Raw genomic sequence first — 115,343 nt, forward strand, 5'->3', positions numbered from 1 at the left:
ACGATGCCGGCAGAGCAGCCGGTTCTTTATGACGTTTGGCCAGATAACAATCAAAAGTCTTCAGGTGGGCATACAGCGCTTTGGTCGAGAACCCCAGGGACTGGCGGTAGGCCATATAATCGGTGAGCCGCGTTGCCAGAAAGCTGTTAAAGGGGGTCATCGAATAATACCTTTCGCATCAATTCGATATGGATGTGCAGATACTTTCGGGTGGACTCGATGCTGTCATGGCCCAGCATCTCTTTGACCTCGTAAATGGATGCACCGGCTTCCAACAGGTTTTGCGCATAGGTGTGGCGCAGCCAATAGGCGCTGGCGTCCAGGCCCGCAGCCCGCATACAGTTGCGGACGCAATGGCCGATGACATTGGGACTGAGCGGTCGATGAGGCGGATGCAGGGTTAAAAACAAAGCCCGGTGGTTGCTTTGGGCGCGACCGCCGATCAGGTAGGCGGCGACGGCTTTGATCGCTGCATCGGGCAACGGCAATTTGGCCGGACGGTTGTTTTTGCGATCCCGCAGGTAAACTTCCGCCTTGCCGAAGCTGATATCGTCCAATCTGAGCGATCGGATCTCGCAGGGACGCATCCCCAGCAGATAGGCCAGATGGATCATTGCGGCGGTTCGAAGTTCACTGGCCGTCGCATACCTTAAACTGGCAAACAGCTTATTGATTTCATCCTTGCGTAAGAACTTGGGCGGTTTTGGCTGGGCAAACAAGGGTGGTCCGGTGACCAGCGGCGCCAGGTCTTTGGCCAATAATCGGCGTTCGGCGAACAGGTAACGTAAAAATCCGCGCAGATAGGACCGATAAATCCTGCAGGAGGCAGTTGAAAACCCGTTTAAAAACGTCTTTAAAAATGCATCGATCTGCTCGATGCCGACCGCCCGCAGCTTGATCCGGTGCCGCTGGAGGTAGTGGGCAAAAGCGTTGAGCACGCGCCGGTTGGCCTTGATGGTGCGTTCAGGGGTTTGATGAAATTTTTTTCGAAAGCGCAGATAATCCTCGAACACGTCTGGTAAGTTCAAGGACGGTGTTGGATAGCGAATCGGTTGAGCAATTTTGCCCTGCGCGTAAAGATATCTCGACAGGTTGGTAACCGCGTGAGGAGGACTTTTGAAGCGCTTGATGGTCGCGAAAGTAAAAATGCCCTCCCATTCATAGCTTCCGGATTTGATGAAATCGATAAATTGGATCAATCGCCAGCGGTAATCTCTCTGGGTGCTCTGGGCATAGCCCTGGGTGGCCATCCACTGCCGATGGTTTTTGATGGCCTGTTTAAGGGCAATGACGACCCCTTCAGCAGTTGCCTGACGATTCTCCATCATGGCGTCATCCGCTTTAGCGATCGGTCGACAAGGCGGGCGATGGACACCGGCTGCTTTGTTGGTTTGCTGTCTACCTGCAATGTGGTTGGCGACAAAACGGGCGTTGCGGGAAGTTCGAGTACCTGGAAAACCGTGCCGTCAAAAGCGATCAGATCTTTGTCTATGAGCCCGTTTCTGGCGTTGATGTATTGGTCAAGATTCATCTGCAGCAAACTGCAAATTGTGTCGTAGCTGTAGAAAGAGAGTCCATGACGGTCTGAAGCGAGCACCAGCAAGAGGTAGAGAAGTATTTCCTTTTGCTGCAAAGATGACAAAAATCCCTGGGAAAGAAAACGGTGCGGGACAAAACTGAATCCACCATGGATGCGCCTGATACGATCAGGGTTGAGAACTTTCTTTTTAATCATCATGGCCACCTTTTCGATTGGGTTAACCATATCCGCGGCGAGGGAACGTCTCCACAATCCGGCCACGGATACCGCAAAAATGGCAAAATGGCCTTGTATCGATACGGCAGATACAGCTTTTTAGGCGGATGACTATCTTCATAGCCCATGGGCGCCGGGGTGTGGAAGTTGCATCATCCATGTTTTTTGGTTTTCTTTGCGCATTGCCGTGTCTGCGACGGTTTTCAGCTTCACAGTGGTTCTTTTTGCCCTTTTGGGTCCGGCGATATTTTCTTTGTGCTTTGCAATGGTTTTTGCGCTTTCCCGCACTACGGCATTCATCACAACAATAGGCCTGTCCTCTAAAACAGCTTCTGCAGATACAAAAAGTAAAATCGCACCATCGACATTGAATGAGAATCAGTAACACCTTGGGCATGCCTCCGGCCTTGCAAACAGCCGGAAGGTGCAATAGAAAGGAAGTATGGTGTGGGAGCTTCCGGATGCTTGCGGTAGCTCTTGCCTAAAGCCCGAAGGTGCCACTTCGGGCTTTTCTATCTATTCCCATTTAGAGTCGCAAATCGTGGGTCGAAGTACAAGAGATCCGGATAGTCAGAGCTATACAGGTATTCCTTCCAGTCGTCGTGAAACGATAGGGGGGAGGAATCAGATGAATGATATGGATTGTTGAATATTTTTGGAATTAGATGGAATGAAATGGGGAATGAAACCCACAACATAACCAAACTCACAACACAACTTGCCAATAGACAACCTCTGATCAGATTTTAATTGAACCCATTATTTTATGGTCCTGTAAAACTCCGCGCCGATTGTTGTTACATGTTGTAACTTTTGTATATCCAGTGATTCAGTTGGTGTATCCTAAATTGAGCGTGATTTTCAAATCTATCGCCTATTGTAAAATTCTTAGAATAAATGCAAAATTTTCTCAGCTTACTTGAAAATGTACAATTTTCCCGATAGATGCCGCTTCAAGGGGTGATGGCATCGCGTTGACAATGGGCAGGGCATTATATAAGACAGACAGCGTTCATTGCGAAGCGCTGGGCCTGATACCCCGTCGCTTGCGAAGATCGGATTGATTGCTTCCTTTGCTGATACCCCGTCCGCTTACGGCGGGGAGATTCATTTTGGGGGGCGGAACCAAAAAGGATGGCATCGTATGCTCAGCAGGAAACGGTCGGTTGCGGAAAACATCCTGATTCTGGGATTGGGCGGCGTGGGCACCTACCTGGCCAAACGGCTGGTTCATGAAGGCTATGCCGTTACCGCCATCGAACCGGACAGCAGGCTGATCCGCCATATAGACGGCTATCTGGATGCCCGGCTGATCCAGGGGTCGGCCATGAGCATCAACTGCTGGCGGGAAGCCGGCGCGGCAAACATCGACGTGCTGATTGCCGTCACCAACAACGATGCCGTCAACATGCTGGCGTCGATGATTGCCGACCGGTTCGGCATCCCCCTCAAGATCGCCCGCGTCCGGTCCATGGATTTTGACCGCAGCGATGCCGTGCTCAGCGCCGATGATCTGAAAATCGATCTGGTCATTCATCCGGAAGAGCTGGCGGCGCAGGAAATCGTCCGGCTGGTCGAGCGAACCGCCGGCAACGAGATCATTGATATTGCCGACGGCCAGACCCAGGTCATGGCCACCCGCGTTCACGACGAATCCCCCCTGGCCCACCAGAAACTGAAGACCCTGTCCATGACTCACAATACCTTCCCGTTCCGCGTTGTGGCCATTGCACGGGGGATTACCACCATCCTGCCCGGCGGCGACCATGAGATCCTTCCCCAGGACCAGGTGCTGATCATGGCGTCAAAGGAGGATCTGCCCAAGCTGATGGCCCTCACCGGGGTCAAGCAGCAGCGACGGCACCGGGTGATGATTCTGGGTGGCGGCCTGGTGGGGTGCCGTGTGGCCGAGTTGATGGGCAAGGATATCCGGGTGAAGATCGTTGAAAAAGACGAGCACCGGGCCGCCGAATTGTGCCACCACCTGAATAACACCGAGGTGCTTCATGGGGACGGCTCCGACGCCGAAGCCCTTGATCTGGCAGGATTGGCGGACATGGACACCTTCATCACGGCGACCGGTGAAAACGAAACCAACATCATGAGCTGCATGCTGGCCAAGCACCTGATGACGACCAGCAACGGGGATGCCCGCAACACGGAGCGCAAAACCATATCGATGGTCAACAAAGAGGAATATCTGGTGCTGGCCGCCACCAGCGGGTCGGACATCGCCCTGAACAAGAAAGTGCTGGCCGCCAACGAGATTCTGAAATTCATCCGTCGGGGTGAATTGCTGTCCGTCGCCCACCTGCACGGATTCGATGCGGAAGTCGTTGAAGTCAAAGCGATGCCGGGTTCTCCCATTACCCGGATCCCGCTCTCCAGAATCGACCCCTCCTTTCACGGGAAAATTCTCATCGGCGGTGTGTATCGCGATGAACAATGGAAAATTGCCGTGGGGGATACCCGCATCCTCGCCGACGAACGCGTGATCGTGGTCTGCAAGTCGCTGCATTTAAGGGATGTGCATAAGTTATTTTTAGGTTAGGATTCGAGGATTCAAGGGGTCGAGGGGAAGATGGCTTAAGGATTATCAAGATAAGAGCAAAAAAGTAAAACGATAGGCTCAGAGGAATGAGGGCCTAAGAAGGAAGTGAAATGCTGAAAAACTATGACGATCTGAAAGTCTGACAGAAAGCGTACCGTCTCTGCCTGGACATCTATCAATTTTCTAATACATTTCCTAAAGAAGAAAAATTCGCCCTCGGCACCCTATATTTTTTCAGCATTTTACCTGCCCCCTCGAATCCTCGACCCCTTGAACCCTTTTTTTCCATCATTTTTTCCAGAAGGAGGGGTAGAATATCACCAGGGCGGAAAACATCTCCAGCCGTCCCACCAGCATGTTCCAGGAGAGAAACCACTTGCCCGCATCGGAAATAAAGGCATAGTTTTCCGATGGCCCGATGGCGCCGAACCCCGGCCCGATGTTCATCAGTGTGGCGATGACCGAACTCATGGCCGTGACGTAATCCATGTCGTCGGTCAGCACCATCACGCATCCGCCCGCCAGCACCATGAAGATATTGACAATGAAATAGCAGACGGACAGGTAGATGATGGACTCGTCCACCGGCCGCTGGTTCAACCGCACGGAGATGACGGACATGGGCTGGAAAAAGATCTTTTTAATGGCCGCGGCCATGAACTTGCAAAGGACCACATAGTGAACGATCTTGATGCCGCTGGTGGTGGACCCGGCGCAGGCGCCGATAAAACACACGGCATACAGGAACATCTGCGCGGCCTGGGGCCATCGTTCGTAATCGGCAGTGGTAAAGCCGGTGGTGGTGAGCAGGCTGGTGACCTGGAAGGTCCCGTAGCGGATGGCATCCATCAGGCCGTAAGTGTTTTCCCTCCATAGAATCCAGGAGACCATGCCGCATAAAAAGAGCATCAGCGCCACGTACCATCGAAACTCCGTGTTGATCCGTACGCTCTGCCAATCCCCCCGCATCATCTGGTAGAACAGCACGAAAGTCATGCCGCCGAGAAACATGAACAGGATGATAATCCAGTCAAAATAGGCGTTGTTGTAGTGTCCGATGCTGGCGTTCCAGGGGGAGTATCCGGACGTGGATACAGTGCCGAAGGCGTGGCACAGGGAGTCGAACACGGACATGCCGCCGAAGCAGAGCAGAAGGGTCTCGGCCAGATTCAACCCCATGTAGATCATCCACAGGCGGACCATGGTGTCCCGGTTGCGGGCATGGAATTTTTCTTTGGTGATCACCTGGCCCGGCGAGGATTCCGCCCGGAAGATGCGAAGGCCCCCCATGCCGTGGGGCAGGAAGATCACCGTCAGGGTCAAAAAACCCATGCCGCCCAGAAGGTGGGTCTGGCTGCGCCAGAAAAGCAGCCCGTGGGGCACCACCTCGATATCCGTCAGGATCGTGGCGCCGCTGGTGGTGTATCCGGACATCATCTCGAAGAAAGCGTCGGTGAACGACGGGATGGACCCATGGATGATGAAGGGCAGGGCGCTCAGGGCGGAAACGACGACCCAGCCGAAAGCGGCGATGAATATGCCGTCTTTGATACCCAGGTTGTGGTGCTTCCGGTAGCGCCACCACAGCGGCAGGCCCAGTATGAGAATCAATATAGCGGAAATCAGCAGGGAGAAAAAATCCCCCTCGGCGTATATCAGCGAACAGATCAGGGGCAAGGTCAGGGAAAAGCCCGTGACCAGGAACAGCGTGCCGAAGACATGGAGTATGGAAAACAGGTGCATGGGATATCGTTGTTGGTGTTTTTTGGAAAGCAGCGTTCAGCGGCAACTCATATCCCAGGTGTCTGTAAAAAGCAAAATAACTGTGGAAAACAATGTTTCGTTGACACATTCATCCGGGTGCCGTTATTGTCGGCAATTCAAAAGCTTCAGTTCGGGCCGTCGTCGCTTGCCGGGGCTGATTCGACCATGTGCAGGACAATGAACCCAAAGACACACAACCTATTGGAGAAAGCGGTCCCATGAAAGCGGAACTTCTGGCAACCGGCGATGAGATCAGGTCCGGCGCCCTGGTGGACAGCAACTCGGCCCATATTGCCGAGCGCCTGGAGGAAAACGGTATCGACGTCCTGCGCCACACCAGCGTGGGGGACAATCTGGACACATTGGTATCCACCTTGCGTGAGATTGCCCGACGGGTGGATGTGGCCGTGGTGACCGGCGGTCTGGGGCCCACCACCGACGACCGGTCCGCCGAAGCGGCGGCGGAAGCGGCCGGTGTGCAACTGGCATTGGATGACAACGCCCTGGAAAACGTCGAAAGCTTCTTTAAGAAGTTCAACCGGCCCATGACCGCATCCAACCGAAAGCAGGCCATGCTTCCGCAGGGATCCACCGTCCTTCACAATCCCGTGGGGACGGCGCCCGGCTTTTCCCTGGCGATTGAACGGTGCCTGTTTTTCTTTTTACCGGGGGTGCCCTATGAGATGAAGCGGATGCTCAAGGGCCATGTGATCCCGGCCGTCAATGCCTTGCAGGGTGATGCGGTCATGCACAACCGGGTGAAAACCATCACCACCTTCGGCCTGCCCGAATCCCTGGCCGGGGAGAAGGTAGCCGGCGTGGAAGCCGCCTTTCCCGGCATTCAGCTGGGCCTGCGGGCCCATTTCCCCCAGATACAGGTCAAGCTTTACGGGCGTGAAAGCACCGCATCGGCTCTGGACCGGCGCCTGGCCGAAGCCGGGGACTGGGTCATGGAACGGCTGGGGGCCCATGTCATCTCCGAAAACGGCGAGACGATGGAGACCGTCGTGGGCAGGCTGCTGGTTCAACGGGCGGCCACCCTCGCCCTGGCGGAGAGCTGCACCGGCGGCCTTGTGGCCAACTGGCTGACCAACGTGGCCGGCAGTTCCGATTATTTTCTCTTTTCCGGCGTCACCTATTCGAACCGGGCCAAAATGGACGTGCTGTCGGTCAGGCCGGAAACCCTGGATACCTATGGCGCGGTCCACGAAGAAACGGCCCGGGAGATGGCCGACGGCGCCCGGCGGACGGCCGGGTCGACATACGGGCTTTCCACCAGCGGCATTGCCGGGCCTGACGGCGGCACCGCGGACAAGCCGGTGGGCACGGTGTGCATCGGTTTTTCCGGGCCGGGGGGATCCTATGGGAAGCGGTACTGTTTCCCTTTCGGAAAACGCCTGATGAACAAGAAGATCTTTGCCATGGCGGCGCTTGACCTGCTTAGAAAAGAGCTGTTGAAGACAGGTGGATAAAATAGCGCCCGAAGACGCCCCGTATCTTGATCCTGGAACTCGTCTGTGTGCCGGAACGATAAAGAAAATTAGCGATCCAATCACAATAACCAAAACACAAATGCCAAATACATCACAACGACCCAGATTCAAAATTCCAAACCTCGCGATCATGCCGTTAGAGAGTTGGCGTGTATTGGAGATTGGGTGCTTGTGAGTTGGTATTTCCGGCACGTTCGGGTTCGGTTAAACCCAACACGCTCAATAAACTCAACAAACGATAGAGGTTGTCAATGATTCTCCCCGTCATTCTTGCAGGCGGCAGCGGCACCCGGCTCTGGCCCCTTTCCCGGGCCCTTTACCCCAAGCAACTGATCAGCCTGGTTGACCGGCATACCATGCTTCAGAACACGATCCTGCGCCTGGATGGTCTGGACGGGGCCCAACACCCGATGGTGATCTGCAATGATGAATACCGGTTCATGGTGGCCGAACAGCTCCGCCAGATCGACATCAGGGCCGATTCGATCATCCTTGAACCGGTGGGCAGGAACACCGCGCCCGCCCTGGCCGTGGCAGCGATACGGGCCCTGGAAAAGGGCGATGACCCGGTGCTGTTAATCCTGCCCGCCGATCACCACATCCAGTTCACCGACCGGTTTCAACATATTTTGAAAGCCGGGGTCGAGCACGCCCTGGCCGGACGGTTGATCACCTTCGGGATCATTCCGCAAAAACCCGAAACCGGATACGGCTACATTAAAATGGGTGCGCCCCTGCCGTCGACCACCTCCGACCCGTCGTGCGTGACCATCGCCGCTTTCGTGGAAAAACCCGACCATGAGACGGCCAAACGGTATGTGGCCTCGAAAGACTACTGCTGGAACAGCGGCATGTTCATGTTCAAGGCGTCGCGGGTGCTGGAAGAGATGCAGGCCTTCGTCCCCGATATGGTCGCTGCCTGTCGTCTGGCAATCACCGCCGGCAAGTCCGATCTTGATTTTTTCCGGCTCGACGAAGCGGCTTTTTCAGCCTGCCCCAGCGATTCCATCGACTACGCCGTGATGGAAAAAACGGACAACGGCGCCATGCTGCCCATGGCAGCCGGCTGGAATGACCTGGGATCGTGGGAGGCCCTCTGGCAGGTGGGCGAAAAAGACGAACAGGACAATGTGGTCAAGGGGGATGTGGTGCTGCAGGACGTGGGAGATTCCTACCTGCACGCCGAAAGCCGGCTGCTTGCGGCCGTCGGGCTGAAAGATCACATCGTTGTCGAAACCTCGGATGCGGTCATGATTTCCCCCCGGGACCGGGTCCAGGATGTCAAGGGGCTGGTGGACCGGCTCAAGTCGGGCAACCGGGAAGAGACACGGACCCATAAGCGGAGCTACCGTCCCTGGGGCACGGTGGATCAGCTGGTGGCAGGCAACCGTTTCCAGGTGAATCGGATCACGGTCAAACCCGGCGGCGCCTTATCGCTCCAGAAACATTTCAACCGGTCCGAGCACTGGATCGTCGTCCGCGGGTCTGCCCTGGTCACGCGGGCAGACGACCAGTTTGTGCTCAAAGAGGACAGCTCCGCCTATATTTCCGCGGGCGTCGCCCACCGGCTGGAAAATCCGGGCAAGATTCCCCTGGAACTGATCGAGGTGCAGACGGGCGGCTATATCGGTGACGACGATATCGACCGCCTCGAGGATATTTACGGCCGGCACCGGAAGGCGGAGTAAGCTTTAGACGGCCATGCCCCATGGCATTGATGTTGAAAACGTCCACCATGGACGGTTGAACCTCGACCGGCCGGCCCGCCTCGCACGCCCTTTTCAGAGATAAAGGGCGGTACCCCCGATTCGACGTTTCGCCTTCGATGACCAATGCCTGATCTTCAGATTCACTCAGGCCATCTCCATCTTCAGTGCGATGCGGCGCAGGACTCCGGCAAAGGCACCATCCGGATCTTTTGCAACGCTGGGAACCAGGTCCCTGGCGCTCCGCTGGATCTGCCGTTTGAAAGGCACGCCTCCGAAATAGTTCAAATCGATGGAGAGCATCCGTCCGGTTACTTTTCTCAGGCGGGACACCAGTTCGTCAACCTGCTCCTGTGCCTCGAACATGGTGACGACCGTGCCTGGCCGGAAGTCGTTCAGCAACGCCTTGATCAGGCCCTGGTGGGAGGGCTTTTCCCGTTTAATCCGTTCGACCAGGTCGCTCATGTGACCGCCGGTGCCGGGTGTGCCGGAAAAGATAAAATTTTTGATCAACCGCTCAACGTCTTCATCCCGGAATTTCCGGTACTCGGATTCGGCACCGAACAGCCGGCTCAGCTTGCGATGCAGGGACATCTTGATGAACCCGTAGGCATCCAGGTAGGAAGCCGGATCGCAGGTGGTGAGGACGAAGCCCTGGTCCGCCGCCAGGAAGAAATCGAGGATGTTGTAAGTGGTGTCGCCCCCCAGGTCCAGGATGATATAGTCCGCGTCGATGGTTTTTAAGGCCCTTATCAGCTTCAGTTTCCGCGAAAAGTGAATGTTGGCCGCCCCCAGGCGCCCCCCTCCGCCGCCGATAAGGGACGGGCCGTATTTGGTGGGCGTCATGATTTCGTCGATGGTGGCGGCTTTCCGGGTCAGAAAATCATCGATCCGGTGGGTCAGCCCCCAGGCTCCCAGGTAAAGGTGAAGATTGGCGCTGCCCAGATCCAGGTCCACCACCACCGTTTTTTTTCCCAGCCGGGAAAGCAGGACTCCCAGGTTGGCCACGAACAGGCTTTTCCCAATGCCGCCTTTGGCACCGCCAACGGCGATCATCTTTCCGGGGCGCCCGGCGGACGGTTTTTTCGGTTCGTTTTTCCGGAGCATGGTTTCGTCTGTCTTACATCTCGAGGGTAGCGATAAACGGGACGATTTCCCGTATTCCCTAAACGATATTGGTTGGGATATCGGACAAACGGCAAAAAACTTTAAACGATGGGTAAGGATTTGCTGAGGGAGGACCCGGGGAGGCAGCGGGTTACCGACTGTGAACCAGCAGGGTGACCGGTCCGTCGTTGACGATGCTGACCTGCATTTCGGCACCGAAACGACCGGTCTGGACGCCCACGCCCAGGCTGATCACCTGGTCGATGAAATGCCGGTAGAGCCGCTGTGCCAGTACCGGTTCGGCGGCGTGGACGAAGGACGGCCGCCTGCCTTTGCGGCAGTCTCCCAGCAGGGTGAACTGGGAAATGACGATCATCTGGCCGCCCGTGTCCAGCAACGAGCGGTTCATCTTGCCCCGATCGTCTTCAAAGATGCGCAGGTTGGCCACCTTGGCGGCCAGGTAATCCGCATCGGCTTCCCCATCGCCATCGGCCACCCCCAACAGCACATTGAGGCCGGGACCGATGGCGCCCGCCACGGACCCGTCGATGCTGACGCTGCTGCTGGTTACCCGCTGGACCACGGCAATCATTGTCGATGCTTTCTACCGTCCCGATGCTTTTCGGAAGGCATCGGCAAAGGGGTTGTTAAAGGGCCGGGCGGCTGCCGGCCCGGGTGCGGTTTTGGTTTTGTTGCGGTGGCCGGGCGGATGCGTTCTCCGGGGACGTCGGGGTTGTGCCTTCGGCTGGGGTTTACTGCCCGGCTGGCTGCGCATGGACAGGGAGATGCGCTTGCGGGGCAGGTCGACCTCCATGACGGTGACGGTGACTTTCTGCTGGACGGCAACCACGTCGGCCGGTGTTTTTACGAAGCGGTCGCACAGTTCACTGATGTGTACCAACCCGTCCTGATGAACGCCGATGTCCACGAAGGCGCCGAAATTGGTGACATTGGTAATGATGCCGGGAAGCCGCATGCCCGGTTCGAGGTCCTCGATGGCAGCGACGTTCTCGTCAAATGAAAAAAGCTCGAAGGGTTCCCGGGGATCCCTGCCGGGTTTGGCCAGTTCATCGAGGATGTCGGTCAGGGTCGGCAGGCCGATGGTCCCGGTCACGTAGCGGGCCAGGTCGATTTTTTTGCGAAGGCCGGCGTCGCTCATCAGGTCGGATACGCTGCACCCCAGGTCGTCGGCCATGGTCTGGACCACCGGGTAGCTCTCCGGGTGGACGGCACTGGCATCCAGCGGATTTTCGCCATCCTTTATTCTCAGAAAACCGGCGCATTGTTCATAGGCTTTGGGGCCCAGCCGTTTGACCTTCCTCAGCATCTCGCGGCCGGTGAAGGCGCCATGTTCATCCCGGTAGGCAACGATGTTTCTGGCCAGCTGGGGACCCAGGCCGGACACATAGGTCAGCAACTGCACGCTGGCCTGGTTGACCTCCACCCCCACGCCATTGACGCAGCTGCCCACCACGTCGTCCAGTGACCCTTTCAGGGCGAACGGGTCGACGTCGTGCTGATACTGGCCGACGCCTATGGATTTGGGGTCGATTTTGACCAGTTCCGACAGGGGGTCCATCAGCCGGCGGCCGATGGAAACGGCGCCGCGAACGGTGAGGTCATGGTCGGGGAATTCCTGCCGGGCGATTTCCGATGCCGAATAAATCGAAGCGCCGCTTTCGTTGACCATGATGACGGGCAGGGTCTGCGCATCGACGGCCCCTTTGACGAAGGCCTGCGTTTCCCGGCCAGCGGTGCCATTGCCCACGGCCACGGCCTCGATGTCAAATTGCCTGCTCAGTTCCTGGATGGTCCGGGTCGCCGCTTCAGCCTGGCGGTCCGACCCGTGGGGGTAGACGGTGTCGTTGTGCAGCAGTTTGCCCTGGCGGTCCAGGCAGACCACTTTGCAGCCCGTGCGAAAACCCGGATCGATGCCCATCACCCGCTTGGCTCCCAGAGGGGACGCCAGCAGCAGTTGGCGCAGGTTGTCGGCAAAGACGCGGATGGCCTCGGCATCGGCCCGTTCCTTGAGCGCCACCCGGACCTCGGTCTCCATGGATCGGGACAGCAGGCGCTTGTAGGCATCGTGGGCCGCCGTGCGCACCTGATCGGCATCGGGGCCGTCTCCCTTGACAAAAAGATCTTCCAGTATGGCGATGGCCAGTTCCGCCTGGGGGGCGATGGACAGGCCGAGGATGTCTTCTTTTTCTCCGCGGCGCATGGCCAGAATGCGGTGGGACGGCACCTTGGACACGGCTTCCTCCCATTGGAAGTAGTCCTTGTACTTGGCGCCTTCGCTTTCCTTGCCGGCCACCACCTGGCTGCTGATGACCGCTTTTTCGAAGAACAGGTCCCGAACCCGCGACCGGACCTGCGGGTCCTCGTTAATCGTTTCGGCAATGATATCCCGTGCCCCGGCGAGGGCCTCGTCGACGCCGGCCACCTCTTTTTCAGGGTCGACGTAGCCGGCGGCCAGAGCGGCCGGATCAACGCCGTCCTGGGCCAGGATCGCCAGTGCCAGCGGTTCCAACCCTTTTTCACGGGCAATGGTGGCCTTGGTCCGTCGTTTGGGGCGGTAGGGCAGGTAGATGTCCTCGAGTCCGGTCATGGTCTCGGCGGCCAGCACCCGGGCCTCGAGGTCGTCGGTCAGATGCCCGTGCTGGTCGAGGGATTTGAGAATGGCTTCGCGCCGGCTGTCCAGTTCCTGCAACTGGGTCAGGCGGTCCCGGATGGCGGCCACCGCCACCTCGTCCAGGCTGCCGGTCGCCTCTTTGCGATAGCGGGCGATGAAAGGTACCGTGGCGCCATCTTCCAGAAGTTTGGCCACGGCCGTGGTCTGTGCGGCATCCAGATTCATTTCAGTGCAGATGACACTGATGTGGGAATGGGTTTCCGGGGTACTTGCGTGGGGTGCGCTCATAGGGTTTCTCTGGTTTCTTTGGTTTCTGGTTTCCGGGTTCTGAACTAAATGCCTTCAGCCTTCAACCGGCCCGCCTATTTGGGTTCATCCGGCGGCTGTTTGTGGCGGCAGTCGCGGTTGGGGCATACATGCAGGGTGCCGTCCCGCTTGGTTGTTTTTTCCACCATGTAAGCATTGCCGCAGACCGGGCAGGGGATGGCCACCGGTCGATCCCAGCTGGCAAAGCTGCATTTGGGATAACGGTTGCACCCGTAGAAAATCTTCCCCCGCTTGGAGGATTTTTCGACCACCTCGCCGTCACATCCTTTTTCAGGGCAGCGGACGCCGGTCGGTTTGGCGTTTGGCCCGCTGTTCAGTGACTGGGTGTGTTTGCATTCCGGGTAGCCGGTGCAGGCCAGAAAATCGCCATATCGTCCCCGTTTGACGACCATGGGTTTGCCGCACAGGTCGCAGACTTTGTCGGTCACTTCACTTTGAACCGGTGCCACGGGGGCAATGACCCCTTTTTCATCCCGCTCGTAGTCACTGGAATAGGTGCATTCAGGATACCCCGAGCATGCCAGGAAATGGCCATTTTTGCCCATCTTGATGCGCAGCGGGTTTTTTTTGCACAAGGGGCAGGTCAGGTCGGTGGGCATTCCCACCCCTTTGACGCTGAGCATGCTTTCGGCGGCTTCCGCCAGCTTCTTGCTGAAGGGGCCGTAAAACTGGTTGAGGATGGTCAGCGATTCCACCTCCGACTGCTCCACCCGGTCCAGATCGCTTTCCAGCCGGGCGGTGAATTCAACATCCAGGATTTCCGGGAAATTGTCGATGAGCAGGTCATTGACAATAAACCCCAGCTCCGTGGGCCTGAAATATCGCTTGACCAGTTCCACGTAGCCCTTGTCCCGAATGGTGGAGAGGATGGCGGCATAGGTGCTGGGCCGGCCGATGCCGTTTTCTTCCAGCTCCTTGACCAGGGAGGCTTCCGAAAATCGCGGCGGCGGTTGTGTGAAGTGCTGTTTGGGGTCCAGGCCCAGCAGTTCCAGCGGCGAATTTTCCGCCAGTTCCGGCAGCGGCTGGCTTTTTTTACTGCTTTCCGCCTCGTCGTCGGCGCTTTGGTACAGGGCCAGAAATCCGGGAAATTTCACCGACGATCCGCTGGCGGTGAAGGTGTAGTCGCCGGCGGTGATGGAGAGCGTCTTCTGGTCGATCAGGGCCTGGGCCATCTGCGAAGCTACAAACCGTTGCCAGATCATGGTGTACAAGGCCAATTGATCCTTGGACAGGTAGCGCTTGAGCTTGTCCGGCGTGTGGCCGACCGACGTGGGCCGAATGGCCTCATGGGCGTCCTGGGCCTTGTTTTTGTTTTTGAAAAATCGCGGCTTGCCAAGGGAGTAGTTGTTGCCGAAGCGTTCATGAATCCAATTCAGTGCCTCCTGGGCCGCTTCATCGGCAATCCGGGTGGAGTCCGTCCGCATGTAGGTGATCAGGCCGACGGGTTCCCCGGGGCCCAGGTCGATGCCTTCATAGAGCTGCTGGGCCACCATCATGGTCTTCTTGGCCGAAAAACGCAGTTTGCGGATCGCCTCCTGCTGCAGTTTGCTGGTGATGAAGGGGGGCAGGGGGTTGCGCCGGGTGGTTCGTTTGGCGATTTTGTCGACCACAAATGGCGCCGTTTCCAGATCCTTCAATATTCGGGTGGCGGCACCTTCGTCCGGTATCTCGATTTTCTCCCCGTTTTTGCGTACCAGCTTGGCTGCAAATGCCGGCGGCGTCTCTCCTTTGAGATTGGCAGTGATGGACCAGTACTCCACCGATGTGAACGCCTGGATGGCCCGCTCCCGGTCGCAGATAATCCGCACGGTGACGGACTGAACCCGGCCGGCGCTCAGCCCCCCTTTCACCTTGCGCCACAGCAGGGGCGAGATCTGGTACCCCACCAGCCGGTCCAGGATTCGGCGGGCCTGCTGGGCTTCATACTTGTCCCGGTCCAGATCCTGGGCCTTTTTCATGGCTTCGATAATCGCCTTTTTGGTCAGCTCGTGAAACAGCACCCGGTGAAAATGGCGACCCTTTTTCTTGAGCACATCGGCGGTATGCCAGGCAATGGCTTCCCCCTCGCGATCCGGGTCGGGGGCGAGATAGACATCCGTTGTATCGCCGGCGGCCGACTTCAACTGGCTCAGCACCTTCGATTTCCCGGGAATGGCACGGTAGTGCGGGGTAAAATCTTTTTCGATATCGATGCCCAGGTCCTTGCTGGGCAGATCCTTGATGTGGCCCACGGTGGCGGCGACGTTGTAGTCGTTGCCAAGATATTTTTTTATGGTTCTGACTTTTGTGGGCGATTCCACGACCACCAGGGGTTTAGTCACGTTGTGCCTCTTGGTTGTTTATTAGCGTTACGTAATGAGATTTTGGTACCTGTTTGCGAAATGTTGAAATTGGAAATTAGAAGTTGGGGAGAGATGACCAAATTTCTAATTTCCAATTTCAATCCATTAGCGGTTAGCACTTTTGCAGCCTCACGATCATTTCCTATCCATGCCGGGGGTCAGCGAAAACTGCTTCCCCGGGGACTGGACCACCAGACCTTTGAGTTCGAGCTGCAGCAGTATACCGGAGAGTCGGCCCGACGCAAGGGCCAGCCGACGGGCCAGGTCGTCGATGTGAACGGGCTCGGCTTCCAGACTATCGATAACCACGGCTTCCTCATCCGTCAATGGCGGCAGTGCCGGTGGCAAAGCGGACGGCATTGACCCGCCGGGCATCGGGATATGCTCGAATTCTTCGATGACGTCTCCGGCATGGTCCACCAGTTTGGCGCCCTGTTTGATCAGGGTATGCGTTCCCACACTTTTAAACGAGTGGATGTTTCCGGGGACGGCAAAGACCTCCCGGTTCTGTTCTGCGGCCAGGCGGGCGGTGATCAGTGAACCGCTTCGCCTGGTGGCTTCCACCACGACGGTTCCGTGGCACATACCGCTGATAATGCGGTTGCGGGCAGGAAAATGGTGGGCATCGGGACCGGTGTCCAGTGAAAATTCGCTGACCACGGCGCCGTTTTCCGCGATTTGGTGGAACAGCTGTGCATTTTCCCGGGGATAGATATGATTCAAGCCGGTGCCTAAAACGGAGACCGTGAACCCCCCGGCGGCGATCGCGCCGGCATGGGCGGCGGTGTCGACCCCCCGGGCCATACCGCTGACGATATTGACCTGTTGCCCGGCCAGATCCATGCAGAGCTGTCGCGTGGCGGAAATACCATATGCAGTGGCATTGCGGGAGCCTACGACAGCGATGTTCAGCCCGGTGGCGGGCAGGACGCCGTACACATACAGAAACGGCGGTGGATCCGGGATCTGGCACAGCAGGGCCGGGTAGCGCCGGTCCGTCAGGGTAACGATGGTGTACCCTTTTTGCCGGACCGCTTCCAGTTCCCGATCGACCGCATCCGTGGTCCGGTGACGTCGCATGGCTGAGACCAGCCGGGCGGTCACGCCCTTGACCGCCTGCAGTTCCGTGTCGTCTGCATCAAATACGGCTTCCGGTGATCCGAATCGTTCCACCAGCCGTCGAAACAACAGGTTGCCGACCCCCGGCACGCGCTTCAGGGCGAACCAGGGATGTAACCCGGACATCTATTTTCTCCGGGACTGCCAGGCCAGCAGGATGGGGCTGGCCACGTAGACGGACGAATAGGTACCGACCAGGATGCCGACCAGAAGGGCGAATGAAAAATCATGGATAATACCGCCCCCCAATACGAACAGGGCAACCACCACCACCAGGGTCGTCAGCGAGGTGAGGATGGTTCGGCTCAGGGTTTCATTGATGCTTTTGTTGACGATCGTGGTCATGGGCTCTTTGTGGTATTTGCGCAGGTTTTCACGGATGCGGTCAAAGACGATGATCGTGTCGTTGAGGGAATAGCCGATGATGGTCAGCAGCGCCGCCACGATGGGCAGGGTGAACTCCTTGTCGAAAATGGAGAAAATGCCCACGGTGATGGTGACGTCATGAATCAGGGCCACGATGGCGCCCATGGCATATTTGAATTCGAAAAACCAGAAGACCACCAGAGAGGCGATCAGGGCGGCCAGCATCAGAAAGGGAACGGAAACGTTGAACAGGGACAGCAGGTAGACCACCCCCATGATGGCCCCCGCCACGATAGCGCTCTTGGCCCATTTCAGTTCGAATCGGCCGGAGATGTAAACGGTGATGAAGAGCAGGGCGTAAAACATGGCAAACAGGGCTTTTTCCCTGAGATCCTGGCCCACCTGGGGGCCGACCATTTCCACCCGGCGGATTTCGACCGTTACACCGGTGGCCGCCTTGAGTTGCCGTTCGATGGTTTCGGAAAGGTCATCCATGGCCGAGATGGTCGCATCGGTGCGAATGAGATACTCATTGTCTTCTGCCTGGCCGAACTGCTGGACCGCCGATGCGGCCAGCTTCATGTTTTCCAGTCCCGATTTGATGCGGTCAATGGTCACGGGGGACTCGAATTTGACCTGGACCAGGGTGCCGCCGGCAAAGTCGATCCCGTAACGGGGGCCCTTGTGCCCGACCAATGTACCGATACTGGCCAGAATCATCGCTACCGAAAAAAAGAAGGCGATTTTGCGTTTTCCAATAAAGTCAATGTTGATACCCGGTTTGATAAACTGCATAAATCCATTCCTTGATGGTGGTTTTCCGTTGCCGGCCAAGGCGGTTGCCTGCTCGGACCGGAGCATCCGGATTAGATGCTGATGGTTCGAACTTTACGGCTGATCAGGAAATAATCGAAAATGGCGCGTGCCAGCACCAGTGCGGTGAACAGACTGGCCACCACCCCGAGACTCAACGTCACGGCAAATCCCTTGACCGGACCGGTGCCGAACTGAAACAGCACCAGGGCGGCGATCAGGGTGGTGACATTGGCATCCAGGATGGTCAGGGTCGCCCTGTCGTAACCGGCGTCCACGGCGGCCCTGGGCGTTTTTCCCAGGTTCATCTCTTCCCGTATTCGCTCGAAGATCAAGACGTTGGCGTCAACGGCCATGCCGATGGTCAGGATAATGCCGGCGATACCGGGGAGGGTGAGCGTCGCACCGAATCCGGCCAATCCGCCGGCGATGAGCAGGATGTTGAGCATCAGGGCAAAATCGGCCACGACGCCTGAACCCTTGTAGTAGACCGCCATGAAGAGAACCACGAGTATGCCGCCCATACACATGGAAAGCAGTCCCATGCGGATCGAGTCGGAACCCAGGGAGGGACCCACGGTGCGTTCTTCCAGGATCTGGACCGGCGCCGGCAGGGCACCGGCACGCAGTACGATGGCCAGGTCACGGGCTTCTTCGGTGGTGAAATTGCCGGTGATGCGGGCCTCACCACCGGCGATCTTTTCCTGGATGACCGGTGCCGAGTAGACATTGTCGTCCAGGACGATGGCCAGACGCTTTTTTACGTTCTCCGCAGTGATGCGTTCGAACAGCCGGGCGCCTTTTTTATCGAAGGTGATGGACACGTAGGGTTCATTGTACTGGCTGTCGATCTGCACCCGGGCGTCGGTCAGGTACGCACCGGTCAGGCTGGTGCGTTTTTTGACCAGAAAGGGAATCTTCTGGACGCGGCGGGTGGACGGATCTTCTTTGGTTTCGTAAAGGATTTCACTGCTGGCGGGAATGTTGCCGTTCAGGGCGGCGTCCACGTCGTGTTCTTCGTCGAGCAGTTTAAATTCCAGCAGGGCGGTCTTTCCGATCAGTTCCTTGGCCCGCTGGGTGTCCTTGATGCCCGGCAGCTGGATCAGAATGCGTCGTTCCCCTTGAATGCGGATGTCCGGTTCACTGACACCGAACTGGTCAATCCGGTTGCGGATGGTCTCCAATGCCTGCCCCACCGCCAGCTTGCGGATGTGATCGGTTTCTTCATCGGGAAGGTCCAGAACGATCTCCAGAACATTTTCCCTGACCGTCCGGTCGGCGATGCGCAGATCGCGGAATTCTTCATCCAGCAGTTCATCGAAACGCCGGATGTCGTCTTCCCCCGCCACTTTTACCGTCAGCTTGACGGTCTCCACCCGCTCGACGCCCAGGGTGCGGATGCGTTCTTTTTTCAGCATCTGGCGCAACTCCTGGCCCATGCGTTCAATGGTGTTCTCGACCGCTTTGTCCGCGTCCACTTCCAGGACCAGGTGCATGCCCCCCTGGAGATCGAGGCCCAGGTTGATCTTTTTATGGGGCCAGACGCCGGGTTGAAATGTCGGAATCACATAAATCACAGCGGCCACGATGACCGCCGCAATCACGATGAGTCTCCACGAAAGATTCTTCAACGCTTTGTTCCTTTCATGATCTACACGCCAAAGCCCCAGTCGCCGTGTCACCCTGTCGCCGCCCCCGGGAGGGCCGGGGGGCGAAACGGGTCGATGAGCCGGTGGCAATGGGGCTTTTTAGGAGAAAACGATTCGAATTTAGGCTTTGTCTTTCTTGTCTTTTTTAGACGCGGCCGGGGGGGAGCCGGCCTGCATGATTGCAGACACACTGCCCCGGTTCACTTTGACCCGCACTTTTTCGGCAATTTCAACCGTCAGGGCGGTTTCCGACACGCCGGTGATCCGCCCGTGAAGGCCGCCGCTGGTGACGATGCGGTCTCCGGTTTTCAGGTTGTCGATCATCTGCCGGTGTTCTTTGGTTTTTTTCTGCTGGGGACGGATCAGCAGAAAATAAAAAATAACGAACATGAGAATCAGCGGAATAAATGATGCAAATCCTCCTGAACCACCAGGGGCAGCAGCCCCACCCTGTCCCATTGCATAAGCGATATTCATCGGTGTCAACTCCTCCTGTCAAAATGTTCAAGTGTGGGCCGCACTTCCGAATAGAAAAGGTCCACTGACACCACACCTGTTTGGCAACTGTCAAAGTGGCGCTGGTATACTGCAAATCGCCCGCCTCGTCAATTGGTTCTTGCGGACGGCGATCAACCGTGGCCGGAAAAATGGCGGGAACAGCCTATGCAGATGAATTTTCCACGGCTTTGATCTTTTTGTCGTAGACGACCTCCATCTGGCCGGGAATCAAATCCACACGGGAGGTGATGGTGATGCCGATTGCCCGTTTGTCCTCCAGGTCGCTCAGTTCCTTGCGTTTTCGGTTGAGCAGATAAGACGCCACCGGTGCCGGCAATTGGGCGGCAACGTGCCGGACATCCGCTTTAAGGGTGTCCAGCTTCAGCTTCCTCAGAAAACTCAGGCCCAGTGATTCCGCGGACGGCACCTGGCCTTTGCCGCCGCAGCGTGAACAGGTTTCCATGCTGCTGAAATCTATGGATGGCCGCAGGCGCTGGCGGGAGAGTTCCAGCAGGCCGAACTTGGAAATCTTGCCGATTTTTACCCGGGCCCGGTCCTGTTTCATGCCGGCGCGAAGGGCTTTTTCCACCTGGTTGCGGTGCTTTTGCTCGCGCATATCGATGAAATCCACCACGATAAGCCCGCCCAGATCACGGATCCTGAGTTGACGGGCGATTTCCGGCGCCGCTTCCAGATTGGTCATCAAAGCGGTCTCTTCGACGTTTTTTTTCTGGGTGCCCTTGCCGGAGTTGACGTCGATGGCCACCAGTGCCTCGGTGCGTTCCAGCACGACCGATCCGCCTGACTTCAGTGTCACCCGGTTGTTGAAAATGGTGGCGATCTGGTCTTCCAGCTGGAACCGGGTAAAAATGGGCTTGTCCGATTTGTGCAGCTTGACGATGTTGGTCTGTTTGGGGGCAATGATTTGAACGAAGTTTTTCACCTCCTGGTGAACCGCTTCATCATCGATGAGAATTTCCTTGATGTCCGGCGTGAAATGATCGCGGATGGAACGGACGGCCAGGTTCCGATCCTTGTACAGGGCCGATGGTGCGGGCGCCTTGACGGCCCGCGCGGTGATGTTTTTCCACAGGCGCAGCAGATATTGAACATCCTTGGTCAGCATGGTCTTGGTGCATCCCTGGCCGGCGGTACGGATAATGATGCCGAATCCCTCGGGCAGATTCAGCTTCTCAACGATCTCCTTGAGGCGCTTGCGTTCGGTCTCATCGTCTATTTTGCGGGAGATGCCACGGCTGTCGCTTCCCGGCATCAGGACCGCATAGCGGCCGGGCAGGGATATGAATGTGGTGAGCATGGCCCCCTTTTTCATGATGGGGTCTTTGGTCACCTGAACCATCAGTTCCTGTCCGCGTTTGACGAGATTCTGGATGGTTTTGCCGTTGGCCGGCGGGCCCTGGAAGTAGTCGCTGTGGATCTCCTGTTTCTGAAGGAAGCCGTGACGCTCGACGCCCACGTCCACGAACACCGCCTGAAGGCTGGGTTCAATGCGGGTGATCACTCCTTTGTAGATGCTGCTGTGAAGGATTTCCCTGGCGGCGCTTTCTATGTGAAATTCTTCCAGGCGGCTGTCTTTGACAATGGCGAGACGGACCTCTTCCGGGTCCACTGCATTGATGAGAATTTTGCTGGTCATTCGTTGACGGTTGTATCCCTGTTGTTGTGGTGTTGATATTAAATTCGTATAAATAAAGAATTGTTACAGGCAAGTCAACGGAATTTTAGGCGCCGGCCCAAAAAAGGATGGGCAAAGGGCCGGGGGATCGGGCCCAGCGGGATGGTACCGTTTTTCGGGTGGCCGGGATTCGCGGCCCCATGCCCAATAACTTTCAACGTTCATGCGGTCCGCCTATCCCTTCTTGATCTTTACCGGGCTTTATGGCATGAGAGAGCACTCGATAAAAAACCAAATCAACAATGTTCGCAAGAAGATAGGAAGATTCATGGACTCACGGTATCATCCCCAGACAATCGAAACCAAGTGGCAGAAACGGTGGCAGGACGACAGGCTGTTCAATGTCACCGAGGTGCCGGATCAGAAAAAATACTACCTGCTGGAAATGTTTCCCTATCCGTCCGGCAAGATCCATATGGGACATGTGAGAAATTATACCATCGGGGACGTCGTGGCGCGTTACAAACGGATGCGCGGATTCAATGTCCTGCACCCCATGGGATGGGATGCCTTCGGCATGCCGGCGGAAAACGCGGCCATCGCCAACCATACCCATCCCGCCAAATGGACCTATGAAAATATCGACGCCATGCGGGCACAGCTCAAACGGCTGGGGTTCTCATACGACTGGAACCGGGAGCTGGCCACCTGCCGGCCCGAATATTACCGCTGGGAGCAATGGCTGTTCCTCAAGATGGTGGAAAAGGGGATGGCCTATCGCAAGGAGTCCTATGTGAACTGGTGCGAACCCTGTCAGACCGTGCTGGCCAACGAGCAGGTGGAAGCGGGCATGTGCTGGCGCTGCGGCAATCCGGTCCGCCAGAAGAAGTTGTGGCAGTGGTTCTTCAAGATTACCGACTTTGCCGAAGACCTGCTGGTGCACTGCGACATGCTTCCCGGCTGGCCGGACAAGGTGACCACCATGCAGCGAAACTGGATCGGCAAAAGCTTCGGCGCGGAGATCCGGTTTCCCGTGGAAGGCAGCGATTCGACCATCAGTGTGTTCACCACCCGGCAGGACACCGTTTTCGGGGCGACCTTCATGTGCCTGGCGCCCGAACACCCGCTGGTTCCCCAACTGGCGGCAGACACGGACCAGGCGGAGGCGGTGGCGGCGTTCGTCGAGCGCATCGCCCTCCAGGAACGCTCCAGCAAGGCCATCGAGAATTATGAAAAAGAAGGGGTGTTTACGGGTGCGTATTGCATCAATCCCATGAATGGGGTGCGCATGCCCATCTACACGGCCAACTTTGCCCTCATGGAGTATGGCACCGGTGCCGTCATGTCCGTTCCGGCGCATGACCAGCGGGATTTTGATTTTGCCAGAAAATACAAGCTGCCCATTGTGGTGGTGGTCAGCCCGCCGGATGAAAAACTGGACGGAAATACAATGGATGCCGCTTATTCCGGCGAGGGCACCATGGTCAACTCCGGTGATTTCGACGGTATGGGCAACCGGAAGGCCATGGAGGCCATCGCCGTGCTCATGGAGAAAAACGGCATCGGCAAGAAGACGATCAGTTTCCGCCTGAGGGATTGGGGCATCTCCCGGCAGCGATACTGGGGCGCGCCCATCCCCATGATCCACTGCGACAGCTGCGGGATTGTGCCCGTGCCCGAAGCCGACCTGCCCATCGTTCTGCCCGAAAACGCCGACCTGCTGGAGGGCGGCCGGTCGCCCTTGCCCGCCCTGGATGAATTTGTCCGCACCCGTTGCCCCCGGTGCGGGCGCGATGATGCCCGGCGTGAAACCGACACCATGGACACCTTCGTGGAGTCCTCCTGGTACTTCGAGCGCTACTGCAGCCCCCGGTGCGAAACCGATATGTTCGACAAGGATGCGGTCGACTACTGGATGCCGGTGGACCAGTACATCGGCGGGGTGGAGCATGCCATCCTGCACCTGCTTTATTCGCGCTACTTCACGCGGGTGCTCGCATCGCTGGGGCTGGTCGCCTTCAAGGAACCCTTCACCCGACTGCTGACCCAGGGCATGGTGTGCAAGGAAACCACGGCCTGTCCGGAGCACGGTTTTCTCTTTCCCGAGCAGGTGGTCGACACCGACGATGCCCGGCGAACCTGCCTGCAATGCGGCAAGCCGGTGACTGTCGGGCGGGTGGAAAAGATGTCCAAGTCGAAAAGGAACGTCATCGACCCCAACGTGCTGCTCGACCAGTACGGTGCCGACACCACACGGCTTTTTTGTCTTTTCGCCGCACCGCCGGAACGGGACCTGGAGTGGAGTGCCCAGGGCGTGGAGGGCAGCTACCGATTCTTACAGCGGGTCTGGCGGCTGGCCGACCGCTGGCTGCCGCTGCTGTCTGAACCGCTGCCCGCTGACAGGGATCCCCATCCCTCCAGTCCGGCCCTGAAAGAGTTGCACCGCAAAACCCATGAAACCATCAAGCGGGTCACCCAGGACATCGAGGAGCGCTTTCATTTCAACACGGTCATCAGCGCGGTGATGGAGCTGGTCAACGCCATGCAGGCCATCGACGAATCCGATGCGGCGGGCGACGGCTGCCGGACCCTCCGGCTGGCCCTGGAGACGACCGTGCTGCTCCTGTCTCCCATCGTTCCCCATTTTTGCGAAGAACTGTGGGAATCCCTGGGCCACCGCAGGAGCGTTCTGCTGAGTTCCTGGCCGACCTTCGACGATGCGGCTACGGTGAAAGACGAGGTCGTCGTGGTGGTCCAGGTGAACGGAAAACTGCGCAGCCGTTTTTCCGCCGCCCGCGATGCCGACGACGGGACGCTCGAGCGAGCGGCACGGGCCGACGAAAAAATCGTCCGTTTTATCCAGGACAAGCCGGTTAAAAAGGTTGTTGTGGTCAAGAACAAACTGGTTAATATTGTCATTTAACGAAGGGTTGCGCCTTAAGTTAAGGAATGGGACCGATTTGATTTAAATCGAATTGAACCGGCGCGTTAAACGACTGTTGGATCGCTTGGTGGCATAGGTTATCTTAATGGGAATGCGATAGCATGCATCAACTTAAACACTTGACGCTATCCACTGATGGAATGCGAATGAATAACAAGTGGACATTGGTATCGATTTTGACGGTTCTGCTGTTGCTGACCGCATGCGGCTACCACTTTGCCGGCGGCGGCAGTTTGCCCGCCGGTGTGAATCGGGTGTTCATCACTGTTATGGAGAACCGATCGTCTGAAACCGGTGTGGAGACCCTTTTCACCAACGACCTGATTTATGAATTCACCCGGAGTCGCAAGGAGAGCATCGCCCCGGACCGGTCTTCGGCCGACGGAATTCTGACCGGGACCATTGTCCGTCTTTCCGTGCAAAATGTTTCCCGTACCAGCGTTTCGACAGCGGTGACGCGACGGGTGACCGGTACGCTTGCATTGCGTCTGGAATCCCCGGATGGCCGGGTTCTCTGGTCCTCGGGGGATATTATCGAGCGTCAGGCGTATGATGTCGTGGACGGAAACAAAACGGCAACGGATCAGAACAAGTCTGATGCCATTGCCGTGCTTTCCAGTCGCCTGGCTGAATCTGCATTCAACCGGCTGACGGATGACTTCTGATGATCGGGAGCGACTTGGCCGCGGTCGAGGAAAATCATCGCAGGCGTCCACGACCGCTTCCTCTGGAATGCGGATACCGGGACGTGTTATGCCTGCTGGGCGTTGACCTGTCTGGCAAGACGGGAAATTTTGCGGGAAGCGGTCTTTTTGTGAAGCACGCCTTTTTTGGCCGCGTTATCGATGACGGATTTTGCAGCGTTGAGCCGTTCGCCGGCATTTCCCGCATCTTCCGTCACGGCGAGGCGCACATCCTTGACAACGTTTTTCACCCGGGTCTGTACCGCTTTGTTCCGCAGGCGCCGACGTTCGTTCTGGCCGGCGCGCTTCAATGCTGATTTATGGTTTGCCACCTTTTGTTACTCCTTTCGGAAATTAATAGGAAAAATACAAAACTTCCTGATAGCCAAAAAATTCGGGCAAGTCAAGGGTTTTTGTGCCTTCAAGGTAAGGCCGGTGCCACATGAAGTCCAACGCCGATCGCCAGACAACCAGTGAAAATCGAAAGGTCACCCGTGCCGCCGGCGTCGTCGGAGCGGCAACGCTGCTCAGCCGGATTTTCGGCTACGTGCGGGATATGGTACTGGCTTCTTTTTTTGGTGCCGGAATGGCGGCGGATGCCTTTATCGCCGCGTTTCGGATTCCCAATCTGCTGCGCCGGCTGTTCGGTGAGGGGTCGCTGAGTATCGCCTTCGTGCCCGTGTTTACGGAGGCCATGGCCAGCGGGGATCGCGACGACGGCCTGCGTCTGGCGGTGAGTGCGCTGAAATTGCTGCTGGTCTGCCTGTCGGTCGTGGCGGTGGTCGGGGTGGTGGTCGCACCGGCAATCATCCAGCTGGTTGCGCCCGGGTTCGCCCACACGCCTGAAAAGATGGCGCTGACGGTGATCCTGACCCGCATCATGTTCCCCTACGTGATCCTCATCGGTCTGGTGGCGCTGTGCATGGGCATCCTTAACGTGATGGGGCACTTTGCGGCGCCGGCCGTCGCACCGGTGCTGCTGAACCTTGCCATGATCGGCGCGGTGTTCGCCGTTTCCCGGTTTTCCGATTCGCAGACGGTTCGCGTCGTGGGACTGGCCGGCGGCGTGCTGGTGGGCGGGGTCATGCAGCTGGCCCTGCAGATACCTTTCCTGGTGAAGCATGGGGTGCGGTTCTGGAAACCATCCGGCATATGGCACCCGGGGATGAAGAAGGTCGGTATACTCATGCTGCCCACCATTTTCGGTGCGGCGGTCTACCAGATCAATATCCTGGTGGGAACCCTGTTGGCCTCCCTGCTTCCCGAGGGCAGTGTTTCCTACCTGTACTATGCCGACCGCCTGGTCCAATTCCCACTGGGTATCTTCGCCCAGGCGGCCGCGACGGCCGTTTTGCCCAGCCTTTCGCGACAGGCCGTGAATGGCGACCACGTGGGCATGGGAGACACCTTCGGACATGCCATGAGCCTGGTGCTGTTCATCACCATTCCGGCCATGGTGGGGCTGGTCGTCTTGCGTGACCCCATCGTCGCCCTGTTGTTCAAACGGGGCGCCTTTGACGCCCTGACCACGCGATTGACCTCCGATGCGCTTTTATATTATGCTCTAGGACTATGGGCGTTTTCTGCCGTTCGTATTGTGGTGTCGACATTCTACGCCCTGCAGGACACCCGGACACCGGTCAAATGCGCCACTATCGCCATCGCCGCCAACATTCTTTTCGGCATGGCGCTCATGGGCCCCATGAAGCATTGCGGGCTGGCCCTGGCAACCTCGCTGGCCTCCATGGTAAACTTGGTGCTTCTGGTCGTTGTGCTTAGAAAAAAGCTGGGGGTGATCCGGTGGCGGCTCATTTTTTTCACCTGCCTGAAAACGCTGGTTGCATCGGGCATCATGGCGCTGGGCGTGATGATGATATGCCACATTCTGATTCCCTTTGAAAACGGGGCGGGGTGGCTGCGGCTGCTGGCGGGAATCAGTGCGGGGGTCGTCGGTGGCAGCGTCGTTTTTTTTGCGGCGGCACGGATGATGAGAATGCCGGAATGGCAGATCGTGCGGGGGGTATTAAAAAGGAGTTGGAAGCGATCATGAACCTTCGCCAGAAAATTTTGTTTGCCGGCGCGGTGGTGGGGATGTTTCATCTGCTGCTGGTGATCGTTTTCGGCGACAAGGGGTTGGTGGAATTGTCGCGGCTGCGTGAAAAGGAGCAGTTCATGGCCCGGCAAAACGAAACCGTGGCCGGCGAGAACGTCAGCCTTTACCGAACCATCGGTCGTCTGAAGAACGATCCGGTCTACATCGAAAGCGTGGCCCGCAACGAATTGGGGATGGTCGGCAAGGATGACATCGTCATCCTGGGCCCGCGGAAAAAATAATCCGCCCCCTCTCGGCCGCCCCCCCGGGAGGTTTCATTTTCCCGCGGCCCCAATGCCCCGGGCCTCTGAGATAAAGGACAGCCAATGGACATGGATGGGGACAAGACCTTCTACACGATGACAATGGCCCGTGTTTATGCCGATCAGGGCCGGTATGAAGAGGCGGCCCGGATCTATCGTTATCTGCTCGACCAGACCCCCGACCGGACGGATCTCAGGCAGGCCCTGGATGCGGTTTCATCCATGCTGCCGGAGGCAGACGGGCAATGGCGTGACCTCACCGGTCTGGTCGAACAGTGGGTGCGGCTGATTCTCAGGCAAAAGGCGCTTCGGCGTCTTCAACAGATTTGTATTTCAACCACCGGCGCAGACCGTTAAACGGTTCTGGCCGGTAAACAGGCTTGTCAAGGAGCGAAAATGCGTGAATGGTGGAACCTGAAACGGAAATGGGCGTGGATCGTTGTCTTGACCTGCATGCTGCCGGTGATCGTGTCCGGTTGCGCTTCCACAAAAGGGGAATCAGCCGATCTGGATGCCGTTTCCGGTGCCGATAAGAACGACCCCCTCTACTATGATTTCGGAGACGTGCTGGTGCCGCGGGAGATGAAGGTTGATAAAAACGCCTCCTTCGTATTTCGTACGCCGGGACTGTCCGCCGGCGTGTTGTCCATGAAAGGCCGCGTGGACGGCCACTCCCTGATCACCTTTTTCGAGAACAACATGGCCAATGACAACTGGAGCCTGGTCAGTGCCTTCAAGTCTTTCCGCAACATCATGCTGTTCAAAAAGGAAAGCCGCTGGTGTGTGATCAACATTACCGAAAAAAGGCTGAACACCTACCTGGAAATCTGGGTTTCACCCACGGTCCAGGGGGCGGCCCCCAGCCTTTTTAAACAGGCCGGATGACGAATGGCGCCCATCGCTATGAAAAAAACCATTCTTCACGATAAAAATATTGTTCTGGGAGTATGCGGCGGCATCGCCGCATACAAAAGCGTCGACCTTCTCCGGCGGCTGGTAAAGCTGGGGGCGCGGGTGCGGGTGATCATGACCCGGAGTGCCGCCCGATTCGTGACACCCATGACTTTCTCGGTCCTGTCCGAAAACCAGGTGTGTGTCGACCTTTTCGATGAAACGGATGACGCCCCCATTCGCCATATCGCCTGGGCCGAAGCGGCCCAGGCCGTGGTGATTGCGCCGGCCACGGCCAACATGGTGGCCAAACTGGCCCACGGTATCGCCGACGATGCCCTGAGCACCTTCATGCTGGCCGTCACCTGTCCGGTAATGATCTGTCCTTCCATGAACTCGAACATGTTCGAACACCCCGCCCACCGGCGAAACCTCAAGCAGCTTGAATCGGACGGAAACCATATCCTCTCGCCCGGTGAAGGGGCGCTGGCCTGCGGCACGACCGGACCTGGCCGGCTGCCGGAGCCGCCCGAAATCGTGGACCGGCTGATCCGTTTCCTTTCCCCGGACGACCTGGCCGGGAAGAACCTGCTGGTCACCGCCGGTCCCACCCGTGAGGCCATCGATCCGGTGCGCTTCATCAGCAACCCGTCGTCGGGGAAGATGGGCTATGCCATTGCCCGGGCCGCCGAACATCGCGGTGCCCATGTGACGCTGGTCACCGGGCCGGTGTGCCTGGCACCACCGCTGAACGTCGAGGTGGTCCCTGTGGTGACGGTGGATGAGATGGCCGGGGCCGTCTTTTCGCGCATGGAAAAAGCCCACGTGATCGTCAAAGTCGCAGCCGTTTCAGACTACCGGCCCGTCAACACCGAAACCCACAAAATAAAAAAAGGTGAGGGTGAAATCCAGCTTGCCCTGGAACGCACCACGGACATACTCAAAACGATCGGCCGCCGAAAAAGAGACGGTCAGGTGGTGGTGGGATTTGCCGCTGAGACACGGGACATGGACACCTATGCCCGCAGGAAACTCGAGGAAAAGCGTCTGGACCTGATCGCCGCCAACCTCATCGGACCGCCGGATTCCGGGTTTGCCGCCGACACCAACCGCATGACCCTGTTTTTTGAAGATGGCCGCAAAACGGTCCTGGATGTCATGGACAAGGATGCCGTGGCTCACCTGATCCTGGATCAGGTGGTTGACCTGATGGGACGCAAAGGCGTCAGCGTCCGATGACCGATAAAACGCCACTGGTCGACATGATCCGGCACCTCCGGACCAGCCTGGCTCATCTCAAGGCAAACGGGTGCACCGGTTTTGATTGTTCACCACAGGGTCTGGAGACCCTGGCGCACCTGGGGGTGCCCTTGTCCGCGGGTCCGGCCGGGCAGGAAACGCTGGAAACCATTCGCGCCGATCTGGGGGACTGTACCCGGTGCCCGCTGTGCCGTTCAAGAACCCATATCGTGTTCGGTGAGGGAAACCCCGGCGCCCGGCTGGTATTCGTGGGCGAAGGACCCGGATTCGAGGAGGATCAGTCCGGTCACCCCTTTGTGGGGGCGGCCGGCCAGCTGTTGACCAAAATCATCGCAGCCATGAAGCTTTCCAGGGAGGAGGTTTACATCGGCAACATCGTCAAATGCCGTCCTCCCGGCAACCGTAACCCCCAACCCGATGAGATCAGCCGGTGCCTCCCGTTTCTCAAGCGCCAGCTTGCCGCCATCCGGCCCCGGGTCGTCTGTGCGCTGGGGAAAGTGGCCGCCCAGACCCTGCTGGAGGTCGACACGCCGATTTCCCGACTCAGGGGACATTTTCATGAGGCCCTGGGTGTCCCGGTTATGCCGACGTTCCATCCGGCTTATCTGCTTCGCAACCCGGAAAAGAAACGGGATGTGTGGAGCGATGTGCAGCAGATCATGAAAATGCTGGGGTAATATCCCCTGGCTGCTCCTTTGGGTCGTGAATTTTACCCTTTACCCCAAATTGCTTGTTCCTTCGCCTCCAAGGCGAACACAAGCCCGGCGTAATCAGGGCAATGGATTTCATCCCCAATCCTTACCTGCTGTAAAAGGGGTGTCATGCTATACCGAGCCATCATCGTTATTCTGCTCGTCGCGGTATCGTCCCTGCCGGCCGCCGGTGCGGCCCATGCGGGGCCGCTGCCCGTCTATCTGGTCCGGCTGACCGGCGCCGTCAGCCCCGGCAATGCCGATTTTCTGGGGTCGGCCATTCGCCGGGCCAACGCGGAAAGCGCCGGCTGCCTCATCGTGATGCTGGACACCCCCGGCGGGCTGGCCGAATCCATGCGCAAGATGGTCATGGCCATTTATGACAGCCGGATTCCGGTGGTGGTCTACGTGTCGCCGTCCGGTGCCAGGGCGGCATCCGCCGGCGTGATGATTACCATGGCCGCCGATGTGGCCGCCATGGCGCCGGGAACCCACATCGGTGCCGCGCACCCGGTCAACGCCGGCGGGAAGGACCTGGGGGAAACCATGGCCGAGAAGGTCACCAACGATATGGTGGCCTTCGTGAAAAGCATCGCTGAAAAACGGGGACGCAACGTTGAGTGGGCCGAGGAGGCGGTGCGTGAAAGCGTGTCGGTGACGGAAACCGAAGCCCTCGAGAAAAAGATCGTCGACCTGGTGGCCCGGGATCTGGATGACCTCATCGACCAGGTCCAGGGGCGTGAGATCGCGGACAAGGGGCGTGTCGACATTGACCCGGACAATCGGGTCTGGATTGCTGAATCCATGCGAACCCGGATCCTGAAGGCCCTCAGCGATCCCAACATCGCCTATATTCTGATGATGATCGGCCTGGCCGGCCTCTATTTCGAACTCTCCCACCCGGGTGTCATCCTGCCGGGGGTCATCGGCAGTATCGCTCTCGTCCTTGCCTTTTATTCATTTCAGACCTTGCCGGTAAACATCGCCGGCGTGCTGTTGATCGTGCTGGCAATCATTTTTTTCATTCTGGAAATGAAAATCGCCAGCTTCGGCCTGCTCAGTGTGGCCGGAATCATCAGCCTGCTGCTGGGATCGGTGATGCTGTTCGATCGGGTGGACGGCCGGATCGGGATCTCGTGGACCGTGATCGTTCCCACCATCTGCCTGGTGGGGGGCTTTTTCGCGGTGGTGGCCGGGCTGGTTTTCCGGTCCCGAACCCGGCGGCCCATGACGGGCGGTTCGGGGTTGATCGGAGAAGCCGGTGTGGTCAAGACACCGCTGACGCCTACCGGCCGGATACTGGTTCACGGTGAATTGTGGCTGGCCCGGTGTGCACGGCCGGTTGGGGTTGGCCAGCGGGTCCGGGTGACGGCCGTGGACGGCCTGACCCTGGACGTGGAGCCGGAGGCCCCGGTGGCCGAACCGTGATGACGCGGCGGTTCCTGATGAACATTGGACGATACGGGGTTGCATACCAGACCTCGTTGCCTTTATTCGCCCATTCGGGCCAAGAGACCTCAAGGAGGACGCCATGCTGCCATATATCGGAGCCATCGTACTGGTTGTTCTGTTCCTGTCCGCAGCGCTTCGAATCCTCAATGAATACGAAAGGGGGGTCATTTTCCGTCTTGGCCGGGTGATCCAGGCCAAGGGGCCGGGGCTGATCATCCTCATTCCCATCGTGGACAAGATGGTCAAGGTGAGCATGCGGCTGGTGGCCATGGATGTGGATCCCCAGGACGTGATCACCCGTGACAATGTGTCGGTGAAGGTCAATGCCGTGATTTACTTTCGGGTCATCGATCCCATCAAGGCCATCGTGGAGGTGGAAAAATACATCTACGCCATATCCCAGCTGGCCCAGACCACCCTGCGCAGCGTTTGCGGTCAGGCTGAGCTGGACGAGCTCCTCTCGGCCCGTGAAAAAATCAACGCCCAGCTCCAGGAGATCCTCGATACCCACACGGATCCCTGGGGCATCAAGGTGGCGACGGTGGAACTCAAACACATCGATCTGCCCCAGGAGATGCAGCGGGCCATGGCCAAGCAGGCCGAGGCCGAGCGGGAGCGGCGTGCCAAGGTGATCAACGCGGAGGGCGAATTCCAGGCCGCCGATCGCCTGGCCGCTGCCGCCAGGATCATCGACCAATACCCCACCGCCATCCAGCTGCGCTACCTGCAGACCATGCGGGAGATGTCCGCCGAGAACAACACGACCACCGTCTTCCCGCTTCCCCTGGACCTGTTCAGGCCGTTTATCCGGCTGGCGGAAAAGGGTAAAGGCGACTGACCCCCAAAAGGCCCGGTTCAACAACGGTCAGGCCCCGCTATTCGGACTTTTTGACGTGGTGAACCGGGTTCGATCCTTCCCGGGGAAGCCCCATACCCACAGAAGGTCGACTGTCCGATTGACATCCGACGGATCGGGTCAGGCCTTAAGGAGGATCCCGGCCGGCCCACCCATGACCCTTTGACCCTTATTTTGTTGATATCTGTATTGACATGCCCGGTCCAATGGGATTACAAAAATACCTTTTTGCCGATGACGGTGAATGTATTTTTAAACGGTTCCCATGGCCCCACGCGAGGAACAGGAAACGCCATGATCGACCCTGCGGCACTGGCTTTCGACATTGATGGTGTCATCGCTGACACCATGCACCTGTTTTTGGATATTCTAAGGGATCACTACGATGTTCACACGGTGCGGTACGAGGACATCACCTGCTACCGGCTGGACCACTGCCTGGATCTGGACGAGGCGGTCCTGGAGGGGGCGGTGGCCCGGATTCTCGACGGCGGATACCGGGCCACCCTGAAGCCCGTTCCCGGTGCCGGCCGGGTGCTGAGGCGCATCGCCGAGACCACGGGCCGCATCCTGATGGTGACGGCGCGGCCCGAGCCCGGCCCCATCACGAGCTGGATGAACCAGCTTCTCGACGGCCAGCATCACCGGGCGCGCATCGTCGCCACCGGTTCCTTTGAAGCCAAAACCGATGTGTTGCTGGAAAACGATATCAAGTGGTTCGTGGAAGACCGTCTGGACACCTGCCACCTGCTCAAGGCGGCGGGGATCACCCCCATCGTGTTCCGTCAGCCGTGGAACCAGGACGCCCACGATTATCTTCAGGTGGAATCATGGCCGGAACTCGCCCAGCGGATCGCATTCCCATGACCCGCCCCATGCTGACGGCACAGATCGACCTTTTCTTACAAGCCCTGGCTTCGGAAAAAGGCTACTCCACCCACACGATCCGGGCCTATGGACACGACCTGGCCGAGTTTGCCGGCTATGCCGCCGGCGGCGCGGGGTCGTCCGAAAAAAGAGCGACGCGGCCGCTGGCCGTTGCCGATATTGACAGCCTGACGATCCGGGGGTACCTGGGCCACCTGCACCGCAAGAACGAGAAAATTACCATCGCGCGGAAGCTGTCGGCCCTGAGATCTTTCTTTCGCCACCTGGTCAAACACCGACTGGCCGACGAGGATCCCACGGCTGCCATCCTGACCCCCAAGCACAGCCGGCGGATGCCTGCCTACCTGTCGGTTGACGACATGTTTCGCCTGCTGGATCAGGCGACCGACGACACGGTGCTGGGGCTGCGCAACCGGGCCCTGTTCGAAACCTTGTACGGGGCCGGCATCCGGGTTTCCGAGCTGACCGGCCTCAATGTATTTGATGTGGATTTTTCTTCCGGATGCCTGCGGGTGTCGGGTAAGGGGAACCGCGAGCGAATCGTTCCGGTGGGGGCCGGTGCCCTGGATCGCATCCAGGTTTACCGCGATGGCCTCTTTGCCCGGACCGGTATCGGCATGGCGACGGATGGCCCGCTGTTTTTAAACAAGAACAAGGGACGGCTTTCCGCCCGGTCCGTGGGCCGGATTCTGGAATCCCTGATTCGTAAATGCAGCCTGTCGGTGCCCGTATCCCCCCACGGGATCCGGCACAGTTTCGCCACGCACATGCTGGATGCAGGGGCGGACCTGCGGACGGTTCAGAAGCTGCTGGGCCACAAGAGCCTGTCCACCACCCAGAAATATACCCACGTGAGCATTGACCGGCTCATGGCGGCCTACGACCGGGCGCATCCCAGGAGATAGAAAGGACACGGATCCAACCATGACCCCGATACAACCTGAACAGCCCTTGCGGTTTCACGGCACCACCATCCTGGCGGTGCGTGGAGAGGATCGCGTCGTGATGGCCGGAGACGGCCAGGTCACCTTGAATAACACGGTGGTCAAACACAATGCCCGCAAGGTGCGTCGCATATACAAAGATACTATCCTGGTGGGGTTTGCCGGCGCCACCGCCGATGCCCTGACCCTGACCGAGAAGCTGGAGCAGAAGCTGGAGCGCTACAATGGGAACCTGACCCGCTCGGCCGTGGAACTGGCCCGGGACTGGCGGGCGGACAAGTACCTGCGTCGTCTGGAGGCCTTGATGATTGCCGTCGACGGCACCGCCATGCTGCTCATTTCGGGAAACGGCGATGTCATCGAGCCGGACGGCGGCATTGCGGCCATCGGTTCGGGAGGCGTGGCGGCCCAGGCGGCGGCAACGGCCCTTTTCGACCAGACCCGGCTGGACGTGCGCCGGATTGTCGAGGTGTCGATGTCCATTGCCGCCTCCCTGTGTGTGTATACCAACGATCGCATCACCATTGAAGAGCTATAAGTCCATGAAAGATCTGAAACCCGCTGATATCGTCGCTGAACTGGATAAATATATCATCGGCCAGCATGCGGCCAAGCGATCGGTTGCCATTGCCCTGAGAAACCGGTGGCGTCGCCGGCAGGTGCCCGATTCGCTGAAAGATGAAATCGCTCCAAAGAATATCATCCTGATCGGCCCCACCGGGGTCGGCAAGACGGAGATTGCCAGGCGGCTGTCCCGGCTCAGCGATTCGCCGTTCTCCAAGGTGGAGGCGTCCAAATTCACCGAAGTGGGATATGTGGGCCGGGACGTGGAATCCATGGTCCGTGACCTGGTGGAACTGACCGTCAATGCCGTCCGGTCGGCGCAGCAGGAGGCGGTCAAGGAAAAAGCGTGGCGAATCGCCGAAGAACGCATGCTGGATCTTCTGTTGCCCAAGGCCGATCACAATCGGCCGGACGCTGCCGGCGAAGGCGGCCTGGAAGTGGTGACCACCAGCGCAGACACGGCCTCATCGACACGGGAGAAACTGCGCAAGATGCTTCAGGCCGGCAAACTGGACAGCCGCTATGTCGACCTGGATGTGGCCGACCGCAGCATGCCCATGGTGGAGATCTTCTCCAATGTGGGCATGGAGGAGATGGGGATCAATTTCAAAGACATGCTGGGGCCCCTGATGCCCAAGAACACCCGCCGCCGCAAGATCAAGGTGCCTGAAGCCATGACGACCATGGCAGCGGAAGAGGCCCAGAACCTTGTGGATATGGAAGCGGTGATTCAGGAAGCGGTTAACCGGGTGGAACAGGCCGGCATCATTTTTCTGGATGAGATCGACAAAATCGCCGGCAACGGCAAGGGGCACGGTCCGGATGTCTCCCGGGAAGGGGTCCAGCGGGATCTGCTGCCCATTGTCGAAGGGTCCACGGTGAATACCAAGTACGGACCGGTGAAGACCGATCACATCCTGTTTATCGCCTCCGGCGCCTTTCATACCATCAAGCCCGCTGACCTGATTCCTGAACTCCAGGGGCGGTTTCCCATCCGGGTGACCCTGGACGCACTGACCCGCAAGGATTTCTTTCGCATTCTGACCGAGCCGAAAAACGCCCTGCTGCTTCAGTACATCGCCCTGCTCAAGACCGAAGGGGTCGAACTGGTTTTCTCAGACGATGCCGTGGCGCAGATCGCCGAGATTGCCGAAGAGGTGAATGTACGCACCGAAAACATCGGTGCCCGGCGTCTTCACACCCTCATGGAGCGGCTGCTGGAAGATATCCTCTTTGAAGCCCCCGATGTGCAGGATGCCCGCCTGACCGTTGATGCGGCCTATGTGGCGGACAAACTCAAGGCGATCAAGGACGATGAGGACCTGAGCCGGTATATCCTCTGAAGATTAATTATGAATCTTGAATGTTGAATGATTAATTGTTGATGGACCCCCTTAAGAGGATGGCGTCATCGGTTAAAAATTAATAATTCAACATTCAAAGTTAGTTTAGGAACAATCATGACTTCTGACCCCATGCCGGCCAATTCGACCGTCGCCGATATCCTCATCGAGGCCTTGCCCTACATCCGCAGGTTTTCCGGAATGACCGTGGTGGTGAAGTACGGCGGCCACGCCATGGTGGACGATCAGTTGAAAACCGATTTCGCCCGCGATATCACCCTGCTCAAGTTTATCGGCCTCAACCCGGTGGTGGTGCACGGCGGCGGCCCCCAGATCAACCGGGTTCTGGACCAGATGGGCATCCGCCCCCAGTTCGTGCGCGGCATGCGACTCACCGACGGTCCCACCATGGATGTGGTCGAGATGGTGCTGGGCGGCAAGGTGAACAAGGGGATCGTTGCCCAGATCAACCAGCAGGGGGGCAAGGCGGTGGGGCTCAGCGGAAAGGACGGCGGGCTGATCGAAGCCAGGAAGATGCGCATCGTCCATCAGGCCGATGCGGACAGTCCTCCGGAAATCATCGACCCGGGCATGGTGGGGGAGGTGACCCGGATCGACCCCGGCATCATCCATACCCTGTCCCAGCAGGGGTTTATTCCCATCATCGCTCCGGTCGGCGCCGGTGCGGCAGGGGAAACCTATAATATCAATGCCGATCTGGTGGCCAGTCACATTGCCGTGGCCCTGTCCGCCGGCCGGTTGATGCTGCTGACCGATGTGGACGGCGTGGTGGATGCACACGACCAGCTGATTTCTTCCATCGATGCGGCCACCATCGGCCGCATGATCGACGACGGCAGCATCAGCGGCGGCATGATTCCGAAGATCGAATATGCCCTGCACGCCATAAAAAACGGCGTGAAAAAGGTGCCCATCCTCAACGGCCGGCGCCGCCACGCCATTTTGCTGGAATTGTTCACCGATCGGGGGATCGGCACGGAGGTAATAGAGTAGCGTTTCAGGCCAACGGTGGAAGATTTCAGGGTTGATTCAAGGCGGCTCAACGTGTATCGACCCTAACTCAGAACTCAGAACTCAGAACTCAGAACTCAGAACTCAGAACTCAGAACTCAGAACTCAGAACTCAGAACTCAGAACTCAGAACTCAGAACTCAGAACTCAGGCCTTTTTTCGGAGAAGATAAATGACAGAGACGATTATGCACACGGCGGACCAGGTGATTGCTGCGACCTACAAACGGTTTCCCATCGTTCTCGAACGGGGCCGGGGATGCACGGTCTGGGACACCCGGGGGCGCCGCTACACGGATTTCGTCGCCGGCATCGCCGTGTGCTGCCTGGGGCATGCCCACCCGCGCATTGCCGATGCGGTGGCCCGGCAGGCCAGCCAGCTGGTGCACGTGTCCAACCTGTACTACACCATTCCCCAGACCGAACTGGCCCGGCTGCTGGTGGAACACAGCTTTGCCGACCGTGTCTTTTTCGGCAACTCCGGCGCCGAGGCCAACGAGGCCGCCATCAAGCTGGCCCGCAAATATTTCAACGACCGTGGCAAGCCGGAACGCACGCGCATCGTTTCCATGGAAAATTCCTTTCACGGGCGCACCATGGCCACCTTGTCGGCCACCGGTCAGGACAAGATCAAGAAGGGCTTCGACCCCGTGCTGGGGGGGTTTTCATTCGTGCCCTTCAACGACATCGACGCCCTGGCCGCGGCCATCGACGACCGCACCTGCGCCGTGATGCTCGAGCCCATTCAGGGAGAGGGGGGCATCCGGTGCCCGGATCCTCAATTTCTTCAGCAGGTCAGAGAGCTGTGCGACCGGCGGGAGGTGCTGATGATCCTGGACGAGATCCAGACGGGCATGGGCCGTACCGGCACCCTTTTCGCCCACGAGCATGACGGGGTCACACCGGACATCATGACCCTGGCCAAAGCCCTGGCCAACGGGCTTCCCATCGGCGCCATGCTGGCCACGGAACGGGTGGCGGCGGCCTTCGGATTCGGCGCGCACGCGTCCACTTTCGGAGGCACCCCCCTGGTAACGGCAGCGGCCCTGGAAACCCTGAAGATCCTTGTCGAGGAAAAGGTCGTCGAACGGTCCCGGGAAACCGGGGACTATTTCTGGGCCGCCCTCAACCAGCTCAAGCAGCGGCACAGCCGGATCACGGAGGTGCGGGGCAGGGGATTGATGCTGGGCCTCCAGCTGGATGGCCCGGCCGATGACCTGGTGCCGGTCTGCATGCAAAAAGGGTTTCTGGTCAACTGTGTGCAGGGGGACACGCTGCGTTTCGTGCCGCCCCTGATCGTCGAGAAAAATGAAATCGACCTGCTGATCCAGTGCCTGGATGAAGTGCTGGCGCAATAATTGACAGTTCCGTAAAAAGTCCGATATCTGCGTTACGCTTCATCCCTCGTCACTGCGGCGTACCATAAGTACGCCTCATTCCTCGGGATTCGCAAGCCTTGATCTCGAACTTTTTACGAAACTGTCTGAAATGTGACTTTTTACGAATTCGTCAATAATTGAGAATGATCAAAAAAATAAGACAAGGAGAACAATCGTGGCTGAGAAGATCAATAAAGTGGTGCTGGCCTATTCGGGGGGTCTGGATACATCGGTGATCCTGAGATGGCTCATCGAAACCTACGACTGCGAGGTGGTGACGTTTTCCGCCGACATCGGGCAGACCGATTCCCTGAACAATGTGGAGACCAACGCCATGAAGACCGGCGCGGTCAAGGCTTACGTGGATGACCTCAAGGAGACCTTCGTCAGGGATTACGTGTTCCCCGCATTTCGGGCCAACGTGATCTACGAGGGCCAGTACCTGATGGGGACCTCCATTGCCCGGCCGCTGATCGCCAAGCGCCAGATGGAGATCGCCGCCCTGGAAGGGGCCGATGCGGTCAGTCACGGCGCCACCGGCAAGGGAAACGACCAGGTCCGCTTTGAACTGGGGTACTATGCCATCGACCCGGACATTAAAATTGTGGCGCCCTGGCGCGAATGGGACCTGAACTCGCGGACCGCGCTGATGGCCTTTGCCGAAAAACACGGCATCCAGGTGCCCACCACCCATGCCAAACCATACAGCACGGACGGCAACCTGCTGCATATCAGCTACGAGGGCGGCATCCTGGAGGATCCCTGGGCCGGCCCGCCGGACGACATCTTTACCCTGACGGTTTCCCCCAAGGATGCTCCGGACGCCCCCGAGACCATCGAGATCACCTTCGAGGGCGGCGATCCGGTGGCCATCAACGGCACCGCCCTGTCACCGGCCAACCTGCTGGCCGAGTTGAACCGCCTGGGGGGCAAACACGGCATCGGCCGCATCGACATCGTGGAGAACCGGTTCGTGGGCATGAAATCCCGCGGGGTCTATGAAACGCCGGGCGGCACCATCCTGCGTCAGGCCCACCTGGCCATGGAATCCATCACCATGGACCGGGAGGTGATGAACCTGCGCGACTCCCAGATTCCCCGATACGCCCAGCTGATCTACAACGGTTTCTGGTTCTCTCCGGAGATGGAAGTCCTGCAGGGCATGATCGACAGTACGCAGAAACGGGTGTCCGGTGTGGTGCGCCTGGAGTTATACAAAGGAAACTGCACGGTGCGCGGCAGGAAGTCCGATCACTCCCTTTACAGTGAAGCCCACGCCACCTTTGAAGACGATGACGTATACAGCCAGGCCGATGCCGAAGGCTTTATCCGGCTCAATGCCCTGCGGCTGCGAATACGCAAACTGATGGAGCGGAAAGGGTAGGCACGGATCATGGCGGAAAAACTCTGGGACGGGCGGTTTTCGGAAAAAACGGACCAAAGCGTGGAGGCCTTTACCGCCTCCATCGCCTACGACCGGCGGCTTTATCCCTATGACATCGCCGGCAGCACGGCCCATTGCCAAATGCTTGCAAGGGCCGGCATCATTACCGATGACGAGGCCAATCGGCTGGTGACCGGGCTGGAGACCATCAAGGGGGAGCTGGATCGGGGCGAATTCGTCTTCGACGACAGCCTTGAAGACATCCACATGCACATCGAAGCCCGGCTGCTCGAGGTGGCGGGAAAGGTCGCCCAGAAGCTGCACACGGCCCGCAGCCGCAACGACCAGGTGGCCCTGGATGTGCGCATGTACCTGCGCGACGAGACCCGGCGGATCATCGAGCTGCTGCAGCGGCTGCGCACGGTGCTGGTGGATCTGGCCGACGGCCACCGGGACGTGGTCATGCCCGGGTACACCCACACCCAGCGGGCCCAGCCGGTGCTGTTTGCCCATCACATGATGGCCTATTACGAGATGTTTACCCGGGATCAGGCCCGCTTCGGCGACTGCCTGGGGCGCATCGACGTGATGCCGCTGGGAGCGGCTGCCCTGGCCGGCACCACCTATCCCATCGACCGGGCCTACGTGGCTCAGCTGCTTGAATTCTCATCGGTCAGCGCCAACAGCATGGATGCGGTGTCTGACCGGGATTTCGCCATGGAGTTCCTGGCGGCCGCCAGCATCGGCATGGTTCATCTGAGCCGGCTGTCCGAGGAACTGGTGCTGTGGTCCACGTCGGAGTTCGGTTTTATCACCCTCGCGGACGCCTTTGCCACGGGCAGCAGCATCATGCCCCAGAAAAAGAATCCCGACATCCCCGAGATCGTGCGCGGTAAAACCGGGCGGGTCTTCGGCGCCCTGACAGCCCTGCTGACCCTGATGAAGAGCCTGCCCATGGCCTACAACCGGGATATGCAGGAGGACAAGGAGCCGCTTTTCGATGCCGTGGACACGCTCAAGGCCTGCCTGCACATCAATGTGCAGATGATTCCGCGGATCACCGTCAACCGGGACACCATGCGCCGTGCCGCCTCCGTCGGGTTTCTCAACGCCACGGACATGGCCGACTACCTGGTCGGCCGGGGCATGCCCTTCCGCAAAGCCCATGCCTGTGTCGGCAACGCCGTGGCCTTTGCGCTGGACAAGGGATGTGAGCTGGACCAGCTGGCACTGGAGGAACTCAAACGGTTTTCGCCGTTGATCAATGCGGATATTTTCGACCACCTGACCCTGACGCACATGATCGATCGCCGGCAGAGCCTGGGAGGGACGGCAACAGAAAACGTGGCCCGGGCCATCGGTGACGCCCGCAAGGCCCTGGATGGTTAGCCCCGGAAAACCGACAGGTGATTGGCTCACCATTCGGGCGCTGCAGAAAACGACGCCTGCATCGGCCCGGCAGGCGGGGCATCATGCGTGGGCGCCGCCCCCAGCGAGGAATGAAAGACCGATGGTGGAAAAAATGTATCCCGTTACCAAACCGATCATCCTGGTCGGGCTGTTCTGGCTGATTGGTTTCAGCTTCATCGGCTGCGGTGTCAAGGGGCCGCCGGTGCCCCCGCGGAAGCCGTCGGTGCCGGCGGTCTCAAGCCTGGCCTACCAGGTGACGGATCAGTCGGTCTCCCTGTCCTGGTCGATGCCGGGGCCGCTCTCCGGGCGGCAGGCCAGACGGGCCGCCTTCGGCATCTACCGATCCCGAACCGCCCTCGAACAGCCGGCCTGCGACGGCTGTCCTCTCGTATTCGAAAAAGCGGCGACGGTTCCCTACGAGCTCACGCCGACCAACCGATATGCCGCCGATGTCCCCCTGGACCCCGGTTACCGCTATGTGTTCAAAGTGCGGCTGGAAACGGACGGCGGCATGGGCCCCGATTCCGATTCAGTCCAATTCGACCATTTGTCCCATGTCCCTTCCGGGAGTCTGGAGAGCCCATGAAACCCATTCCCTTTTTCAAGATGAGCGGCAGCGGCAATGACTTTATCATCATCGACAACCGGGCGGCAGTGGTGCCCGAAGACCGGCTGGAGCGTTTGGTTGTGGGCGCCTGCCGGCGAAAGATGTCGGTGGGCGCCGACGGGTTGATCCTGATCGAACCGTCGGACAGGGTTGATTTCAGGTGGCGGTTCTTCAATGCCGACGGCAGCCTGCCGGACATGTGCGGCAACGGCGCCCGCTGCGCCGCCCGATTTGCCTTTATCCACGGGATCGCCGACCGGCAGATGGCTTTCGACACCCTTGCCGGGACCATCGAAGCCACCGTGGGGGAACACGGGGTCAGGATCCGCATGACCGATCCCGCCCGCCTGAAAACCGGATTCCCGCTCGATCTGGATGGGAGAACGGTCATGGTGGGCAGCGTGAATACCGGTGTGCCCCACGTGGTGACCGTGGTGGATGACATCGAGGCCGTCGACGTCGTCCGGACGGGTCGCCTGATCCGTTTTCATCCCGATTTCGCCCCTGATGGCACCAATGCCAACTTCGTGGCTGACGGGCCCGGCGGACGGCTGCTGATCCGCACCTATGAACGCGGGGTCGAAGACGAAACCCTGGCCTGCGGTACGGGAAACGTGGCTGCGGCGCTGATTCTGGCCCACGACCGGGGGCTGGCCTCGCCCGTTTCGCTGACCACCCGCAGCGGGGGGCAGCTGACCGTTCATTTTACCATGAAGGGGGACCGCTGCACCGATGTGTTTCTGGAAGGGGACGCCCGCGTGATTTATCGCGGCGAACTGTGGGAGGAAGCATGGCTGACCTGAGCGATGAGCCTGTCGTTTACATTTCCGTTGGGTCCAACCTGGGGGACAAGCTGGAAAACTGTCTCAGCGGTATTGCCGCCCTGACCGACTCCGGGAAATCAACGCTCCTGGAAACTTCGCGGTTTTACCGGACCTCCCCGGTGGATTACACCGAGCAGGACTGGTTCGTCAATGCCGCCGTAAAAATAAGGACCACGCTGGCGCCGCTGAACCTGCTGGACGAATTGGTTGCCATCCAGCAGCGCCGGGGGCGAAAAGCAGATATGATTCGTTTCGGGCCGCGGGTGCTGGATCTGGATATTCTGATGTACGGCGACCGGGTGATCCGGACGCCGAGGCTGGAAATTCCCCATCCACGCATGCACAAAAGGGCCTTTGTCTTGCAGCCCATCTGTGATATAGACCCGACCATTATTCATCCCGCACTGGGGAAGACCGTCGGCGATCTGCTGGGCCGCCTGAACGATGACGATCAGCGGGTCGTCCCGCTGGACAACCCGCCCACACCGCTACAAGGCGGAATGCCGTGAAACTGCTGTTGCTGCTGATCATCGTCTACCTTGTTTACCGAGCCGGCAAATCGTGGCTGGTGCGGACCCTCCAGTCCGGTAACCAGAGCGGCTCCCCCAATGCCAGGATCGATGATGTGATGGTCCAGGATCCGGTATGCGGGATCTATTTTCCCCAGCGGGAAGGGGTTATGTTGCGACACGGCGGGCAAACCCATGTTTTTTGCTCCGAAGCCTGCCGCGACCGGTTCCTGGAAGCGCAGAAAGAGAAGTAACGGGCCGGAGGCGGTGCGCCCCGGTCTGTCAAGTGATTTGGATCGACATATCAATTGCCATGGAGTGATGAAACTCAAGAAGGAATCTGAAACAATGAAATTTTTTATCGATACCGCCAATGTTGACGAAATCAAGGAAGCCCATGCCATGGGCATGGTGGACGGGGTGACCACCAACCCCTCTCTGATCGCCAAGGAGGGACGTGTTTTCGAAGACGTCATTAAAGAAATCTGCGAAATCGTGGACGGCCCGATCAGCGCCGAGGTGATCAGCCTCGAGGCCGAGGGCATGGTCGCCGAGGCGCGTGAGCTGGCCAAAATACACCCCAACGTCGTCATCAAGGTTCCCATGACCGTTGATGGCCTCAAGGCCACACGCCAGCTCGCGCAAGAGAACATCAAGACCAACGTGACCCTGATCTTTTCACCCCTGCAGGCCCTGATGGCGGCCAAAGCCGGCGCAAGCTATGTGAGCCCCTTTGTCGGGCGGATAGACGACCTGTCCCAGGACGGGATGCAGCTTATCGAACAGATTGTTGAGATTTTTGCCAACTATGCATACGATACGGAGATCATCGTGGCCAGCGTCCGCAACCCTCTGCACGTGCTGGATTCAGCGCTGGCCGGAGCGGACATTGCCACGATTCCCTTCAAGGTGCTGAGTAAACTGGCAGCTCATCCGCTGACGGACAAGGGCATCCAATCCTTTCTCGCCGACTGGGAAAAGGCCAAAAAATAGCGGCGGGGACAGGCATCATCTCAAAGTACGCTGTTGAGGTGGCTTCGAATCTACAATGATGGAACCATCGGTCAACGCCAAATGAAAAACGAGCGAATCAACTCACTTCTCACCCATCCCAATACGCTGACGCTGTTCAGGATCGTTTCGGTGCCGATCATTGTGGTGCTGTTGATGATGCCCAACCGGTTCACGGCACTGCTGGCCGGGCTGATTTTCAGCGTCGCCGCCATTACCGACTATTTTGACGGGTATCTGGCCCGGCGCTACGGGCTGGTGTCCAACCTGGGCAAGGTGATGGACCCGGTAGCGGACAAGCTGCTGGTTTCCTGCTCGCTGATCATGCTTTCGGCCCTGGGATGGATGCCGGCCTGGGTCGCCTGTATCATTATCGGACGCGAGCTGGCGGTTACCGGATTGCGAAACATCATTGCCCAGAACAAAATGGACGTCTCCGCGTCCAGTCTGGGTAAATACAAAACCGGGTTCCAGATTGCCGCCATCATCCCCCTGATGTTCCACTATCCGGCCTTAGGGTTTGATTTTCAGGCCGTCGGCATGTTCTTTCTCTGGGGGGCGTTGGTGTTTACCCTGTGGTCAGGGGCCGATTACTTCCTGCGCTTCAGAAAATTACTCCGCGGGTGAACTTTTCTGTTGACAATGAGACCATTAATTTATAAAAGTGCCACTTCAACTGAGCGGGAATAACTCAGTGGTAGAGTGCGACCTTGCCAAGGTCGAAGTCGCGGGTTCAAATCCCGTTTCCCGCTCCATTTTTTTTTATACGGGCGGCATAGCCAAGTGGTAAGGCAGAGGTCTGCAAAACCTCCATTCACCAGTTCGAATCTGGTTGCCGCCTCCAAAAAAGCTAAAATGATCAGGGCTGAATGATTTTCAGCCCTTTTTTTATGGGGGCGCATGGGTTGCGGCCGGTTGCCAACCATCCAGTCCGTCAATGTCGGGATCCGATTCCTTCAAAAGCCGCTTATAATTGGGTCTTATAAGTGAATTCCTGATTATGATGCTGCACTTCTTTCGATATTTCGGCCAATGAATCGGGTTTGCTCAACGCAAACGTCTCACCCGCCGTGTCCCCTGTAGAACTGCCCAATGACATCCCTGCCTGTTTCCGCGTCCCTTTCGACACATACATCAACGGCATAATGGCGCAGCGGCCCTTGTCTTGATTGTCTAATGGGCAATCGTGTGGTATTCGAATTTCGATTTCAGCTGTGAATGGATTTGACGTATAATCCCGTTTCTCTCACCAAAAACCATACACCCTTCCATACAGGCACATGAAAAACGAATGCGAGCACACTCTCAAACAGGCGGCTTTGGCCCACGAGGAAGGCAGGCTTGCCGATGCGGAAAAAGCCTATCTGGAGATATTGAACCAAAAGCCGGATTCGGGATCCGTGCTGAACGCACTTGGAACGGTCTTTTTGGATCAGTCCCAACCGGATAAGGCAAAAACGGTTTTTGAAAAAGCGGCCGGCTTGAATCCTCCCCATCTATCGGCATGCTACAATCTTGGCAGACTCAAGCAGATCGAGGGAGACGATCAAGGGGCCATCAACCTTTACAGAGCCATCGTCAAGCAGCAGCCCCGATTTGGTTTGGCATGGAACAATATGGGGGTGGCGTACCGGGAAATCGGTGAGCCGGAGGAAGCCATCTCCTGTTTTCGGAGGGCAGTGGCCTTTGCCCCTGACATGGCGGAGGCATGGAACAACCTGGGTGTGGCACAGGATGCGTTTCATATGATTGAAAACGCCGCCAGGTCATACCGGAAGGCCATTGAGATAAAGCCCGATTATGCGTCCGCCCACTTCAACCTCGGCGTCTCTTTACAGAAACGCGAGCGGTTCGAGGACGCCGAGGACCATTACAACAAAGTGCTGGAGATCAAGCCGGGCGATGAGGCGGCCAATTTTATGCTCCAGAGCCTGGGGACTTCCGCAACACCCGATGCCGCCCCGGCACAGCATGTACGCAGGATTTTTGATCAGTGTGCCGGGACTTTTGAAAAGATCCTGGTAACGGGTCTGGAATACAGGACCCCTGAACTCCTGTTTAACCTTACGAGGCCGCGCCTGAAACAGAATCTGGCGGTTCTGGATCTCGGCTGCGGTACCGGGCTGGGCTCACAATTCTACCGGCCATATGCAAAATTGCTCATCGGTGTCGATGTGTCGCCCAGGATGCTCCAGAAGGCTTCGGAGAAAAATATCTACGACGATCTCATGGTCTTTGACATCCTTCAAGACTGGGCGTTTTCCCAACCATTCGATCTCATATACAGCTCTGACGTATTTGTCTATTTCGGGAATCTGGATCCGATCATCCGATCGGCATCATCCGCTCTTGTTCCCGGAGGGATCATTGCCTTTTCGGTGGAAAAACTGGAGGAGAACCGCACAGGGTATCAGCTGTTTCCCAGCGGACGCTACGCCCATTCACACCGGTATGTAAGAAACTGCCTGAAAAATCATGGATTCGCACCCGTAGCGGAAACCGACGCCGCGATCCGGAAGCAGTCAGGCGATGAGGTTCCGGGATTATTAATTGTGGCCGAAAAGGGCTGAAACAGAATTACCAAGCGTTCCCGCCTGCCGATCGTACAGTGCCACCGGAACCATGCATTTGCCGCCGGGCTTTTTAGCATCCGGTTCTATTTTTTCCATAAATCTGTTACATGGTTTTCATGGATACCTGCAAGCACACCGGACCTCACCGTTTCAGCATGCCTGCGTGGATAACCTGTGCCCCGTTCGAGCAAATGCTGGGCATGGAAATTGTCAAGGCGGAGGCCGGCGAGGCGATTCTGGCAATGCCTTTTGTTAAATCACTGGCTCAAGGCGCAGGCCTGATGCACGGTGGTGCGCTGGTCAGCCTGGCCGACACAGCTGTGGTGATGGCGATCAAGAGTATGGTGGCACCCGGAACCCATTTTGCCACGATAGCAATGGAAAATCGTTTTCTTCATCCCGTGAAACAGGGCATACTCCAGGCCAGAGCGAGGGCTGGCGAACGCGATGGGTCCACCATTAAAGGATCATGTGATATTTTTGATGAAAAAGGCCGCAAGGTCATGATATTTGGGTCGGTTTTTAAAATTGCCAGAGACGCCGAAATCAAAGGTGTCGTTTACGGGAAAGACTGACCTTTTTTCAGAACCATAACCTTCTCCCACCGTCCTGATCGATTTGGAACCGCGTGCCATTTTCAGACCCCCGCCTGTCCATATCGCCGGGCCAGGTCTTCATAGCGAAGGCCGGTGCCACCGAAGATATCCAGTGCGCTGCCCACCGTAAAGTCGATGTTCCCGTTTCCCATGGATTCGATCAGATCAATGTCACGCTGGTTGCAGATGCCGCCGGCATAGGTGACCGGCAGGCCCTCCCAGCGCCCCAGGTAGGCGACCAGGTCGGTTTCGATGCCGGCGCAGCGACCCTCCACATCCACGGCATGGATGAGAAATTCATCGCAGTAACCGGAAAGACGGTCCATGAGCCGGTAAGTGACCGCCTCGTCGGTGAATGTCTGCCAGCGATCGGTGGCCACCAGATAGGCGTCGCCGCGTTTGCGGCAGCTCAGGTCCAGCACCAGGCGCGATTTGCCGATGCGTCGGCTCAACGCTTTCAGGCGCGCCATCTGGATCTGTCCGTCGCTGAAGACCCAGGAGGTGACAATCACATGGCTGGCGCCGGCGTCCAACCATGGTCCGGCATTGTCGGCATTGATGCCGCCGCCCAGCTGCATGCCGCCGGGCCACCGGGAAAGGGCCGACCGGGCTGCCGTCATGTTGCCCCTGCCCAGCTGGATCACGTGGCCCCCCTTGAGATTGTCCCGGCGATACAGGTCGGCAAACCAGGCGGCCGGTTTTTCCGCCTGAAAGTTGGTTTTCAAATCATGGGATGCGCTGTCGGACAGGGTGGCACCGACGATTTGCTTTACCACGCCGCCGTGCAGATCGATACAGGGACGAAAGCGCATGAAATGCTCCTGGTTATTGGTCTGTCCTCAGAAAAGCGTTCGGTGGCCTGCGCCGCCTGACGGCAAGTCGGTGGTTCAATGCGTCGGGCGGTGGGATGTGGTTTTCCCGGCGCCCTGGATCCGCCATTCCTTGAATTTCCCGGGAACGGTCAGTCCTCTTCCGGGGACGCCAGCCGCTGCTGCTGGCGGTTCAGCAGATTCATGAATTGGTCCACGGGAACCGGATGGGCAAACAGAAAACCCTGCATGCTGTTGCAGCCGTAGCTGGCCAGAAAGTTTTTCTGCGCCTCGGTTTCCACCCCTTCGGCCACGGCGTCGATTTTCAGGTTGCGGGCCATGGCGATAATGGTTTTGATGATTTCCTGATCCCCTTTGCTGTTCATTGCATCGGATATGAACGAGCGGTCTATCTTCAGGGCGTCTATGGGAAACCGTTTCAGGTAGCTCAGAGAAGAATACCCGGTGCCGAAATCATCGATGGAGAAGGTGATTCCCCTGGCCCGCAGGGTTTTCATTTTGGCGATGCACACTTCGGGGTTCTGGATCACACTGCTTTCGGTAACCTCCAGCTTGAGGTACCGGGGGGGCAGACCGCTCTCTTCGATGATATCGATTACCATCTGTTCAAAATCTGACTCCTGAATCTGCCTGGCGGAGAGGTTCACGGCGACGAAAAGATCGGAATAGCCCATGTCATGCCATCGCTTGGTCTGGACGCATGCGGTCTGCAGCACCCATCGTCCCACGGGAACGATGATGCCGGTCTCTTCGGTGATGCGGATAAAATCGTCGGGGAGAATGAGTCCCAGTTCGGGGTGACGCCATCTGAGCAGGGCCTCCATCCCCAGGATACGATTATCCTCGTTGACCAGCGGCTGGTAGTAAAGCATCAGCTCGTTTCGGTCGAGGGCTTTTCTCAGGCTGCTTTCCATCTTCATGCGATGCAGCGCTTTGCGGTTCATCTCTTCGGTAAAGAACCGGTAGCCGCTTCCACCGTTATCTTTGGCCACGTACATCGCCATGTCCGCATTTTTCACCAGCCCTTCCACGTCCCAGCCGTCGTTGGGAAAAACACTGATGCCGATGCTGGTAGAGGTGAATATCTCGTTGCTGTTGAAGCAGAACGGACGCGCGATGGATTTCAGGATCTTGCGGGCCACCCGGGCCACGTCGATATCACGTCCCAGGTTGGTGAGGATTACCGTAAACTCATCTCCGCCGAGTCGGAACAGGTGGTCCGTTTCCCGAAGGCATCCCTTGAGCCGGGCGGCCACGCCTTGGAGCAGCTGGTCTCCGGTATCGTGGCCCAGGGCATCGTTGATCTGCTTGAATTTGTCCAGATCCAGAAACATCAGGGCCCATGCCCGGTCTGAATTGCGACGGCTCGATTGCTGGAGGAGGTCATCCAGGCACATATAGAATGATTTGCGGTTGGGGAGCCCGGTGAGCATGTCATGGTAGGCGACATAACGAAGTTCTTCGTCTTTTTTACGGCGTTCGCTGATATCCTGCAGGGTATTGACAAATCCCTCCGGCTTTCCGTCCGTATCGAAAAAAACTGCACCGCTGATGGAGACATCCACCAGTTGTCCGTATTTCGTGATTCGCTTGGTTTCGACTCCCGAAAAGGAGACCCCCTGCTGAATGTGGGACATGAACTCGTTGGTCTCGGGCCGGTTTTCTTCGGGGACGAAGTCAATGGTGCGGTTCCGGCATTCTTCCGGTTGCCATCCGAAGACACGGGTGAATGCCGGGTTCAGATAGATGACGCGGCCGGCCATGTCCCTGACGATTACCGGATCCGGCGCTGCTTCCAATACGGTGCGGTGGTGTTCCTCGCTCCTTTTCAGCGCCTCCTGGGCCTTTTTGCGTTCGGAAATATCCCGGTAAATGACATAGATGGCCGGTTCGTCATTTTCTGTCGCGATCGGTTTGGCAAGGATGGAGACATCCACCACTGTCCCGTCCTTTCTTCTTCTCTGGCTTTCCACCTCAAAGCAGTCACCGCCCATTGCCCGTGATGAAAGCGACAGGCTTTCCGCCTTCAACGCCTCCGGTACGATGAGTTTTTCCATCCGTCGACCGATACACGCTTGTTGGGAATATTGGAAAAGGCGGCAAAACTCTTCATTTACACGGATCACCCGGTCTTCCAGGTCGAGGATGACGATGGCCTCAGGGGCAATGTCAATCAGTTGTTCCGCATACCCCTTTTGATTGTATAGTCTTCTTTCCGCCTTTCGTTGTTCGGTGACGTCCCTGATGACACTCTGGTATCCATATATGCTGCCGTCAGGATTATCCAGGCGCATGGTGGTCACCAGGCAGTGTTTGAGCTGGTCGCGGCGGTCCAGAAAAATGACCGATGCATTGTGGACGAGACCGGTTTCATCCACCTGGCTGATCAACCGTGCACGGTCTGCCCTGTTGGCGTAAAAGGAGGTGATTTTTGAATCACGCAGTTCGGATTCTGAAATATCCAGAAAGCCCAGCGCCGCCGAATTGAAATCCAGGATCGTTCCATCCGGCGTACTGACAACCACCGCATCGGGAGAACGTTCGAAAAGGATGCGATAACGGTCCTGGGCAACCCTGGCATCACTGCCGGCCTTTGGGGAGTCGGTGCGGTTTGGTTCACTCGATAAGGTTTTCATTTCGATAAGGTTTCTAACAAAAAAGCACCGGCCTTGGCAAGTGGATAAAACGCCGCTTTCACAGGCGTTGGCGCATGATCGTTGACAAGGTGAGAACAATTGCCTACCTATTGAATACCAGGCAAAAAAAACGTTTCCGGATGGGAGCGCCCCGTTCAGGGCAGGATCGGTGCTGGCGGGTGCGGGCCCGAAGGGCCGAGCGCTTTTTCGCTTCCCTTTCCGAGCCACTGATGAAAGGACGCACATGGATAATCAAGACTGGACCCGGGATCGACTCCTGAAGACATCGGGCGGCTATTGGGCCGCCTGTGCGCTGCACAGCGCCGTGGCGCTGGACCTGTTCACCCGTATCGGCGATGCCAGGGTGGGCGGGCAGACCCTCGCCGAATGGATCGACGCACCGGTGGATGCCGTCAACCGCCTGCTGGATGCCGTGGCCGCCATGGGCCTGCTGATCAAGGACGGGGACGGCTGTTATGCCAATACCGAGGCCAGCAGGGTATTCCTGTGCGCCGATTCGGATCGCTTCATCGGATACATCATCCGGCATCACCACCATCTGATGGCATCCTGGGCCCGGCTGCCGGAGGCGGTTCTCAGCGGAAAACCGATCCGCCTGCCTGTTCGCGAGAAAGGCGCTGAGGCCCGTGAGGCGTTTCTCATGGGGATGTTCAACCTGGCCATGCAGCTGGCACCGCGACTGGTGCCCCTTGTCGATCTTTCCGGATGCCGGACGCTTCTGGACCTGGGGGGAGGGCCCGGCACCTACGCCATCCACTTTTGCCGCCAGAATCCCGGGCTCACCGCAACCGTTATGGATTTGCCGACCACCCGGCCGTTTGCGGAGAAAACCATACGGAGGCTGGGCATGGAGGAACGGGTTTCCTTTGTTTCCGGCGATTATCTGCAGGACGGCGTCCCCGGTCGTTACGACGCGGTGTGGATGTCCCATATTCTCCATGGCGAGTCGGCGGACGGCTGCGCCCGAATTGTGGACAAGGCTGTACAATGCCTGAATCCCGGCGGTGTCGCGGTTGTGCATGAGTTTATTCTGGACGACACCATGGACCGGCCGCTGTTTCCCGCCCTTTTTTCCCTGAACATGCTCTTGGGCACCGAAGGGGGCCGGGCATACAGCCAGGGGCAGATTATTGACCTGCTGGAAACGGCAGGGCTGGCGGACGTTCGTCGGCTGGATTTTTCGGGACCCAATGACTCCGGCCTGGTCCGTGGGGAGAAGCCGGCCTGATGGGGCCTGAACGGATGGGAGATATCGCGACCATCGATTCGGAACAATGGCGGCAAACGGTGATCCGGGGCGCCCTGGTCTGGGGGGTGGCGGTTTCCGACGCGCAGGCCCGAATCATGGGGCGACACGCGCTGGAACTGCTCCATTGGAACCGCACCACCAACCTGACGGCCATCACCGATCCGCTGGCGGTGGCGGTGAAGCACTATGTTGATGCCGTGGCCGTCGTGCCCTGGATCCACCGGGGGGCGCGAATACTGGATGCCGGATCCGGTGGCGGATTTCCCGGGATTCCCCTCAACATCCTGCGGCCGGATCTGTCTGTGACCCTGGTGGACAGTGTGCGTAAAAAGGTCTCTTTTCTCAAGTATGCCATTCGCACCTTGAATTTGAACGGAATCACGGCCGTTCATGGACGTCTGGAAGACCTTGGCCCGTCGCCCCCGTACCGTGGAAGCTATGATCTGGTGGTGTGTCGGGCATTTTCTTCACTGGAAGATTTCGCCGGACGGACGCTGCCTTTCCTCTCTCCGGGTGGCAGCCTGCTGGCAATGAAGGGCCCCCAGTCGGATCCCGATCAGGAAAATGAAAACCACAAGGATGACGGGCCCATCGTTCTCGGCGGCACATCCTTTTCCGTGCGCCGCCATCGATACCGGCTGCCGTTCCTGGATGCGCAACGCAGCCTGGTTCGGCTCACGCCGGTATCCGGGGCCTGAGGACAGCGCTCCGCCATCCCTATTTGTTCAGTTCAGTTGTCGGTCATTACAGAATAAAAGACTTGACGCTGCATCCGTCGGTTGATTCTTTTTATCCGCCCTTCGCCCTCGGTTTACTTCAACGACCGGACATAGGACTGAAGCGTGTAAAGGGCATCCTGGCATTGTTTGCGGGCGGCAATACCCTTGGCAGCCGCCAGCGCACCGGCCGGGGTGGTGATGTCCGGGATCTGGTACCGGATCGCGGTTTTTCGGATGTAGGCGTCATCCTGGTGGCTTTGACGGCCGCTGGGCGTGTTGACCACCAGGGCCACCTCGCCGGTTTTGATGCCATCCACCAGGTCGGGGCGGCCGAATCCGAGCTTTTTGACCAACTGGGCGTCGATGCCGTTTTTTTTGAGGAAGGCGTGGGTGCCGCGGGTGGCCTGGATGTCGAATCCCATTTCCCTGAACAGCCTGGCCGGTTCCAGAATGCTTGGTTTGTCTGCGTCGGTGACCGTGATCAGCACCTTTCCCGATAAGGGCAATGGGGGCGCGGCAGCCTCCTGGGAGGTGAAATAGGCCGTCCCGAAAACATCGGCCAGCGTCAGGACCTGACCGGTGGATCGCATTCGGGGCCCCAGCAGCGGGTCCGTTTCTGTGAAGGTGTCAAAGGGAAACACCGATGACCGGATGCCATAATGGGGCAGCAGCCGGCGGGGCAGGTCCATTTCGTCAAGGGACATGCCCAGCATGATTTCCACCGCCCGCTCGGCCATGGGAACGTTGCAGATGGTGGAGATCAGGGGCAGGGTCCGGCAGGCCCACGGGCGGGCTTCCAGCAGGTAGACCGTGTCATTGTATACGGCAAAACGGGTGTTGAGCACGCCTTTCACGTTCAGTTCCAACGCAACTTTGTTCACGATGGCCCTGATGGTTTCCACGTGGCGCGGTGGGGTGCTGTAGGGGGGGACCACGATGGCCGCATCTCCCGAATGCACGCCGGCCAACTCGATGTGCTCCATGACCGCCGGCAGATAAACTGCCCTGCCGTCGCAAAGCGCATCGGCCTCCACCTCGATGGCGTATTCCAGGAATTGCTCGAGCATGATCGGCGATTCGGGTGAAACCGCCGTATCGATTACATGGTGTTCCATCATGCGGGCATCCATGACGATGGTCCGTCGCTTGGCCAGCCGGTCCGCAGCGGGGCGGGCCACCAGGGGGTAGCCGATGGACTCGGCCATATTCATGGCCTGTTCCGGCGTATCGGCGACGCCCAATTGGGGGTGGGGAATGCCCAGCCCTGTCAGCAATTCGCTGAATCGCAGGCGGTCCTGTGAAAGGGCAGCCTGTTCGTGTGCCGTTCCCCATACCGGAACGCCGTCCGCCACCAGTTCCCGGGCCAGGTCCATGGCCCCATGACCCCCGAACTGGAGAATCACGCCTTCGGGACGCTCCGACCGGCAGACGGCCTTGATGTCGGTGGCCGTCAGGGGGTCGACGTAAATACGGTCCGCGTCGTTCAGCCCGCATGCCGAGGCAGGGTTGCCGCTGATCATGGCAACGCTGCGGCCGGCTGCGCGCAGAGCTCTGGCGCCGTGAACGCAGCAGTGGTCCAGCTCGATATTCTGGCCGATGCGTCCGGACCCGGGACAAACGAGAAGGACGGTCTTGCCCATGGGGGCATGGGGTGCCATGCCGTTTGCCGACGTATTGAACCAGACGGGTGAATATGCGGGATCGCCCGATGCATGGGGCCTGATCCGCACGCCGGCATCGGACAGCAGATCACCGATCGACGGGGCGGGCATGTCCAGCAAAAGGGACAATCCGTCTTCGGAAAATCCCGCCGCAACCGCATTTTCAATCAAGGATGGCGGCGGCATTTTTCCCGCCCCGGCGGCCAGCTGCTGTTCCATTTCAGCCAAGTCGGCCAACTGGCGGATCCATTCTATGCCGATTCCCGTGATGTCGGCCACTGCCTCCGGTCCGGCGCCTTTTTTCAGGGCCTCATGAATCAATTGCAGCCGGTCGGGTGAGGGCACCACCAGCCTGCGCATGAGGGTGTCGGCGTCAAGCGGGGCCAGCTCCGGCCGACCACCCAGAATGGGGTGTTTCGGGGATCGGGAACGCACAGCCTTTTGCAGGGCTTCCAAAAAGCTGCGGCCCAAGCCCATGACCGCTCCGGTTGATTTCATGCGGGCATCCAGCCGGTTGGCTTCCCCCGGAAAACGATCGAATTCCCAGCGGGGGAGGCGAACGGCGACCACTTCTCCCGTCTCGGGGCCTGCACTCGAAAAATCGATTTCGGTCCGGAGTTCGTCCAGGCCCGCGCCCAGTGAAAGCCTGGCGTGGAGGGTGGGCAGGGGGATGCCGAAAGCCTTGGAGAAAAAGGCGGCCGTAGCCGAAAACCGGGGATTCACGGCCAGAACGAATACCTGGTCCCTTTCCGGCGCCACGGCGAATTTTACGTGCACGGCTCCGGTCACCTCGATGTGTCCGGCCAGTTTGAAGGCCGCCGACGCGATCTGCCGGCGGGTCCCGGCGTTGATGGTGGCCGGAGGAATGACGACGGTCGAGTCACCACTGTGAACGCCAACGGAATCCAGGTTTTCGGCCATGCCGACCAGGATCATTTGATTGTCACGGTCCCGCAGCATTTCCACTTCAATTTCGCGATATCCGGACAGCGCCTGTTCGATCCGAAAATCGCCTGTCGTGTCTGCGGGTAGCCGTCCGCCGGCGGCAAGCATCCTGAGTTCTTCCACATTGAAAGCGATGCCATAGCGCTGGGGCCGATCCGGTTCGGCGGCGCGGACGAAGACGGGGTATCCAATCCTTTCGGCAATGGTTGCCGCATCGGACAGGTTGCCGGCCGATTGTCCGTCCGGTGCGGCAAGTCCCAGTTCCGCGACAAGCTTGCAAAATGCCGTTGGCGTATCAGTGGCCGCCAGGGTCTTCTCGGAAATACCAAGAAGGTGGATGTGGTTGTCCCGCAGCAGGCCGCTGCCAACAAACGCGTTTGCCAGGGCCAATGCGGTCGTTCCGCCAACCGTGGGGAGGAGGGCGTCGGGCTTTTCCCTCAGGATGACTTCCATCACGGCCCCGACCGTCAACGGCACCAGGTACGTGCGATCGGCGGTCTCTATGTCTGCAGCCAGGGCTGACGGGTCGCAATGCACCATCACCGTCTGAATCCCGGCTTTTCTGAAAATTTCACAGGCCCGGCAGGCAGCGTCGTCGAAAGCGCCGGGCTGGCCGATTCTGACGGGTCCGGAACCGATGATAAGGACTTTTTTCATGGAGGGGGTCGGCATATTAACTCCTCAAAGGGGGCGCTGGTTGTTTTTTCATAAAGGATTGCCCAATCGATCCCATCGGCCGCCGCCCGTTCTGCCAGCTGCAATGGCCGGGGAGATCGATCCGGTATCCACCGTTGAAGGTCTCCGTGACTATCACTCAGAGGGATCAGGGATCCAGATGGCCGTCATCGACCGCTTTTTCTATCAGTGAACGGGCAAAGGTCCACAGGTCGGGGGCGCCGTCGGCAATTTTCCGGTTTCTGTCGATTACCTGGGACTTGACAATGCCGTGTCGCTTCCACATCTGCCCGTCGGTAAACACGTTGTGCATTAACGGCTGAAGGCGGTCCAGGGCGTTGGCAAATTTGGACTCAGGCGTTTCTGATGCCTCGAATTCATCCCACAGGGCCCGGATTCCGGCCGCCTGATCCGGCGGAAGGAGGTTGAAAATGCGCTCGGCCGCCGCTGTTTCCCGTTGGGTCTTGTCCCGGTAGCCGGCCTCGTCGTAACAGTAGGTGTCGCCGGCATCGATCTCCACCAGGTCGTGAATCAGGACCATGCGAACCACATGCAGCAGGTTGAGAGTTTTGTCGCCCGCATACTCCCCCAGCAGCAGGGCCATCAGGGCGAGATGCCAGGAGTGCTCGGCATCGTTTTCCCGGCGCGATGCATCGGTGAGCAGGGTCTGACGGTCGATGGTTTTGAGCTTGTCCGCTTCGCGAACAAATGCGATTTGCTGTTCCAGTCGTTTGGGATTCATTTTCCACTCGTTTTTGAATTGCTGTGGGCTGAAGACCAAAACCGCATATTGACCCAAAACCGGGCAGTTTTCAAGGCACAAAATCGGTAATCCCGCCTTTCTATTGGCTTGACATGAACCGGCTTTCCAAGTAGAAAACTCTGTTTACTGTGAAAATTCCCATACGGAGGCATCGATGGATTACAAGAAGACCCTGAATCTTCCAAAAACCGGCTTTCCCATGAAAGCGAACCTGGCCGGCCGCGAACCCAACCAGCTGGAAGCCTGGGAAACCATGGGGTTGTATGACCGCATCCGGCAGTCGTCCCAGGGGCGACCCGCCTTTGTGCTGCACGACGGTCCGCCATACGCCAATGGTCATATTCACATTGGAACGGCGATGAACAAGATCCTCAAGGACATCATTCTGCGTTCACGGCAGATGGCCGGCTTCAACGCCGCCTACGTTCCCGGCTGGGATTGCCACGGCCTGCCCATCGAACACAACGTGGACAAGGAGCTGGGATCCAGGAAAAAGGAAATGACCCAGGCCCAGGTCCGTCGGAAGTGCCGGGCCTACGCCGAAAAGTTTATCGACATTCAGCGGGACGAATTCAAGCGCCTCGGCGTGATGGGTGAGTGGGACAACCCCTACCTGACCATGAATTACCGTTATGAGGCCATCATTGCCAGGGAATTGTTCAAATTTGCCCTGGACGGGAGCCTGTTTCGCAGCAAGAAACCGATCCACTGGTGCTGCAGCTGCAAAACCGCCCTGGCCGAAGCCGAGATCGAATACCACGATGAGAGCTCGCCTTCTGTGTATGTCAAGTTCGCCCTGAAAGACGACCCCGCCGACATTGATGAGCTGCTGGCCGGCCGGGAGGTTTCCGTGGTGATCTGGACCACCACGCCCTGGACGCTGCCGGCCAACCTGGCCGTGGCCCTGCACCCCGACTTCGAATACGCGGCCGTGGAAACCGGCGATGGACAGGTGCTCATCCTGGCCCGCGAACTGGTGGACGACTGCATGAAGATTTTCGGCATTGCCGACTACGGCATCGTGGCCGATCTCAAGGCGCAGGATCTGGAAAACAAACGCTGTCGTCATCCCTTCTACGATCGGGATTCCCTGATCATCCTGGGCGACCATGTGACCCTGGAAGCGGGCACCGGCTGCGTCCACACGGCTCCCGGCCATGGCCGCGAGGACTACGACGTGGGATTGCAGTACGGGCTGGACGCCTATTCTCCGGTCAATGACAACGGCGTGTTTACCGACGAGGTGGAGCGGTATGCCGGGCAGTTCGTATTCAAGGCCAACGACGACATCATTCAGACGCTGACCGACAAGGGCGTGCTTCTGGCCAGAGATGACATCAGCCACAGTTATCCCCACTGCTGGCGCTGCAAACGGCCGGTGATTTTCCGGGCCACCCCCCAGTGGTTCATTTCCATGGAGAACACCGGGCTGCGAAAAAAATCCCTCCAGGCGATCGACCAGGTCCAGTGGATTCCCCACTGGGGCCGGGAACGCATCTACGGCATGATCGAAAACCGGCCGGATTGGTGCGTGTCCCGCCAGCGGGCCTGGGGCGCTCCCATCACGGTTTTCATTTGCGAGAAATGTGACACCGTCCACATGGACGAGGCCGCCATGAACCATGTGTTCGACCAGTTTGCGGCACACGGGGCCGATGTGTGGTTTGAAAAGGAGGCGTCTGAACTGCTTCCCGAAGGCACGGTCTGTAAACACTGCGGCGGTTCGTCCTTCGCCAGGGAGACCGATATCCTCGACGTCTGGTTCGATTCCGGGGTGAGCCATGCTGCGGTGCTCGAAGACCGGGATTACCTGCGGTGGCCCGCGGATCTGTACCTGGAAGGCAGCGATCAGCACCGGGGCTGGTTTCACAGCGCCCTGCTCACTGCGGTGGGCACCCGCGGACAGGCCCCCTACCGGGCCGTCCTGACCCACGGTTTTGTGGTCGATGCGGCAGGCAAGAAGATGTCCAAATCCATCGGCAACGTGGTGGCCCCCAAGACGGTGATCAACCGATACGGGGCGGAGATCCTGCGCATGTGGGTGTCGGCATCCGACTACCGCGACGATGTGAGAATTTCCGACAATATTCTCAAGCAGCTCAGCGATGCCTACCGCCGCATCCGCAACACCAGCCGGTTTCTGCTGGGCAACCTGAATGATTTTTCACCGGAAAGCGACAGTGTGCCGGTCGATCAGATGCTGGAGATCGACCGCTTTGCCCTGCACACGCTTCAGGCGCTGGTGGAACGGGCGCTCAAGGCCTACGACGCCTACGAGTTCCACGTGATCTACCACCGGCTTTACAACTACTGCACCGTTGACCTCTCTTCGTTCTACCTGGATATTCTCAAGGACCGGCTCTACACCAGCCCGGCGGCTTCCACGGCGCGCCGCAGCGCCCAGACGGCCATGTATGCCATCCTGGATGCCATCGCCCGGGTGATGGCGCCGATCATGCCGTTTACGGCAGAGGAGATCTGGAAGCATATGCCGGCGGTTTCCGGAAGGGCGGAAAGCATCCACCTGGTTACCTTCCCCAAGCCGGACAGCGGTCTGAAGGATGACGAACTGGCCACCCGCTGGGAAACGCTGATCAGTGTGCGGGCCGAGGTGACCAAGGCCCTGGAGAAGGCCCGCGCGGAAAAAGTGATCGGCCATTCCCTGGATTCGGCGGTCACGGTGGGGCTCAGCGACGACTTGTTTGCCGTGTTGTCCCCTTTTCAGGAGGACCTTCGATCCATTCTCATCGTTTCACGGGCGGCCATGACCGCCGGAGAAATTCCCGGTGCCTATGCCGGCCAGGAGACCGAGGGCGTCTGGGTGAAAGTGGAACCGGCCGGCGGTGAAAAATGCCAGCGGTGCTGGGTCTATGACGACAGCGTGGGGAAAATCGCCGATCACCCCACCATCTGCAGCCGCTGCAGCGGTGCCCTGGCACAGATGGGCGACCTGGATGCGTCAGCGTGATAACTGTATTATGAATGCCACAACCTCGAAACCTGTAAAATCCGGCAACCGGTCGGAAGCGCCCGGCAAAAAGCCGGCCCCCACGCCGCCGATTCCCTCGTTGGGTGCCAAGCCGTTTTTGCTGATTGCCGGTCTGGTGGTCGTGATCGATCAGATCACCAAGGGGCTGGTCCTGGCCAACATGCCGATCTACCATTCCATTACGGTGATCCCGGGTTTTTTCAACCTGACGCATATCCGTAATCCCGGAGGGGCCTTCGGGTTCATGGCCGCCGGCAGCCAGGGGCTTCGCAACCTGCTTTTCCTCGGCGTGTCGGCCATCGCCATGGGGCTGATCGTTTTCTTTTATCGAAGCACGCCAAAAAGCCACCCCGTTCTGGCCTCGGCCATGGCCATGATTTTCGGAGGCGCCGTCGGCAACCTCATCGACCGGTTGCGGTTCGGCGAGGTGGTCGATTTTCTGGACATGTATGTGGGGGCCTACCACTGGCCGGCCTTCAATGTTGCCGACAGCGCCATCACGGTGGGCATTACCGTATTCATCGCCCATGTGGTGCTGGGAAAAATGCCCGATTAGCCGATAGCTGATTGCTGATAGCTCATAGGGTGAGGACTCGGGCCTTCTCTATCAGCCATGAGCTATCAGCCACGAGCTATCAGCCACGAGCTATTTACTATGCCGACTGTCGCCTACCATGCCCTGTCCGACCATCTGAGCCGCACGCCGGCGGTCGACTGGCCGCCGGTCACCCTGATCTGCGGTGAAGAGATGCTTTGTAAAAGGGCCTTCGAAAATGTGCTCGACGTTCTGATGCCCGAATCTGACCGGGCCCTCGGGGTTGAGACCTTCGATGGCGGGGAGGACAGCATCGCTGCCGTGCTGTCCAGCATGAACACCTATGCCCTGCTTTCAACGGCCAAGGTGGTGGTGCTGCGTGATGCCCGTCTGTTTTATTCGGCCAGGGCCCAGCAGGGGCTTCGCGAGAAGGTGGTCGCGGCGGCGCAAAGCGGGGACATGAAAAAGGCATCACGGTCGTTTTGCAACCTGATGGGCCTTGCCGGGCTGGCCCTCGATGACCTGACCACACCCGCAATGCGCAACAAGGTGGTGGCGGACATCGACGGCGAACCGCCGGCGTGGTTTCCCCAATTGCTCGACTACTGCCGTGAGAAAGGGCTTCGCATCCCGGACCGGCACGATGATGGGGACCTGCTGAACGCGTCCATGCAAAAAGGTTTTCCCGACGGGCACCGCCTCGTGGTGACCACTGACTTTGTCGACCGCCGCAAAGCCCTGTACAAAGCCATCGATCAGGCCGGCCTGGTGGTGGATTGCACCGTTCCCAAAGGGGAAACACGGGCGGATCGCATGGCCCGGGATGCGGTGACCAAAGCGACCATGGATGCCGCCCTGGCACAGGCGGGCAAGCGGATGGCCGGTGATGCGCGTCAGCGGTTGATGCAGTGGACCGGTTTCGATCTTCGCACCCTTTCGGGCAGCCTGGCAAAACTGATCAGTTTTACCGGCGATCGCAAGACGATCACCGACGCGGATGTGACAGCGGTACTGCATCGCACCCGCAAGGACCCCATCTTCGAATTCACCAATGCGGTTGCCGACCGCGACCTGTCGGCCATCCTGTTTTTACTGAACAACCTGCTCCACGACGGCATGCATCCGCTGCAGCTGCTGGCGGCAGTGGCCAACCAGATTCGTCGCCTGTTGCTGGCCAAAGACTTCATCGCGCGGGACGGGGGCCGTTTTTGGTCGGCCGGCATGTCGTTTCCCCAGTTCAAAACCGCCGCGTTCAAGGCGGTTCAGGCGGACGACGGGTCGTTTACGGCAATTGCGCAGGGGTGGGACTCGATCCTGGATCCTGCGGTCGATGGGAAAAAGAAGAAAAAAGCGGCCGCCAGCGACCTGGTTCTGGCCAAGAATCCCAAAAGCCCTTTTCCCGTTTTCCAGACCCTCAAAAAAGCGGATGCCTTTGCATGGGACACCCTGGTCGCGGCGATGATCGATTTGAGCGAGATCGATCTGCGGATGAAATCCACCTCTCAGGATCCCCGCATGTTGCTGGAAACCTTTTTGGTCAAGCTGTGCCGAAAATAAGGTGGGCCGCCTGAGGGACAACGACAATAGGGTAAAGGCAAGGCCTGCTGACGGTTTAAAGGGCCGCAATTCACCCAACGACGAATGACATCGATTTCATTACGGTTTTTTCGCTTTGAGCGGAATAGCTGATAGCAGATAGCTCATAGCTGATAGGGGAAGGATCAGGGCCTTTTCTATGAGCAATGAGCACGAGCTATGAACTATGAGCGGCTACCTTGAGGTCAACGATGGGGTTTTTGAAAAATCAGCAGGTCAAGGTCGCCGTCCGCCTGTTGGCCTGGCAGTATGAAAAAAATGGCCAATCCGTGCCGGACAGAGTCCTTTTGGAACCTCGCGCCCGGAAACTTGTGGATGATGCCCATCGCATTGCCCGGGAACGGGGGGGGAATGTGCTTTCCATACTGAAATCGATGGTGGCGGAGATGCGCGGGCGTTAGCCTGTCAGACGACAGGCAAGTACCGGCCCATTATTGAAACTGACAAATCTGCAATTTCTAACCGGCGGTTATTTCAATTCTGTCCCATCCCCCGCTGTTTTTTCCCCGCCTGTTTTTCCGTTTTACAGGCAAGCCGCAGCCGCCCGGCGATTATTGGAACTCCCGACATCCTGGCATGTTGGTTGCTGTCTATACCCAAACCGGGCAGGAGCGGGTATGCCTGCCTGCCGCCCGCCCGACAGGAGGGGGCATGGCAAAATGACATTGAAAAACACAAGTGCCCGTGTTAGTTAGGCAGTCTAACCCCATCGGGGCGTTTTTCCCCCAACTTAAGATCGCGAACGTTATAACTTGAACCGAATGGTGCCTTCTTTCCGTCCATCTTCAATTTGGTGCAGCGACCGCGGAATACCGGCGGGAGCCACCCGGGTGCCGTGAATATGAATGGAGACGCGGACCTCTTTCGCTCAATTTATTTCGTTCCCAATCCCAACCCACCCAATCGGCAGTAAAAGGAGGAGTGACATGCGTAAAATCTCAGTTGGTCTCGTATTATCTGTGGTCGCGTTAATGGTTTTCACGTTCGCGGCGGCCGATGCAGGCGCAGCGGATACCATCAAGATCGGTTTCAACATCCCCCTGACCGGCGACAACCCCGACGTGGGCGCGTCGTCCAAAAATGCTGCCGAGATGTACCTGAAAAAAAATCCCACCGTTGAGGTCGGCGGCAAATCCTACGCCCTGAAGTTCGTTTTTGACGATAACGAGTACAAGGCTGAATCTGCCGTCAAGGTCAGCACCAAGCTGATTACCGAAGAGGGTGTGCTGGGCATCGTCGGCCCCCAGTCTTCCAGCCAGGCCGTACCGGCCGGTGAGGTGGCCAACAACTTCGCCACGCCCATGATCAGCCCCTGGTCAACCAACCCCAACACCACCCTGGACCGTCCGTTTGTTTTCCGGGGCTGTTTCCTCGATCCCTTCCAGGGTCCGGTGGCCGCCAATTTCGCCACCGATGAACTGGGTGCCAAGAAAGCCGCGGTGCTTTACGACATCGCAGCCGACTATCCCAAAGGCCTGGCCGAGTTTTTCAAGGCCGCTTTCGAGGAAATCCACGGGCCCGGTTCCGTTGTGGCCTTCGAGAGCTTTACCACCGGTGACAAGGACTTTTCCGCCCAGATGACCAATATCATGATGGCGGGCGCCGATGTGCTCTTCACCCCCCAGTACTACAGTGAAGTGCCCCTGATCGTCCGCGCCGCCAAAGAGATGGGTTGGACCAAGCCGATCCTCGGGTCCGACTCCTGGGGGAGCGGCGACCTGATGGGGCTGTGCGGGGACGAATGCAAGGGGTACTATTTCTCCACCCACTATGCCGCCGCCGGCGCCAAGGGTGAAACCAAAGCCTTTATCGATGAATACACCGCCAAATACGGCAAGACACCCGACGACGTGGCCGCCCTGACTTGGGATTCACTGGGATTGATGATCCAGGCCATTAAAGACACGGGCGGGCTTTCCGGTGATGTGAAAAAAGACCGCGCCAAGGTCAAAGATGCCCTGGCAGGCATCAAGAACTACCCCGGCATCACCGGCGGCATGACGTTCACCGCCGACGGTGATCCGAAAAAATGTGCCGTGGTGGTCCAGATCAACGACGAGGGCAAGTTCGCCTTCTTCAAATCCGTCTGCCCCAAATAGTGCCATCCAGAAAAGGCATCCTGCGGCCCGGTTCTGCGGTCTCGAGTTATTGAAATCCTCGACGCAGCCCTTCTGCGCCTGCGGTTCCAATAACCCTGCGGCCATGATCTGAACCGCAACCTGCCATTTCTGAACGAGCACTGAACATGACCCGAAACAGATAAACTCGCCGGCCGCTTCCTTCCCGGGAGGCGGCCGGTTCGCCAGACCCAACGAAAAAGGGAGCGGGTGCGCCTGTTTCCCTTTCCTTTTGACGGGAGCCGCTTTCCATGACGTTTAACTTTTTCATGCAGAATCTGGTCAATGCCCTGCAGTGGGGCAGCTTCTATGCCCTGATCGCACTCGGATACTCCATGGTGTACAGCATCCTCATGCTGTTCAACTTTGCCCACGGGGATATTTTTATGGTGGGCGCCTACATCGGGCTTGGCGTTTCACTGGGGCTGCTGTCCCTTTTCGGTACCGGTGCGGCCGCCGTTTTACCCGGCTGGCTGATACTGGTGCTCACCCTGTTGGTTTCCATGTTTCTGACCGCCTTCGTGGGAATCATCGTCGAGCGGGTGGGGTATCGACCGTTGCGGGAGGCGCCGCGGGCGTCCGCGGCCATCACCGGCCTGATGATCGGCATTATCCTGGAAACCGCCAATATCCTTTTTCTGGGCGGCTCGCGCCTTAAATTTCCCCAACTCATCGAATCGGTCACCTACAATATCGGCGGTGTGTACGTGACCAACAAGAAGATCATGATCGTACTGGTCTCCATCGGGCTGATGCTGGCCCTGCACCAGCTGATCAACCGGACCAAGTGGGGCATGGCCATGCGGGCCATGGCCTACGATTATGTGGTGGTCCCCCTGGTGGGCGTGCCCATGAACACCATTGCCGCCATGACCTTTGCCATCGGTTCGGCACTGGCCGCCGCCGCCGGCATTCTCTTTGGCCTGGCCTACCCGGTCCTGGATCCCTACATGGGGGTCAGCTTCGGCTGGAAAGCCTTCGTGGCCGCCATTCTCGGGGGACGGGGATCCATCATGGGGGCCTGTGTCGCCGGCTTCATGCTCGGCTTCATCGAGATCATGACCGTGCCTGCCATCATGATCGTAAACCGATTGTTCTCGCTCAGTATCGGGTCCAACCTGCGTGATCTGATCGCCTATTCCATCGTCCTGGTGATTCTGATTTTCAGGCCACACGGACTTTTCGGGCAGGCATACAGTTCGAAACTGAGACTCTAACTCTCATCCTGGTTTTTTTTGCTGACAAGGAAACGTTACCATGGACGACACACACGCACCGAAACAGACCGGCGGTATGTTTTACCGGGTGGGCCTGTTTTTCAAACCGGTGCCGCTTTTGGGATATCTTCTCGGATTTATGGTCTGCGTGGTCTGGGAGCAACTGGCCGGCGAAGGGCTGACGTCGCTGTTGGGACTGCCCAAGATGCCGGTGCTTTTCGGTCTTCTCACCACCTTTAAAGTGCTGGCCGGGGTTGTCAATTTTCTCATCAAGGGAGACGCCTTCAACTGGGCGACCCTGGTGCAGATTCCCGGGGCGGTCGCCTACCTGAGCGCCATCTACCTGATCCCGCTGGCCCTCGTCGCCCGGGCGGTGGTCAGGCCGGCCAATGCGCTGGCCCGTTACCTGCAGGGGCTGCCCCTTCCGGTCACCGCCTTTGTTCAGTTGGGACTGATGTATGCGGCACTGCACATCTGGGCCGAGATGAGCGACTACCGGTTGATTTTCCTCAAATTGACCCTGATTGCCGTTCTGTTCACCCTGAGCCTGAACATCATCAACGGGTATATGGGTGAATTCTCATGCTCGCACCCCGGCTTCATGGCCATCGGCGCCTACATGTCCAGCCTGTTCACCGTGGGGCTCTTCTCCAGCGACAAGGTGCTGGGCGAGGCGGTATTCACATTTTCCACCGCCTACCTGAGTTTTCCGCTGGCGCTCATTTTCGGTGGTTTGATGGCGGCGGTCGGCGCCCTGATCATCGCCATCCCCTCATTCAAAACCCGTGGGGATTACCTGGCCATCATCAGTCTGGCGTTTCTGTTCATCGTGAAGAGCTTTTTTGAGAACATACAGGCATTGGGCGGCAGCCGGGGCATTTCCGGACAGCCGGACTGGGCGACCCTGCCGGTGATTTTCATCACCATGGCCTTCGGCGTCTGGACGATCAACAACTTCGTGACCTCGACCATGGGCAAGGCCCTCAATGCGGTACGCGATGATGAAACCGCGGCCGAAGCCATGACCGTGGACACCCGTAAAACCAAGATGGCGGCCTTCATGTTCGGTGCATTCTGGGCCGGCGTGTCCGGCGGCCTGCTGGCCCACGTGCTGCGTTATGTGAACCCGGCCATGTTCAGCGTCCAGAAACTGGCGGAAGTGCTGGCCATGGTCTATTTCGGCGGCCTGAACTCCGTTTACGGCTCCATCGTGGGGGCGGTGTCCATCAGCCTGCTGGGAGAGGCCCTCCGTCCCCTGGAAATTCTTAAATGGATTGTCATTCCGCTGTTGCTCATCCTGGTGATGATTTACCGGCCCACCGGCCTTATCGCCTTCAAGGAATTCGATGTCCGGCAGGTGTTCGGACCCAAGGAGGTGGACTGATATGCCGCTGCTTCACGTTTCTGACATGAGTCACAATTTCGGCGGACTGCAGGCCGTTTCGGAATACAACCTCAGCCTGGACCCGGGTCAGATTACCGGCCTCATCGGCCCCAACGGTGCCGGAAAGACCACCATCTTCAACCTGATTACCGGCATTTATCGTCCCACCCGGGGGTCGGTCCGCTTCGACGGCGAGGAACTCGTCGGCAAGAAACCCAACGAGACCGCTGCCATGGGGCTTGCGCGCACCTTTCAGGAGATGAAGCTCTGGCGCCACATGACCGTGCTGGACCACATCAAGATGGCCCGTTATTCCAAGCTTTCCTACGGGCTCATGGGGGCCTTTCTGGACACCCCCAGGCGCCGGCGGGAGGAGCGTCATGCCACGGAACTTTCCATGGAATACCTGGAAATGTTCGCCGTTGACCAGTTTGCCGGCCAGTTGGTGGTCAACCTGCCCTACGGCGCCCAGCGCCGCGTGGAAATGGCGCGGGCAATGGTGATCGAGCCCAAGGTGCTGCTGCTGGACGAACCCACGGTCGGCATGACGCCTGACGAGATGATGTCCATGATCGAGGTGGTCCGCAAGGCCCATGAGCGATTCAACCTGGCCATTTTCCTGATCGAACACCGGCTGAAAGTGGTCCACGAACTGTGTCAGCACGTACAGGCCCTGGTGTTCGGCAAGGTCCTTGTGGAGGGCGCGCCCAACGAAGTTCAGAATCATCCCAAGGTCATCGAGGCCTACATAGGCGAACAGGAGGTGGAATTCTGATGCTGCTCAACGTGGAAAACCTCCGGGTGTCATACGGAAAAATAAAAGCCCTGCACGGGATCAGCTTCAATATCGATGCCGGCGAGATCGTCACCATCATCGGCGCCAACGGTGCCGGGAAAAGCACGACCCTGCGGGCCGTTTCCCGAATGGTGCCGGTGGGGAAGGGATCCGCCATGACCTGCATGGGAAAGGACCTGCTCTCCTTTGCGGCCGACAAGGTGGTCAGCCAGCTGGGCATCACCCATGTCCCGGAAGGCCGCCGTCTGTTCGGCAACCTGACGGTGATGGAGAACCTTCAGCTGGCAACATTCGCCCGAAAGGACCGCGACAATGTGAGAAAGGACATCCGCCGGGTGTTCGAAATTTTTCCCCGGCTGGAAGAACGAAAATCACAGGCTTCGGGCACCATGAGCGGCGGCGAGCAGCAGATGCTGGCCATTGGCCGGGCGTTCATGAGCGGTCGACGGCTGATGCTTCTCGACGAACCCTCCATGGGGTTGTCGCCGCTGCTGATGATGAATGTGTTCCAGGCCCTCAAGGAAATCAACCGGCAGGAGGGGACCGCCATCCTCCTGGTGGAGCAGAATGCCCGGCTGGCCTTGAAATTTTCACAAAAAGGGTATGTCCTGGAAAACGGAAACCTGGTGCTGGAGGGCGATTCCGAGACCCTGATCAATGATCCCGAGGTGAAGAAAGCCTATTTGGGTGGATGAGCGGATCGATGAGGAGGGTTTGAGATTTGGATATTGCAATTTGTTGGAGCTTTGCTATTAGGTGTCTGTTTTTTCGATTGCAATGACTGTAATCCGTTATTCCCGGCCTATCCGGGTTAAGGAGTCCTCATGCTTCGTGCAGCAGTAATCGGCGCCTCCGGCTACGCCGGTGCCGAACTGGTCCGTATTCTTACCGGGCATTCCCGGGTGTCCCTGTCCGTCGTTACTTCCCGTCAATACGCTGGGGTCGCCTATGACAGCATCTACCCGGCCCTCAGCGGCGTTGTCGGTCTGAATTGCGATGACAACGATCCGGCAACCGTATGTGACAACAGCGATGTGGTGTTCCTGGCTCTGCCTCACAAAGTTTCCATGGGCATGGTGCCGGCCCTTCTGGATGCCGGAAAGCGGGTGGTGGACCTGTCCGCCGATTTCAGATTTAAGAGCCGCGATGCCTACGAGGCGCACTACCAGCCGCACAGCTGTGCCCATCTCATGGAGCGGTCGGTTTACGGACTCTGCGAGCGCTACGGATCCCAGGTGGTGTCGGCGGACCTGATCGGCAATCCGGGCTGCTACCCCACCAGCGTTCTGCTGCCGCTGCTTCCCCTGATCGAGGAGAAACTGGTGGACCCGGCCACCATCATCGCGGACTGCAAGTCCGGTGTCAGCGGTGCCGGCCGCGGGGCCAGCCAGACCACGCATTTCTGTCACGTCAATGAGTCGTTCAAGGCTTACAAGGTCGGGGGACACCGTCACACCCCGGAGATTGAGGAACAACTCTCCCGGTGCGCGGGCGTGCCGGTAAAAATCACATTCGTACCCCACCTGGTGCCCATGACCCGGGGGATGGAAAGCACGGTTTACGCGACGCTTTCCCCCGGCGTCGATGACGGGCGGATCCGTCAGTGCCTGGAATCGGCGTACCGCGGCACGCCTTTCATCCGCCTGATGCCCCGTGGTCGATTTCCCGATACCCTGCACGTACGGGGAACCAACTTCTGCGACATTGGCTGGGTGGTGGATCCCGGCAGCGGCCGGCTGATCCTGATGTCGGTGATCGACAACCTGGTCAAGGGCGCAGCCGGGCAGGCCGTCCAGAACATGAACCTGATGTTCGGCTTCGATGAAACCACCGGTTTGGACGGCGTTGCCTATCCCTTGTAGCCGTCATGATCGTTTTATTGACATCCCCGCTGTTTTGGACTAAACAAGTGGCGTTCTCACAATCTGCCTGAACGGGGGCAAAATCCGCATCCCCATGACTTTGCATTTTACCTGCAATCGTTTTTTGAAAGCACCAACGGCTTTTCATTAAAGAACAAACATACCGAAACCATCAATGTGAAAGGAGACTGGAGATGACAGCAACGCTTATCAAGGGTACCGTGATCCGGGAGCAGATCCTCGAGGAAATTACTGCCGAAGTGAAACAGATCAAGGAAAAACACGGCGTGGTTCCCGGGCTGGTCACCATTCTCGTGGGGGAGAGCCCCGCATCCATTTCCTACGTGACCCTGAAGATCAAGACGGCTCACCGCGTGGGTTTCAAGGAAATTCAGGACAACCAGTCGGTGGACATCTCGGAGGCGGACCTGCTTGCACTGATCGACAAGTACAACAAGGACGAGAGCATCAACGGAATCCTGGTTCAGCTTCCGCTGCCCAAACACATTGATGAGAAAAAAGTTCTCAACGCCATCGATCCGGACAAGGATGTCGACGGCTTTCATCCGGTCAACGTGGGCCGGCTGATGATCGGCGGCGACGAAGTCAAGTTCCCGCCGTGCACCCCTGCAGGAATCCAGGAGATGATCGTACGCGCCGGCGTTGAAACCAGCGGGGCCGAGGTCGTCGTGGTGGGCCGGTCCAACATCGTGGGCAAACCCATTGCCAACATGATGGTCCAAAAAGGCCCCGGTGCCAACTCGACGGTCACCATCGTCCACACCCGGACCAAGGACCTGGCCGCCCACTGCAAGCGGGCCGACATCCTGATCGTCGCCGCCGGTGTGCCTGACCTGGTCAAACCCGAATGGATCAAGCCCGGTGCCTGTGTCATCGATGTCGGTGTGAACCGTGTGGGTGAGAAGATCAGTGAAAAGACCGGTAAAAAAATAGCGATCCTCAAGGGTGATGTGGACTTTGATGCCGCCAAGGAAATCGCCGGCTCCATCACCCCGGTTCCCGGTGGCGTCGGGCCCATGACCATCACCATGCTCATGCTCAATACGTTGAAATCACTCAAGTTCAAACTGGGCATCGCCTAAGGTCCCGGGAAGTACTTGCCCACCCTTTGGCATGCACTTATTTGTCAATTAAAAAGGGTGGTTAAAAAGAAAATGAAAGCTGCCATGGTATTGACAGGATGTCTCTATCATGGTAGCTTTTTATTTTGACTGCCGGTCAATTCGATTTAACTTTCCGGAATTTAACGTAAAAGGTAAATTTTCGATCCCGGTGTGAGAGGCCAATGGCAAAGAAACTGTCGTTTATCATTTTGAGCAATTCAGGAACGACCGTCAAGCGGCTTGCGATTCCTGTCTCCCTGCTTGCGGCACTGGCGCTGGTTGTCGTCTCCGGAGCGGCGGCTGTCGGCATCTCCCTTTACAAATACCGCATCCTTCAACAATCCCTTGCCGCCAATCAGCGGATGGGCCGGACCATTGACGACCAGCAGGAGGTAATCGGGCAGCAGCGGCTGCAGCTGCAGTCGTTTGCCCGTGAAATCAACGGCCTCAAGGAACAACTGGTCAAGCTGGACAATTTCGAAAAGAAGATCCGCGTCGTCGCCAACCTGGCACCCGGTCAGGTCGACGACAACCTTTTCGGTGTGGGCGGCGCCGCTCCCGAAGACCTTGATCCCCAGCTGGATCTGACCCAGCGTCACGAGGGGCTCATGCGGGAAATGCACCGGCATGTCGATGAACTGGATCAGGCTTCCCAGCGCCAGGCGGAGAATCTCGGCAGCCTGCTGGACAATCTGGAAGGGCAGCGTAACCTGCTGGCGGCAACACCGGCCATTCGCCCCACCAGCGGTTGGATCACCTCCCGTTTCGGCCGCCGGGTATCCCCGTTCACCGGCAAAAAGGAATTGCACAAAGGGATGGACATCGCCAACCGGAAAGGCACCGCCATCCTGGCGACGGCAAACGGGGTGGTTTCCTACGCGGGCAAGAAAGGCGCCATGGGCAATATCGTTGTCGTCGATCACGGCCATGGCATTGTCACGCGGTACGCCCATTTGAGCAAAACATTGAAGAAGCGTGGTGAAAAAGTGAAGCGGGGCGACATTATCGCCCAGATGGGAAACAGCGGCCGGAGTACCGGCCCCCACCTGCATTATGAAGTTCACCTGAACGGGGTGCCTGTCAATCCATCCAAGTATATCCTGAACTGATTTTTTCATATCCATTCTTTCCACCGGTGACTGCCTGTTTCCCCATCCCGGCACGGGTAATATCCCTTTGCGCTTGAGCAGCCGCAAAAAATGGTTTAGGATGCCACCGCAAAACAACCGAAAGATGCACGACGACATGCAGGTCGTGTCCACTTTTCCCGAATGAAACGCTATCCATCTCAAAAACTGGAGATTGAATACCGATGATCGGTAAATGGTTGACCCAGATGTTCGGCAGCAAAAATGAACGTGAATTGAAAAAGCTGCAGCCGCTTGTGGACGCTGTCAATGTTCTGGAACCGGACATAAAGGCAATGAGCGACCAGGAGCTCAAGGACCAGACGCCGCGGTTCAAGACCCGCCTTGAAAACGGAGAACCGCTGGATGACCTGCTGCCGGAAGCCTTTGCCACGGTTCGGGAAGGCTCCGTAAGGGCCCTGGGAATGCGACACTACGACGTTCAACTCATCGGCGGCATGGTGCTTCACGGCGGTAAGATTGCCGAAATGAAAACCGGTGAAGGCAAAACCCTGGTGGCCACCCTGCCGGCCTATCTAAACGCCCTGACCGGTCGCGGGGTGCATGTGATCACGGTCAACGATTACCTGGCCCGGCGCGATACGGAATGGATGGGCCAGATCTACCGGTTTCTGGGGCTGAGCGTGGGGACGATTCAGCACGGTCTCGACGACCGGCAGCGCAAGGAATCCTATGGCGCGGACATCACCTACGGCACCAATAACGAATTCGGTTTCGATTACCTCCGGGACAACATGAAGTTTGACGGACAGTCCCTGGTCCAGCGGGACTTGAATTTTGCCATCGTGGATGAAGTTGACAGTATCCTGGTGGACGAGGCCAGAACGCCGCTGATCATATCCGGCCCGGCCGAGAAATCGACCCAGCTCTACTACCAGGTCAATGGCATCGTTCCCAAATTCAAAGCGGAAGTGGACTACAAGATCGATGAAAAGGCCAGAAGTGCCGCCCTCACCGAAGAGGGGGTGGCCCACGCCGAGCAGATGCTGGGCGTGGACAACCTCTACGACCCCGGCAATATCGAATTGCTTCACCACACCAACCAGGCACTGAAAGCCCACACCCTGTTCAAAAGGGATGTGGACTACATCGTCAAGGACGGCGAGGTGATCATTGTCGATGAGTTCACCGGACGTCTCATGCCCGGCCGCCGCTACAGCGAGGGGTTGCACCAGGCACTGGAGGCCAAGGAGAACGTCAAGATCGAGAACGAGAACCAGACCCTGGCCACCATCACCTTTCAGAATTATTTCCGGATGTACGACAAGCTGTCGGGGATGACCGGCACGGCGGACACGGAAGCGGCGGAGTTCAAGAAGATCTACAACCTTGACGTGTCGGTGATTCCCACGAACATGCCCATGGTGCGAAAAGACTTTCCCGATGTGATCTACAAGACCCGCCGGGAAAAGTTCGATGCCGCCATCGAAGAGATCAAGGCGCTCAACAAAAAGGGGCAGCCGGTGCTGGTGGGCACGGTTTCCATCGATATTTCCGAGCAGCTGGCCAAGAAATTGAAGAAGCAGGGCATTCCCCACGAGGTGCTCAACGCCAAGAACCACGAAAAGGAAGCAGAGATCATTTCCATGGCCGGGCAGAAAGGGGCCGTGACCATTTCCACCAACATGGCCGGGCGCGGTACCGACATCGTTCTTGGCGAGGGGGTGATCGAACTGGGGGGGCTGCATATCCTGGGAACGGAACGGCATGAGAGCCGGCGTATCGACAACCAGCTGCGTGGCCGCTCCGGACGCCAGGGGGACCCGGGTTCCTCCCGCTTCTACCTGGCCCTGGAAGACGACCTGCTCCGTATTTTCGGCGGTGAGCGCATCACCGGCATCATGGAGCGGCTGGGCATGGAAGAGGGCGAGCCCATCGAGCACAACCTGATCAGCCGCGCCATCGAGAATGCCCAGTCCAAGGTGGAGGCGCACAACTTCGATATCCGCAAGCACCTCCTGGAATACGACGATGTCATGAATCAGCAGCGCGAGGTGATCTACAAGCAGCGCCGTGACCTGCTTACCGGCGTCGACCTGAAGTCCACCATCGACGATATCATGATGGAAAGCGCTGAAACCATAGCCCATAAGTTTGCCGATGAGCGAGCCCTTCCCGAGGATTGGGACTGGGAGGCCGTATCGGACGATGTGTTCCAGCAGTTCAACTTCAGGCTGTCCAAAATGGATGAAAACACCCTGGACGGTCTCAATGAAGACGGCCTGGCCCAGGCCATATACGAGGAGGCCCACGCGATATATGAGGAGAAGGCCGCCATGCTGGGCGGGGGGGAAGATTTCCGCCAGCTGGAGCGCATGATCATGCTCCAGACCGTGGACAATTTGTGGAAGGACCACCTGCTGTCCATGGATCACCTCAAAGAAGGCATCGGGCTTCGCGGCTACGCCCAGCAGAACCCGTTGCTGGTCTACAAAAAAGAGGGTTTCGAGATGTTCCAGGAGACCATCGACCGCATCAAGTCGGAGACCCTGGGCATCCTTTTCCGCATTCAGCTGGCCGAACCGGAGCATATCGAAAACCTTCAAAAACCCAAAGAGCAGGACCTGACCTTTTCCGGCAGCGGTGATGCCCCGGCAGCCAAAAAACCGGTCAAGCGCGAGTCGCAAAAAGTGGGTCGCAATGCCCCGTGTCCGTGCGGGAGCGGGAAGAAATACAAGAAATGCTGCGGCAGATAGGGGCCCTCCGGAAAGGGCATCTTGCGGCCCAGATCGGCGTTTTCGTGCTTATGAAATCCTCGACGTAGCAGCTGCTACGCCTGCGGTTTCAAAAATCCTGCGGCCTTGATCTGAGCCACAATCTACCCTTTCCGAAAGGTCCCTGGTTCAGATTTTGAACCTTTTCTACGAGCCACGAGCCGGAATAGCTGATAGCTGATTGCTTATAGCTCATAGGGGAAGGATTCGGGCCTTTTCCATCAGCCATGAGCTATCAGCTATCAGCCATCAGCTATGAGCTATCAACGATGAGCTTTTCAACAACCATCGGTATCCTGTCCGACACCCATGGCCTGCTTCGTCCGGAAGTCGTAGAGGCGCTGGGCGGCTGCGACCGTATCCTGCACGCCGGCGATATCGGTGAAAACGATGTGCTTGATCGGCTGAAACGGATTGCCCCCGTAGTGGCCGTTCGAGGCAACATGGACTACGGTTCATGGTCCAACTCCTTGCCGGTCAGGGAAATGGTGGAGATCGAGGGCATTTTTTTTTACCTGCTTCATGATCTGAACCAGTTGGACCTGGAACCCGCTGCCGCCGGGATCCATCTGGTCGTCAGCGGGCACACCCACCAGCCCCAGCTGCTGAAAAAAGAGGGCGTTACCTATCTCAATCCGGGAAGCGCCGGCCACCGTCGGTTCGACTATCCGGTTTCCGTCGCCATCGTCCGTATCGAAAATGGCGCCGCGATTCCCCGCATCGTTAAGCTTGACCTCTAGCCGCCTGCATCCTCCGGATTGCCGGATGGCATGGGAGAACCCGCAGACCCGCAAGTCAGGCCCGCTTCCGAATTCTCGGCAAAGAAATGCACTTTACAATCCATATTGGCGGTGATTATAATTAATGGTCAGACATCAGGCTGAACATTGAAAATGATCCGGGCGTGAACGAATCGGTGTTACCGGCGACACTGGACGCGGTCGTTGCAACCAAACTTATTTAATTTATTAAACCATGGCCCGTTACCAGACCGACCAACAAGAAAGTTCAGAAATCCGGGACAGGACCAAAGAACCCCCCATGTACCGGGTCCTGTTGCACAATGACGATTACACCACCATGGAGTTCGTCGTGGAGGTACTGATGTACGTGTTCAGCAAATCCCCCGAATCGGCGGCAAAGATCATGATGAATGTGCATCAGAAAGGCATCGGCGTTTGCGGGGTCTACACCCATGAAATAGCTGAAACCAAGGTTGATACGGTTCATAATCTTGCCCGTGAAAGCGGTTATCCGCTGCGTTGCAGCATGGAACAGGAATAAAATATGATTAGTAAAGAACTCAGCGCCACGTTAGGCTTCGCGGTTCGAGAGGCCAAAAAACGGCGGCATGAATATGTCAGTGTCGAACACGTGCTTTTTGCCATCCTGCACGACAGCTCAGGTCTCGACATCGTGGAGAAATGCGGTGGCAGTGTGGAGAGCATCAAGTCCAACCTGGAGATGTTTTTCAATGAAAACATGGAGATTCTCCCTGAAGAGAGCGAGTATGTGCTCCAGCAGACCATCGGGTTTCAGCGGGTGATTCAGCGGGCGGTCAACCATGTGCGCTCCGCCGAAAAAAAAGAGGTGGCCGTCAGCGATATCCTGGCCTCCATTTTCATGGAGAAAGACTCCCACGCCGTGTTTTTTTTGAACGAAGAGGGGATTTCCCGCCTGGATGTGCTCCGGGTGATCTCCAGTGATTTTCCTTCGGACGTTGCTGAAAGCGAGCCCGAGACGTCCACGCCCGCCGAACAGAAGACCCCCAAGAAAAAAGCCAGTCCCCTGGAAGCCTACACGGTGAATCTCATTGATCGGGCCGCCAAAGGCAAACTGGACCCGCTGATCGGGCGCGAACTGGAGATGGAGCGCACCATGCAGGTGCTCTGCCGCCGTCGGAAAAACAACCCCATTTTCGTGGGTGACCCGGGCGTGGGCAAGACCGCCATGGCCGAAGGGCTGGCCCAGCAGATCTGGGAGGGGGATGTGCCGGACCTGCTCAAAGAGGTGCGGATTTATTCGCTGGACCTGGGCGGCATGCTGGCCGGGTCCAAATTCAGGGGAGATTTCGAGCAGCGCCTCAAGGGCGTGGTGCAGGAACTGAAAAAACGTAAAAACGCCATCCTGTTCATCGATGAAATCCATACCATCGTGGGGGCCGGCGCCACCAGCAGCGGGTCCATGGACGCCAGCAATATCCTGAAGCCGTTTCTGTCGACCGGAGAGCTGCGCTGCATCGGTTCCACGACCTACGAGGAATACAAGAATCATTTCGAGAAGGACCGTGCCCTGTCCAGAAGATTCGAAAAGATCGATATCATGGAACCGCCGGTCAAGGAATCCATCAAGATCCTCAAAGGCCTGCGCTCACGATACGAGGAACACCACGAAATCGAATACACGGATGCGTCCCTCAAGGCGGCCTGTGAGCTGTCGGCCAAGTACATCAACGACCGGTTCCTGCCCGACAAGGCCATCGATGTCATCGACGAGGCCGGTGCCGCCATCCGACTGAGCGGTGCCGCCAACCGCAAGAAAATTCACCCGTCGGACATCGAAAAGATCGTGGCCAAAATCGCACGCATTCCGGCCGTGAATGTCTCCACCCCGGACAAGGCCAAACTGGAAAACCTGGGCGGCGAGCTGCGCCGGGTGGTATACGGCCAGGACGATGCCATTGATGCCCTGGTGACCGCCATCAAGCGCTCCCGGGCCGGCCTGGGCCAGCCGGAGAAACCCGTGGGGTCATTCCTCTTTACCGGGCCCACCGGTGTCGGCAAGACCGAAGTGGCCCGCCAGGTGGCCGGCCTCCTTGATGTGGAATTCATGCGCTACGACATGAGTGAATACATGGAAAAGCATGCCGTGGCCCGGCTGATCGGTGCCCCTCCCGGGTACATCGGCTTCGACCAGGGCGGACTGCTTACCGACGGTGTCCGCAAACACCCCTATTGTGTATTGCTCCTGGACGAAATCGAAAAAGCCCACGAAGACCTGTTCAACATCCTGCTGCAGGTGCTCGATCACGCCACCCTGACGGACAACAACGGCAAGAAGGCGGATTTCCGCAATGTCATCGTCATGATGACCTCCAATGCCGGATCGCGCGAAATGACCAGCGCCACCATCGGTTTCGGCGACCCCAAAAGCGATTCCACCGGCAAGGGTCAGAAAGCCATCGAAAAAATCTTCAGCCCGGAGTTCAGAAACCGCCTGGACGGCATCATCACCTTCAATGCCCTCGACCGCGACATCATGCGCTTGATCGTCGACAAGTTCATGAAAGAATTCGCTGACCAGCTGGCGATCAAGAAGGTCTCCATGGCGTACTCGGAGGCGGTGAGAACCTACCTGGCCAGAAAAGGCCACGACCCCCAATACGGCGCCCGGCCGCTGGCCCGCGTCATTCAGACAGAGATCAAGGACAGGTTGGCGGATGAAATCCTCTTCGGTCAATTGGAGAAGGGAGGGGATGTTAAGTTGGATGTGAAGGGGGATGAACTGGTGTTCCGATATAGCTGATAGCTCATGGCTCATAGCTGATGGCTGACGCATATAATAATTTTGAATTTTTAGTTTTGAATTTTTAATTGGTAAACGGAGGCGGGGCCCAAAATTCAGAGGATCAAACAATAAAAATGAAGATGTGCAGTTTTGTAAAATTGGGTTTTGCTTCCACTGCTCAATTAAAAATTGAAAATTCAAAATTAGAAATTGGCACCCGGTTTGATCCCGCCAACCCCAGGTCCACAAAGCCCCTTCGGCCTAAAAGCCTAAGGCCTTCAGCCTAACCCCATGCCCGTCTTCACCCTCTCCAAGCGGCTCTCCTTTCCCCCGCCTCACCTGGCCATCAAAGAAGGGCTGTTGGCCGTCGGCGGCGACCTGAGCCCCGAGCGGCTTATCCTTGCCTATCGCAACGGCATTTTCCCCTGGTACAGCCCGGGCGACCCCATTCTCTGGTGGTCACCCGACCCGCGACTGGTCCTTTACCCTGATGAGCTTTACGTCTCGAAATCCCTGCGCAGGGTCATCAGGAGAAAACGTTTTCACATTACCTTCGACGAAGCCTTCGACTCGGTGATCCGGGAATGTGCCGAAGTGAAACGCTCATATGGAGAAGGCACCTGGATTACCGAAGAGATGAAGGACGCCTATTGCGAACTCCACCGGCAGGGCTATGCCCATTCGGTGGAGGCCTGGCAGGGCGACAGCCTCGTCGGCGGGCTATACGGCATTGCCATCGGTCACGCTTTTTTCGGGGAGTCCATGTTCAGCCGGGTCAGCAACGCTTCCAAGGTGGCTTTTGTTTCTCTCGTTGAGAATCTCAGAAAATTGAATTTCAAGTTGATTGACTGCCAGGTGAAAACGGATCATCTGATACGCTTTGGCGCCCGTGAGATACCGCGGAAATTGTTTCTGGAACAGGTGGAAAAGGCGGTTGATCGCTCATAGTTCAAAGCTCTGTCCAGACGGTAACCCTTGAAGAGTATCTCTTTTTTATCAAATCCCATGGCCTGAGTGGTGTCGGGATCGGCTGTGTCTATGGGGATCTACGCTATCTGTTTACCAGCCTGCCCCACGCCCTGATCGAAGCTGACTTTCTGAATCTTTTTCCGAACCATGTTAACCAGTCCACTGTTGATGCCTCCGGTAGCGGGACGGTTGGTTAGACGCTTACTTTCCATAGATCCAGCCGATCAAGCGATGGCTTCAGTTTCAGGCTAATTGTTTCCTTTGTGTGTCCATGGAAAATTAATCAGTTTTATCTCCTCAGTTCATCGACTCTGCGTGCTATGTATTCCTTTTCACAATCGCTTACCGAATATAACCTTTTTTATATAAACCATGGTGAGGTTTCGAGAAATTATCTCCACATTAATGAATAGAAGATATATAAAGCTTTGATTATATTGTAAATAAACATATTTACGAATGTTGTTTATCTCTTGGCATATTGTTTGTAATGAGGAAAGCGAGTTTTGGGGTTTTCATGCTTAAGTCGGCTATCGCTTAAAATGTATATTTTTCCAAGGCGCATAATTATTAAATGGTTCCAGCCAGAAAGGAGGATAATCGCGCATTTTGTCTGATACTTTTTTTATTGTTTTACTCGCTTAGATTCCAACATTTGAGGGTGTTATGAAAAAGTTCTTTTTAGTTCTTATTTCCCTGTTATTTGTCGTCGGCAGTGCCTATGCAACTCCAATGTATTTAGGTGCGACCTATGCTGACTTTGGCTTGGAGGGTAATCCTCCACTACCGACTGAGACGGGTTACTACATTTGGTCAAACGACGATGCAAGAACGAGTTGGTCGGTTCGCTGGACTGGAAATAACAATGGTACTGATTATGACTGGGTAGATTGGTTCGGATCAATTGAAATAGGGGGGGGCTTGAACCTTGAGACCACTACTGAAGTGCTCTTTGATTCAGGACATATAGACAATATGGTAACATCTTACATCCCCTATTTTGGTGACCTTATCACGTTTGAAGGGTATGCAGGAAATCATTGGGATGGCTTCGATTTTACTATATCCGGAGACGCCGGCGTTAATGTTATTGGTTTCAACCTGGGTAATTCTCTGTGGGATCTTACGCCTGGAACTTCGGAGGATAACCTTGGAATGGGAATTTTTATCGGCCAAGATGGTGCTTCCCCCAATGTTTTGATTTCAAATCTATTGGACGATCAAGGAGAAATAATTGGTGTAACGCAAAATTTTGAGATTCCGGCCCCTGTTCCAGAACCTGCCACTATGTTGTTGCTCGGCGTTGGTCTGGTTGGAATGGCCGCCACATCCCGGAAGAAGATCTTCAAGGAATAAGAAGATTCTTGTTATAGAGTGGTCGCAGCGCAATCGTAAAAACAGAACTGCCCGGACCGGAAACGGCCGGGCAGTCTTGTTCTCAAGGATTCAAAGCCATCATTTCCACATGGCCGCTGGCAGAAAAACACTTAGGGTATTTTAACACCGCCACTCCAAGAGCGTGGAGGGTATGAAAAAAAATACACAATTACCCACGAAAGATGATATTTATTACATAATTAAGCCGTCAAATTAAAATAGCCTATTTTCACTTTTTTTATTAACTGTCTGTTATTATGATAAAGACATTAAAATTTTTTAATTTTTCTTGTTGGCATATCTTATGAATTTGTAATAAGGACACAATTTCCATTAACCTATTTCATTATTTTGGGGTTTCTTTGATAAAAAATTGAAACCCTCAGCTTAGGTCTAACCAGCCGACTGAGGTGTTCCATGAAAAACATCTTACTTATCTTAATATCTTTCTCCGTCTTGCTTGTTTCTTCAGGTTTTTCCGCTGCCTTCCCCTGGGCAGTGGCGGATCTCATTCATGAGCCGGCATCACTGCTATTGTTGGGCACCGGTCTTATCGGAATTGCAGCTGTTTCAAGGGGCAATGTCTTCAGGTAAGGGGACTGTATCCCTGTGTCTGCTTCCCGATCTTGGAATCAACTGCCTTGCTGACTTGCTTTTCGCAGGGACACTTCATTTGCGGCTTGGTTAAGGACAATGGAATAGTTTCCAGGTGAACTCATCAGGCATGTGGAATAGACCTTGATGGATTCGCAAGAGATCGAAATTATTATTTTTTTGTCGTCCCCGCGAAGGCGGGGATCCAGTGTCTTCAGGTATTTATAGATTCCGGCCTTGCGCGGGAATGACATGTATGGAGACTTTCTACAAGGGCATCAACCTTTACGAGCGCGTTTTAAATGCTTTGGATGATTATAGATGGCGCATGCCGTGAATAGTCCATTTTCCAGATAAACGATGGCGGAAGGTAATTCAGGCGATACCATTAAAAATTTCTCAGAAATCATTCTTATCGCAGGTTGCCCACCCGTAAAAATGAATACCACATCTGATATAATATTTATCAATACATCAATTCAGAACTCCTCATTTCTCTTTGTAGGTAACCCTTGCAACAATTTCTCAATAGCTATAACCTTTATTACATAAAAAACACGCCCAAAAAATATAAAATTCAACGCCATCCCCATACCGATAACACCACAAGCCTTTAATTTAAAATTAAAAATTCATCATTCAAAATAATTTCGCTCCCTTGGTATGTTGTTTGAATAATCGGGAGTCGGCCCCGCTTACAATTTTAATCTGCTCGTTGAATTTTTCAGAAAATTCATGGATTTCAGCGGCCAAAAAAAATGATTGTTTCAATCAGAAAGGAGGAGAGAGGGGATACGGGTGTGAATTGTGATCTCAAATTAATATTCCACTAACGGTAATTGAGGTGAATAATGAAAAAGATTTTAATGGTTTTAGTCTCAATTTTAATAGCGATTAGTTTTTCTGGAATTGCTGGTGCTGTGAGCTACAGCTTTGAAGACAACATTGATGACTGGTATGGAGCAGATTTTGTATATTTAGATGAGGATCTTGATATAAGTAATGTCATATTTGATAGCGTCACAGGCATTACAAGTGTGGGCACTCCCTACAGATATGTCCACAATATTAATTCTCAGGTTGATTTTGATGCAGGCCATTTGGTTACAGATGCCAATCTCTCTGTTGGTTTTGTGGGCGCTGACATAGCTGAGTTTAGTTTTCGCTATGGTGGAGACGGTAGTGGATGGCTCTTGGGTGATTGGAACAACAACGAGAATGTTCGATTTAAGCTTGATGGAGGCGCCTGGACTCAATTGGGTGAAGTCGATAACGGAGAAGCTATTGCAGACCTCGTGTTGGATATTGGGTTGTTAAACGATAATGGAAGATTGGCGGTCAAAATTGATGTCTATAATGCTCTGGGAACCGGAGACATCGGTCTAGACTATTCTTACCTTTCGGGGCATGCAGCCGCCCCAGTCCCCGAACCAGCTACCATGCTGCTTCTGGGCTCTGGCTTGGTCGGCCTTGCCGTCACCTCCCGGAAAAAGATCTTCAAGAAAAAATAAGATCCTTGCGGTAACGGCAAATCGATCGTAAAAACGACTGCCCGAACCGGTAACGGCCGGGCAGTTTTTTTATCATAGTAGGTTGTTTGTGGTGGGCCGGACATAAATCAATGTTGAATTTTGAATTCAAAGTTTCTCGCCTGCTTCGATCGAGAACCAGAGACGCAGAGTGGGAAGGGCAATTCAGAATGATGAGTGTTGAATTTTGAATTGTTTCTTTGCGGGTCCGAAATTTTAGCGAGAGACTTGTATCCCTTGAAAAACATCATCTGCCCTTATCCGTGTCCCATTCACCTAATCGCTCATCCCGGCCTTTAATGATTGTCTATGTTCCTTCACTCATACCTTTCCCTACTGGTTTGCCCTCCCACTTTGATATCATTTTGTCGCCATTAGGAAACGTCCAAACAGTGTATCCTGTCATTGTGCCTTTTCCAGTTTTGATATTTATGTCCATTAGCCCCTTGACCCTACAGCAGGAATGAATAAGTCCACAATACGCGATGAAATGATGTCAAGGTGGTACTTCTTGGAATTATCCAAGAAAAAGGGTGCTGTCAAATACTGGACCACTGAGATCCACTGGCCATGGTGCTATGGTAGTTTTTACCTGCCACCCAACAGACAGCCGGCTCACATTGCCTGATTCTCTTGATGCCGTATCTTAAACCAATCAAGAAGGCATTCAACAACCAACATACAATCAAAACAATGAGGTGGTACCATGGCCGAAAATAAAGTGCAGGATTACAGTGACGACAGGAATGAAGGACACGTTGACACCCGTGAAGCCAATTTTGAGTGTGAGGATAAAGATCCGAACCTGGGCTGTGACATGGGAATTGATGTAGCTGGATAACAAAAAAGGACGGTGGCCTATGATAGGAACGACGCTGACGATAATCACACTTGCATACTTCATCAATCGCTGCATCGCCGGTGCCAATTGCAAGATCTGAGGGCATAATTAACGGCAGAGCTTCGATAATTGGGTATTAGAAGTTAAATCCGCTGACACGCGGTACATGGCAGAGCCTCTAACGGGGCTCTGACTTTTTGGAGGGTTGTTGTTAAATTGTTATTCAATCAATTTTCCGGGCCCCTTTATCTGAAAAATTGAGGACTTGCAGAGAAAGAACGCTGCAAGCCCTCTGTTGTTCATAAAAGGGAGGTTCTCTTTTGGATTTAGCTGCCGGTGGGCTGTTTCTCTACCGAAGCGGATAAGACACCTTCTTTGAACGCATCTATCCCTATGTCATCAAGCATGAATCCGATTCGATAGCGGCGTGAGTGGGTTTTGTAGTAAGAGATGGTCCTGGCCACCATGTCGAGGGCGTCATCCCAACTGAGATCTTCGAACAGGAGTTCGGCCAACCGCGGTTTGATGCCTCCCATTCCGCCGACCTGAAGGTTCCAGCCCTGCTTGGTTCCGTACAGGGAGAGATCCTTGATGCAGTTTTCGCCGCATTGGATCTTGCAGCCGCTCACGGCCATCTTCATTTTGCTGGGCAGGGTCATGCCATGGTAACGTTCATCGATTTTTTTACCCATCCTGATGCTGTCCTGTTTGGCCAGGCGGCAGTGCTCGATGCCCGGACATACCTTGACGCTGCGAACGCAGAGACCGACGGCATGGCCTTTGTCAAATCCCAGCGCGTCCCAGATGGCATCGATGTCTTCTTCCTCGATGCCTAAAAGGGCAATGCGGGCGGCGCTGGTGATCTTCAGTGTCGGAATATTGTATTGGCGGGCGACCTCTGCAAATTTTTCCAGTATCTCCGGCGTGACGAGACCGCATGGCAGGTGGGGGGCAATACCGTAGGTTTTTTTATCTCTCTGTAATATAGCGCCTTTCTGGCCATCCTTGAGCATGAACGCCTCCTTTTTGGGCGATGCCTGAAATATGTGAGAAGGTGAGCGGAACACAATGACGCATTATGATATGTTCAGGGTCCCGCCTTGATCTTTTCCATACGCGAATATGTCAAAACGATCTTTTGGTGTCAATCAGGCAAAACCGGTGACGGGAACCCGTCGGGAAAAGTTACACAATCCTGTGCATCAAGGCGGTGCTCACTGCAGGCAGGCTGTTTCATGCGACCAGGAACCCGTTTGGCCGATAAGTGACAGTGCCGCCCTTTATCGGGACCCTCTCAATCACGGCTTTACGGGTTCCATCGGATGGTTTGGCGTTCAAAATCAATCGTATATTTCAATCCGCCAAGAAAATTCATTCCCAGCAAACCGTTGTAATTCCCGTCGGCAGAACCATGATAGTCGATGATGTCGGCCCTCAGGTTCTCCTTCGTATTGCTTCCAACGGTTACATAACTGAGTCGGGTCGTTCTCGTAGGAATCTTTACGCCACCCACCCCCTCGCCTTGAGATTCTTTGAAATCATCTATTTCCAACTGGTCGGCCACGTTCTGGTGCAATACGATACTGCTTGCCCCCGTGTCCAGAAGAAGGGTGGTCTGTACCTCCCTGCCATCGTATGCCAGAATCACCGGAACGAATACCTTGTTGTTTTTTATCGCAACCCTGGTTTCCAGCACGTCCCCGGTTTCAGCCGGGGGGCTGCCAAAAGAAGCGTTGATGTCGATCATTTTACTTTTTTGACCAGGCCGATACACCTGGATTTGCGTTAAAAGATAGGGGGGCTCTGACGGGTTGCCCGCGAATTTCGGATTGGACTTCCAGACCAATGCGAAGTTGTGCGGCTTGAGAATGGTTTTCAGGCCTTCTTCCAGGTTCCTGTTGTCGAAGGATGCGCTAACAGGCGGGTTGATCGATGGGGCCATGCGCACGATGATGTCATGATCGGCGGCAATTTGCTTTAAAAGATCCTGTAGTGGAACCTGGTCGGCTTCAATAGATAGCTTATGGTTCTTTATCTCAATCTGAAAGGCATGACCGGGCCCGCCAAGGATTATGCTCAAAATTATCGCAATGACTGGATTCAGCCTTTGTATGAAGGGGCCCCATTGCATCATCTCTGCTTTATCCTCTCAAACGTTTTTCTCATGCGGAATTCAATGGGTTCCTGAGAATCCCCTTCCATCGGGAAACCCAACCGTCATCATCGTGTTGCGGCGCCGGCCGTTCATGGCGATATGGATATCCATTATAGAAGAGTCGCACCTGTATCCGTTTCGGTTACATCCGTAAAAATACCCGCCATGCAACCCGGTCAGGGGCGATGACGATATCGGTGGTGGTGGGCGTCGCCGATCTGAATCAGGAACCTGTCCATGGCGGTTGTTTCCGCCTTTAGCGGGATACATGCAGACCGGTCCAGTGGAACAGAGCTTTACGGTTTTTCTGCGATTTTTGGACGTTGTGGGGTGCAGGTTGGCAGGGGGGCGGATGAATTCACGGGAATGTCCGCAACTAAGTGGTGCGACTGCGGGGAATATACTGATAACGCCTTGATATATCAACTGGTAGCTGGTACTTAGGCAATCAGTATGGCATCCAATATACTCGCAGAAGGGCTATCAGGCTTTTAAAATGAATCCGAATGATCTCGTCCATAAAAAACTGGAACACGAACTGTCGCTGTACAAGATGATGGTCAATGCTTCTCTCGATTCCATCACCCTTATAGATCGGGACTATAAATATTGCATCGTTACCGATGCTTACACGAGGGCCCGCCAGTTAAAAAAAGAGGAGATCCTGAATCATACCGTGGCCGATGTCTGGGGAAAGAAAATATTCCAGGAAATCATAAAACAAAAACTGGACGAGTGTTTCAGCGGCAAAACAGTGTCCCATATCGCGGCATACGAGTTTAACAGGAATGAGATCAACTATATTGAAACCGTCTATACGCCATGCTTTACTTCCGGTTCAATAGCATCCCATGCCGTCGTCATTTCCCACAACATCACCGAATTGAAGAAAAGCCAGGAAAAAATAGAGGCCCTGGCCTATTATGATTCTTTGACCCATCTTCCCAGCCGTCCTTTATTCCTGGACCGCCTGTATCACGAAATAACCATCGCCAAAAGGAAAGGCACTTCGGTCGCCGTCTTTTTTTTCGACCTGGATGAATTCAAAAAGACCAACGATACGTTCGGTCATTCCGCCGGAGATAAACTTCTTGCCGGTGTGGGCGACCGGCTGAAAAAATATTTGCGGGAAACCGACACGATCGCAAGGCCCGGCGGAACCATAAACCTGGATGAAAAGAACAATTCTGACTACCTTGCCCGCATCGGTGGGGATGAATTTACCTTCATCATTCCTGATATTTCTGACAAACGGATCACGACCGGGATTGCTGAAAGAATCCTGACCCTATTCGAAGCGCCCTTCGAGATATCCGACCGGGAGGTGTTCATATCGACCAGTATTGGAATCGCCTTTTATCCGGATGATGGCAATGACGTTGAAACGGTGCTCAAAAATGCCGACACCGCAATGTATAAGGCCAAGGAAAGGGGCAAGAATACGTATCAGTATTATTCGCGGGAAATGAATCAAAAAGCCAAAGCGCGTACATTCGTAGAGACGAAATTACGGTACGCCGTTAAAAACAGTGAACTGCAGCTGTACTACCAGCCGCAGTACAATATAGAGAATTCTCAAATGACAGGGGTGGAGGCCTTAATTCGATGGGATGACAAGGACATGGGGCTGATATCTCCCAAAGATTTCATTCCATTGGCAGAAGAAACGGGGCTGATTATCGAGATTGGGGACTGGGTCCTTCAATCCGCCTGTCATCAGGGCAGAATCTGGCAGGATCAGGGGATTAACAACCTGAACCTGTGTGTGAATCTATCGGTCCGCCAATTTTTTGATCCCCACCTGGTGGACAAGATAAAATCCGCTGTCGAGAACAGCGGGTTCGATCCCGCCTGCCTGGAACTTGAGATAACGGAAACGGCAATGCTGCACAACACCGACAGGGCCGTGCTGATAATGAAGGAACTCAAAGAGATGGGGATCAAGATCGCTTTGGACGACTTCGGCACCGGATACTCTTCACTGGTCCATCTGAAACTGTTTCATGTCGATACGTTGAAGATCGACCAGGTTTTTATCCGGAACGCGGATTTGAAGGGGCGCGATGGTGCCATTATCTCCTCTATGATCGATATGTGTCATAAACTTCAGATCAAGGCTGTAGCAGAAGGTGTGGAAACCATAGAGAGCCTGACGTTTCTGAAAGAACGGAGATGCCATCTTGCCCAGGGTTTTTTCTTCAGCCCCCCACTGCCGGTCGACAAGTTTGAGGATCTGCTCTGTTTAAAGAACTGACGTCCGGCCCGGGGTCTTATCTGCCGCATATGGGATTGAGGCACCCTCTGCCTTTCAGAAAAACAGCTGTCCGATCGTCTCCCCCCTGAGTCGGGGCGCGTTGACTCGTCCGGGAGCAGACGTCGTTCCGGCGCAAACCACAGTTGATCGAAACCTGAAAGCAGGTAAAAACTTAGAAATGAGCAAACTGAATGCCTATTTCCGACTATGCCGGCCCCACCAATACCTGAAGAATGGTTTCATCTGGCTGCCCATTTTTTTCGGCAACGAGCTAACCAGCAGTCATGCGCTCTTTCTGACGTCCATCTCCTTTGCCGCCTTTTGCCTGATTGCCAGCGCTTCCTATGCAATCAACGATCTGAAAGACATGGACGATGACCGGAGCCACCCGGTTAAAAAGAAACGGCCCCTGGCCAGCGGCGATTTGAAGAAGAACGAAGCCGCCCTGGCCGCCCTGGTGTTGTTTGCCGGGGGCATGGTCCTTGCCATGCTTCTGCTGCCGGTGGCCTGTGTGTATATTCTCATCGCCTACGTACTGCTCAATATTGCCTACTCCCAGCGGCTCAAACATCTTCCCATCGTTGACATCTTCTGTATCGCCATCGGTTTCGTGCTGCGTATTCTCGCCGGCGGCATGGCCGCCCGGATCTACATCAGCCCGTGGATCGTGACGATGACCTTTTTGCTGGCCCTTTTCCTGGCTCTGGCCAAACGCAGGGATGATCTGTTGCTGGCCAGTCAGGGAAACCCGGTGCGAAGGGCCATTGACGGCTACAATCTGGAATTTATTTCCCTGGCCATGGGGATTATGGCTTCGGTGGTCATCGTGGCTTATCTGCTGTACACGATTTCACCGGAAGTGGTTGCCAGACACGGCACGGGAAAACTCTATATTTCCGGTATCTGGGTGCTGCTGGGGTTACTGCGTTACCTGCAGATTTCCTTTGTGGGAGGAAAGAGCGGCTCCCCCACCCGGGTGCTGATCAAGGACAGATCGCTTCAGGCCGTGATCGGGCTGTGGCTGGCAAACCTGTTTTTTTTACTTTACTGGAAGGGCGAATGGTTTTGAAAGAGACCGATTGAAATGAAACTTCACGGTTGGGGCAGATACCCGGTGGTCGAGGCAAAGGTGCCTACCTTTGAGACGGCGGACCAGGCTTCCCGGCTGCTGGCCCGGCCCGGTCCTTGGATTGCCCACGGTCTGGGAAAAAGCTACGGTGACAGCGCCTTGAATCAACAGGTGCTGATGACCCGGCGATTCAACAAACTGCTGGATTTCGACCCTGAAAAAGGGGTGGTCACCTGCGAAAGCGGCATCACCCTGGCCGAACTCATTCATGTTTTCCTGCCCAGGGGGTGGCTTCTCCAGGTGGTCCCCGGCACCAAGCTGATCACCGTGGGCGGTGCCATCGCTTCGGATGTACATGGCAAAAACCATCATCTGGTCGGTTGTTTCAGCGGTTCGGTCATCAACCTGACACTCATGTTCCCCGATGGAACCATCCGTTCCTGCGGCCCCTGTGAAAATCAGGACCTGTTTCACGCGACCTGCGGCGGCATGGGGCTCACCGGACTGATCCTGCACGCCACCCTTCAGCTGCAGCGGGTTCACAGCGCCTTTGTCAGGGAAGGCGTGCTGCGCTGCCGCAACCTGATCGAGGCCTGCGAGCAATTTGAAGCGCATCGGCACAGCACCTACTCGGTGGCCTGGCTGGACTGCCTGGCCAAAGGAGAAAATCTGGGGCGTTCGGTTCTGATGATCGGCGATCATGCCCAGGATGGCCGGTTGGCGCCGGCCCTGCCCAGGCCCGTTTCCATTCCCGTCGAATGGCCCGGTTTTGTTTTGAACAGGTATTCGATTTCGCTTTTCAATCACTTATACTTCAATTCGCATTCGAGCCGGTTGGATCGCCAGCTGAAACCCATCGATTCCTTTTTCTTTCCTCTCGACCGTATCACGGACTGGCACCGGATATACGGCCGGCAAGGCTTCATCCAATACCAGTTTGTACTGCCTGAAAACGCAAGTGCTGAAGGCTTCAGCGCGATCCTGAAGACGGTGGCACAATCCGGCATCGGTTCCTTCCTGGCGGTTCTCAAACGCTTGGGGCCGGAAAATGAGAATTTTCTCTCCTTTCCCATGGAAGGCTACACCCTGGCCCTGGATTTTAAGCGCCGCCCCCAAGTCTTTCCCTTGCTTGATGAATTGGATCGCATGGTGGTGGACCACGGCGGGCGCCTGTACCTGGCCAAGGATGCGCGCATGCAGGCGTCAATTTTTTCGAGAGGATATCCTGAGTTAAAAACATTCAGAGAAATTCGACGCAAGTACCGCCTGGCGGAGAAACTGCACTCGTTGCAGTCCATACGGTTGGGGCTATAGTATGAATCTTTTGATTTTAGGCGGAAACTCGGATGTGGCCTATGCCCTGGCCCGGTTATTTGCCGAGAGGGCCGGCGCAGGGATCGTGCTGGCGTCTCGAAATCTGGAACTGCTGGATAAAAAAGCCAAAGATCTGGAGATCCGATACAACCAATCCGTTCGGGCCGTCTATTTTGACGCCGCCGACACCGACACGCATCGGGAATTTTATGACAGCCTCAATCCCAAGCCCGACGGGGTGGTGGCGGCTTTTGGCTATCTTGGCGACCAGGGCAGGGCGCAGTCCGATTTTCAGGAGGCCCAACAGATTATTCAGACCAACTTTATCGGTGCCGTCTCCATTCTGGAGATCGTTGCCGCCGATTTTGAGAAACGTGGACAGGGCGTTATCGTCGGTATGGGATCCGTGGCCGGCGAACGCGGGCGCCAAAACAATTATATATACGGCGCCGCCAAGGGGGCTTTCAACATTTATCTCAGCGGCCTGCGCAGCCGTTTAAGCAAGCGCCGGGTGCATGTCATGACCGTTCTGCCCGGTTTCATGGACACCAAGATGACCCGGAAGATGAAACTGCCGGGATTGCTGACAGCCACTCCCGAACAGGCGGCGGCGGATATTTTCAACGCCTTTAACAACTCAAAAGAGGTCGTCTACACCCGATGGTTCTGGCGCTGGATCATGGCTGTCATTAAGGTGATACCGGAGTCTATCTTCAAGCGCCTGTCCCTCTGAGATCGAAGTCCACAGCCCCTGCCCGATTTTCTGAATTTCTCCTTCGTTTCAAGACGTCAGCGTGGCATTGTCTGAAATGACAAGATGGCGGGGAGCCGCTTTTTTCTTGATTTTTAAGAATTTACTAAAGTAGAATCATTTTCCAAACACCTGAACTTGAAGCTGACTCACGTTTCGTCACGCCTGCGGAATTCACTCTGCCAGAACTGATTACTCAGTCTTTTGCATTTTTCATCTCAGCTGTTGCCTGACTTTGCGACGCACAGGCACTTGCATTCGCTGGAAACCGTTCTGTCGGAAACCGTCTGAAAATCCGCCACCACCGGCTGCTGAAGGAAAACAATGAAATCACAGAATGTGAAAGACAAGAAGTTTGAAACACAAGACAGAAACCTGTTCGAGATCTGGGATGAAATTCAATCTGTGCAGGCGGCTTTCTGCTTTCCCCAGGAAATTTCAGCGTATTATATGTCCCCAAGCTGGATCAGAACAGCAGAGACCGTACTTGATGTCGGCACCGGAAACGGCTGTTTTTTAAACATGGTTTCAGAACATTTTCCCGGGAAGTCCTACACGGGCGTCGATATATCCAAAGAACTCATCGAAAAAGCCATCCGGGATCAAGGGACTTCAAACATAACCTATAAGGTGCAGAACTATTTTGACGTCGAGAACCGATTTGATTTTGTTGTCATGCGGCTTTTCTGGCAGCACCTGACGCTAAAAGAAGTAACAGAGGCACTGGCAAAACTTGAAGAAATAACCAGACCGGGCTCAACCGTTCTGATAAGCGACTCCTGGGACGCGGCACGTATTTTCGAACCCGATTTGCCCGAATTCCGTAAAATTATTTCGGCGTATACCCAACAGCAGATCGAAAACGATAAAGACCGGGATATCGTCGAAAGACTGCTGAAAGAATTTGCACAGAGACATAGGTGGAAAGTGGAAAGCGACCTGAAAATAATCATGCCATCAACCGTGAACGATAATCTGAAACTTTTTCATCGGGCCTACAGCTTGTGGATCAAATTATTTGAATGCCTTGGCGACCTCAACATTGATTATGCTGCGGCCAGACAGGAACTCGAAAACTGGAAAAAAGATTTTTCGGCCTACACCCAAGCCGGGCTTCGAATTATTCGACTGGAACGCCTTGGTTCGTGAAGGATAATATGTTGTCTGTCTCAATCTGCGACATAACTTTCAACCTGGTCCAAAAGACGTATCTCGGATACGAAAGAGGCTGCCATGGACGCTCAGAAATATGGAATCTTTATCAGTCATCGACTTGAAGATCGTAATCTTGCCCTGGCCGTCAGCGGGATATTGAGGCTGCTGGGCAATAAAAAGTTGGAGCCGTTCGTCTGTACAGATATTCCGGGCGGCAGGGAATGGCGTGATTGGATCGATGAAAAAATCGGTAAAACAGATATCCTGCTGTTTCTTTACACGGAAGAAAGTTTTGACTGGATGTGGTGTTTTTACGAAATCGGTTTGTTCAGGCATCCCAGCGACCCCAATCCGGGTCCTATCATTTGCATCCGGAATTCATCCATAACAAGCCTGCCGTCGCCACTTGAAAAGTATCAAGCCTATGAGGCAACAGAAGCGGATGTAAAGCAATTTCTGGAAGACCTTCTCTACAAAGGCACATTTACCAATGGCGATCGAATAAACCCGGAAGTTTTTGCAAACGATAATTACGCGCTGGCGATTCAGGATTTTTTAAATGCGTTTAAGCCGTCAAAAATTGAGAAAAAATTCTATGCAAAAAGAGCGGTCTTCGATCTTGGGAATTTTGATCAGGATACCAATGACGAAGAGGACAATACGGTAACGGTTGTCAGTGATCCCTATACCATGGAAGAAATTTTTTTATCATCCGGGAAAATTACCCGCTGGCAGGATCTATACGAAAAATTCAAGAAAGAAGACCAGGCCGCCTGGATCGATCAAATTAGGGAAACCATAGAAAATATAAAAAAGGGCGATGCGATTGGCTATGTAATGAAACCATTCATTTCACGGGATCATAAAAAATATATTCCAGTCCTTACGCGTGTCGAGCAAATGCCTTCCGAGGATAGAAAAACAATAATTCCGCTAAAAATATATGTTATTTTTATCCCTTGCTCTGATGTTGAAGAGAACTGTGACCTGGTGGATTTCAGTTATGCCAGCGACCCGAAATATCTTCTTGAATTATGGAAGACCATAATGCCTACCAGTATTATCCGCGTCAGATGGAAGGGGAAATCATCTCCTATCAGATACTCAATAGATGATTTGGTCGACACGCCGGTTGCTTATGCCATCAATCCATCCTTTGCAGATTTATATAATTTCAACTATCAGGAATTTCCTGATCCTGATGGCGATAATCCCCTGACTGCCGACAGTCTGCTGAAGCTGATCGAGGAATTTATTGTTGACGGGGACGCATACATCCAGAAAATAGTCGACGACCAGGCGGAAATTTCTCAACGGATAATATTTGAAGGCAGTAACGCCTTTGCCAAGGTACCCTTGAAGTTTAACGACAAGCACCCCCTATACCCGAATTCATCTTATCTTCCCTGTCTCGTAAGTAAAAGTACGATTGGAGACATCAACGGTCCGCATTTGACCTACCTGGGGGTTGTTTATGTAAGAGGCGACTGGGCGGTATGACCGCCGCGATGCCTTAAACGGTTTCAGTCGGATTTCACCGTCGCTTCACCGGACCCCCGCCATGATCTGCTGATCGTGGAAAAATAAGATGGGGTTGTCAGGCCTGATTTCCAACTCATGAGAAAAGCAGTGGGATCGGGTAGCCCGCCGGTATCCGTGGTCAACCCTGTTCCGGACAGCCGCCCGCGGTGATTTCGAGGCACCGCGCTGAATCGCATTGTCTTATGTGGATTGGGGCCTATCGATTGATCTCATGAACAATCTCCGGGAATTGCCCCGTATTGGATTTCAAGGACTCAAGAAGCTCGTCAAAAGCGACAGCAAATCCATTTGAATCGCTGCGGACCACCCTTCCGGAGACCTTGACGGTATTGTCAAATCGAAACAGCGGGAATTCGATTATGATGGGCTGGCCTTCGGCGATTTTTCGCGATGTCCTGACGAACAGGCCCCCGGCACCGATGTTCTTGATGATATCCCGGTGCGTTCCCTCTTTTACGGTGTATTTCGCGATGATATAGGACGTGCGGCGCGAGTGTTTGTGTCGTTTCGACTGCGGTTTCATTTATTTCCCGTTCACCTTGTCGCGCAGCTTGCCGGAACACTTGAAGGTCACCACCCGCCGTGCCGGCAGGATCGCCTCCTCACCGGTGGCGGGATTCCGGCCTTTGCGTTCCGCTTTTTCCTTGACGCAGAATTTTCCAAATCCACTGACCAGGACATCATCACCGGATTCCAGGGATGCCTTGATCAGTTCAAGCAGGGTCTCCGTGATTTCAACGGATTGATTCTTGAGGAATCCGAGTTGATCCTGCATCTGTTCGACGATGGTTTGTTTTGTCAGGGTCATGGGTGGGTCTCCGAATTACTTGGGGCACGGTCAGGAGCAGCGCGCCAACGATTATGCCGATGATTGAAAAAAGCCTGTATGCCTGATCCGAGACATTCTCAAACAGCCAATCAGGCATTCCGCTGTAGTTTTTTACGTTCAATAAGCGATGCATGCCAAACCAAGCAGATCAATGACGCTTTCATCCTGATGTCCTCTTTCGCTCAGCGGGTGGGGCTGCGGCAGGTGCAACCGATACACGTTCGCAAATATCTCTTTCCTTGTCAAGGGCTTGGTATCGCTTGACAATATGGGTGATCGCGGATCCGGGGCAGCCGTTTGATTTATCCGAACGGCCGGTTCCCTGTGTCGGAAGATGCCCCATAGGAAACTGGCAGGATGCAGCGGATTGCATTTGCCTGGGGGATGACCGGGCCAAGGGCGTCAAACGCATGGCCTTCAGGCAGTCCTGTTGTCCATTGTATATCCCATAATTTCCTGACAATGGCGGGGAGAACGAAAGGCTGGATTCGTAACCATTATGTGGTTTCTGGATCTATTATCGGACACTGATGCTTTTAAAGGAAAATGCGATTTTTCCCCAGAAAACACAGGGGCTCAATATGCCTGAAAAACCTTCCTATGAACAACTGGAAAAAAGAATCCGTGAGCTGGAGCGCGCCGAATCAGAGCGTAAGATCGCTGTGGAAGCCTTACGGGAGAGTGAGGCCAGGTTCCGGCTGCTTTACGAAAGAGCACCTGTCGGCTATCAGTCATTGGACGGTGACGGACAATTTATCGAAGTCAATCAAGCCTGGCTCGATACGTTCGGGTATAAAAAAGAGGAGGTCATCGGTAAATCCTTCAGCGAATTTCTGCACCCGGACTGGGCGGACCATTTCAAACATAATTTTCCGCGTTTCAAAGCGGTTGGTGAGATTTTGGGCGTTGAATTTGAAATGGTCAAAAAAAATGGCTCCACCATCTGGGTTTCCTTTAACGGCAGGGTCGTCAAGGACCGCTACGATAACTTCCAGCAAACCCATTGCGTGCTGCACGACATCACCGAGCAACGGACCGCGGAGCAGGCTATTCATGAGAGCGAAGAAAAATACCGCCGCCTGGCCGAAGAATGCCCGATATCGATCATGACATTTGACCACAGCGGCATGGTCACCTTTGTCAACAAATGGCATCTTGAGAAATTTGCGGGGGGCAAACACCCGGCGTCCTTTTTTGTCGGACAGAAAATCACCGAGTTGCCGGGCATTGTGGGCGCTGGGGTCGCAGATGCACTGGGCAAGGTCTTCGAGGGCAGGCATGTGGTGTTGGATTGTGTGTATTTTCCATTTTTTACGGGTGGACACGCCGGATACCAGAGCATAAAGGCCGTACCGATTTACAAAGACGGCCAGTTCGTCAGCGGCATCCTGATCCGGGAAGATGTGACCGGGCAAAAACTGGCCGAGGAGGCACTCAAGGAAAGCGAGGCCAAATATCGGGTCATCATGGAGTCGATGAATGACCCGATCTACATCTGTTCTGCAGATTTCCGGGTGGAATACATGAACCCTGCCATGATCAAGATGGCCGGCCGCCATGCCATCGGCGAATCTTGCCATAATGTCATTCACGGACTTGATGAAAAATGTCCGACATGCATTCATCAAAAAGTGATGGCAGGGGAAAGCATCACCAGGGAGGTTGAGCTTTTAAAGGAAAACCGAACGTTCAGTGTGTCGAACTCGCCCATTTTCCACGCCGATGGATCCGTTTCCAAACTGACCGTTTTCCGGGATGTGACCAATGTAAAAATAATGGAAAACTGTATCCTGCAGTCCCAGAAGCTGGAAGCCATCGGAACGCTGGCCGGTGGCATCGCCCATGATTTCAACAATATTCTTTCCGCCGTGATCGGGTATACCGAGATCGCACTGGACGATGAAATGCCGCTGGACGCCCCGGCCAGGAACAGCCTTGAGAATGTCCTCAAAGCAGGTTTGCGTGCCAAAGACCTGGTTAAACAGATCCTGGCCTTCAGCCGCCAGACCCAGTATGAGAAAAAACCGATCAGCCTGGGCCCCATCGTTCAGGAGGTATTAAAGCTGATCCGGGCCTCCCTGCCGACCAATATTGAAATCCGGCAACGAGGGCTCGGGGGCGGCAGCACGGTTTTTGGGGACCCGATCCAGATTCACCAGGTGCTGATGAACCTGTGCACCAACGCGGGGCATGCCATGCGAAATAGCGGCGGCCTTCTGGAGGTGGGGCTGTCAAGGGTCGAATACAGCCCTTCCGACATAACGAAACCCATGGACGTGAAACCCGGGGCCTATGTGGAATTGACCGTTGCGGACAGCGGCCCCGGGATGTCGCCGACCGTTCGGGAACAGATTTTCAATCCGTTTTTCACCACCAAGGCCAAGGAGGAGGGCACCGGGCTGGGCCTGTCCGTGGCCCATGGCATCGTCAAGGAGCATGACGGCGCGATTCGGGTCGACAGCCAACCGGGTGCAGGAACCACCTTCAGCATATTTTTGCCGCTTCTGGCCGACGCCAAAGAAACGGATGCCGCTCCCGAGGAACCATTGCCGCCCGGTACCGAACGCATCCTGGTGGTCGACGATGAAAAAGCCATTGCCAACGTGTCCAAAATGATATTGGAACGGCTCGGCTACCGGGTGACGGCCGTGTCGAGCAGCCTGGACGCCCTCGACCGGTTTGCCGGGCATCCAGCCGACTTTGATCTTGTCATCACCGACCAGACCATGCCCGTGATCACCGGAGATCAATTGGCGTTAAAGATCTGGGCCCTTCGACCGGATATCCCCGTTATCCTGTGCACCGGATTCAGCCATGTGGTCGACGAAGTCCATGCCAGAAAAATAGGAATCCGGGATTTCATCATGAAACCGGTTGTCCGCCGTGACCTTGCCGTTAACGTCCGGCGGGTCCTGGACGAAGGATAAAATTAACAAGCCCATGGCGAAGATACTGCTCATCGATGATGATCACATGCTGTGCGAAATGGTGTGCCGGAAACTGCACACGCTCGGGCACGAAACCGTCAGCGCCCATACATTGTCCCACGGACTAGAGGCGGCTTTCGGGGCCACGTTTGACCTGCTGCTGCTGGACGTTCGCCTGCCCGACGGCAGCGGACTCGAAGCACTGCCCCAATTCAGGGCAACCGAGTATCGGCCTGAAGTGATCATCATCACCGGCGAAGGGGACCCTGAAGGTGCCGAACTGGCCCTTGAGATCGGAGCCTGGGATTACATTGAAAAACCGCTTTCCATGCGGGAAATTACCCTGCAGATAACGCGTGCGCTGGAATACCGCCATGAAAAAATGGTTTGCCGGCCGGCACGGCTATTGAGAAAGGACGGCATTATTGGCAGTGATCCCAAACTTGAAATGTGCCTGGAATCGGTCGCCCGGAGTGCCATTACCGTTGCCCCTGTGTTGATTACCGGCGAGACCGGCACCGGCAAGGAGCTTTTTGCCAGAGCCGTGCATGACAACAGTCGCCGGGCGTCTGGTCCTTTCGTGGTGCTCGATTGTGCCACCGTTCCTGAAAAATTGGTCGAAAGCATGCTTTTCGGGCACCATCAAGGCGCCTTTACCGGGGCGGATAGAACCCGTGATGGTCTGATTTTGCAGGCGGACAACGGCACTCTTTTCATGGACGAAGTCGGGGAACTGCCTCCACCGATCCAGAAAGCCTTTTTGCGGGTGCTGCAGGAACGTCGCTTCCGGCCGGTTGGCGGCAGCCGGGAGCTGACAAGCGACTTCAGGTTAATCGCTGCCACCAACCGGGATCTTGAAACCATGGTGCAGGGCGGGCAGTTTCGCAAAGACCTCCTTTTCCGGCTCAAGGCGTCCGCTATTCACCTGCCGCCGCTCAAAGAGAGACCGACGGACATCGAAGTCCTGGCGCTGCACTACATAAACGTTTTATGTAAACGCTACGGTTCGGTCCTGAAGGGGGTTTCCCCGGAATTTATGCAAACCCTTCAGGATTATGTGTGGCCCGGTAATGTCCGCGAACTGATAAATGCAATCGACTGTGCCATTGCCAATGCGCAGGGGCATGAAGTCTTGTTTCCCATACACCTTCCGACAGCCATGCGAATCTGCCTTAAGCGCCAGACGATCCGTAAAAATGCGGCCATGGCTGTTTCCAGGGCAGGCACGAAAACACAGGAATCCCAACTTCCCAGTTTGAAATCGTCACTTGAAGAAACGGAGAAGTGGTACCTTCAATCCTTGATGATCCGTGTCCACGGTGACATCAAAGCGGCGTGCCGCGTTTCAGGCCTGTCCCGTTCAGGGTTATACGCCCGCCTAAAGAAATACAGCATCGCACGCCCTGCCTGATTTTTTTTGTCACTTTTTCCTGCAGATCGTCCTGTCCAGATATTGGGACGCGTCCACAGATGGGGACAACCGGCGTCCAGGGACTTGGACGACTGCCTCTCGTCATTGCTGTCAGGCACATCCAAAATATTTTATAACTTTTTTGAAACAATACAAAAAATTGCTTCTTGGCAGGGCGGGGGAATTGTTGGCACATGATTTGATCTCCAATTGGATAACTATTCACGTTCGGTGATTCACACATTCAAATGGGGTTTCAAAAAATGAAAAAACTTACCATCGGAATGAAAATCGGGGGCGGTTTTGCTTTGGTCCTGTCGCTGCTCGTTATTTCGTCCCTGGTGTCATGGCGCGGCATCGACCACATGCTGCAAGGCTTTGTCTCCTATCGCGGTCTTGCGCGAGACACCAATCTTTCGGGGCGCCTGCAGGCCAACATGCTTATGGTTCGCATGAACGTCAAAGACTTCATCATTACCGGAAGCGACGAGGATGTTCAGCAGTACCATCACTACCTGGAAAAGATGAACACGTTTCTGGAAGATGCCCAAAAGGAGATCCGGGATCCGGAACGGGCTGAAAAAATAGCTTTTATATCCAAAGTGGTCGGAGAGTACGAACAGGGATTCGACAAAGTTGTCGGCTACAACCAAGAACGCAACCGGATGGTTAATGATGTTCTGAACGTCATCGGGCCACAAAACGAAAAAGACCTGACCCGTGTCATGACTTCCGCTGAGCATGACGGCGATGCGCAGGTCGCCTTTCAGGCCGGCATGGCCCTGCGAAAATTGCTGTTGGGTCGCCTTTACGGGGTCAAGTTCCTGGATACCAATGCCAAGGCCGATGCGGACCGGGCGCTGGCCGAGCTTGAAGGCGCCGACGAAAACATGAAGGCCCTGGACACGCTCATCGAGAACCCAAAGCGGCGGGCGCTTCTGAAAAAGATTGAAGCGGCCGATGAGCGGTATCGCGCCACATTCAAACAATTAAATGCGCTTATCGTCGCGCGCAACGAAATCATCACAGGAACTCTGGACCGCATCGGCCCTGAGATCGCCAAGGCCGTCGAGGACGTGAAACTCTCCGTCAAAGCAGAGCAGGATGAACTGGGGCCGAGACTTCAGGCGGCAAGCCGCCGGCTGGTAACCATCGTGCTGGTGGTTTCGCTCATCGCCCTTGCCGCAGGAGCGGTGATAACCGTTTTGATTACCCGGGCCATCACCGTGCCAGTGTCCAGGGCTGTCATTTTTGCCGAGAACATGGCGAAAGGCGACCTCAGGCAGACCGTTGCGATCAATCGGCGGGATGAAATCGGAACGCTGGCCAGGGCATTGAACAACATGGCATTGAACCTGAGAAAAATGTTTAAGGAGGTCTCGGGGGGCGTGGAAACCCTGTCGTCATCATCGACTGAGCTTTCTGCCATCTCCCAGCAGATGGCCTCCAGCGCTGAACAGACCTCCGGCAAATCCAATCAGGTGGCCGCCGCTTCGGAACAGATGAGCGCCAACATGAACAGTGTGGCGGCCGCTTCGGAGCAGGCTTCCGCCAACGTCCAGATGGTTGCCGCCGCTTCCGAGCAGATGAGTGCTACCATCAACGAGATTGCCGGTAATACGGAAAAGGGGCGCATGATTACCGGTAACGCCGTCTCCCAGGCGAAAAACGTTTCGGCCCGCGTCGCCGAACTCGGCAAGGCGGCCGTGGATGTGGGCAAGGTCACCGAAACCATCAACGATATCTCAGAGCAGACCAACCTTTTGGCCCTCAACGCCACCATCGAAGCCGCCCGGGCTGGCGAAGCCGGAAAGGGGTTTGCCGTCGTGGCAAACGAAATCAAGGAACTGGCCAAACAGACCGCCGAGGCCACCCAGGACATCCGCCTGAAAATCGAAGGCATTCAGGGCTCGACCGAAGGCACTGTGGCTGAGATCAATCAGATCGAAACCGTGATAAACGATATCAACGAGATCGTGGCCACCATCGCCACAGCTGTTGAAGAACAATCGACCTCGACCCAAGAGATCGCCAGCAATGTCAGCCAGGCGGCCCAGGGGATTCAGGACGTCAACGAGAATGTCGCTGAGAGTTCGACGGTATCTGCGGGCATCGCCACCGATGTGCTGGAAGTGAACCAGGCCGCCGGTGAGATGGCCGATGGCAGCATCCAGGTCAACACCAGTGCAAGAGAACTGTCCAGACTTTCCGAAAGTCTCCAGCAGATGGTGGATCAATTTAAAATCTGACCGTTCTTCTGAACGCACGAAATGAAATGAAAAGTGAAGGGAACTCCAAGGAATTCAAAAGATAAAAGTGCTGCCAGCGACCTATGCCCGGCGGATCACCCATGAGGCCAATGTCGATTCATCTGTTACCAGGTCCGGGAGCGCACGATATCCGTCGTGGAAAAGAGGGGGGGCTTGAATTCGGCCGGTTCAAACCGGTGGCTGACGGCATCATGCTCGACTGGCAGGATCATCTGGCCCGGCTCATGAAAGAAGGGCGGTTTAACCTGTATCCACCCGGCTCGTGTGCGAAAACCGGTCAACTGCCCCTCTTTTTTGAGGTTCCTATATGGCCCCCTTCAGTATCAGCCTTGCCGATACAACCACCAGGAAGATCCCCAGCACGCGCCGAAACCGGATCTCCGAAATGCGGTGGAAGGTATGGTTGCCTAAATAAATGCCGGCGAGCATGGAGGGGAACATCAGCAGGCCCCAGATAAAAATTCTTTTCTCAAAGAGGCCGTTGACGATAAAGGTGGCCGTCTGTGCCAGTGCCGCGGGGATAAAAATGAGAACCAGCAGCCTTCTGAGGTGGCGCTTGTCGAGATGCCGGCTGAAGTAAAGGATCAACGGGGGCGCGTTGATGCCGATGAACCCGCCGCAAAAGCCGGCCAGGGTGCCCACGCCCAGATCCATCGCTTTTGCGCCGGCGGGAGGATGCCCGGTGTCCCGGGACGGCGGAACCCGAAAAAGAAACCACAGGGCCGTCAGCAGAAAAGCCGCTCCCAGAATTAACTGAAATTGATGGTTGGGGATATGTTTGAGGGCCGCGGCGCCCGATACGGAACCGGCCACCATGAGTGCCGCGATGGGCATCCAGTATCGCGGAGCCAGGCGGACCGGATCGATCCGAACCATGCTGAACCCGCCAAAGATGTTGATGAACGACGCCAGCACGATGGTCAGTTTGGGTTCCATGATCAGAGAACACAGGGCGACAATCACCGTCGTGGTGCCTGTTCCGGTGACCCCTTTGAGGAAAAAGGCAAGCATGCCGATCATTGGGATGAAGATATGGTTTATGCGTCACCTCCGGTGGTTCCATGGGGTGGGAAGCGGCCATGACAGGCTGGAACACCCGTTTTGTCGACGCGTGCATCCCCCAATCTTTTTTTGGCGGCTTCATCTGCCCGGACGATATTCCGATCCATGGCGCCGATCAAGGATTTAATGGCCTGGCGCATCGTTGCGGACGCTCATTGTTTTTGGCGAAACACCGCCGCCGGTCCCTGATTCACATGCATGCCCCGCTGGTGTGATGATCCCGTACGGCCCTTCGCCGTTGTCAAAATCACTGCCCGGCAGCGGTCCGGTCCCCCTCCAGGACCGCCCGGACCTTGCCGGTCAGGGATTGGACCGAAAACGGTTTCTGGAGGAAATGGACATCGTTTTCGATAATGCCCTGGTGGATGATCACATCGGCCGTATACCCAGACATATACAGGACCTTGAGATTCGGTATGAGTGTGTCGATGCGCGCTTTTAACTCCTTTCCGTTCATTTCCGGCATGACCACGTCCGTGACCAGCAGGTGAATCGAATCCCTGTTGAGCGATGCCTGTTTGATCGCTTCCGAAGGGTTGCGGGCCGCAAGGACCGTGTATCCGTATCGCTCGAGCATGTCCTTGCACAGGTCGAGGATGGATTGCTCATCTTCCACCACCAACAGGGTCTCCGTTCCCCTGGCGACGGCCCGGCGTTCGGGTTCTCCTTCTTCCTGGACGGGCGAGGCCGTTCGGGGGAGGTAGATCCGGAAGGTGGTGCCGCGTCCCGGTTCGCTCTGAACGCTGATATGGCCATTGTTCTGCCTCACGATCCCATACACCGTCGCCAGGCCCAGCCCGGTCCCCCGGCCGACCTCTTTGGTCGTAAAAAACGGTTCGAAAAGATTCTCAATCGTCGCCTCGTCCATGCCGCTGCCCTTGTCACTGACCGCCAGCATCGCAAACCGGCCTTGAATACAGCCTGCATGGGTGGCGCAGTGTTGTTCGTCGACCACCACGTTTTCAGTCTGGATGGTGATTTTTCCCACCCCGACGGCCGCATCCCGCGCGTTAACGCACAGATTGGTCAGGATCTGATCGATCTGGGCGGGATCGATCTTGACCGCCCACAGGTTGGCTCCGGGCATCCAGGAAAGATCCATGTCTTCGCCGATAAGCCGCCGGAGCATCTTGAGCATGCCCGATATGGTGTCGTTCAGGTCAAGCACCTTGGGCCTTGCCGGCTGCCTTCTTGCAAAGGCCAGCAACTGCCCGGTGAGATCCGCCGACCGCTGCGCCGCTTCGCTGATTTGCCTGAGATCGTGACGTGCCGGGTGGGAGGGGGTTATCTGCATCGTTGCCAGTTCGGCATGGCCCATGATGACGCCCAGCATATTGTTGAAATCATGCGCGATGCCGCCTGCCAGGGTGCCGATGGCTTCCATTTTCCGGGATTTTATCAATTGCTGCTCAAACAGCTTGCGCTCCTTGTAGACCGAATCGAATTCCTCTTTGATGAGAAGGATGGATTGATACAGGAAATAGAGCGGATGATCCTCGGCCATATCGAAATCGGAATCGATCCCCTCCACATCCCAGTTGACCCGGCCGATCAAGGCCATCAGGTTTTCGATCTCTTCGTAATGCAGAACGACCGGCTTTTTTCTTTCTTTTTGCGGCGCTGTCCCGGAGACGGGTCCGGACCGGTCGTCGCGGATTAAGCGGAATGCATGGCTGATATCCCCGGCGATTCTCGTTTTAAAGGGCAGGGACGGTCGGTTCAGATGCAGGGCGGTTTTCATGAATGTATTGGCACCATATACGATATACATACTGATCGGAGACCGCTGGTGCCATTCTTTCAGGGACTGCACGTACTTTATGCGTGCCGATCGGCTTCCTCCCTCGAGCCGGCCGGCATCGACGACCATGTATCGGATGCCGCCATTTCCGGACAGCGTCCGGTTGCAGAGGTCGCGGGTACGCCCGATGAGAGGAAGGTGCTGGAATTCAAGGCGTCCCGTCGACGTCGAATGCAAAATGCACTGGTCAATCAGCACCATCTCGTTGGCGAACGTTGGTGTCCGCACGTTCCAGGCCTCGTCTGCAAGAACTTCAACCGGCCTCAGATGACGCTCTTCAGGATCATGGCGGCCGGAAATATCTATCGGGAGGCCTGCGGCCGGCCGTTCCTTTTTGCCGTTGATCTTCAATGCCAGGTTGACCGCTTCCCGGTAGTTCCCGGCGACATGAATGTATTTGCCGGTGGTGTTGAATCGTTTGCCGATCTTTACCGCGATGGACAGGGGATGGGACAAGTTGCAGAAAATTAAGTTCAACCCTCTGCTGTTATCGTTCAGTGCACGGGAGAAATTTCTTCGCGCTTCCGATTCCGAACCCGTTAAAAAGGTATAGTCTTCAATTTGAACGTATGGGCCCCGGCCTCCTGAGACAAGGCCGGCGATTTTGTCGTTGAGCGCCAGCGAGTTGCGTACGCCTTCCACATCCGCATACCCTTCGGGCGCGCTGTAGATGATGGAATCATCGATGACCCGGAAATTGGCAGTGAAGGTGCTGCTGACTTGTTGATTATTCCATTGCGGATCGGAGAGAACCTCGAGCCCTGTCACCGGACAATAAAATGTCATGGGGATATCCTGTTTTTTCCGATTGGTTCTGCTCGGGCGCACCTGCATTGCGGCATTGGGGAGGCAAACATCCGGGACGATAACCCGTCACATGAAAAAATGGCCACCCGTCGGGCTGGAAGGGGGCGCCGGAAATGGTCACCGCCCGGACACCCGGACCCGGCTCCCGGGTGCCTCGTCGTCAAGCGGCCCTTATCCTTTTACCTTCCAGAATTGGCGGAATTCGTCAAGGAAGGATTGGCTGCCTGATCCTTCCGGTGAAGACAGGCCGCCGCCGTCTCCCTGTCATCCGGCTTCTGATGTCTTGCCTCAGCCCGGATACAAGGGGCCTCCGATCGGTCGGGGCGGCAGCCGGCCGGGAAAAAACCGGGAGAAGATGAATACAAATGCATGGGAGTTGTGATATGACCCCATGGAATCCGGCCATTGTGGTGAGGCCCTGTTTGCGCAGCCGGGGCCGGTCGTGCCGGAGTGAGAAATACTGACTGAACGGACCTGCCCGGAGGAGCCTGAAAAATGAAATCGTTCATACCCGCTGAAGACCAGGCCCGGCGGCTGCTGGCCGTCGCCCTTGGAGGTGAAGACGCCGATCTGGCCGTGGTCAATGCCCGCATGGTCAATGTCTACACTGGAGAAATTCTGGACGGGAGCCAGATTGCGGTCAGCGAAAAGTGGATCGCTTATGTGGGCCGGGATGCGTCTGCCAGCATCGGCCCCCGGACGCAGGTTCTCGATGCCGGTGGAAAGATCGTGATCCCCGGCCTCATCGAAGGCCATACCCACCTGGTCTGGCTGGCGTCGGTTTCCGAATACCTGCGGTACCTGGTGCCCGGCGGCACCACCACCGTGATCTCGGAGACCCTGGAGGCCTATCCTGTGGCCGGTGTCGAGGGCGTGGTCGATGTGCTGGCATCGTTTGCGGACCAGCCGATCAAGCTATTCGGCACGGCGCCGGCCATGGTGTCCGTCAGCCGGGCGACGGCGGGGATTGCCGACCGGGACCTGGCGTTGCTGGTTTCCCGTGAGGATGTGCTGGGGCTGGGCGAGTCATACTGGCAGGCGCTGATGCAGCAGCCCGACTCGCTGCTGCCGGCCTATGCCGCCGTGCGCGGGCAGCGCAAGACCCTGGAGGGCCACTCGGCCGGTGCCAGTGAGAAAAAACTGAACGCCTATGTGGCCGCAGGCATTTCATCATGCCACGAACCCATCAGCGCCCCGGACGTCCTGGATCGTATCCGGCTGGGCCTGCATGTGATGATCCGGGAAGGCAGCATCCGGCGCGACCTGGCGGCCATTTCAAAGATCACCGGGACCGGTGTGGATACCCGGCGGTTGATCCTGTCGACCGATGGCGTGGCCCCCGACGACCTGATTGCCAGAGGCGGACTGGACCATGTGCTCCAGAAAGCCATCGACTGCGGATTCGATCCGGTCGCCGCCGTGCAGATGGCGACCCTCAACGTGGCCGAACATTTCGGCATCGACGGCATGACGGGCGGCATTGCCCCCGGCCGCTGCGCCGACATGCTGGTCCTGCCGGACCTCGGAACCATCGATCCGCAGTGGGTGATCAGCAACGGCCGGGTGGTGGCCGAAGGGGGACATATGCTCGTGGCGCCGCGGGTGCACGCCTACTCGGCGCAAAGCCGCACCACGGTTCACCTCGACGCCGCCATGGACCCCGGGCGTTTTGCCATCCCGGCGCCCGGCCATCCGTCGACGGCCTCCGTTCGGGTGATCGACATGGTCAGCGACCTGGTGACGCGGGCGGCCGCCTTTGACATGCCGGTGGTCGACGGCCGGATCCCATGCGACCCGGCGCGGGATATCCTCAAGGCGGCGGCAATCGATCGGACCCGCCGCCCGGGCCGGACCTTCACCGGCCTGATTCACGGCTTCGGTCTGGCCCGCGGCGCCCTGGCCGCAAGCAGTGCCTGGGATACCTGCGACATCATCGTGGTGGGTACCGACGACACGGATATGGCCCTGGCGGTGAACCGGATCTCCGACATGCAGGGCGGGGCCGTGCTGTGCGACGGCGGCAGGGTGGTCCAGGAGATTCCCATGCCGGTCCTGGGCGTTATTTCCGACCTGCCCATGGAGACCCTTGCCGGTCGTCTGGCGGACCTGAAGGCCGCCGTCCGGGAACGGGGATGCCCGTTTCCCGACCCGCTCCTGTCGCTGATCGCCCTGACCGGGGCGGCGATTCCCTTTTTCCGCATCTGTGAAGAGGGGCTGGTGGACCTGAAGACCGGCCGGACGGCCGGATGCCTGTCCGACCCCGCTTCCGTTGACAGCGGCTGACCCGGATGCCAGACGGTCAGGCGGTATCGCCGGCGGCTTTGCGGAGCAGGATCACGTCATCGGCGATCATGTGGAGGCGGGCATCGAAACGCCGGGCGAGGTAGGCAAATGTGGCGCGGCTGTAAAAACAGACGTGGGTTACATCTCGAATATAGTGCCATTTGGCGAAGGCGTGGCGGTCGATCACCAGTTTGGTCATCATCCCCAGCCAGCCGTTCGGGGCCAGCATCCGGAACAGTGCTTCAAACTCCCTGCCGGGGGCGTGCAGGTGTTCCACGACTTCAGTGGCACAGATGAAGTCATAGGTCCTGTCGAACACGGAGGGGTCGTTGCAGTAAAACGGGTCATACAGATCGACCTCATGCCCCTGTTCCTCCAGCAGGACCGACAGGGTCGGTCCCGGCCCGCAGCCAAAATCCAGCCCCTTTTGCCCGGGCTTCAGACGCTTTGCCAGGGGCCTGGCCAACCGGGACAGGAATCGGCGATACCCCGGGTCTCCCGCATCGTTTTGGTGCAGATCGTAGACGGCTTTTTCCACTTCGGGGCCGGGCCGGTAGCATCGGGGGACAAAGACCAGTCGGCAATGCCGGCAGCGCAGGTAGCGCCTTCGCTGGTCTTCGAAGAATAAATCCGCACGTTCACCGCGGCACAGGGGGCAGCGGGGCGTATTCAATGGGGTCGGCATCTTTGACAACCGGTCAGATGAGCCGGCGTTTTTTAGCCATCAGCATCATCTGCTCGGCCATGCTGGTGGGCGGGATGCGGCAGTCCGCACCGGCTTTCGGGATCAGCCGGAGTGCTTCCGTGGGGCAGGTGACGACACACAGGCCGCATCCGATGCAGCGGTCCGGATCGACCCGGACCGTCTCTTCCATGCCCATGGTCAGGGCACCCATCTGGCAGCGCGCCAGGCAGGCTTCACAGCCCGTGCAATCATCGCTTGACACCTCTCGGCCAGGTGGTTGGCCATCACCAGCTCCACCGGCCTGGGATGCTTGTTCAGGGCGGTCAGCACGCCGCAGCAGTTGCACATGCCGGAAGGGTTCTGGGCGGTTGCCGGCTGGGTGACCAGCCCGGCTTCCCGGCACTGGTCCATGATCGCCACGGCTTCCTCCAGGGACACCTCCCGGCCCATGTCGCGATCAAGGTAGTACTGCCCCATGGAACCGAACATGAAACAGGCCTCCAGGGGTTTGCCGCACCCCTGGTCGACCACCTGCATGCGTTTTCGGCAGATGCAGTCGGTCACCACGATACGCGGCTTGCTTTTGAGGATTTGAACGGCATCGTCATAGCTGGCCACATGGTGCCGTGCATCGATGGACCGGTGGACGGGGATGGGGCGCAGAAAGCAGTCCGCGCCGGCCTGCATGGCGTTTTCGAATCCCTCCTCGAAATACTGCCCCACCATTTCAGCCAGTTCCCGATCGAGATTTTTGACTTGGAACTCGAACAGGCCGTGCACGAACGGGATCGCGCCGTAGCGGTCGCCGGCATCGTTTCTGATGCGGAACAGCAGCCCCCGCTCGGCCATGTCGTCCAGCCGGGCCGCCACGTCGTCAGCCGGGCGGCCCAGTCGCTCGGCCACCGATTCCGGGGTCTCGAGCATATGGCTCAGAGCCAGAAACATCGCCGCGTCCTCCTCGGAAAACAGATAGCGCAGAATATCGATTTCGATTCCTGAAGCCGTGGCGGGGAATCCCATGGAATAAAGATCGAGCCGTTCCTGCAACGTACGGAAAATGGGGGCGGTCATGACGACTCCTCTGGTCGGTAAACGATCGGTTGTCGGACGGGCGTGCTGGCTATGCGAACTAATGGAAACCGTGACGGTTGTCAATGGCTGGCCACCGGGGTCAGACCGGGGGTGCGGCCGCGACGTTATCATAGTCGAAGGTGAAGTGGTTGCCGGCAAACAGATCCCGGCAGGCCGCGACGACGTCGGCGTCGTATTGGGTGCCTTTGTGCTGGGCCAGCTTCGCCAGGGCCGCTTTGATTCCGCGGGCCGGCCGATAGGGCCGGAAAGAGCTGTTGGCTTCGGTGACATCGGCAACGGCCAATATCTTCGCCTCCTGCAGAATCTCGTCGCCGCAAAGTCCCTGCGGGTAGCCCGAGCCGTCCAGCCGTTCATGATGCTGGAGCACCATCCGGGCCACGGGCCAGGGGAAGGGGATGCCCTTCAGGATGTCAAAGCTGACCTGGGGATGAATTTTGATCATTTCGAACTCGGCCGGCAGCAGGCTGCCGGCCCGGCTGAGAATCGAGACGGGGATGCGGATCTTGCCCACGTCGTGCAGGAGTCCGGCAATCCGAAGCCCTTCGATCGTTTCCGCTTCAAGCCCCATCCGGCCTGCAATCGCACAGGCCAGCTGGGCCACCCGCTGCTGGTGGCCGGCCGTATAGGGATCCCTGATTTCAACCATCAGCGCCATGCTGCGGATACTGGCGTCGAGCATTTCGTGGATTTCGGCTGTTTTCTGTTCCACCTGGTGCGCCAGCTGTTCATTTTGGGTTTCCAGCTGCTGGCGCATCGCTTCGAGGGAGACGTGCGTTCGAATCCTCGCCTTGACCTCCGCCGCGTGAAAGGGCTTGGTGATATAGTCTACCGCTCCCAGTTCAAAGCCCTTCGTTTTGCTCTCGGTTTCACTCATGGCGGTGATGAAAATGACCGGAATGGGCGCGGTATCCGGGTTGGCTTTCAATCGCGCACAGACTTCGTAGCCGCTCATCCGGGGCATCATGATGTCCAGCAGCACCACATCCGGTTTATGTTTGACCGCATACGCCAGGGCGTTGGGGCCGTTTTTGGCGATGCCCAGACGGTACTCGGCCGTCAGGGTGTTGACCAGCAGGTCAATGTTGGTCGGGTTGTCGTCCACGATCAGGACCAAGGGGCGTGATGGTTTCATGGGGCTCCTGTCAGCTTGCGCGAATCCTGCGGATGGTTTCCAGCGCCTGGTCGTAGTCGTAGCGCCTGACCTGTTGTTCCAGCGTGTCCAGATCGGTCGCGTCGACCCCTTCGCCTCCGGCATGGTGTTGCCTGACCGCAGGCATGGTTTTCAAAATGGCTTCCGGGTCGGCCCGGTCGATGGCGTCGGCCAGCCGGGCCAGGAGGTCGTCAAGGGGCATGCCGGTTTCGGCGGACGCCTCGGGGAGGGCATCGCCGGGCCCGGTTTCCGTCAGCGAGGCGATCGATTCGAGCACCTGATTCAAACTGGCCGACACGCCGGCCACCAGGCCTTCGAGATGAGACGGCCGGACGTCCGTCGCCGGGATGCCGTCACAGGCGGTTTCAAGCGCACCGGCCGCCTGGTGCAGCCGGTGGGCGCCAATGTTGGCGGCGCTTCCCTTCAGGCCATGGGCCAGCTGACGCATCATCTCCAGGTCGTTGCCGGTGAGGGCGCGGTTCATTTCGCCGGCGGTATCCCGGTTGTCCGCACCAAACCCGATCAGGATGCGTCTTAGCGTGGGGCCGTCCAAATCCAGGGTTTCCCTTGCCCGGGCAATGTCGATCCCGGGCAGCCGGGACGGAAGGCGGCCACGGTGGTCAATCGGCGGCCCGGACGGCTGACGACGGGCGTCCGGGGATCCTTTTCCAGCGCCGGTCCCTGCGTCTTCCGCTGCCGTGGATGCCGACGCGTGCTCGCGGGTCCGCAACAATCGCCAGAGGGTGTGGAACAGGCGATCCTGGTTGACCGGTTTGGCGATGTAGCCATCCATTCCCGCGTCAAGGCACTTCTCCTCGTCGCCTTTCATGGCATGGGCCGTCATGGCAATAATGGGAAGGGACGCGCCCCGGGGCAGTTCACGAATCCGCCGGGTGGCTTCGTAGCCGTTCATCCGGGGCATCTGAATGTCCATCAGTACGGCATCGAACGGCGCGCGCCGGACGGCCTGCACGGCCGCTTCACCGTTGCTGACGATGGAGACGGCGATGCCGGCCCCTTCGAGTATGGCCTGGGCCACCTGCTGGTTGGTGGGGTTGTCTTCGGCCACCAGAATCCGGATTCCTTTCAATGGCGCACGATAGATGGAGGCCCTGGTCGTAAACGGTTTCTTCCAGCCGGCCGCCTTGACGCCGCTTTTGCCGAAACCGTCCATGATGGCGTCGAACAGGGTCGACGGGTAAATGGGTTTGGTCAGAAATCCGTTGATGCCCTCTTTTTCCGCCTTGATGCGCTGTTCCTGGCCGCCGAAAGCCGTCATCATGATGATGGGCATGGCCAGCTTCAACTCCCGGCGGATCATTCTGGAGGCCTCGATGCCATCCATCCCGGGCATCCGCCAGTCCATCATGATCAGTTCGATCGGATTGTTGCGCATCATGTTGTCTTTCAGCCGGCTCAGGGCCTCCGGCCCGGAAGAGAGGGCCTCCACCCTGAATCCCAGAGAGACCAGCATTTTGCGCATGATGGTCCTGCTGTCGGCCAGGTCGTCGACCACGAGCACGTTCAGGCCCTGAATGTCAGGGGGCACTTCCAGTTTGACCACCGGCCTGTCCTCGGGACGACGCAACCGCACCGTAAAGAAAAAGGTGCTGCCCCGGCCCACCTCGGATTGCACGCCGATGTCGCCACCCATCATCGTTACCAGCTGTTTGCAGATGCTCAACCCCAGGCCGGTGCCTTCGTATTGCCGCGTCGAGGAGGTATCCGCCTGGCTGAAGGGATCGAAAAGCCGATCGATGTATTCGGGGGCGATGCCGGTGCCCGTATCCTTGACCGAAAAGGCCAGCACCACCCCGTCCGCCGGCACATCGTCCATCGGTTCCGATGGTTCCCGGACATCCAGCAGGATCACGCCGCCCGGTTCGGTGAACTTTATGGCGTTGCTGATCAGGTTGGTCAGGATCTGCTGCAGGCGCAGGGGGTCGCCGCTGACGGTTTTCGGGGTGTCCGGGTCGATATCGACCAGCAGTTCGATGCCTTTTTCGGACGCCTTGCCGAGGAACACTTCCAGGACCCGGTCAAAGACTTCATTCAGCCTGAACGTGCGTTCCCTCAGTTCGTACCTGCCGGCTTCGATCTTGGAAAAATCCAGGATGTCGTTGATAATGCCCAGCAGCGAGTAGGCTGAACTCTGGATGATTTTCAGGTAGTGGGCGACACGGGGGGCCACCGCTTCGCCCAGGGCCAGATCCGTGGCGGCAATGACGCCGTTCATGGGGGTCCGGATTTCGTGGCTCATGTTGGCCAAAAACTCGCTCTTGGCCCGGGTGGCGGTTTCGGCCAGCTCCTTGGCCTGCTTCAGTTCCCGGTCCGTTTTCTGGTGCCGTTTCATTTCAACCATCAGGCGAACATGGGAGGCCTTGATCCTGCGGTTGAGTTTCAGGACCACCAGGGTAAAGGCACCCAGGAGGCAAAAGGCCGCACAGGCAAAAAAAATCAAATGCCCGTAGCTGTGCAGTACATCCGCGAAGGAGATTTCCCCCGGGTCCGCGTATGGCCCTGCGTTCAATTCCTTCAGGCAGTCGTGAACCGGCTGATAGTTCAGCGGGGTGGTCCACCCCGCACAACCGGCCGCCCGTGCCACAGGTGAATCCGGCGGCATCTGCAGCAGCGCCACGGCCACTTTTTCCGCCAGCCCGTCGGAGGTATGCCTGACCTTGGCCATGGGCCATCCGGGGTATTCGCGCGTGCTGCAGGAATAAGGCCTCGGCGTGCCCTTGTCATCCCGCAGCGGAATCACAAAATAATCGGCCAGGTCAATCCGGCCCCGGGCGCTGAGATCTTCCAGCGTATGGGTTCTCACCGTTCCGGCGTCGACCTGGCGGTCCCGGACCGCCGCCACCACCCGGTCGTGGGTTTCGTCAAAATGAAGTGCCTTGAAATCGCGGTGGGGATCGATCCCGTTCGCCTGGAATTCCCGCCAGGCCATGAGCCACCCGCCCAGTGAGAATTCGGAAACCGCCATGAAGGATTTACCCTTGAGATCGTCGAGGGTGCGAATATCTGTTCGATCGCTGCGGCAGAAAATCACGCCGCCGTAGCGGGTATACACGCCGCTGGCGTGCCGTTCTTTGAGTGTCGCGATGCGATTGGCCCCGTACCAGTGCTCCACGCCCACGTAAAATGCCGAATTGGCCAGGATGAAGTCAACCGCTCCCTTTTCCACCTGCGAATAGATCTGGTCATGGGCCAGGGGAACGATGGTGAACGGGGGGCCGGCAACCTGCCGGGTGAGGTAGTCGGCCGTGGGCGACCAGCGGGCCAGGCATTGCTGCCGCCCCCGGATGGCCAGCACGCCGATGGTCAGCGGCGTGTCTTCGGCCCCAGCGGCGCCCACGGCCAGGTTTCCGACGGCCAGGACCGAAAACAGGACGACGGCCAGCACGCCGATTCCGTATTTATGGGGGTCGCATCGCTTCATCGAACCTGGTTCCCGGCTTAATTTTTCTGTCGGCCTGCTGGTGGTGCCGTCGGGCATGACGGCCGGGGCGGACCATCCGGTTGCCGCAAGGCGGGCGCAGCAGGATGTGGCCATGGATATCCCGGCAATCACACTCTTTAAAGATACTTTCTGGCGGCTGAAAACACAACCTCCTTCCCGGGCAGGACGCTGCATCCGAATCCGGATGCCAGGACGGCAACTGTCGCGGCGTTGCGATTGCGGGGAGGCGGGCACGCGAGCCGAAAGCCATGAACGTGGCGGCTGGGATGGAGAAACAAAAAAAAGGGGAAGCGCCGGCATGCATCCGGCGTTTCCCCTCGTTGGTGCGGTCTCGGGTGGGGTGAGCGGTTACTGGTGGTCAGGAGCGGCTTCGGGGGCCTCGATGGCGTCCTCGCTGGCCGGAGCCCCGGCTTCAGCCTGACGGGCGGCCTCCGCCTCGGCTTCAGCATCGGCGGCGGCCTGCTCGGCTTCCGCTTCGGCGGCGGCAGCCTGTTCTTCCAGCATGGTGATCGTCGCCAGGTGGGCGGCAATCTTCTGTGCGTTGATTTCTTCCTGGGCCTTGTCCGTGGTCAGCTTGTCGGCATCTTTGAGAAAGCCGATGGCCGCGGTCAGGTCCTCAATCGTTCCCCTGCTGGCGGCCACGTCGGCCTTGTAGGTGAGAATCAACCGGTCGATGTTATCGAGCCGGACGTAGGCGGCGTCCCTAAGGGCGCTGGTTGATCCGTATTCAAGGGCGGTTTTCAGGGTGGCCTTGATGCCTTCGAAATCCGGAATGCCGGGTACGTCCAGAAGGGCGTCTGCCTTGTCGATGTAGTACGCGAAAACCAGCGGGTAGACATCATCCGAACGGTAAGTGCCTTTTAGGTCTTCAGGCGCCGGGACGCCGGGCAGGGCGATCAGCATCTTTTTGCCCAGGGGTGCGAATTTGCCTTTCCAGACCTCCAGGGCGCCCTGGTTTTCCGCCAGGTAATATTTGAAAGAGTTGGACGCGCTGGCGCCCACCACCAGCAGGATCAGGAACGCCAGGCCGGCGGCAAGCAGCTTGATGGAATTGTCCACCGGGTCCGACGGCTTTTGGGCCTTGGCCGGGGCCTTGGCCGTTTCGTAGGAAACCGATACATCGGACTTCTGGGCGGCGGCATTCTTGATCGCTTCCGCCTTCTCCGCGGCGGCCTTCTCCGCAGCGGCCTTCTCTGCGGCGGCCTTCTCTGCAGCAGCCTTCTCCGCGGCGGCCTTCTCTGCAGCAGCCTTCTCCGCGGCGGCTTTTTCCGCGGCGGCCTTCTCCGCGGCGGCCTTCTCTGCAGCAGCCTTCTCCGCGGCGGCCTTCTCTGCAGCAGCCTTCTCCGCGGCGGCCTTCTCCGCGGCGGCCTTCTCCGCAGCGGCCTTCTCCGCGGCGGCCTTCTCCGCGGCGGCCTTCTCCGCGGCGGCCTTCTCCGCGGCGGCCTTCTCTGCAGCAGCCTTCTCCGCGGCGGCCTTCTCTGCAGCAGCCTTCTCCGCAGCGGCCTTCTCTGCAGCAGCCTTCTCTGCGGCGGCTTTCAAATCCTTTTCACTGTATACGTTGGCCAGAAGC

Annotated in this window: 94 protein-coding genes and 2 tRNA genes (2 of these 96 cut by a window edge); 65 read left to right on the forward strand and 31 right to left on the reverse strand. The window is 56.9% G+C overall.

Going from position 1 to position 115,343, the window contains the following annotated elements; translation table 11 throughout:
• The 4 genes from DSCA_RS00295 to DSCA_RS00310 form a co-directional block, all read right to left on the reverse strand.
• Nucleotides 1-160, reverse strand: the 5' end (the start) of a protein-coding gene (locus DSCA_RS00295; RefSeq protein WP_155314548.1) for a tyrosine-type recombinase/integrase. Its footprint begins 809 nt before the window's first position; the window shows 160 of its 969 coding nt (coding positions 1-160); its start codon is at nt 158-160; its stop codon lies beyond the left edge, outside the window.
• Complete coding sequence (locus DSCA_RS00300; protein WP_155314549.1) at nt 147-1,328, reverse strand: tyrosine-type recombinase/integrase; 1,182 nt, start codon at nt 1,326-1,328, stop codon at nt 147-149. The genes DSCA_RS00295 and DSCA_RS00300 overlap by 14 nt, the downstream gene beginning before the upstream one ends.
• Nucleotides 1,325-1,738: a helix-turn-helix domain-containing protein gene (locus DSCA_RS00305; protein ID WP_155314550.1), complete on the reverse strand. Its 414-nt coding sequence runs from the start codon at nt 1,736-1,738 to the stop codon at nt 1,325-1,327. Before DSCA_RS00305 ends, DSCA_RS00300 begins: the two co-directional genes overlap by 4 nt.
• A 135-nt stretch (nt 1,739-1,873) precedes the next feature.
• Nucleotides 1,874-2,056 (reverse strand): hypothetical protein, encoded by a 183-nt coding sequence (locus tag DSCA_RS00310; protein ID WP_155314551.1) that lies wholly within the window; start codon nt 2,054-2,056, stop codon nt 1,874-1,876.
• An 844-nt stretch (nt 2,057-2,900) separates the two neighbouring features.
• Here DSCA_RS00310 and trkA point away from each other — a divergent pair.
• Nucleotides 2,901-4,307 carry a Trk system potassium transporter TrkA gene (gene trkA / locus DSCA_RS00315; protein ID WP_155314552.1) on the forward strand — a complete coding sequence of 469 codons (1,407 nt, stop codon included), beginning with the start codon at nt 2,901-2,903 and terminating at the stop codon, nt 4,305-4,307.
• 288 nt (nt 4,308-4,595) lie between these two features.
• On the opposite strand, the gene DSCA_RS00320 is transcribed toward trkA, so the two are convergent.
• On the reverse strand, nt 4,596-6,050 hold the full coding sequence (locus DSCA_RS00320) for a TrkH family potassium uptake protein (RefSeq protein WP_155314553.1): 1,455 nt from the start codon (nt 6,048-6,050) through the stop codon (nt 4,596-4,598).
• Nucleotides 6,051-6,289: 239 nt separating this feature from the next.
• Here DSCA_RS00320 and DSCA_RS00325 point away from each other — a divergent pair, with 239 nt between their 5' ends.
• Both DSCA_RS00325 and DSCA_RS00330 read left to right on the forward strand, forming a co-directional pair.
• A complete protein-coding gene (locus DSCA_RS00325) occupies nt 6,290-7,543 on the forward strand; it encodes a CinA family nicotinamide mononucleotide deamidase-related protein (protein ID WP_155314554.1) in 1,254 nt (417 codons plus the stop codon).
• Between the two features lie 272 nt (nt 7,544-7,815).
• The gene (locus DSCA_RS00330; protein ID WP_155314555.1) at nt 7,816-9,252 is read left to right on the forward strand and encodes a mannose-1-phosphate guanylyltransferase/mannose-6-phosphate isomerase; all 1,437 of its coding nucleotides are present in this window, start codon (nt 7,816-7,818) and stop codon (nt 9,250-9,252) included.
• A 165-nt stretch (nt 9,253-9,417) separates the two neighbouring features.
• On the opposite strand, the gene DSCA_RS00335 is transcribed toward DSCA_RS00330, so the two are convergent.
• From DSCA_RS00335 to DSCA_RS00375, 9 genes are all read right to left on the reverse strand, one after another.
• Nucleotides 9,418-10,377 (reverse strand): nucleotide-binding protein, encoded by a 960-nt coding sequence (locus DSCA_RS00335; RefSeq protein WP_155314556.1) that lies wholly within the window; start codon nt 10,375-10,377, stop codon nt 9,418-9,420.
• Between the two features lie 151 nt (nt 10,378-10,528).
• Nucleotides 10,529-10,969 (reverse strand): D-aminoacyl-tRNA deacylase, encoded by a 441-nt coding sequence (dtd, locus tag DSCA_RS00340; protein ID WP_155314557.1) that lies wholly within the window; start codon nt 10,967-10,969, stop codon nt 10,529-10,531.
• 12 nt (nt 10,970-10,981) lie between these two features.
• Nucleotides 10,982-13,297 (reverse strand): Tex family protein, encoded by a 2,316-nt coding sequence (locus DSCA_RS00345; protein WP_155314558.1) that lies wholly within the window; start codon nt 13,295-13,297, stop codon nt 10,982-10,984.
• Nucleotides 13,298-13,371: 74 nt separating this feature from the next.
• Nucleotides 13,372-15,657, reverse strand: coding sequence for a type I DNA topoisomerase (gene topA / locus DSCA_RS00350; protein ID WP_155314559.1), 2,286 nt, complete (start codon nt 15,655-15,657; stop codon nt 13,372-13,374).
• A gap of 156 nt (nt 15,658-15,813) precedes the next feature.
• Entirely contained in the window at nt 15,814-16,923 is a 1,110-nt protein-coding gene (gene dprA / locus DSCA_RS00355; RefSeq protein ID WP_155314560.1) for a DNA-processing protein DprA, read from the reverse strand.
• Nucleotides 16,924-17,958: a protein translocase subunit SecF gene (gene secF / locus DSCA_RS00360; RefSeq protein WP_155314561.1), complete on the reverse strand. Its 1,035-nt coding sequence runs from the start codon at nt 17,956-17,958 to the stop codon at nt 16,924-16,926.
• Between the two features lie 71 nt (nt 17,959-18,029).
• A complete protein-coding gene (secD, locus tag DSCA_RS00365; protein WP_331457142.1) occupies nt 18,030-19,580 on the reverse strand; it encodes a protein translocase subunit SecD in 1,551 nt (516 codons plus the stop codon).
• A gap of 165 nt (nt 19,581-19,745) precedes the next feature.
• Nucleotides 19,746-20,102 (reverse strand): preprotein translocase subunit YajC, encoded by a 357-nt coding sequence (gene yajC, locus DSCA_RS00370; RefSeq protein ID WP_155314563.1) that lies wholly within the window; start codon nt 20,100-20,102, stop codon nt 19,746-19,748.
• A 184-nt stretch (nt 20,103-20,286) separates the two neighbouring features.
• Nucleotides 20,287-21,780 carry an Rne/Rng family ribonuclease gene (locus DSCA_RS00375; RefSeq protein WP_155314564.1) on the reverse strand — a complete coding sequence of 498 codons (1,494 nt, stop codon included), beginning with the start codon at nt 21,778-21,780 and terminating at the stop codon, nt 20,287-20,289.
• A 307-nt stretch (nt 21,781-22,087) separates the two neighbouring features.
• Here DSCA_RS00375 and leuS point away from each other — a divergent pair, with 307 nt between their 5' ends.
• Together leuS and lptE are read left to right on the forward strand one after the other, a co-directional pair.
• Complete coding sequence (gene leuS, locus DSCA_RS00380; protein ID WP_155314565.1) at nt 22,088-24,682, forward strand: leucine--tRNA ligase; 2,595 nt, start codon at nt 22,088-22,090, stop codon at nt 24,680-24,682.
• Between the two features lie 167 nt (nt 24,683-24,849).
• Nucleotides 24,850-25,368 carry an LPS assembly lipoprotein LptE gene (gene lptE / locus DSCA_RS00385; RefSeq protein ID WP_167527539.1) on the forward strand — a complete coding sequence of 173 codons (519 nt, stop codon included), beginning with the start codon at nt 24,850-24,852 and terminating at the stop codon, nt 25,366-25,368.
• 86 nt (nt 25,369-25,454) lie between these two features.
• On the opposite strand, the gene rpsT is transcribed toward lptE, so the two are convergent.
• Nucleotides 25,455-25,718, reverse strand: coding sequence for a 30S ribosomal protein S20 (gene rpsT / locus DSCA_RS00390; RefSeq protein WP_155314567.1), 264 nt, complete (start codon nt 25,716-25,718; stop codon nt 25,455-25,457).
• Between the two features lie 110 nt (nt 25,719-25,828).
• On the opposite strand from rpsT, the gene murJ reads away from it, so the two are divergent.
• The 26 genes from murJ (at nt 25,829) to DSCA_RS00520 (ending at nt 47,934) form a co-directional block, all read left to right on the forward strand.
• On the forward strand, nt 25,829-27,436 hold the full coding sequence (gene murJ / locus DSCA_RS00395; RefSeq protein ID WP_155314568.1) for a murein biosynthesis integral membrane protein MurJ: 1,608 nt from the start codon (nt 25,829-25,831) through the stop codon (nt 27,434-27,436).
• Nucleotides 27,433-27,720, forward strand: a complete 288-nt coding sequence (locus DSCA_RS00400; RefSeq protein ID WP_167527540.1) for an FtsB family cell division protein — start codon at nt 27,433-27,435, stop codon at nt 27,718-27,720. The genes murJ and DSCA_RS00400 overlap by 4 nt, the downstream gene beginning before the upstream one ends.
• Before the next feature lie 84 nt (nt 27,721-27,804).
• Nucleotides 27,805-28,098 (forward strand): hypothetical protein, encoded by a 294-nt coding sequence (locus DSCA_RS00405; protein WP_155314570.1) that lies wholly within the window; start codon nt 27,805-27,807, stop codon nt 28,096-28,098.
• Nucleotides 28,099-28,137: 39 nt separating this feature from the next.
• The gene (locus tag DSCA_RS00410; RefSeq protein ID WP_155314571.1) at nt 28,138-28,626 is read left to right on the forward strand and encodes a hypothetical protein; all 489 of its coding nucleotides are present in this window, start codon (nt 28,138-28,140) and stop codon (nt 28,624-28,626) included.
• 3 nt (nt 28,627-28,629) lie between these two features.
• On the forward strand, nt 28,630-29,871 hold the full coding sequence (gene coaBC, locus DSCA_RS00415) for a bifunctional phosphopantothenoylcysteine decarboxylase/phosphopantothenate--cysteine ligase CoaBC (protein WP_231716338.1): 1,242 nt from the start codon (nt 28,630-28,632) through the stop codon (nt 29,869-29,871).
• Entirely contained in the window at nt 29,868-30,569 is a 702-nt protein-coding gene (locus tag DSCA_RS00420; RefSeq protein ID WP_155314572.1) for a uracil-DNA glycosylase, read from the forward strand. Before coaBC ends, DSCA_RS00420 begins: the two co-directional genes overlap by 4 nt.
• Nucleotides 30,570-30,713: 144 nt before the next feature.
• Nucleotides 30,714-32,012 carry an NfeD family protein gene (locus tag DSCA_RS00425; RefSeq protein WP_155314573.1) on the forward strand — a complete coding sequence of 433 codons (1,299 nt, stop codon included), beginning with the start codon at nt 30,714-30,716 and terminating at the stop codon, nt 32,010-32,012.
• 103 nt (nt 32,013-32,115) lie between these two features.
• Complete coding sequence (locus DSCA_RS00430) at nt 32,116-32,874, forward strand: slipin family protein (protein ID WP_155314574.1); 759 nt, start codon at nt 32,116-32,118, stop codon at nt 32,872-32,874.
• A gap of 312 nt (nt 32,875-33,186) precedes the next feature.
• Nucleotides 33,187-33,759, forward strand: a complete 573-nt coding sequence (locus tag DSCA_RS00435) for a 5' nucleotidase, NT5C type (RefSeq protein WP_155314575.1) — start codon at nt 33,187-33,189, stop codon at nt 33,757-33,759.
• Nucleotides 33,723-34,685 carry a tyrosine recombinase XerC gene (locus DSCA_RS00440; protein ID WP_231716339.1) on the forward strand — a complete coding sequence of 321 codons (963 nt, stop codon included), beginning with the start codon at nt 33,723-33,725 and terminating at the stop codon, nt 34,683-34,685. Before DSCA_RS00435 ends, DSCA_RS00440 begins: the two co-directional genes overlap by 37 nt.
• 19 nt (nt 34,686-34,704) lie before the next feature.
• Nucleotides 34,705-35,262: an ATP-dependent protease subunit HslV gene (gene hslV, locus DSCA_RS00445; protein WP_155314576.1), complete on the forward strand. Its 558-nt coding sequence runs from the start codon at nt 34,705-34,707 to the stop codon at nt 35,260-35,262.
• Between the two features lie 4 nt (nt 35,263-35,266).
• The gene (gene hslU / locus DSCA_RS00450) at nt 35,267-36,631 is read left to right on the forward strand and encodes an ATP-dependent protease ATPase subunit HslU (RefSeq protein ID WP_155314577.1); all 1,365 of its coding nucleotides are present in this window, start codon (nt 35,267-35,269) and stop codon (nt 36,629-36,631) included.
• A 117-nt stretch (nt 36,632-36,748) separates the two neighbouring features.
• Nucleotides 36,749-37,645, forward strand: coding sequence for an acetylglutamate kinase (gene argB, locus DSCA_RS00455; protein ID WP_231716340.1), 897 nt, complete (start codon nt 36,749-36,751; stop codon nt 37,643-37,645).
• A 190-nt stretch (nt 37,646-37,835) separates the two neighbouring features.
• Nucleotides 37,836-39,020 carry an acetylornithine transaminase gene (locus tag DSCA_RS00460; protein WP_155314578.1) on the forward strand — a complete coding sequence of 395 codons (1,185 nt, stop codon included), beginning with the start codon at nt 37,836-37,838 and terminating at the stop codon, nt 39,018-39,020.
• Nucleotides 39,021-39,216: 196 nt separating this feature from the next.
• The gene (locus DSCA_RS00465; protein ID WP_155314579.1) at nt 39,217-40,425 is read left to right on the forward strand and encodes an argininosuccinate synthase; all 1,209 of its coding nucleotides are present in this window, start codon (nt 39,217-39,219) and stop codon (nt 40,423-40,425) included.
• A 9-nt stretch (nt 40,426-40,434) separates the two neighbouring features.
• Nucleotides 40,435-41,814: an argininosuccinate lyase gene (gene argH, locus DSCA_RS00470; protein WP_155314580.1), complete on the forward strand. Its 1,380-nt coding sequence runs from the start codon at nt 40,435-40,437 to the stop codon at nt 41,812-41,814.
• A 121-nt stretch (nt 41,815-41,935) separates the two neighbouring features.
• Complete coding sequence (locus tag DSCA_RS00475; protein ID WP_155314581.1) at nt 41,936-42,421, forward strand: fibronectin type III domain-containing protein; 486 nt, start codon at nt 41,936-41,938, stop codon at nt 42,419-42,421.
• Nucleotides 42,418-43,245 carry a diaminopimelate epimerase gene (dapF, locus tag DSCA_RS00480; protein ID WP_155314582.1) on the forward strand — a complete coding sequence of 276 codons (828 nt, stop codon included), beginning with the start codon at nt 42,418-42,420 and terminating at the stop codon, nt 43,243-43,245. Before DSCA_RS00475 ends, dapF begins: the two co-directional genes overlap by 4 nt.
• The gene (folK, locus tag DSCA_RS00485) at nt 43,233-43,775 is read left to right on the forward strand and encodes a 2-amino-4-hydroxy-6-hydroxymethyldihydropteridine diphosphokinase (protein ID WP_155314583.1); all 543 of its coding nucleotides are present in this window, start codon (nt 43,233-43,235) and stop codon (nt 43,773-43,775) included. The genes dapF and folK overlap by 13 nt, the downstream gene beginning before the upstream one ends.
• Nucleotides 43,772-44,029: a YHS domain-containing protein gene (locus tag DSCA_RS00490; RefSeq protein WP_155314584.1), complete on the forward strand. Its 258-nt coding sequence runs from the start codon at nt 43,772-43,774 to the stop codon at nt 44,027-44,029. Before folK ends, DSCA_RS00490 begins: the two co-directional genes overlap by 4 nt.
• Before the next feature lie 94 nt (nt 44,030-44,123).
• On the forward strand, nt 44,124-44,768 hold the full coding sequence (gene fsa, locus DSCA_RS00495; RefSeq protein ID WP_155314585.1) for a fructose-6-phosphate aldolase: 645 nt from the start codon (nt 44,124-44,126) through the stop codon (nt 44,766-44,768).
• Between the two features lie 81 nt (nt 44,769-44,849).
• Entirely contained in the window at nt 44,850-45,413 is a 564-nt protein-coding gene (pgsA, locus tag DSCA_RS00500) for a CDP-diacylglycerol--glycerol-3-phosphate 3-phosphatidyltransferase (RefSeq protein ID WP_155314586.1), read from the forward strand.
• Nucleotides 45,414-45,466: 53 nt separating this feature from the next.
• A tRNA-Gly gene (locus tag DSCA_RS00505) sits at nt 45,467-45,541 on the forward strand.
• 14 nt (nt 45,542-45,555) lie between these two features.
• A tRNA-Cys gene (locus tag DSCA_RS00510) sits at nt 45,556-45,630 on the forward strand.
• Nucleotides 45,631-46,066: 436 nt separating this feature from the next.
• Nucleotides 46,067-47,356, forward strand: a complete 1,290-nt coding sequence (locus tag DSCA_RS00515; RefSeq protein ID WP_155314587.1) for a tetratricopeptide repeat protein — start codon at nt 46,067-46,069, stop codon at nt 47,354-47,356.
• A gap of 158 nt (nt 47,357-47,514) precedes the next feature.
• Nucleotides 47,515-47,934, forward strand: coding sequence for a PaaI family thioesterase (locus DSCA_RS00520; protein ID WP_269434629.1), 420 nt, complete (start codon nt 47,515-47,517; stop codon nt 47,932-47,934).
• 62 nt (nt 47,935-47,996) lie between these two features.
• On the opposite strand, the gene hisA is transcribed toward DSCA_RS00520, so the two are convergent.
• Both hisA and DSCA_RS00530 read right to left on the reverse strand, forming a co-directional pair.
• A complete protein-coding gene (gene hisA, locus DSCA_RS00525) occupies nt 47,997-48,767 on the reverse strand; it encodes a phosphoribosylformimino-5-aminoimidazole carboxamide ribotide isomerase (protein WP_155314589.1) in 771 nt (256 codons plus the stop codon).
• A 149-nt stretch (nt 48,768-48,916) separates the two neighbouring features.
• The gene (locus DSCA_RS00530) at nt 48,917-51,421 is read right to left on the reverse strand and encodes a sensor domain-containing protein (protein WP_167527542.1); all 2,505 of its coding nucleotides are present in this window, start codon (nt 51,419-51,421) and stop codon (nt 48,917-48,919) included.
• Nucleotides 51,422-51,665: 244 nt separating this feature from the next.
• Here DSCA_RS00530 and DSCA_RS00535 point away from each other — a divergent pair, with 244 nt between their 5' ends.
• Both DSCA_RS00535 and rsmG read left to right on the forward strand, forming a co-directional pair.
• Nucleotides 51,666-52,670 (forward strand): methyltransferase, encoded by a 1,005-nt coding sequence (locus DSCA_RS00535; protein WP_155314591.1) that lies wholly within the window; start codon nt 51,666-51,668, stop codon nt 52,668-52,670.
• Nucleotides 52,670-53,389: a 16S rRNA (guanine(527)-N(7))-methyltransferase RsmG gene (rsmG, locus tag DSCA_RS00540; RefSeq protein ID WP_155314592.1), complete on the forward strand. Its 720-nt coding sequence runs from the start codon at nt 52,670-52,672 to the stop codon at nt 53,387-53,389. The genes DSCA_RS00535 and rsmG overlap by 1 nt, the downstream gene beginning before the upstream one ends.
• A 113-nt stretch (nt 53,390-53,502) precedes the next feature.
• Here the strand turns inward: rsmG and carB are convergent, their stop codons facing one another.
• Nucleotides 53,503-56,688: a carbamoyl-phosphate synthase large subunit gene (gene carB / locus DSCA_RS00545; protein WP_155314593.1), complete on the reverse strand. Its 3,186-nt coding sequence runs from the start codon at nt 56,686-56,688 to the stop codon at nt 53,503-53,505.
• A gap of 151 nt (nt 56,689-56,839) precedes the next feature.
• On the reverse strand, nt 56,840-57,433 hold the full coding sequence (locus DSCA_RS00550) for an HD domain-containing protein (protein WP_155314594.1): 594 nt from the start codon (nt 57,431-57,433) through the stop codon (nt 56,840-56,842).
• 175 nt (nt 57,434-57,608) lie between these two features.
• Here DSCA_RS00550 and ileS point away from each other — a divergent pair, with 175 nt between their 5' ends.
• The 21 genes from ileS (at nt 57,609) to DSCA_RS32815 (ending at nt 83,753) form a co-directional block, all read left to right on the forward strand.
• Complete coding sequence (gene ileS, locus DSCA_RS00555; protein WP_155314595.1) at nt 57,609-60,422, forward strand: isoleucine--tRNA ligase; 2,814 nt, start codon at nt 57,609-57,611, stop codon at nt 60,420-60,422.
• Between the two features lie 10 nt (nt 60,423-60,432).
• Nucleotides 60,433-60,999 carry a signal peptidase II gene (gene lspA / locus DSCA_RS00560; RefSeq protein ID WP_155314596.1) on the forward strand — a complete coding sequence of 189 codons (567 nt, stop codon included), beginning with the start codon at nt 60,433-60,435 and terminating at the stop codon, nt 60,997-60,999.
• Nucleotides 61,000-61,098: 99 nt separating this feature from the next.
• Nucleotides 61,099-62,535 (forward strand): DNA polymerase III subunit delta, encoded by a 1,437-nt coding sequence (gene holA, locus DSCA_RS00565; RefSeq protein WP_155314597.1) that lies wholly within the window; start codon nt 61,099-61,101, stop codon nt 62,533-62,535.
• A gap of 230 nt (nt 62,536-62,765) precedes the next feature.
• The gene (locus DSCA_RS00570; RefSeq protein WP_155314598.1) at nt 62,766-62,975 is read left to right on the forward strand and encodes a hypothetical protein; all 210 of its coding nucleotides are present in this window, start codon (nt 62,766-62,768) and stop codon (nt 62,973-62,975) included.
• A gap of 525 nt (nt 62,976-63,500) precedes the next feature.
• Entirely contained in the window at nt 63,501-64,673 is a 1,173-nt protein-coding gene (locus DSCA_RS00575) for an ABC transporter substrate-binding protein (protein WP_155314599.1), read from the forward strand.
• 269 nt (nt 64,674-64,942) lie between these two features.
• Complete coding sequence (locus DSCA_RS00580) at nt 64,943-65,908, forward strand: branched-chain amino acid ABC transporter permease (protein ID WP_155314600.1); 966 nt, start codon at nt 64,943-64,945, stop codon at nt 65,906-65,908.
• A gap of 40 nt (nt 65,909-65,948) precedes the next feature.
• Entirely contained in the window at nt 65,949-67,292 is a 1,344-nt protein-coding gene (locus DSCA_RS00585; RefSeq protein ID WP_155314601.1) for a branched-chain amino acid ABC transporter permease, read from the forward strand.
• A gap of 1 nt (nt 67,293) precedes the next feature.
• Nucleotides 67,294-68,067 (forward strand): ABC transporter ATP-binding protein, encoded by a 774-nt coding sequence (locus DSCA_RS00590; RefSeq protein WP_155314602.1) that lies wholly within the window; start codon nt 67,294-67,296, stop codon nt 68,065-68,067.
• Nucleotides 68,067-68,783, forward strand: coding sequence for an ABC transporter ATP-binding protein (locus DSCA_RS00595; protein WP_155314603.1), 717 nt, complete (start codon nt 68,067-68,069; stop codon nt 68,781-68,783). Before DSCA_RS00590 ends, DSCA_RS00595 begins: the two co-directional genes overlap by 1 nt.
• 129 nt (nt 68,784-68,912) lie before the next feature.
• Nucleotides 68,913-69,950 (forward strand): N-acetyl-gamma-glutamyl-phosphate reductase, encoded by a 1,038-nt coding sequence (argC, locus tag DSCA_RS00600; protein WP_155314604.1) that lies wholly within the window; start codon nt 68,913-68,915, stop codon nt 69,948-69,950.
• Between the two features lie 194 nt (nt 69,951-70,144).
• Nucleotides 70,145-71,053 (forward strand): bifunctional methylenetetrahydrofolate dehydrogenase/methenyltetrahydrofolate cyclohydrolase FolD, encoded by a 909-nt coding sequence (gene folD, locus DSCA_RS00605; protein ID WP_155314605.1) that lies wholly within the window; start codon nt 70,145-70,147, stop codon nt 71,051-71,053.
• Between the two features lie 203 nt (nt 71,054-71,256).
• Nucleotides 71,257-72,183, forward strand: a complete 927-nt coding sequence (locus tag DSCA_RS00610; RefSeq protein ID WP_155314606.1) for a M23 family metallopeptidase — start codon at nt 71,257-71,259, stop codon at nt 72,181-72,183.
• Nucleotides 72,184-72,386: 203 nt separating this feature from the next.
• Nucleotides 72,387-74,918, forward strand: a complete 2,532-nt coding sequence (gene secA, locus DSCA_RS00615; RefSeq protein WP_155314607.1) for a preprotein translocase subunit SecA — start codon at nt 72,387-72,389, stop codon at nt 74,916-74,918.
• Between the two features lie 287 nt (nt 74,919-75,205).
• Nucleotides 75,206-75,676, forward strand: coding sequence for a metallophosphoesterase family protein (locus tag DSCA_RS00620; RefSeq protein WP_155314608.1), 471 nt, complete (start codon nt 75,206-75,208; stop codon nt 75,674-75,676).
• A 235-nt stretch (nt 75,677-75,911) separates the two neighbouring features.
• The gene (gene clpS, locus DSCA_RS00625; protein ID WP_155314609.1) at nt 75,912-76,220 is read left to right on the forward strand and encodes an ATP-dependent Clp protease adapter ClpS; all 309 of its coding nucleotides are present in this window, start codon (nt 75,912-75,914) and stop codon (nt 76,218-76,220) included.
• Nucleotides 76,221-76,223: 3 nt separating this feature from the next.
• On the forward strand, nt 76,224-78,461 hold the full coding sequence (gene clpA, locus DSCA_RS00630; RefSeq protein ID WP_155314610.1) for an ATP-dependent Clp protease ATP-binding subunit ClpA: 2,238 nt from the start codon (nt 76,224-76,226) through the stop codon (nt 78,459-78,461).
• A 273-nt stretch (nt 78,462-78,734) separates the two neighbouring features.
• Nucleotides 78,735-79,391 (forward strand): leucyl/phenylalanyl-tRNA--protein transferase, encoded by a 657-nt coding sequence (gene aat / locus DSCA_RS00635; protein ID WP_155314611.1) that lies wholly within the window; start codon nt 78,735-78,737, stop codon nt 79,389-79,391.
• 687 nt (nt 79,392-80,078) lie between these two features.
• Nucleotides 80,079-80,768, forward strand: a complete 690-nt coding sequence (locus DSCA_RS00640; RefSeq protein ID WP_155314612.1) for a PEP-CTERM sorting domain-containing protein — start codon at nt 80,079-80,081, stop codon at nt 80,766-80,768.
• A gap of 438 nt (nt 80,769-81,206) precedes the next feature.
• Nucleotides 81,207-81,383: a PEP-CTERM sorting domain-containing protein gene (locus DSCA_RS00645; protein WP_155314613.1), complete on the forward strand. Its 177-nt coding sequence runs from the start codon at nt 81,207-81,209 to the stop codon at nt 81,381-81,383.
• Between the two features lie 851 nt (nt 81,384-82,234).
• Nucleotides 82,235-82,894 (forward strand): PEP-CTERM sorting domain-containing protein, encoded by a 660-nt coding sequence (locus DSCA_RS00650; protein WP_155314614.1) that lies wholly within the window; start codon nt 82,235-82,237, stop codon nt 82,892-82,894.
• A gap of 724 nt (nt 82,895-83,618) precedes the next feature.
• The gene (locus DSCA_RS32815; RefSeq protein WP_269434630.1) at nt 83,619-83,753 is read left to right on the forward strand and encodes a hypothetical protein; all 135 of its coding nucleotides are present in this window, start codon (nt 83,619-83,621) and stop codon (nt 83,751-83,753) included.
• 326 nt (nt 83,754-84,079) lie between these two features.
• On the opposite strand, the gene DSCA_RS00655 is transcribed toward DSCA_RS32815, so the two are convergent.
• Both DSCA_RS00655 and DSCA_RS00660 read right to left on the reverse strand, forming a co-directional pair.
• Nucleotides 84,080-84,766: a nitrite/sulfite reductase domain-containing protein gene (locus DSCA_RS00655; protein ID WP_155314615.1), complete on the reverse strand. Its 687-nt coding sequence runs from the start codon at nt 84,764-84,766 to the stop codon at nt 84,080-84,082.
• A gap of 293 nt (nt 84,767-85,059) precedes the next feature.
• Nucleotides 85,060-85,887, reverse strand: coding sequence for a retropepsin-like aspartic protease family protein (locus tag DSCA_RS00660; RefSeq protein WP_155314616.1), 828 nt, complete (start codon nt 85,885-85,887; stop codon nt 85,060-85,062).
• A 517-nt stretch (nt 85,888-86,404) separates the two neighbouring features.
• Between DSCA_RS00660 and DSCA_RS00665 the strand changes: the two genes are divergently transcribed.
• From DSCA_RS00665 to DSCA_RS00690, 6 genes are all read left to right on the forward strand, one after another.
• Nucleotides 86,405-88,162, forward strand: a complete 1,758-nt coding sequence (locus DSCA_RS00665) for an EAL domain-containing protein (RefSeq protein WP_155314617.1) — start codon at nt 86,405-86,407, stop codon at nt 88,160-88,162.
• A gap of 178 nt (nt 88,163-88,340) precedes the next feature.
• Nucleotides 88,341-89,231 (forward strand): UbiA prenyltransferase family protein, encoded by an 891-nt coding sequence (locus DSCA_RS00670; protein WP_155314618.1) that lies wholly within the window; start codon nt 88,341-88,343, stop codon nt 89,229-89,231.
• Between the two features lie 15 nt (nt 89,232-89,246).
• Nucleotides 89,247-90,545, forward strand: a complete 1,299-nt coding sequence (locus DSCA_RS00675; protein ID WP_155314619.1) for an FAD-binding oxidoreductase — start codon at nt 89,247-89,249, stop codon at nt 90,543-90,545.
• A gap of 1 nt (nt 90,546) precedes the next feature.
• Nucleotides 90,547-91,278 (forward strand): SDR family oxidoreductase, encoded by a 732-nt coding sequence (locus DSCA_RS00680; RefSeq protein ID WP_155314620.1) that lies wholly within the window; start codon nt 90,547-90,549, stop codon nt 91,276-91,278.
• A gap of 342 nt (nt 91,279-91,620) precedes the next feature.
• Nucleotides 91,621-92,445, forward strand: a complete 825-nt coding sequence (locus DSCA_RS00685; protein WP_155314621.1) for a class I SAM-dependent methyltransferase — start codon at nt 91,621-91,623, stop codon at nt 92,443-92,445.
• 84 nt (nt 92,446-92,529) lie between these two features.
• The gene (locus DSCA_RS00690; protein WP_155314622.1) at nt 92,530-93,951 is read left to right on the forward strand and encodes a toll/interleukin-1 receptor domain-containing protein; all 1,422 of its coding nucleotides are present in this window, start codon (nt 92,530-92,532) and stop codon (nt 93,949-93,951) included.
• Nucleotides 93,952-94,189: 238 nt separating this feature from the next.
• On the opposite strand, the gene DSCA_RS00695 is transcribed toward DSCA_RS00690, so the two are convergent.
• Both DSCA_RS00695 and DSCA_RS00700 read right to left on the reverse strand, forming a co-directional pair.
• Nucleotides 94,190-94,516 carry a PilZ domain-containing protein gene (locus DSCA_RS00695; RefSeq protein ID WP_155314623.1) on the reverse strand — a complete coding sequence of 109 codons (327 nt, stop codon included), beginning with the start codon at nt 94,514-94,516 and terminating at the stop codon, nt 94,190-94,192.
• The gene (locus DSCA_RS00700; RefSeq protein ID WP_155314624.1) at nt 94,517-94,801 is read right to left on the reverse strand and encodes an integration host factor subunit alpha; all 285 of its coding nucleotides are present in this window, start codon (nt 94,799-94,801) and stop codon (nt 94,517-94,519) included.
• 602 nt (nt 94,802-95,403) lie between these two features.
• On the opposite strand from DSCA_RS00700, the gene DSCA_RS00705 reads away from it, so the two are divergent.
• The 3 genes from DSCA_RS00705 (at nt 95,404) to DSCA_RS00715 (ending at nt 101,409) form a co-directional block, all read left to right on the forward strand.
• Nucleotides 95,404-97,749, forward strand: coding sequence for a PAS domain-containing hybrid sensor histidine kinase/response regulator (locus DSCA_RS00705; RefSeq protein ID WP_167527543.1), 2,346 nt, complete (start codon nt 95,404-95,406; stop codon nt 97,747-97,749).
• A gap of 13 nt (nt 97,750-97,762) precedes the next feature.
• Nucleotides 97,763-99,160, forward strand: a complete 1,398-nt coding sequence (locus DSCA_RS00710; RefSeq protein ID WP_155314626.1) for a sigma-54-dependent transcriptional regulator — start codon at nt 97,763-97,765, stop codon at nt 99,158-99,160.
• Nucleotides 99,161-99,423: 263 nt separating this feature from the next.
• Nucleotides 99,424-101,409, forward strand: coding sequence for a methyl-accepting chemotaxis protein (locus tag DSCA_RS00715; RefSeq protein ID WP_167527544.1), 1,986 nt, complete (start codon nt 99,424-99,426; stop codon nt 101,407-101,409).
• A 324-nt stretch (nt 101,410-101,733) separates the two neighbouring features.
• Here DSCA_RS00715 and DSCA_RS00720 read toward each other — a convergent pair whose 3' ends face one another.
• Nucleotides 101,734-102,441, reverse strand: coding sequence for a sulfite exporter TauE/SafE family protein (locus DSCA_RS00720; protein WP_167527545.1), 708 nt, complete (start codon nt 102,439-102,441; stop codon nt 101,734-101,736).
• A 68-nt stretch (nt 102,442-102,509) separates the two neighbouring features.
• Here DSCA_RS00720 and DSCA_RS00725 point away from each other — a divergent pair, with 68 nt between their 5' ends.
• Entirely contained in the window at nt 102,510-102,707 is a 198-nt protein-coding gene (locus tag DSCA_RS00725; RefSeq protein WP_155314629.1) for a hypothetical protein, read from the forward strand.
• 32 nt (nt 102,708-102,739) lie between these two features.
• Here the strand turns inward: DSCA_RS00725 and DSCA_RS32360 are convergent, their stop codons facing one another.
• Nucleotides 102,740-105,079, reverse strand: a complete 2,340-nt coding sequence (locus DSCA_RS32360; RefSeq protein WP_231716342.1) for an ATP-binding protein — start codon at nt 105,077-105,079, stop codon at nt 102,740-102,742.
• 516 nt (nt 105,080-105,595) lie between these two features.
• On the opposite strand from DSCA_RS32360, the gene DSCA_RS00735 reads away from it, so the two are divergent.
• Nucleotides 105,596-107,383, forward strand: a complete 1,788-nt coding sequence (locus DSCA_RS00735; protein ID WP_155314630.1) for an adenine deaminase C-terminal domain-containing protein — start codon at nt 105,596-105,598, stop codon at nt 107,381-107,383.
• Between the two features lie 16 nt (nt 107,384-107,399).
• Here the strand turns inward: DSCA_RS00735 and DSCA_RS00740 are convergent, their stop codons facing one another.
• From DSCA_RS00740 to DSCA_RS32200, 6 genes are all read right to left on the reverse strand, one after another.
• Nucleotides 107,400-108,068 carry a class I SAM-dependent methyltransferase gene (locus tag DSCA_RS00740; protein WP_155314631.1) on the reverse strand — a complete coding sequence of 223 codons (669 nt, stop codon included), beginning with the start codon at nt 108,066-108,068 and terminating at the stop codon, nt 107,400-107,402.
• A gap of 13 nt (nt 108,069-108,081) precedes the next feature.
• Nucleotides 108,082-108,279, reverse strand: a complete 198-nt coding sequence (locus tag DSCA_RS32365) for an ATP-binding protein (protein ID WP_231716343.1) — start codon at nt 108,277-108,279, stop codon at nt 108,082-108,084.
• Entirely contained in the window at nt 108,267-109,139 is an 873-nt protein-coding gene (locus DSCA_RS00745; RefSeq protein WP_231716344.1) for a 4Fe-4S ferredoxin, read from the reverse strand. Before DSCA_RS00745 ends, DSCA_RS32365 begins: the two co-directional genes overlap by 13 nt.
• A gap of 100 nt (nt 109,140-109,239) precedes the next feature.
• On the reverse strand, nt 109,240-110,292 hold the full coding sequence (locus tag DSCA_RS00750) for a response regulator (protein WP_155314632.1): 1,053 nt from the start codon (nt 110,290-110,292) through the stop codon (nt 109,240-109,242).
• A gap of 10 nt (nt 110,293-110,302) precedes the next feature.
• Nucleotides 110,303-113,752 (reverse strand): response regulator, encoded by a 3,450-nt coding sequence (locus DSCA_RS00755; RefSeq protein WP_167527546.1) that lies wholly within the window; start codon nt 113,750-113,752, stop codon nt 110,303-110,305.
• Between the two features lie 369 nt (nt 113,753-114,121).
• A protein-coding gene (locus DSCA_RS32200; RefSeq protein ID WP_197904704.1) for a histone H1-like repetitive region-containing protein crosses the window boundary here: on the reverse strand, nt 114,122-115,343 show its 3' portion. The gene runs 134 nt beyond the window's last position; the window shows 1,222 of its 1,356 coding nt (coding positions 135-1,356); its start codon lies beyond the right edge, outside the window; it ends in the stop codon at nt 114,122-114,124.

This window comes from Desulfosarcina alkanivorans (assembly GCF_009688945.1).
In the GTDB taxonomy this organism is placed as follows: domain Bacteria; phylum Desulfobacterota; class Desulfobacteria; order Desulfobacterales; family Desulfosarcinaceae; genus Desulfosarcina; species Desulfosarcina alkanivorans.

Coding starts and splice junctions, on each gene's coding strand:
- DSCA_RS00300 (WP_155314549.1), bottom strand. CDS start 1,328: ATGATGGAGAATCGTCAGGCAACTGCTGAAGGGGTCGTCATTGCCCTT.
- DSCA_RS00305 (WP_155314550.1), bottom strand. CDS start 1,738: ATGATGATTAAAAAGAAAGTTCTCAACCCTGATCGTATCAGGCGCATC.
- DSCA_RS00310 (WP_155314551.1), bottom strand. CDS start 2,056: ATGAATGCCGTAGTGCGGGAAAGCGCAAAAACCATTGCAAAGCACAAA.
- trkA (WP_155314552.1), top strand. CDS start 2,901: ATGCTCAGCAGGAAACGGTCGGTTGCGGAAAACATCCTGATTCTGGGA.
- DSCA_RS00320 (WP_155314553.1), bottom strand. CDS start 6,050: ATGCACCTGTTTTCCATACTCCATGTCTTCGGCACGCTGTTCCTGGTC.
- DSCA_RS00325 (WP_155314554.1), top strand. CDS start 6,290: ATGAAAGCGGAACTTCTGGCAACCGGCGATGAGATCAGGTCCGGCGCC.
- DSCA_RS00330 (WP_155314555.1), top strand. CDS start 7,816: ATGATTCTCCCCGTCATTCTTGCAGGCGGCAGCGGCACCCGGCTCTGG.
- DSCA_RS00335 (WP_155314556.1), bottom strand. CDS start 10,377: ATGCTCCGGAAAAACGAACCGAAAAAACCGTCCGCCGGGCGCCCCGGA.
- dtd (WP_155314557.1), bottom strand. CDS start 10,969: ATGATTGCCGTGGTCCAGCGGGTAACCAGCAGCAGCGTCAGCATCGAC.
- DSCA_RS00345 (WP_155314558.1), bottom strand. CDS start 13,297: ATGAGCGCACCCCACGCAAGTACCCCGGAAACCCATTCCCACATCAGT.
- dprA (WP_155314560.1), bottom strand. CDS start 16,923: ATGTCCGGGTTACATCCCTGGTTCGCCCTGAAGCGCGTGCCGGGGGTC.
- secF (WP_155314561.1), bottom strand. CDS start 17,958: ATGCAGTTTATCAAACCGGGTATCAACATTGACTTTATTGGAAAACGC.
- yajC (WP_155314563.1), bottom strand. CDS start 20,102: ATGAATATCGCTTATGCAATGGGACAGGGTGGGGCTGCTGCCCCTGGT.
- DSCA_RS00375 (WP_155314564.1), bottom strand. CDS start 21,780: ATGACCAGCAAAATTCTCATCAATGCAGTGGACCCGGAAGAGGTCCGT.
- leuS (WP_155314565.1), top strand. CDS start 22,088: ATGGACTCACGGTATCATCCCCAGACAATCGAAACCAAGTGGCAGAAA.
- lptE (WP_167527539.1), top strand. CDS start 24,850: ATGAATAACAAGTGGACATTGGTATCGATTTTGACGGTTCTGCTGTTG.
- murJ (WP_155314568.1), top strand. CDS start 25,829: ATGAAGTCCAACGCCGATCGCCAGACAACCAGTGAAAATCGAAAGGTC.
- DSCA_RS00400 (WP_167527540.1), top strand. CDS start 27,433: ATGAACCTTCGCCAGAAAATTTTGTTTGCCGGCGCGGTGGTGGGGATG.
- DSCA_RS00405 (WP_155314570.1), top strand. CDS start 27,805: ATGGACATGGATGGGGACAAGACCTTCTACACGATGACAATGGCCCGT.
- DSCA_RS00410 (WP_155314571.1), top strand. CDS start 28,138: ATGCGTGAATGGTGGAACCTGAAACGGAAATGGGCGTGGATCGTTGTC.
- coaBC (WP_231716338.1), top strand. CDS start 28,630: ATGGCGCCCATCGCTATGAAAAAAACCATTCTTCACGATAAAAATATT.
- DSCA_RS00420 (WP_155314572.1), top strand. CDS start 29,868: ATGACCGATAAAACGCCACTGGTCGACATGATCCGGCACCTCCGGACC.
- DSCA_RS00425 (WP_155314573.1), top strand. CDS start 30,714: ATGCTATACCGAGCCATCATCGTTATTCTGCTCGTCGCGGTATCGTCC.
- DSCA_RS00430 (WP_155314574.1), top strand. CDS start 32,116: ATGCTGCCATATATCGGAGCCATCGTACTGGTTGTTCTGTTCCTGTCC.
- DSCA_RS00435 (WP_155314575.1), top strand. CDS start 33,187: ATGATCGACCCTGCGGCACTGGCTTTCGACATTGATGGTGTCATCGCT.
- DSCA_RS00440 (WP_231716339.1), top strand. CDS start 33,723: ATGGCCGGAACTCGCCCAGCGGATCGCATTCCCATGACCCGCCCCATG.
- hslV (WP_155314576.1), top strand. CDS start 34,705: ATGACCCCGATACAACCTGAACAGCCCTTGCGGTTTCACGGCACCACC.
- hslU (WP_155314577.1), top strand. CDS start 35,267: ATGAAAGATCTGAAACCCGCTGATATCGTCGCTGAACTGGATAAATAT.
- argB (WP_231716340.1), top strand. CDS start 36,749: ATGACTTCTGACCCCATGCCGGCCAATTCGACCGTCGCCGATATCCTC.
- DSCA_RS00460 (WP_155314578.1), top strand. CDS start 37,836: ATGACAGAGACGATTATGCACACGGCGGACCAGGTGATTGCTGCGACC.
- argH (WP_155314580.1), top strand. CDS start 40,435: ATGGCGGAAAAACTCTGGGACGGGCGGTTTTCGGAAAAAACGGACCAA.
- DSCA_RS00475 (WP_155314581.1), top strand. CDS start 41,936: ATGGTGGAAAAAATGTATCCCGTTACCAAACCGATCATCCTGGTCGGG.
- dapF (WP_155314582.1), top strand. CDS start 42,418: ATGAAACCCATTCCCTTTTTCAAGATGAGCGGCAGCGGCAATGACTTT.
- folK (WP_155314583.1), top strand. CDS start 43,233: ATGGCTGACCTGAGCGATGAGCCTGTCGTTTACATTTCCGTTGGGTCC.
- fsa (WP_155314585.1), top strand. CDS start 44,124: ATGAAATTTTTTATCGATACCGCCAATGTTGACGAAATCAAGGAAGCC.
- pgsA (WP_155314586.1), top strand. CDS start 44,850: ATGAAAAACGAGCGAATCAACTCACTTCTCACCCATCCCAATACGCTG.
- DSCA_RS00515 (WP_155314587.1), top strand. CDS start 46,067: ATGAAAAACGAATGCGAGCACACTCTCAAACAGGCGGCTTTGGCCCAC.
- DSCA_RS00520 (WP_269434629.1), top strand. CDS start 47,515: ATGCCTGCGTGGATAACCTGTGCCCCGTTCGAGCAAATGCTGGGCATG.
- hisA (WP_155314589.1), bottom strand. CDS start 48,767: ATGCGCTTTCGTCCCTGTATCGATCTGCACGGCGGCGTGGTAAAGCAA.
- DSCA_RS00530 (WP_167527542.1), bottom strand. CDS start 51,421: ATGAAAACCTTATCGAGTGAACCAAACCGCACCGACTCCCCAAAGGCC.
- DSCA_RS00535 (WP_155314591.1), top strand. CDS start 51,666: ATGGATAATCAAGACTGGACCCGGGATCGACTCCTGAAGACATCGGGC.
- rsmG (WP_155314592.1), top strand. CDS start 52,670: ATGGGGCCTGAACGGATGGGAGATATCGCGACCATCGATTCGGAACAA.
- carB (WP_155314593.1), bottom strand. CDS start 56,688: ATGCCGACCCCCTCCATGAAAAAAGTCCTTATCATCGGTTCCGGACCC.
- DSCA_RS00550 (WP_155314594.1), bottom strand. CDS start 57,433: ATGAATCCCAAACGACTGGAACAGCAAATCGCATTTGTTCGCGAAGCG.
- ileS (WP_155314595.1), top strand. CDS start 57,609: ATGGATTACAAGAAGACCCTGAATCTTCCAAAAACCGGCTTTCCCATG.
- lspA (WP_155314596.1), top strand. CDS start 60,433: ATGAATGCCACAACCTCGAAACCTGTAAAATCCGGCAACCGGTCGGAA.
- holA (WP_155314597.1), top strand. CDS start 61,099: ATGCCGACTGTCGCCTACCATGCCCTGTCCGACCATCTGAGCCGCACG.
- DSCA_RS00570 (WP_155314598.1), top strand. CDS start 62,766: ATGGGGTTTTTGAAAAATCAGCAGGTCAAGGTCGCCGTCCGCCTGTTG.
- DSCA_RS00575 (WP_155314599.1), top strand. CDS start 63,501: ATGCGTAAAATCTCAGTTGGTCTCGTATTATCTGTGGTCGCGTTAATG.
- DSCA_RS00580 (WP_155314600.1), top strand. CDS start 64,943: ATGACGTTTAACTTTTTCATGCAGAATCTGGTCAATGCCCTGCAGTGG.
- DSCA_RS00585 (WP_155314601.1), top strand. CDS start 65,949: ATGGACGACACACACGCACCGAAACAGACCGGCGGTATGTTTTACCGG.
- DSCA_RS00590 (WP_155314602.1), top strand. CDS start 67,294: ATGCCGCTGCTTCACGTTTCTGACATGAGTCACAATTTCGGCGGACTG.
- DSCA_RS00595 (WP_155314603.1), top strand. CDS start 68,067: ATGCTGCTCAACGTGGAAAACCTCCGGGTGTCATACGGAAAAATAAAA.
- argC (WP_155314604.1), top strand. CDS start 68,913: ATGCTTCGTGCAGCAGTAATCGGCGCCTCCGGCTACGCCGGTGCCGAA.
- folD (WP_155314605.1), top strand. CDS start 70,145: ATGACAGCAACGCTTATCAAGGGTACCGTGATCCGGGAGCAGATCCTC.
- DSCA_RS00610 (WP_155314606.1), top strand. CDS start 71,257: ATGGCAAAGAAACTGTCGTTTATCATTTTGAGCAATTCAGGAACGACC.
- secA (WP_155314607.1), top strand. CDS start 72,387: ATGATCGGTAAATGGTTGACCCAGATGTTCGGCAGCAAAAATGAACGT.
- DSCA_RS00620 (WP_155314608.1), top strand. CDS start 75,206: ATGAGCTTTTCAACAACCATCGGTATCCTGTCCGACACCCATGGCCTG.
- clpS (WP_155314609.1), top strand. CDS start 75,912: ATGGCCCGTTACCAGACCGACCAACAAGAAAGTTCAGAAATCCGGGAC.
- clpA (WP_155314610.1), top strand. CDS start 76,224: ATGATTAGTAAAGAACTCAGCGCCACGTTAGGCTTCGCGGTTCGAGAG.
- aat (WP_155314611.1), top strand. CDS start 78,735: ATGCCCGTCTTCACCCTCTCCAAGCGGCTCTCCTTTCCCCCGCCTCAC.
- DSCA_RS00640 (WP_155314612.1), top strand. CDS start 80,079: ATGAAAAAGTTCTTTTTAGTTCTTATTTCCCTGTTATTTGTCGTCGGC.
- DSCA_RS00645 (WP_155314613.1), top strand. CDS start 81,207: ATGAAAAACATCTTACTTATCTTAATATCTTTCTCCGTCTTGCTTGTT.
- DSCA_RS00650 (WP_155314614.1), top strand. CDS start 82,235: ATGAAAAAGATTTTAATGGTTTTAGTCTCAATTTTAATAGCGATTAGT.
- DSCA_RS32815 (WP_269434630.1), top strand. CDS start 83,619: ATGGCCGAAAATAAAGTGCAGGATTACAGTGACGACAGGAATGAAGGA.
- DSCA_RS00655 (WP_155314615.1), bottom strand. CDS start 84,766: ATGCTCAAGGATGGCCAGAAAGGCGCTATATTACAGAGAGATAAAAAA.
- DSCA_RS00660 (WP_155314616.1), bottom strand. CDS start 85,887: ATGATGCAATGGGGCCCCTTCATACAAAGGCTGAATCCAGTCATTGCG.
- DSCA_RS00665 (WP_155314617.1), top strand. CDS start 86,405: ATGAATCCGAATGATCTCGTCCATAAAAAACTGGAACACGAACTGTCG.
- DSCA_RS00670 (WP_155314618.1), top strand. CDS start 88,341: ATGAGCAAACTGAATGCCTATTTCCGACTATGCCGGCCCCACCAATAC.
- DSCA_RS00675 (WP_155314619.1), top strand. CDS start 89,247: ATGAAACTTCACGGTTGGGGCAGATACCCGGTGGTCGAGGCAAAGGTG.
- DSCA_RS00680 (WP_155314620.1), top strand. CDS start 90,547: ATGAATCTTTTGATTTTAGGCGGAAACTCGGATGTGGCCTATGCCCTG.
- DSCA_RS00685 (WP_155314621.1), top strand. CDS start 91,621: ATGAAATCACAGAATGTGAAAGACAAGAAGTTTGAAACACAAGACAGA.
- DSCA_RS00690 (WP_155314622.1), top strand. CDS start 92,530: ATGGACGCTCAGAAATATGGAATCTTTATCAGTCATCGACTTGAAGAT.
- DSCA_RS00695 (WP_155314623.1), bottom strand. CDS start 94,516: ATGAAACCGCAGTCGAAACGACACAAACACTCGCGCCGCACGTCCTAT.
- DSCA_RS00700 (WP_155314624.1), bottom strand. CDS start 94,801: ATGACCCTGACAAAACAAACCATCGTCGAACAGATGCAGGATCAACTC.
- DSCA_RS00705 (WP_167527543.1), top strand. CDS start 95,404: ATGCCTGAAAAACCTTCCTATGAACAACTGGAAAAAAGAATCCGTGAG.
- DSCA_RS00710 (WP_155314626.1), top strand. CDS start 97,763: ATGGCGAAGATACTGCTCATCGATGATGATCACATGCTGTGCGAAATG.
- DSCA_RS00715 (WP_167527544.1), top strand. CDS start 99,424: ATGAAAAAACTTACCATCGGAATGAAAATCGGGGGCGGTTTTGCTTTG.
- DSCA_RS00720 (WP_167527545.1), bottom strand. CDS start 102,441: ATGCTTGCCTTTTTCCTCAAAGGGGTCACCGGAACAGGCACCACGACG.
- DSCA_RS00725 (WP_155314629.1), top strand. CDS start 102,510: ATGACAGGCTGGAACACCCGTTTTGTCGACGCGTGCATCCCCCAATCT.
- DSCA_RS32360 (WP_231716342.1), bottom strand. CDS start 105,079: ATGACATTTTATTGTCCGGTGACAGGGCTCGAGGTTCTCTCCGATCCG.
- DSCA_RS00735 (WP_155314630.1), top strand. CDS start 105,596: ATGAAATCGTTCATACCCGCTGAAGACCAGGCCCGGCGGCTGCTGGCC.
- DSCA_RS00740 (WP_155314631.1), bottom strand. CDS start 108,068: ATGCCGACCCCATTGAATACGCCCCGCTGCCCCCTGTGCCGCGGTGAA.
- DSCA_RS32365 (WP_231716343.1), bottom strand. CDS start 108,279: ATGGGTGCCCTGACCATGGGCATGGAAGAGACGGTCCGGGTCGATCCG.
- DSCA_RS00745 (WP_231716344.1), bottom strand. CDS start 109,139: ATGACCGCCCCCATTTTCCGTACGTTGCAGGAACGGCTCGATCTTTAT.
- DSCA_RS00750 (WP_155314632.1), bottom strand. CDS start 110,292: ATGAAACCATCACGCCCCTTGGTCCTGATCGTGGACGACAACCCGACC.
- DSCA_RS00755 (WP_167527546.1), bottom strand. CDS start 113,752: ATGAAGCGATGCGACCCCCATAAATACGGAATCGGCGTGCTGGCCGTC.